The sequence below is a fragment of the Streptomyces sp. NBC_00647 genome, assembly GCF_045207245.1.
GTDB lineage: Bacteria > Actinomycetota > Actinomycetes > Streptomycetales > Streptomycetaceae > Streptomyces.
In genome coordinates this window covers 8,255,185-8,370,527 of sequence record NZ_CP109040.1, presented here as the reverse complement: position 1 = coordinate 8,370,527, position 115,343 = coordinate 8,255,185, and the positions used below count along the sequence as shown (strand labels likewise).

Sequence of the window (115,343 nt, the reverse complement as noted above, 5' to 3'; positions counted from 1 at the left end):
CCGTGGTCGCCTTCTCGGCCTTGGCCGCGGGGGCCTTGGCCGCAGGGGCCTTCGTTCGGGTGGACGAGTGGGTGGCGCCGGCGGAGGCGGCCTTCTTGCCGAGCGACAGCTTCAGACCGGGGTGGATCAGCGACGGGTCGCCGCCGATGGCCGAGCGGTTGTCCGAGTAGATCTTCTTCCAGCCGCCGGTGACGTTCTGCTCGTCGGCGATCTTCGAGAGGTAGTCGCCGGACTTCACCGCGTACGTCTTCGTCGTGGCGGCCTTCTTGGCCGCGGGAGCGGCGGTCGCGGCCTTCTCGACGTGGTGCGCGACGGCGGTGGCCGGGGTCGCGGCGTGGGCGCCCGTGGCTCCCATCAGAGGCAGCGCGAGCGCGGCGCCACCGGTGCCGGCCACGGCGATCGAGCGGGTGAGACGCAGGGACTTCGGACGGCGATGCTTACCCTTGGCGGGCATGACGAATTCCTCTCCGGCGCCTGCGAGGTGAGCTGTCGGGTGCGGGCTGGAGATGCCCGGCCGCGCTGCTGCGCGGCTGTACCCCTAGCCTGTTCCGGAGACCGGACCAGGCACGGAACCTGTGGGTCCCCCGCTCCTGCCGTGTACGGGTGAGTGTGCGGATTCCGGGCGGCGGCAGGATTGGGCGTCCGTCCGGATTGAGGCAGAACGTAAGCGAGATGAGAGCGCGTCGACAACTATGTGCGGTTTCTGTGCGCTCGCCTTTCTTGATCCATGCGGGAATTGCCGTCACCCTCTGTGGAATGACGATCTTTACGGCCCCTCAACCCGCCCGGGAATGCGGGCCGGTTGAGAAATGGGGACGGCAACGCATCGTCACGAATATGACGCTCCTCACGCGACTCGTCCCACGGTGCCTTATTTCAGGGACAGTTGGAATGAAGGCGCTATTTCGGACAGAACAGTCACATGCGACGTCGGCGGATATCCATCACATCCAGACCCTCACGGAGTCCGGTCCGCACACCGCGGGGTGGCGATGCCCCCTCTAGGGCGATTTGAGAGCTTTCGCAATATTCATGCACTTATGTCGAGCCTCAGCTCGCTCGTCCGGAGCCATGCGGCCGGCCCGCATGGCGCCGCACCTCGACGCGGTGGCGCCGTACGTGATCCCCGGACCCGGTGCGGACGCGTCGGCTCGTCGCGCTCGGTGACGCGCGCCGTGACCGACGCGAGGTCGCTGACATCTCGCGTGACCGCCGCACGGTCGGTGACGTCGGTCTCGTGACCGCCGCTCGCCCCGGGAAGAGGCCAGGTCCGGGCTTCCGCGCCGATCTCGATCATCGGCTCCCGCGGTGCCGGACAGACCCCATCGGGGCCGACATGATCACGGGTGCCGCGCCCTGATGTGCCGCCTGTGGACAACTCATTGCCTCAGGAACCCATGTCGTATCGTCGAGAGCGCGAGCCGAAGACAACTGCCGACGCGCGACGCCGAGTCCAGCCGGGCGACGCCGCCGGCCGAATGGGAGGAGCCCCCGTGACGCAGCAGGTCCCGTCGACCGAGCCCGAGCTCGGCGGAGTGCGCAACTTCCGCGACGTGGGCGGACTGCCCACCGCGGACGGCCGACGAGTGCGCTACGGGCACCTGTTCCGCAGCGGTCACCTCGCGCACGCCACGGAGGAGGACGCCGCGTTCCTCGCCTCCCTGGGGCTCCACACGATCTTCGACTTCCGCAACGCCGCGGATCAGAAGCTGGAAGGCCCGGACGTCGATCTGCCGGGCGTGCGGAACGTGAATCTGCCCCTGTCCGACCCGGCCGACGGCAGCGAGTTCTGGAAGATGGTCCGCGACGGCGACCTGGACCAGCTGCACGCGATCCTCGGCGACGGCAAGGCCGCGAACCGCATGATCGGCTCGTACCGCAGGATCATCAAGGAGCGCACGGCCGAGCACTCCCAGGTACTGCGCGAGATGGCCGAGGACAGCGTGCCCGCGCTGATGCACTGCGCGGCCGGCAAGGACCGCGCCGGACTGTCCATCGCCATCACCCTGCTCGCCCTCGGCGTCGAGCGCGACGCGATCGTGGCCGACTACCTGGAGTCGAACGCCGCGCACCGCCGCTACAAGGTGCACCGCAACAACTCCTCGGCCTCCGCGTACTCCCCCGAGGTCATGGAGCTGCTCAGCCCCCTGTTCGACGCGCGCGCGGAGTACCTGACGGCCGCCTTCGAGACCATCGAGGAGACCTGGGGCAGCGTCGACGTCTATCTGGAGCAGGGCCTGGGCATGACGCCGGAGCTGCGGGAGCGCCTGCGCGAGCGCCTGCTGGACTGAGCCGCGCGCCGATGCGGGGCGTCCACCGGCTCCTCGCGCCGACGCCGGGCGTCCGCCGCTTCCTCTCGCCGGCCCGGGCGTCGGCCTGTCCGGCGCGCCCGGCCGAGGAGCTACTGGTTCTGCGCGCCCAGCGTGAAGAGCAGGTAGATGAAGGCCGCGAAGAGGTGGCCGACGGCGACATAGATGATCAGCCGCACCCACAGGGCGCGCGGGAACTTCTCCTCCATGGAGCGCCGGCGGGGTTCTGTGGGTTCGGTCATGACGTCTCTCCCGAGGTGGGGTGGCCGGTCGCCGCGCCGAGGCACAGCGCGGCGACGGGGCTCTGCAAGAGGGTGTGTACGAAGAGGAGCTCGGCCCCGTCGCGCTCGGCGGCCGCGATGCGGTGCGGGGTGAGCGAGTCGAAGTGGGCGCTGTCCCCCGGTGCGAGCACGTGCGCGGTGTCCCCGAGGCGAAGCCTGAGCCGCCCCTGGAGAACATACAGCCACTCCTCGCCGGGGTGGACGCGCACGATGTCGCCCTGCGAGCCGTACGGGACGTGCACGCGCAGTGCCTGCATGCCGCGGCCGGCCGCGCCGGCCTGCCAGTAGGTCCAGCCGCCCGCCGGGGCCGGGTCCATGTCGGCGGCCCGCACGATCGCGTCACGGTCGGCGACCGTCTCGCCGAGCAGTTCGGAGACCGTCGTACCGTAGACGCGGGCCAGTGTCAGCAGCATCGGCAGCGAGGGCTGGCGCTGCCCGGTCTCCAGACGGGAGAGATGGGCGGGTGAGAGTCCCGCGGCACGGGCCGCGGCCTCCAGCGTGAGGGAGGCGCCGCGGCGCAGCGCGCGGAGCCGGGGCGCCACGGCGTGCAGCTCGTCGGACGGCTCGTCGGCCGTCCCTGGATCGGGGCTCATAGCTCCATTGAGCCCGATGATTGCCTCCGGGGCAATTTTCTTGTCCCAGAGGCAAAGAGACCCGTGTCACCGTCGGCCCGCCGGAGAGTCCCGCCGTGTCACCGTCGGCCCGCCGGAGAGGGCGGGCCCAGCGGGTCTCAGCGGTTCGCCACCGCCTGCTTCACCAGCGTCTTCCCGAAGTCCCACATCAGCCCGCCGCCGCTGTGCGCGTCCTCCATCACCGCGGTGAAGGCCTCCACGAACCGGTCGACGTCGTGCTCGTCGATGACCAGCGGCGGGATCAGCTTGATCACTTCCAGGTGGTCGCCCGAGACCTGGGTGAGGATGTGGTGCCGCTGGAGCAGCGGGACGACGACCATCTGCGCGAACAGGCCCTTGCGCGCTGCCTGCAGCATGGTCCAGCGGCTGCGCAGTTTGAGGGACTTGGGCCGGCCGAACTCGATGCCGATCATCAGGCCCCGGCCGCGCACATCGCTGAGCAGCTCGTACCGGTCGATCAGCGCGGCCAGCCGGGACCTCAGCTGTTCGCCGGTGGCCCGGGCGTTGGCGACGATCTGGTCGTTCTCCATGACGGAGAGCACCGCGAGGCCCGCCGCCATCGCCTGCGCGTTGGAACCGAAGCTCGCCGAGTGCACGAGGACCCGGTCCATCGAGGAGTAGACCTTCTTGAAGATCCAGTCCTTGCCGAGGGTCGCGCCGACCGGCACATAGCCTCCGGAGAGCGCCTTGGCCACGCACACCAGGTCCGGTTCGACGCCCTCCTCGTGCTGGTAGGCGTAGAAGTCCCCGGTCCGGCCGAGGCCGGTCTGCACCTCGTCGGCGATGAGCAGTGCCTTGTGCCGGTGCAGCAGTTCCTGGGCGGCGCGCAGATATCCGGGCGGGGCCTCGTGGACGCCCTTTCCCTGGATCGGCTCCACGATCAGCGCGGCGACGTCGCCTTTCTTCAGCTCCCTCGCCAGGGCGTCGAGATCACCGAGCGGGACGGCGGTGTCGGGCAGCAGGGGTGCGAAGCCGTCGCGGAAGCCGTCCTCGCCGTTCACGGACAGGGAGCCGGTGGTCAGCCCGTGGAAGGCGTGCGAGCAGTACAGGATCCGCGGCCTGCCGGTGGCGTACCGCGCGAATTTCAGCGCGGTCTCGACGGCCTCCGTACCGCTGTTCCCGAAGAACACGCGGTCCAGGTGCGGGCTGTGGGTGAGGAGTCGCTCCGCGAGCAGACCCGGCAACGGCTGGCAGTCGAAGCGGGTGAGGTCGGCGAGCGAGGCGTCGAGGACGTCGTGCAGCGCCCGCCGGACGACGGGGTGGTGGCGGCCGAGGCCCATCACCCCGAATCCGGCGAGCATGTCGAGGTAGTCGTTGCCGTCGGCGTCCCAGAAATGCGCGCCCTCGGCCCGCTCGTAGACCTTGTCGAATCCGATGGTGTGCAGCATGCGCGGGAGCTGGTGGTTCAGGTACTTCGAGTGCAGCTCGTAGCGCTCGGCTCCGCGCTCGGCGAGGAGCGCGCCGAGGTCGAACTCCCCCTTCTGGGCAGGGTCGGTCATTCCTTCTTCTCCTTGGACAATTCATGTTCGGCCGGCACGTCGGCGGCCTTCGACAGCTCGTGGGCGGCCTTGGACCGCGCTTCCCTGACCGCCAGGCCGGCGCTGATCCGCCCGGCGATCTCCACGGGCGTGAGCCCGATGTCGGCCAGCACCTCGGCGCGCTTGGCGTGCGCGAGGAACTGCTCCGGGATGCCGAACCGCCTGACGGGCACGTCGACCTCGGCGTCCCCGAGGGCCAGCGCGACGGCCGCGCCGACGCCCGACGCCCGGCTGTTGTCCTCGACGACGGCGACGAGCCGGTGCTCGGCGGCGAGCGGGGGCAGCGCCGGGTCGACGGGTTTGACCCAGCGGGGGTCGACGACGGTGCAGCCGATGCCGCGGGCCTCCAGCAGGTCGGCCGCCTGGAGGCAGACCGGGGCCATCACTCCCACGGCGACGAGCAGCACCTCGGGGCGCTCGCCGCGGTGCAGGACGTCGAGCCCGCCCACCCGGTCCACCGCGGGGATCGCGGGACCGACGGACTCCTTCGGGAAGCGGATCATCGTCGGCGCGTCGTCGACGGCGACCGCCTCCCGCAGCTGCGCCCTCAACTGGTCGGCGTCGCGCGGCGCGGCGATCCTGAGGCCGGGCACGACCTGGAGGATCGACATGTCCCACATGCCGTTGTGCGAGGCGCCGTCCACACCGGTGATCCCGGCCCGGTCGAGGACGAAGGTCACGCCGCAGCGGTGCAGGGCGACGTCCATGAGGAGCTGGTCGAAGGCCCGGTTGAGGAAGGTCGCGTAGACGGCGACGACGGGGTGGAGGCCGCCGGTCGCGAGTCCGGCCGCGGAGACCGTGGCGTGCTGCTCGGCGATGCCGACGTCCCACACCCGGTCGGGGAATCTCTCGGCGAACTTCCCGAGCCCCACCGGGTGCAGCATGGCCGCGGTGATGGCCACGACGTCCGCGCGCTCCTCGCCGATCCGGAGGATCTCCTCACCGAACACGGAAGTCCAGGAGGGGCCGTTGGACGGGGCGAGAGGCTCACAGGTGAGCGGGTCCATCACCCCGACCGTGTGGAAGTGGTCCTCCTCGTGCGCGAGCGCGGGCTCGTAGCCGCGGCCCTTCTCCGTCAGGCAGTGGATGAGGACGGGCCCGTGGAAGCGTTTCGCCCGGCGCAGGGCGGACTCCACGGCGCCGAGGTCGTGGCCGTCGATCGGTCCGACGTATTTGAGCCCGAGGTCCTCGAACATGCCCTGCGGCGCGAAGGCGTCCTTGAAGCCCTTCTTCGCGCCGTGCAGGGACTCGTAGATCGTGTTGCCGACGACGGGGGTGCGCAGCAGGACGTCCTTGCCCCAGGCGAGGATCTGCTCGTAGCTGTCGGTGGTCCGCAGGGTCGCGAGGTGGTTCGCGAGGCCGCCGATGGTCGGCGCGTACGAGCGTTCGTTGTCGTTGACGACGATGATCAGAGGCCGGTCCTTGGCGGCGGCGATGTTGTTCAGCGCCTCCCACGCCATGCCGCCGGTCAGCGCGCCGTCGCCGATGACCGCGACGACATGGCCCTTCTCGCCCTGGACCTGGCGGGCCTTGGCGAGCCCGTCCGCCCAGCCGAGCGCCGTGGAGGCGTGGCTGTTCTCGATGACGTCGTGCTCGGACTCCTCGCGCGAGGGATAGCCGGACAGGCCGCCCTTGCCACGCAGCTTGGAGAAGTCCTGCCGCCCCGTCAGCATTTTGTGTACGTAGCTCTGATGGCCGGTGTCCCACAGGATGCGGTCGACGGGCGACTCGAAGACCCGGTGGAGGGCGATGGACAGTTCCACCACTCCCAGATTGGGTCCGAGGTGACCGCCGGTCCTGGCGACCGCGTGCACCAGGAACTCCCTCACCTCTTCGGCCAGTTCACCGAGTTCCGCCTCGGACAGCGCCTTCAGGTCGCGTGGTCCCCGGATGTTCTCCAGAATCGTCACGTCGGGCCCCCTCTCGGTCCGTGCTGATCAGCTCACGGTGACGGCCGGTTCTCCGGACACGACGCCGTCCTTCTCCATCTGCTCGGCGATCTTCATCGCCTCGTCGATGAGGGTCTCTACGATCTTCGACTCGGGGACGGTCTTGATGACCTCGCCCTTGACGAAGATCTGCCCCTTGCCGTTGCCGGAGGCGACCCCCAGGTCCGCCTCCCGCGCCTCGCCGGGACCGTTGACGACGCAGCCCATGACGGCGACGCGCAACGGGACCTCCATCCCCTCCAGACCGGCCGTGACCTCGTCGGCCAGCTTGTACACGTCGACCTGGGCGCGCCCGCAGGACGGACAGGAGACGATCTCCAGCCGACGCTGCCGCAGCCCGAGCGATTCCAGGATCTGGATACCGACCTTGCACTCCTCGGCGGGCGGAGCGCTCAGGGAGACCCTGATGGTGTCCCCGATGCCCTCGGAGAGGAGCGCCCCGAACGCCACGGCCGACTTGATGGTCCCCTGGAACGCCGGCCCCGCCTCGGTCACGCCGAGGTGCAGCGGATAGTCGCACTGGGCGGCCAGTTGCCGGTAGGCGTTGACCATGATCACCGGGTCGTTGTGCTTGACGGAGATCTTGATGTCCTGGAACCCGTGCTCCTCGAAGAGCGACGCCTCCCACAGCGCCGACTCCACGAGCGCCTCGGGCGTCGCCTTCCCGTACTTCTCCAGCAGCCGCCGGTCCAGCGAGCCGGCGTTCACCCCGATACGGATCGGGATCCCGGCGTCCCTCGCGGCCCGCGCGATCTCCTTCACCTTGTCGTCGAACTGCTTGATGTTGCCGGGGTTCACCCGCACCGCCGCGCAGCCCGCCTCGATCGCCGCGAACACGTACTTCGGCTGGAAGTGGATGTCCGCGATCACCGGGATCTGCGACTTGCGGGCGATGGTCGCGAGGGCGTCCGCGTCGTCCTGCGTGGGGCAGGCGACGCGGACGATCTGACAGCCGGACGCGGTCAGTTCCGCGATCTGCTGCAGGGTGGCGCCGATGTCCGACGTACGGGTCGTGGTCATCGACTGCACCGACACGGGCGCCCCGCCCCCGACCGCCACCGGTCCGACCTGGATCCGCCGCGACACACGGCGCTCCGCGATCGGGCGGACCGGCACTTCGGGGAGGCCCAGGGAAACGGCGGTCACGACGTCACCCGCGGCTTTCCGTGAAGGTCTCGCGGGCGGCCCGGATCGACTCCTTGAGGGAGCCCATGGTGGCGAGGACCGCGGTCGGTTCGTAGCCGCAGTGCGCCATGCAGTTGGCGCACCGGTCGTCCTTGCCGCGGCCGTAGGAGTCCCAGTCGGTCTCCTCCAGGAGCTGCTTGTACGTCTGCACGTACCCGTCGCTCATCAGATAGCAGGGCTTCTGCCAGCCGAAGAGCGAGTAGCTCGGGATCGCCCACGCGGTGCACGGGAAGTCGACCTTGCCCTCCAGGAAGTCCAGGAAGAGCGGGCTCTGGTTGAGCCGCCAGCGGCGCCGGTTGCCGCCCGCGAAGGCCTTCTTGAACAGCTCCCGGGTCTGCTGGACGCCGAGGAAGTGCTCCTGGTCGGGGGCCTTCTCGTAGGCGTAGGCGGGCGAGAGCATCATCTCGTCGACCTTCAGGTCGTCATTGAGGTAGTTGAGCACCTCGATGATGGTCTGCGGGGTGTCGGTGTTGAAGAAGGTCGAGTTGGTGGTGACCCGGAAGCCGCGGCGCTTGGCCTCCTTGATGGCCGCGACCGCCTCGTCGAAGACGCCTTCCTTGGCGACGGACTCGTCGTGCCGCTCACGCAGCCCGTCGATGTGCACGGCCCAGGCGAAGTACGGCGAGGGCTTGAACTTGTCCATCTTCTTGCGCAGCAGCATCGCGTTGGTGCAGAGGAAGACGAACTTCTTCTTGGCCACCAACTGCCGCACGATCTCATCGATCTGAGGGTGCATCAGCGGTTCACCGCCGGCGATGGACACCATCGGCGCACCGGATTCGAGCACCGCCCCCACGGCCTGGGCCACGGGCATGCGCTGCTTGAGCACACCCGCGGGGTGCTGGATCTTGCCGCAGCCCTCGCACGCGAGGTTGCACGCGAAGAGCGGTTCCAACTCGACGAGCAGGGCGAACTTGTCCCGCTTCCTGAGCTTCTGTTCAAACAGGTACGCAGCGACCTTCATGGACTGCCGAAGCGGCATGGCCATACGGCTCACCTCCGAGGGAGCAACAAAGAACGGTGCCATTCAAAGAAAGCGGGAAGCACGGCACGAAGAACGCGGAAAGCTGATATTCCACCGCGCACCGTGCCAATACGGACGAGTTCATGTTCTGGAGCATCCACGACCACCCGTACGGCCGCAACGGGACGCGGCCCCGTGCGGACCGCGCCGAGCAGGGTGGCCGCGGACTCCATGTCGACGGCGATGGCGCCGGTCGCGAGCAGATCGGACCGCTCGTGACCGCGGACGACGTGATCGGAGCCGGTGAGCGGCCCCGTGTGGACGGTGCGGCCGGGCACGGCGCGCACGAGTTCCTTGACCAGGAGATCGGTGCCCACGCACGGCGTGGCGCCGCTCGGGTCCCGGGTCTCCTCGGCGACGACCAGGTCGCCGGGGTGCATGCCCGGGGCGAGCCCCGCGCAGAAGCCGGTGGCCAGCACGGCCGCCGCGGTCAGCGCCGGGTCGGCGAGCACCCGGGTGACCGACCGGTCGGCGGCCTTGGGCCCCATGCCCGTACGCAGCACGGTGACCGGCCCGCCGGCGCCGCTCCGGTCGCCGATGCGCAGGGCGAGGTGCTCGATGCCGAGCGCGCAGGCGATCAGCAGCGGGGCCGGTGCGGGCTGCCTGTCCATCAGCCCCCCTCGGCCGCGGAGAAGGGCTCTCCGTGGACGTAGCGGCCGAGCGCGGTGAGCGGGAAGACCTGCCGGTAGAGGTGATAGTTGATCGAGAAGTCCCACGGGAAGCCGGTCCCCGTGAAATACGGCTCGTCCCAGGAGCCGTCGGACAGCTGGGTCTCCGCGAGCCAGACGACCCCGCGCTCCACCGCCTTGGAGTCGCTCTCCCCCGCGGCCAGCAGGGCCAGCAGCGCCCAGCCGGTCTGGGAGGCGGTCGAGGCACCGCGCCCGCTCCACCCGACGTCGTCGTAGGAGCGCATGTCCTCGCCCCACCCGCCGTCGTCGTTCTGTACGGTCTCCAGCCAGGCCACGGCCCGGCGGATCGCCGGGTGCGAGCCGGGCAGCCCGGCCGCCACGAGAGCCGGGACCACCGACCCCGTTCCGTAGACGTAGTTGACTCCCCAGCGCCCGAACCAGGAACCGTTCGGCTCCTGGTTGGCGAGCAGCCACTCGATACCCCGGCGGGTGCGCGGGTCGTGCGCGAGCCCCTCCACCGCCAGCATCTCCACCACGTGCGCGGTGACATCCGCGGACGGCGGATCGATCACCTCCCCGAAGTCGCAGAACGGCAGCCGGTTGGGAAAGGCACTGGTGTTGTCGACGTCGAACGCGCCCCAGCCGCCGTCCTTGGACTGCATGCCGAGATTCCAGCGGACCCCGCGTCCGATGGCGTTCTCGACCCGGTCCGGGTCGTGGTGCCGGACGCGGCGCAGCGCGAGGACGACCTCCGCGGTGTCGTCGATGTCGGGGTAGTTGTCGTTGTGGAACTCGAACGCCCAACCGCCGGGCGGCAGTTGGGGCCGCTTGACCGACCAGTCGCCGGGCCGGACGATCTCCTCCCCGAGCATCCAGTCCGCGGCCTTGACGAGCTGCGGATGGTCGGCCGGCACCCCGGCGTCGGCCAGCGCGATGGTCGCCAGGCAGGTGTCCCACACCGGCGACTGGCACGCCTCGATCATCCGGGCACCGTCCTCGCGCCACACGGCGAACCGGTCCAGCGAGGCCAACCCCTCGCGCATCACCGGGTGTTCGAGGTCGTAGCCGAGCAGATGGAGGGCGATGACCGAGTAGACGGCGGGCGGCTGGATGCCTCCCCAGCAACCGTCGTTCTCCTGGCGCTCGATGATCCAGCGGGCCGCCGTGTTCATCGCCGCCCTGCGCAGAGCGCGCGGCGCGACCTTCCGGTACTGATGCAGGACCCGGTCCAGTCGCTGGAAGACGCCGTCCCAACTGGCCACGCGGGCAAGGCTCTTGGTCGGGTTGGGATGGCGCGGGTCGGTGTGCAGCTCGTCGAGCGGGAACGGCGCGGGCCGCACCGGACGCTTCGCCGAGACGATGGTGAGCGGCACGATCGTCTGCCGCGCCCAGCAGCCGAAGTCGTAGATGTTCAGCGGCATCCACTTGGGGAAGTAGATGAGCTCCGGCGGCAGTTCGGGCAGGTCGTCCCACTTCCACCAGCCGAAGAGGGCGAGCCAGATCCGGGTGAAGACACGGGCCGCGGCGAGGCCGCCGCGCTCGCGGATCCACGCGGACGCCTTCGCCATGTGCGGATCGTCCGGGTCGTCCCCGGCCAGCCGCAGGGCGACGTAGGCCTCGATGGTGGTGGAGATCTCGCCCGGACCGCCGTAGAACGAGGCCCAGGTGCCGTCCTCGCGCTGCTCGCCGCGGATGAACAGCGCGGCGCCGCGGGTGGTCGGCTCGTCGCGGATTCCCAGGAACTGACGGAGAAGCAGGTCCTCGGCGTCCATGGTGACGTTCGTCTCGAGGTCGCCCTTCCACCAGCCCTGGGCGTCCTGCCGCGCGAGCAGGAAGTCCGTGGCGCGCTCGATGGCGCGCGTGGCGGCGTCTCGGGTCTCGACTGTCCCGGCCGCCGCGGGCGTCGTCTCGTGCTGGGTTTCGCTGGCCGAGGCAGCGCGGGGAGGCAGTGCCCCGGTGCTTCCGTCGGTCGTCGCTGTCATGGCTTCCCCTTCGTGCAGTGGTGTGTCTCTGCTGTGGGTCCGCCGTCGGCCGGTGCGTTCGTTCGGATGGATATCCCCCCGCTCGAACAAGGTTCGAAGCTTGGGAACGGCACCGGCCGGCGACTACGCGAGGTTTATTCGACCGATAACGATCATCTCTTTCGTACGACTACGAAGTCGGCGAGCGCCACGAGCTGGGCCCGTACCTGCTCGGGCATCGGGACGGCGTCCAGTGCCTCGATGGCGATCGCGTGCTGGCGACGCGCCTCCTGGGCGGTCCACTCGCGGCCGCCCGCCTCCTCGATGAGCGCGGCGCGCACGGCGAACTCCTCCTCGGAGAAGTTCTCGAAGTCGCTGGCCTTGGCGTCCTCGGCGAGGAGGTCACCGAGCCGCTCGGAGGCGGGACCGCCCGCGGCGAGCGCGGCCACGACCGGCAGGGACTTCTTGCGCTGGCGCAGATCGCTCCAGGTCTGCTTCCCGGTGGAGTCCGGGTCGCCCCAGATCCCGAGGAGGTCGTCGACGGCCTGGAAGGCGAGGCCGAGGTGGTAGCCGTACCGTTCCAGCGTGTCCGCGGTGAGGTCGTCGGCGCCGCCGAGGACCGCGCCGATGGAACAGGCGCAGGCGAGCAGGGCGCCGGTCTTGTTGCCCTCCATCTCCAGGCACTCCTCGACGCTGACGCGGTCGCGGTGCTCGTAGGAGATGTCCTGGGCCTGGCCGTCGATGAGGGCCCGGGTGGCGGTGGTCAGACGCCGGGTGGCACGGCCGGCCTCGACGGTGCCGAGCTCCAGGAGGACCTCGTTGGCCAGCGCGAACAGGGCGTCGCCGACCAGGATTGCCTGGGCGGGGCCGTGCACCTTCCACACGGTGTCGCGGTGGCGGCGCTGCTCGTCGCCGTCCATCAGGTCGTCGTGCAGGAGCGAGAAGTTGTGCACCAGCTCGACCGCGACCGCGCCGGGGACGCCCACCTCGGGCTCGGCTCCGGCGGCCTGCGCGGAGAGCACGGCGAGTGCGGGGCGCACCGCCTTGCCGCCGTCGCCGTCCGCGGGGTTGCCCTCGGCGTCGATCCAGCCGAAGTGGTAGGCGGCGACGGTGTCCATGGGCGCCGCCAGACGGTCGACGGCCGCCTTCAGCACCGGTGTGGCCAGGGTTCGGCCGCGCTCCAGGAGCGCGGTCACGTCCACCGCGTCGGCAGCCGCTTCGGCCGGGGGCACAGTGGGCACAATCTCTCCTCTTGTTGCGGTACCGGGGGTGCGGGGGCCTGCGATGCTCCGCTCGAGCGTCATGCCGCCTCCTCGAAGAGTCCGAGGAGGTGATCGCGGGGCCGCCCCAGGGCGTCCAGTGCGGCGCCCGCCGCACCGACTCCACTGCGAACCGCACTCTCCATGGTCGCGGGCCACCCTGTGGCGGTCCACGCTCCGGCCAGGTACAGGCCGGGGGCCTTGGTACGGGCACCGGGCCGCAGCCGCCCGACGCCCGGGGCGGGAGCGAACGTCGCGGTGCGCTCCCTGGTCACGAAGAAGTCCTTCACCTCGGCGCCGCGCGCGGGGGGCAGCAGCCGCTCCAGTTCCGGCAGATACCGCTCCCGCAGCGCGGAGACGGGCTCGTCGATCTCGTCCTGCGCCGCCGACTGCGACAGGGCCAGGTACTGGCCCTCCCGGAGTCCGGACGCCTCGGTGCGGTCGAAGACCCACTGCACCGGGGAGCCGAGCGCGGCGAAGAACGGCGCGTTGAGGACCTTCCGGTCGTAGACGACGTGGATGTTGAGGATCGGCGCGGTGCCGATCTCCAGGAGCCGCTCGGGGGCGTCGAGGGCACCCTCCGGCAGAAGATCGTGGGCCTCGCGCTGAGGGACGGCCAGCACGACGGTGTCGGCCTCGATGCGCTCGCCGGGAACCTGAACGCTCCAACGTCCGTTTTCGTAGGGGGAGATGGAGGTGACGCGTGTACGGATCTCGGTACGCACGCCCACGGAGTCGAGCGCCTTGCGGGCGAGGGTGTCGTGCAGTTCGCCCAGCGGGACGCGCGCCCAGCCGATGTCGGCCGCGCCCGGGTCGGACAGCAGACCCGTCTTGAACACCATCGCGGCGAGCCCGAGCGAGGAGTCCTGGGCCACCGCGTTGAGGGTGGCGACCCCCACGAGGTCCCACAGTGCCTCGACGGCACGTTCCGACTGACCGTGCCCGGCGAGCCAGTCGCCGAAGTTCTGCGCGTCGAGTGCCGGATCGGTGAGATCCAGGCCCTTGAGCGCGAGCGCGGCACGGCCGACGTTGGCACGCTCGGCGAGCGACAGATGCTGATACGTCGCGAGGCTGCGCGCCAGATGCAGCGGCACGGGCAGAGCGCTGCGGCCGATTCTGCCGAGCCGTCGTCCGGGAGCCGCCTCCGCGTCGAGAACGGGCACGTCGAGACGATCCTGCAGGGGTGCGAGCGAGGTTCCGTCGACGCGGTCGAGGAACCAGCGGTAGGCGGTGCAGCAGCGCAGATAGACGTGCTGTCCGTTGTCCACGGTGAGCGCGCCGCGCTGGAAGGAGAACGCGAGGCCGCCGAGGCGCGGCCGGCCTTCGAGCAGTGTCACGCGCAGCCCGGCGTCGGCCAGCGCGAGCGCGGCGGTGATCCCGGCGAGCCCGCCGCCGATCACCACGGCAGCGGCCCGGCCGGAGTCGTCCGTGGACTCGACCTCGCTCATCGTGCACCCTCCCCTGCGGCCGCGCCGTGTTGATTGAACGATGCACGGCAGGCCGTTGCAGTCAGGGACGCCGCCCGGCTCCGGAGGGTTGCGTGCCGCTTTTCTCCGGTGGAGTCACCTTGGCCCATATTGTCCATCAGACGCGCCTCCGGACGGTACGGCGGGAGGCGTGCCGTGCGTCCAGACCGGAGAGGCCGCGCACGGCGACGTACGCCTTCTCGCGCCCCGGCAGCGACACCCGGCCGCGCAGCACGGCCTCCGGCTCGCGCTCGATGCGGTCGAGGAGACGCCGGTAGATGCCCGCCATGGCCGCGACGCACGCGCCGCTGCGCCGGTCCAGCATGGGCAGCAGCCGGTAACCCTCGGCGAAGAGGGCGCGGGCCCGGCGTACCTCGAAGTGCACGAGGCCCGCGAAGTCGGAGCCCGGCGGCGGGGTCGGCCCGTTGAACCCGGCCGAGCAGCCGAACTTGGCCAGATCGTCGGCGGGCAGATAGGTACGCCCGCCCTCGGCGTCCTCGCGGACGTCCCGCAGGATGTTGGTGAGCTGGAGCGCGAGCCCGAGCGTGTCGGCGTACTCCGGCGCGCGCTCGGCGCCACGCGCCCCCGGTTCGGTGCCGAAGACCCCGAGCGAGAGCCGCCCGATCGCCCCGGCCACGCACCGGCAGTAGATCTTCAGGTCGTCCCAGGTCTCGTACGTCTCGCCCCGTACGTCCATCAGCACGCCGTCGATGAGCTCGTCCAGGCCCGCGAGGGGTACCGGGAAGTAATCGGCGGTGTGGCTCAGGGCGACGGCGACCGGGTCGGTGTCGTCCTCGTCGACGGTGCCCGCGCGGACGCGGGCGAGCACCGCCCGGGTCTCCTCGAGGCGCACGGCCTTCACGTCCGGCGCCAGCGTGCCGTCGCCGATGTCGTCGACGCGCCGCGAGAACGCGTAGAGCGCCGACATCGCACGGCGCTTGGGCGTCGGTAGAAGCCTGATGCCGTACGCGAAATTGCGGGCCTGCTGACCGGTCACCGCCTCGCAGTAGCTGTACGCGGCGAGTACCGGTGCGGACACGTGCTGTTCCGACTCCACGGTCCGGATCACCCCTCTCCTCGCAGAGTCACTCCCACCTCGCGCAGCAACTGGAGCTTGCCGGGCTTGGGCGGGCCGGGAAGTACGTCGTATTCGGCGGCGGCAATCGCACGGATTGCCGCCCTTCCCCCCGCAACGAACCCCGCGAGCAGCAGTTTCAGCCTGCCGTGGACGCTACCCACGAGGGGGGTGCCTTCATTCAGGAGGTTCAAGGCGCGTTCTGCTTCGTATGCAACCAGTGCTCGCACCGATGCGCCTGCTGTGGGGACGGCCAGGTCCGCTTCGACGACATGAAAACGTTTCATGTCGTCGGCGGGCAGGTAGACGCGGTCGCGGCCGAGGTCCTCGGCGACGTCCTGGAGGTGTTCGACGATCTGCAGCGCGGTGCACACCGCGTCGGAGTGGCGGACCCGCTCGGGCGTGGACGTTCCGGTGACGGAGAGGACCAGGCGGCCGACGGGGTTCGCGGAGAGCTCGCAGTAGGCGAGCAGATCGTCGTAGGTCTCGTACCGCTGGACCAGCTGGTCCTGGCGGTTGGCCGCGATCAGGGCGAGGAAGGGCTCGGGGGTGAGGCCCGCGCGGCGGACGGTGGGCTGGAGCCGGCGCAGCAGGGGGTGACCCGGGGTCGAGTCGAACACGCGGTGAAGATCGGCTTCGAAGGCGTCGAGGAGGGCCGTACGGTCCTCCGACAGCGTGGCCGGTACACCGAGGAGGCGGGCGTCCGCCCCGCCGGGGGCGAGGTCGCCGTCACCGATGTCGTCGACGAGGCGGGCGAAGCCGTACACGGCCATCAAGTCGTCGCGCCAGGCCCTGGGCAGAAAGAACGGGGCCACGGGAAAGTTCTCGTCCGCGGCTTTGTCGAGGGTGCCGCGCGCCGGATCGTCGCCGGTGCGGGCCGTCCCGGCTTCGGTCACCGCTCGCCGCCCGGCGCGAGGACGGCACACGCATCGCGGAGCTGGAGAGTCACCGTAGCCATTGCCGTCACATCTCCCGTTCTACACTGCCGACCCAACACTGCCCATTTCGGACACGCCGCCCGGAGATCCGCACAGCGCGACGGTGCCGGGTGTCGCGTATTATCGCCCTACTTGCCGCGATTCAGCACCGGTACAGCTTACGTTGTACAACGCGGCACAGTCCGTCGGGGTGTCCTGCACATCACAACAACACACCGATTGGCGTCAAGATTCCTAAGGCCGACGGGAGTTGGCGTTTCCTTTGCAGACGCAGGGCCCCGCCGGAGAGTTCCGGCGGGGCCCTGGGCGAAACGGGCTACTTGCCCGAGAACTTCTCGTACTCCTTCAGGACCTCTTCGGTCGGTCCGTCCATGCGCAGCTCGCCGCGCTCCAGCCACAGCACGCGGTCGCAGGTGTCGCGGATCGACTTGTTGTTGTGACTGACCAGAAACACCGTGCCCGCGCTCTTGCGCAGCTCGCGGATGCGGGCCTCGGACCGCTTCTGGAAGGAGCGGTCGCCGGTCGCGAGGGCCTCGTCGATCATCAGGACGTCGTGGTCCTTGGCCGCGGCGATGGAGAACCGCAGCCGGGCCGCCATTCCGGAGGAGTAGGTCCGCATCGGCAGGGTGATGAAGTCGCCCTTGTCGTTGATCCCGGAGAACTCGACGATGCCCTCGTAGCGCTCCCTGATCTGCTCGCGGGACATGCCCATAGCGAGCCCGCCCAATATGACGTTCCGCTCGCCCGTCAGGTCGTTCATCAGGGCGGCGTTCACGCCGAGCAGCGAGGGCTGGCCGTCGGTGAAGACCTTGCCCTTCTCCGCGGGGAGCAGGCCGGCAATGGCCCGCAGGAGCGTGGACTTGCCGGAGCCGTTCGAGCCGATGAGGCCGATGGCCTCGCCCCGGTACGCGGTGAAGGAGACGCCCTTCACGGCGTGCACCTTGCGCACACCGCGCTCCTCGCCGCGCTTGAGGATGCGGCTGAGTGCCGAGGTGGCGCTGCCCTTGCCGGTCTTGGCGCCGTTCACGCGGTAGACGATGTGCAGTTCGTCCGCGATGACGGTCGGAATGTGCGACCTCTTCTCGAGCTCAGCCACGGCCGTACCTCTCTTCAGCCTTCCAGAAGTACACGAACCCGCCGACGGAGATGACCACGGCCCAGAAGACGGCGATGGCCCACACGTGCGGCGGCAGGTTGGAGGAGCCGTAGCCGTCGATGAGCGCGAAGCGCATCAGGTCCATGTAGACGGCGGCCGGGTTCGCCTGGAGCACGCGGGCGATCCATTCGGGGCGGCCGGCGAGCATGGTGCTGATGGAGAACATGACGCCGGACGCGTACATCCACGTGCGCAGGATGAACGGCATCAGCTGGGCGAGGTCGGGCGTCTTGGCGCCCATCCTCGCCACGATCAGGGCGAGGCCCGTGTTGAAGAGGAACTGCAGGCACAGCACGGGGATGATCAGCAGCCACGACAGGCCCGGATAGCTGCCGAAGGCGATCACCACGATGAACAGCACGATCATCGAGAACAGCAGCTGCTGAAGCTGCTGGAGCGCGAACGAGATCGGCAGCGAGGCACGCGGGAAGTGCAGCGCGCGCACCAGGCCGAGGTTGCCCGAGATCGCCCGGACGCCCGCCATGATCGAGCTCTGCGTGAACGTGAAGACGAAGACGCCGGTCACCAGGAAGGGGATGTACACCTCGCGTGACAAACCCTTGTTGGCCTGCAGGATCAGGCCGAAGATCAGGTAGTAGACGAGCGCGTTGAGCAGCGGCGTCGCCACCTGCCACAGCTGGCCCAGCTTGGCCTGGCTGTACTGGGCGGTGAGCTTCGCCTGCGAGAAGGCGAGGATGAAGTGCCGCCGGCCCCAGAGCTGACGAACGTACTCGACGAGCCCGGGCCGGGCGCCGCTGACCGCGAGCCCGTACTTGGCGGCCACCTCGGCCGCGGAAAGCCCGTCATCGGGCGACGGTCGGTCGCTCACCGCGACTCCGCCGTCATGCGTTGTCTCACTCACAAGTGGAAACTTTCGTCTTCAAGATGCACACAGCCTGGTCGGGCATAGGCATGAGCCGGGGACCGGTACGGCCCGAATGCTCTCAGAATCGAGCTTGTCAGATGACAGGAGGTCGGCCCAGTCGTGTCAGCCGCCACACGGTACGCCACTTCATGGGGGTGCGGGGTCCGCACGGACTGGTCCAGCCTTCCCTGAATCCGCCGAACCAGGCACGCAGGGCCGCTCGCGAGGGGCGGCGCAGAAGGGTCAGGAGCATCCAGACACCGAGGTAGACCGGGACGAGCGGCGCGGGCAGGTTGCGGCGTGCGAGCCAGACGCGGTTGCGGGCCACCATGCGGTGGTACACCGCGTGCCGCGAGGGGGCGGTCGTCGGGTGGTACAGCACCATGTCGGACCGGTAGTCGATCATCCAGCCGGCGTCGAGGGCCCGCCAGGCCAGGTCGGTCTCCTCATGGGCGTAGAAGAAGGCGTCCGGGAGCCCGCCGACCTCGGCGAGGACCTTCGTGCGGACCGCGTTGGCGCCGCCGAGGAACGTGGTGACGCGCGAGGAGCGCATCGGGTCGGCGGCGCGGAGCCTCGGGACATGACGGCGCTGGGTCTCGCCGGTCTCGGGGTCGGCGATGCGGAAGCTGATGATGCCGAGGTCCGGATCGTCGGCGAAGGCCCGGCGGCACAGCTCGGCCGTGTCGTTGCGGGCCAGCAGTCCGTCGTCGTCCAGGAAGAGGAGGACGTCCACGTCGGTGCCGCCGGGGCCGAAGGCCTCGATGCCGACGTTGCGTCCGCCGGGGATACCGAGGTTCTCGGGCACCTCGACCGTGCGGACGCCCGCGGGGACGTCCGGGACGGGTGAGCCGTTGCCGACGACGACCACCTCGACGCGGTCGCCGTCCTGCTTGGCGACGGAGTCGAGAAGGGCCCGGAGTTCCTCGGGACGGTTGCCCATGGTGATGATCACCGCGCCGACCTTCGTCGCCGTACTCACTTGAGCCTGCTCGAAGCGAGGATGGACACGAGGTGCAGCACGGTCTGCAGGACCGCGATGCCGGCGAGCACGGCGGTGCCGAGCCGGGTGAAGAACAGGTCTCCCCTGATCTGGTCCGCGATCGCAAGGACGAGGATCAGCAGGGAGGCCTCGATACCGAGGATCAGCCGGTGGAACTTGAGGGCCGCGGCGGCCCTGCGGGCCAGCGCCACGCCCGAGGAACGGGGCTCGGAGGCGGACTCCTTGACCGGTGGCAGGCCGCCCTGATGGCGGGCGACGCCGACGAGATCGGTCTCGGCCTTGATCAGGATCGCGCCGAGGGCGGCCAGTGTGCCGAGGAAGGCCCACAGCCAGTCGACGCTGCCCGTGCCCCACAGGTCGGCGGCGCGCAGACCGAGGCCCACGAGGACGGCCGCGTCGGTCAGGTAGGCGCCGACGCGGTCGAGGTAGACCCCGCCGAGCGAGTACTGCTTCTTCCAGCGCGCGACCTCGCCGTCGACACAGTCGAGCAGCAGATACAGCTGGACCATCACCACGCCGAGCACGGCGCCCGCGATCCCCGGCACCAACAGGGCCGGGGCCGCGAGCACGCCGCACAGGGTCATCAGGTACGTGAGCTGGTTGGGCGTGATCCTGGTGTTCACCAGGTAGCGGTCGCAGCGCAGCGAGATCTCTCGCATGTACAGGCGTCCCGCCCAGTGCTCACCGCTGCGCCGGTCCTTCACCCCAGGGGGGTGAACGACGGGGCGGAGTTCAGCTACCGATGGCCTTGGCATAGTCGGAGTAGATGTCCTTGATCTGGTTGGATTTCAGGTCGAGGTGCTCGAGGATCGTGTAGCGGCCGGGCCGGGTCTGCGGAGCGAACTCCACGACCTGCACGAACTCGTCCACGGTGAAGCCGATCTCCTCGGGCAGTACCGGCAGTCCGTGCCGGTGCAGCACCTCGGCCATGAACGCCGCTTCCTCGTGCGCCCCGCGCATGTACATCGCGAAGGCCGCGCCCAGGCCGCACTGCTCACCGTGGCTGGCCGCGCGCTGGGGGAAGAGGATGTCGAAGGCGTGGTTGATCTCGTGGCAGGAGCCGGAGGCCGGGCGTGAGTCGCCCGAGATCGACATCGCGACGCCGGTGAGGACGAGCGCCTCCGCGAGCACCTGGAGGAAGCCGTTGTCGCCGACACCGCCGGGGTGCCGGAGCACGGCCTCGCCCGCCTGGCGCGCCATGGCGGCGGCCAGCCCGTCGATCTTCTCTCCGTTGACCCGGTTGGCCAGCTCCCAGTCGGCGATCGCGTTGATGTTGGAGACCGCGTCTCCGATGCCCGCCCGGACGAACCGGACCGGCGCCTCACGGATCACGTCGAGGTCGATGAGCACGGCGATCGGGTTGGGCACGCCGTACGAGCCGCGGCCCGCGTCGTTGTCGAGGGTGGCGACCGGCGAGCACAGACCGTCGTGCGCGAGGTTCGTCGGCACGGCGACCAGGGGCAGCCCGATCCGTGCCGCGGCGAACTTCGCGCAGTCGATGATCTTGCCGCCGCCGAGGCCCACGACGGCGTCGTAGTGCCCGGACTTCATGTCGCCGGCCAGCCGGATCGCGTCATCCAGCGTGCCGCCACCGACCTCGTACCAGGTGGCTCCCGGCAGCGACGGGGCGATCCGCTCGCGCAGCCTCGCGCCCGAGCCGTTGCTGACCGCTATGGCCAGCTTGCCCGAGTGCGAGATGCGCTCGTCGCTGAGTACGCTCGCGAGGTCGTCCAGGGCACCCGGACGGATGTCGACGACGACCGGCGAGGGGATGAGCCTCGTCAGTACTGGCACGCGATCTCACGTCCCTTGGCCAGGTCGTCGTGGTTGTCGATCTCGACCCACTTGACCTCACCGATCGGCGCGACGTCGATCTTGAAGCCGCGGTTGACGAGCTCCTGGTAGCCGTGCTCGTAGAACTGCTGCGGGTCCGTCTCCCAGACCGTCTTCAGGGCGTCGGTCAGCTCGTCGGCGGCGGCGCCCTCGATGAGGGTCACGCCGATGTACTCACCGGTGGCCTCGGACGGGTCCATGAGCTTGGTGATCTTCTGGACGCCCTTCTCGGGGTCCACGACGACCTTCATCTCCTCGTCGGCGAGCTTCTTCACCGTGTCGAGGGCGAGGATGATCTTCTTGCCCTCACCGCGGGCGGCGAGCAGCGTCCGCTCGACGGAGACCGGGTGCACGGTGTCGCCGTTGGCGAGTATGACGCCGTCCTTGAGGGCGTCACGGCCGCACCACAGGGAGTAGGCGTTGTTCCACTCCTCGGCCTTGTCGTTGTCGATCAGCGTGATCTTGAGGCCGTACTTCTCCTCAAGGGCCGCCTTGCGGTCGTACACGGCTTCCTTGCGGTAGCCGACGATGATGCCGACCTCGGTCAGACCGATCTCGGCGAAGTTGCCGAGGGTCAGGTCCAGGACGGTGAGGGAGTCCTCTGCGCCCGCAGGGCCCACCGGCACGAGAGCCTTCGGGAGGCTGTCGGTGTAGGGGCGCAGACGCCGTCCGGCGCCGGCTGCCAGTACAAGGCCGATCATGCGGGTTCTCCTTCATCGTGTACGGCGGGCGCCCCGGTGGACACCCAGAAGCGGATGCTCTCGGCGAGCACCAGTAGGGCGACGGCCACGGCGAATGCCGTGAGCGCGACCTTGAACTGTGAGGCGGCGAGCAGCGCGGCCAGGACGGTGACCAGCAGCGTCCTGCCTTCGTGCCCGCCGATCGCCCGCACCAGCCAGTGCGGGGGGGCTCCGGCGTTGCCGCGGATGCGGTACACCGTGTCGTAGTGATGGTAGGCGACCGCGGCCACCAGGCCGAAAGCCGCAGGAAGTGCTCCGTTCACGCCCGCGTGGGCCGCCAGTACCAGAACGGTGAGGTACTCGGCCGCGCGGTAGAACGGCGGCACCAGCCAGTCGAGGGCGCCCTTCAGGGGCCTGACCAGGGCGACCGGCGACAGCAGGACGTAGACGGCGGCGCCCAGGACGGGCCACCAGCTGCCGTAGGGGGCGAGTGCGGCGGATGTCACGACGATCGCCCCGGCCACGAAGGCGACGAGCGCGGGGCCGATCCGCGGGAGGCGGCCGGCGAAACGCGTCAGGTACTCGGCCAGCGGGCCGGAGTCGGTGAGGTCCACGAGCGCCCGGGCGGCGCGGTCCGTGCGGCGCGCCTTGCGGGTCAGCGAGCGCAGCACCCGGCCCGCCGTGGTGTAGGTGGCCGCGAAGGCACAGCCGGCGAGCAGCGCGTAGAAGGTGATACGGGGGGTCGTCAGCGCCGTGAGAACGGCGATCATCGCCCATCGTTCGCCGATGGGCAGAACTATCATCCGGCGCACCCAGACCGTCCAGCCGACGCTGTCGAGCTTGCCCGAGAGGGCGGCGGTGGGGCTGGTGTTGGCCTCGGCGTCGTGGTTCGCCTCGTTGAAGGAGAAGTCCACGACGTGCCGGCAGGTCTGCAGGATCATCGCGCCGAGCGCGAGCGCCCATACGTCGTCGCCGCCGCGGGCCGCGCCGAGCGCGAGGCCCGCGTAGTAGGCGTACTCCTTGGCGCGGTCGAAGGTCGCGTCCAGCCAGGCGCCGAGCGTCGAGTACTGGAGGGAGTAGCGGGCGAGCTGTCCGTCCGTGCAGTCCAGGACGAAGGAGAACAGGAGCAGCAGCCCGGCCGCGACGAAGCCGAGGCGGGTGCCGGTGGCGGCGCAGCTCGCGGCGATCAGCGCGGTGATCAGCGAGGCGGTGGTGACCTGGTTCGGGGTCAGACCGCGGCGGGCGCACCAGCGGGCGATGTAGCGCGAGTACGGGCTGATGCAGTACGTGGTGAAGAAGCCGTCGCGGGCCTTGACGGCGCTGCGCAGCCGTACGGCCTCGTCGTCGACGGCCAGCACGGACTGCCGGACCTCGTTGCGCTCCTGCGGATCGGCGGGGACGGCGGCGACGAGGCTGCCGAGCTCGGGACGGTGGACGGCGAGGCCGTCCGCGTCGAGTGCCGCGCCGAGGCGGTCGACGAGGTTCTCCGTGGTGACGGCCACACCGCCCGCGGCGGCGGTCTCATGGGCCACGGCGCGGGCCAGCGCCCGCCGGGCCTCGGGCTGCACGGATACGGCGCCGGGCAGCGCGGAGGCCGCGAAACGTGGGTCGGTGAGGCCGAGGCGCAGGGCGTGTACATGGCCCACGAAGCGGGCGTCGACGACGGCGACCCGTTCGTTCGCCGGCGCGGCGGCGAGCAGCGCCTCTGTCTCGCCCGCGTCGGAGGCGAGCCGCACGTCGAAGCCGAGCGACCGCAGATCGCCTTCGAGCGACGATCCGGGGACCGGCTGGCCGGTGAGGATGGCGGTCGACAGCGAACTCACTCCCTGAATGCCGGCGCGGCCTGACGCCTGGCGTGTACGTGATGGGATGGCCCCCGGCCCGCGGCGGCGGGCCCGGCGGCATGTCGGCAGAGGGTATCCGATGAACGGAAGACGGCGTTCACCGCCCGTTCACGGCCCGATCAACCGGTTTTGCCTTACCGGCACGGCGATCATCATCGGGGATTCCGGGCCCGGGTCACAAACCCGGGTTCACAGACCGGCGCATTCTCGGCACGGTGCGCCGTACGCCCCGCGCCCCGGGAGCGGGGCACGGCGGACGCCGCGCGGGACCGGCATAGGGTGGTCCTCCATGACATGGCTGATCACAGGCGGAGCCGGATACATCGGGGCCCACGTGGCCCGGGCGATGGCGGAGGCCGGAGAGCGGGTCGTCGCCCTCGACGACCTCTCGTCGGGGGTACCGAACCGGCTTCCGGAGAGCATCCCCTTGGTTCAGGGGTCGTCGCTGGACGGGGATCTGCTCAAGCGGGTCCTGGCGGAGCACGCGGTGACGGGCGTCGTGCACCTCGCCGCGCGCAAGCAGGTCGGTCAGTCCGTGGCCGAACCGACGCTCTACTACCAGGAGAACGTGGGCGGTCTCGCGACGCTCCTGGAGGCGGTCGCCGGGGCGGGCGTCAAGCGCTTCGTGTTCTCCTCGTCGGCGGCCGTCTACGGCAACCCCGATGTGGACCTCATCACGGAGAGCACTCCCTGCGCCCCGCTGAGCCCCTACGGCGAGACCAAGCTCGCCGGCGAGTGGCTGGTGCGGGCGGCGGGCCGGGCGCACGGGATCGCCACCGTGTGCCTGCGCTACTTCAACGTCGCGGGCGCGGCCTCGCCGGAACTCGCCGACACGGGCGTCTTCAACATCATCCCGATGGTGTTCGACCGCCTCACGCGCGACGAGGCCCCAGGGATCTTCGGCGACGACTACCCGACGCCGGACGGCACCTGCGTACGCGACTACATCCATGTCGCCGACCTCGCCGAGGCGCATCTCACGGCGGCCCGGCGGCTGGCCGACGGCGCGAGCGGTGATCTGACGGTGAACATCGGCCGTGGCGAAGGGGTCTCCGTGCGGGAGCTCATGACGCTCGTGGCCGAGGTCACCGGGGACACCCGGCAGCCGCTCGTCGAGCCGCGCCGCCCGGGTGACGCCCCGCGCGCGGTCGCCTCGGCCGCCCTGGCGGCGGACGAGCTGGGCTGGCGCGCGCGGCGCGACGTGCGCGAGATGGTGGAGTCGGCATGGCGGGGCTGGCTGCTGCACCACCCGGAGACCACGTCCGCGTGATCGTGCCGGTGCTCTGACCTGCTGATCGTTTCCGCAGGTCAGAGCATATGACAACGGTGTTCAGTGCCGCGTTGCCCGGTACCCCCCGCCCGTAGTTCACTGTGACGACCGAGCGGAACACGGGAGGCGGCTTTCATGGGGGCTGGGCACGACCACGGGCACGCGCACGGCGCGCCCCCGACCGGTACGGCGACAGCCGCGTACCGGGGGAGGCTGCGCGTCGCGCTGGCGATCACGCTCACCGTCATGGTCGTCGAGATCTTCGGAGGCCTGCTCGCCGATTCGCTGGCGCTCGTCGCGGACGCGGCGCACATGGCGACGGACGCGCTGGGGCTGGGCATGGCCCTGCTCGCGATCCACTTCGCGGCGCGCCCGCCGAGCGAGAACCGCACCTTCGGCCTCGCGCGGGCCGAGATCCTCGCCGCGCTCGCCAACTGTCTGCTGCTGCTCGTGGTCGGCGGCTATGTGCTCGTCGAGGCGATCCAGCGCTTCGTGACGCCAGCGGACACCGAGGGCGGACTGACCATCGTGTTCGGTGTCATCGGTCTGGTCGCCAACACGGTGTCGCTGACGCTGCTGATGCGCGGGCAGAAGGACAGCCTGAACGTGCGCGGCGCCTTCCTGGAGGTGGCCGCGGACGCGCTGGGCTCGGTGGCCGTCATCGTCTCCGCGGTGGTGATCATGACCACGGGCTGGCAGGCCGCGGACCCGATCGCCTCGATCGCCATCGCCCTGATGATCGTCCCGCGCACCTGGAAGCTGCTCCACGAGACGCTCGACGTGCTCCTGGAGGCGGCTCCCAAGGGCGTCGACATGGCGGACGTACGCGCCCACATCCTGGCCCTCGACGGGGTCGAGGACGTCCACGACCTGCACGCCTGGACCATCACATCGGGCATGCCGGTCCTCTCCGCGCACGTGGTCGTCAGCTCCGACGTCCTGAACGCGATCGGGCACGAGAAGATCCTGCACGAGCTCCAGGGCTGCCTGGGCGTCCACTTCGACGTCGAGCACTGCACCTTCCAGCTGGAGCCGAGCGGACACGCGGAGCACGAGGCGAAGCTCTGCCACTGACGGAAATCCGGAGGCGGCACCGCGGCACCGCCTGTTAGCGTGTCCGACGATCCCAGGAGGTGGGTTGATGACGGCCGCTCTCGGCGCTGCCACGCGCAGCGTCCTCGTCGTCCCCGTTTCCCGGGCCCGGGGCTGACCCGCCGTTCCTGCGACGCGTCGGCCGGGCCCCTCAACAAGGGTTTCCACGTTGACCGACCACATCGAACACCGCACTGAACACACCACCGGTCAGAGCACCGGTAACAGCACCGGTCAGAGCACTGTCTGGCACACCCGCCGGGAGATCTCCGCCGACATCGCCGAGGTGTACGCCGTGACGGCCGCCGCCTTCGCAAGGGCGGAGGAGGCCGATCTGGTGGACGCGCTGCGCACCGACCCCGAGGCGTGGCTGCCCGGCCTGTCGTACGTCGCCGAGGCACCGGACGGCACGATCGCGGCGTACGCGTTGATCACCCGCTGTCACGTCGACGGCGTCCCCGCGGCCGCGCTGGCACCGGTCGCGGTCCGGCCGGACCGGCAGCGCCAAGGCGCCGGATCGGCTGTCGTACGCGCGGTGCTGGAGGCGGCACGCGCGCGGGGTGAGGGGCTCGTCCTCGTACTCGGGCATCCCGGGTACTACCCGAGGTTCGGTTTCGGGCCCGCCGCCGCCTACGGCATCCGGCCCGGATTCGACGTGCCGTCCGAACACCTGATGGCCCTCGTCCTCGACGATTCCGTGTCGGTGGCACCGGGCACGCTCAGGTATCCGGCCGCTTTCGGCGTCTGACCCACGTCGGCCGCGTGTCCCGCCCCGGGGCTCCCCGGGGCGGGACATGCGGGAGCCGCGAAGTGCCGGGAGTGCCGGTTTCGTACGGCAGACTGGGTCCTGAAGACCGATGCGAAGGATGGGTATGCCGATCACACCTGCCACCGCGACGCACAGTTCGTCGAACGGCACCGTTGAAGCGATCTTGCTGGAACTGGTCGACGAGGACGGCAACACGATCGGTACGGCCGAGAAGCTCGCGGCTCATCAGGCCCCGGGGCAGTTGCACCGAGCGTTCTCGGTGTTCCTCTTCGACGAGCGGGGCCGGCTGCTGCTGCAGCAGCGCGCCCTCGGCAAGTACCACTCCCCCGGTGTCTGGTCGAACACCTGCTGCGGCCACCCCTACCCGGGCGAGGCGCCCTTCGCCGCGGCGGCCCGGCGGACGTACGAGGAGCTCGGGGTGTCGCCGACCCTGCTCGCCGAGGCGGGCACGGTCCGTTACAACCACCCGGACCCGGACTCGGGCCTGGTGGAGCAGGAGTACAACCATCTGTTCGTCGGGATGGTGCAGTCGGGGCTGCGGCCCGACGCGGAAGAGGTCGGCTCGACGGCCTTCGTGACCGCCGCCGAGCTGGCGGAGCGGCACGAGAAGGACCCCTTCTCGGCGTGGTTCATGACGGTGCTGGACGCGGCCCGTCCGGCGATCCGGGAGCTGACGGGCCCGTCCGCGGGCTGGTAGGCCGGTCCCTACGCGCCCGGAGCGAGCGGCAGGGCGGCCCAGATCACCTTGCCGCCGCTCGCGGTGTGCTCGACGTCGCACACGCCGCCGTACTCCCTGGTGACCTCACGCACCAGCAGCAGGCCCCGGCCCCCGGTCTGCCCGTGGTCGGCCTCCAGCGCGGTCGGCCGGTAGGGGTGGTTGTCCTCGACGGACACCCGCACCCACTCGGCGCCGACCGCGACCTCCACCGCGAGCATCGGCGACAGAAGTGCCGCGTGCTTGACGGCGTTCGTGACCAGTTCGGACACGATCAACAGCAGTCCATGAACGAGATCGTCCGAGACCGGTACCCCCTGGCGGACCAGCAGATCACGGACGGCGTGCCGCGCCTGCGGCACCGAGGCGTCGACGGCGGTGGCGGTGAACCGCCACACCCCCTCGTACGGCAGCGGTCCCGGCGATCTGACGCCGGAGGTCGCGCCTCCGCCTTCAGGGCTGGGGTCGGACCCCGGCCCGGGGTTCTCCATCGTCCGGTCGCCACCCTTGCGCTCGATTGTCACCACACATTGAGTGTTGGTAATGCGCCGGTCCGTACCGGTTGACTGAACAGAAGTCAGCAATTATCGATGGTTTCTGATCGTTTGCGTATGACACGGTCAGTTCCACGACAGCTCCTGTCCGTCTTGTGCCGACTTCGGAAACTCTTCGGGTTGTACGGGTTTGCCCCTCAGCTGACCCGATTCGTTCCCCCGCCTTTCCGGAGCCCACGAGACGGCCCGGGAGACGGCCCGGGAGGGTGCCCGCGATCCGGAGCCCGCTGTAGGTGCAGATAGCATCCGGCGCATGGAGCCGCAGCTGTTGCACCACGTCGGCGACGGAGTCGCCACCGTCGTCATCCATCACCCCGCCAAGCGGAACGCCATGACGACGGGGATGTGGCGAGCGCTGCCGCCGTTGCTGGACGAGTTGACCGTTCGCGCCGATGTGCACGCCCTGGTGCTCACCGGTGAGGGCGGGACGTTCTGCGCCGGAGCCGACATCTCGACGCTCCGCGGCTCGCCGGACGAGGCCCAGGGCCTGGCCGTGCTCGCCGAGGAGTCCCTCGCCGCGTTCCCGAAGCCGACACTGGCCGCGATCCGCGGCTACTGCGTGGGCGGCGGATCCCAGCTCGCGGCCGCCTGCGATCTGCGGTTCGCCCAGGAGGGATCGCTCTTCGGGGTGACTCCGGCGAAGCTCGGGATCGTCTATCCGGCCTCCTCCACACGGCGGTTGGCGGCACTGGTGGGTCCGTCCGCCGCCAAGTACCTGCTCTTCTCGGGCGAGTTGATCGACGCTGAGCGCGCGTTGCGCACAGGCCTGGTGGACGAGGTACTGCCCGAGGGTGAACTCGACAAGCGGGTGGCGGAGTTCACCCGCATCCTCGCCTCGCGCTCCCTGCTCACGCAGGCGTCTGCGAAGGAGTTCGCGAACGGGCGCACCGACCGTGACGCGTACTGGGCGGAACAGGCGCGCGGCGGCGGCGACACCGCGGAGGGGGTCGCCGCCTTCCTGGAGCGCAGGCAGCCGCGCTTCACCTGGGCCCCGTGAGGACCTGACGGCCGTTCGGGGCACGGCTCTTCGGGCGCGTGTGAGGCGGGCGGTCCGCACGCCTACGTCAGAATGAAGCGGCTCTTGCTCCGGAACTCCGCGACCAGGTGCGCGGGCGCCTTCTCCGGGGACCCGGCGTCGTAGGGCGGCTGCGGGTCGTACTCGGTCAGCAGCTGTACGGCCTGGGCGTGTTCGTCCCCCGCGATCCGGCCGAGCAGGGTGAGCCCCATGTCGATGCCGGCGGAGACACCCGCCGCGGTCACGTACTTGCCGTCGAACACGACCCGCTCCCCCGTCGGCTCGGCTCCGAACCGCGCCAGGTGGCCGAGGGCCAGCCAGTGGGAGGTGGCCCGGCGGCCGTCCAGGAGCCCCGCGGCGGCGAGCAGGAGGGAACCGGTGCACACCGAGGTCGTCCAGACACTGGTGCCGTCGGCGTCCCGCAGCCAGTCCAGGAGGACCCCGTTGTCCATCTGCGCGCTCTGGCCCGGCCCTCCCGGTACCACCACGATGTCCGGGTTCGGTACCTCCGCGAGGCTCCTGTCGGCGGTCAGCGCGAGCCTGCCGGTGTCGGAACGGACCGGGCCGGTGCGCTCGGCGACGAAGACGGTGTCCGCGTCCGGCAGGCGGCCGAGGGTCTCGTACGGGCCGACGGCGTCCAGGGCGGTGAAGCGGTCGAAGAGGACGATGGCGATCTGCATCGGGTTCCTTTCGGCGAGGGGCGCGGTGGCGGCCCCTGGGTGAGCGGGAGTCGCGAGCGAGGCGAGGCCGGGACACGCGGGACGGTGAGGCGGCCGGCCCGCGGCGGGGCAGGCGAGTGGGGCGGGCCGCCGTCAGCCCTTGGGCGCGGGCCGGAAGCGGCGCCGGTATTCGGCCGGTGCCGAGCCGAGGATCTTCACGAAGGCGCGGCGCATACCCTCGGGCGTGCCGTAGCCGCAGGCGCGGGAGATCTCCTCGATGCCGTCGGTGGTGTCCTCCAGGAGACGGCGGGCCTGCTCGAGACGGACCCGCTCGACGTACCGGCCGGGCGTCGTGCCCGTCTCGCTCTGGAAGGCGCGGGCGAAATGGCGGGGCGAGAGGCGGGCACGGGCGGCGAGCGACTCGATGCTCAGGTCGTCGCCGGGGTGTTCGGAGATCCAGTGCTGGACCTCGCGCAGCGGTTCGCGTCGCGCGGTCTGGGCGGCGAGCTGGGCGCTGAACTGGGCCTGGTTGCCCGGACGCCGGAGGAAGACGACGAGGTGCCGGGCGATGGTCAGGGCGGCGTCGCGGCCCAGATCCTCCTCGACGAGGGCGAGGGCCAGGTCGATGCCGGAGGTGACGCCCGCCGAGGTGGACACGTTGCCGTCGCGTACGTAGATGGGGTCGGGGTCGACGGCGACCGCCGGGTGGTCGTGGGCGAGCTGGTCGCAGTACGCCCAGTGGGTCGTCGCGCGGCGGCCGTCGAGGAGGCCCGCCGCCGCGAGCAGTCCGGCGCCGGTGCACACCGAGACCAGGCGCTCGGCGCGCGGACCGTGCGCGCGCAGCCAGTCGAGCAGGCGGGGGTCCGGGCGCCGGGTACCGCGGCCGCCGGGGACCAGCAGGGTGTGCGCGGCGGGAGCGTCGGCGAGCGCCTCGTCCGGGACCAGGACGAGGCCGCTGGAGGTGCGCACCAGGGCGCCGTCAAGGGAGGCCGTGCGGATGCGGTACGAGCCGCCGCGGTAGGTCTCGGCGCCCGCGAACACCTCCAGGGGGCCGGTGACGTCGAGGCTCTGCACCCCGTCGAAGAGGACGATCAGCACCGTTCGCATGTCTCGATTCTCGACCGGCGCACCGATGGCCGCAATGACATGGATCCCACCCTTCCTGCCATCACGGGTCTCACTGTTCCCGACGTACCGACCAGTCGGTAATGTGCGGGGCATGACCCCTCCACTGCCGGAGCGCGCCGGGCGCCGCTGCCACAACGTCCTCAACCCGCTGCACTCGACGCACTACTTCTCACCCGATCTGGGGCGTGAGCTGGCCGCCGTCGGCATCGAGGACGACCGGGCCGCGTACTTCGCGGCCCGGGCCGCCGCGATGGGCGCGGTCGGCGCGGGCACCGTGACGGCGACGTTCTACAACTTCCGGCACGACCTGGTGGCCGCGCATGTGCCGGCGGTGTGGCAGGCCGCCTCTCCGGAAACCGTGCTCGCGGCACGCGCGCGTGCCGTGGACGCGACGCTCAGGCGGCTGCTCGGCGAGGACCTCATCGCCTCCAAGGACGTGGCCGAGGCCGCGGAACTCGCCCTGCGCGCGGCCGAGGCCTGCGGCTCGACCGCCCGTCCGCTCTACGCCGCGCACGCGGACCTCCCCGTGCCCGAGGCACCGCACCTGGCGCTCTGGCACGCGGCCACCCTGCTGCGCGAGCACCGCGGCGACGGTCACCTCGCGGTGCTGCTCGACGCGGAGCTCGGCCCGGTGGAGGCCCTCGTGAGCCACACCGCGACCGGCAAGGGCATGGCTCCCAAGTGGGCGCTGGGAACGCGTGGCTGGTCGCGGCAGGACTGGGAGGCGGCGTCCGGGCGGCTGCGGGAGCGCGGGCTGCTCGACGCGCAGGGCGAGCTGACGCAGGCGGGCGTGGACCTGCGCCAGGACATCGAGGCCCGGACGGACCGGCTCGACCGCGCTCCCTACGAGCACCTGGGCGCCGCCGGGGTGGAGCGGCTCACCGAGATCGCCAGGAACCTGCTGATGACGGCGTTCGCCGCCGGCGCGTTCCCGGACGGAATGATCGGCAAGGAATGACCGGCGAGGGTTGAGGTACCCGGACGTCTCCCGGCCCTCCGTGCCGGGAGACGAAAGGGGAGATACATGCTGCGTGCCATGGCGGACGTGCTGCGGCAGATCGGCGGGGCCATCGCCACGGTCGTCACACTGCCGTTCCGGGCCCTGGCCCGGCTCTTCGGCGGGGCCTCGCGCTCAGGGCGGGCCCGCGGGGCCTGAGGAACATGGCCCTCGGCGGCCGAGGGACACGGTCACCCGCAGGAACCGAGCGGCACGGAATGCCGCGGGTCCCGCGGGATTCCGTGTCCCTGGGGCCCGACCCGCGGCGCGCGCCCCCTTCGAGAACCGCCCTGATCCCCCGTTGTCCGTGTCACCTGCCACAATTGCCGCGCAACCTCAGTGGAGAAGGCGGTACGGGATCGTGACGACACCCCTCGTAGGGTCCATCGAAGGCAGGATCGCCGAGGAACTCGGCGTACGGGAACGGCAGGTCAAGGCCGCCGTCGACTTGCTCGACGGCGGGTCGACGGTTCCCTTCATCGCCCGCTACCGCAAGGAAGCGACCGAGATGCTCGACGATGCGCAGCTGCGCACCCTCGAGGAGCGGCTGCGCTATCTGCGGGAACTGGAGGACCGGCGCGCCGCGATCCTCGACTCGGTGCGCGAGCAGGGCAAGCTCAGCGCCGAGCTCGAGGCGCAGATCAGGGCCGCCGAGACGAAGGCGCGTCTCGAGGACATCTACCTGCCGTTCAAGCCCAAGAGGCGTACCAAGGCGCAGATCGCGCGCGAGGCGGGCCTGGAGCCGCTGGCCGACGGCCTGCTCGGCGACGCGACGGTCGACCCGCTCGCCGCCGCGGCGGCCTTCGTCGACGCCGACAAGGGCGTCGCCGACCCGCAGGCCGCCCTGGACGGCGCCCGGTCGATCCTCACCGAGCGGTTCTCCGAGGACGCCGACCTGATCGGCGAGCTGCGCGAGCGCATGTGGGTGCGCGGACGGCTCGCCGCCAAGGTGCGCGAGGGCAAGGAGGAGGCGGGCGCCAAGTTCGCCGACTACTTCGACTTCGCCGAGCCTTTCAAGGCGCTGCCCTCGCACCGCATCCTCGCCATGCTGCGCGGCGAGAAGGAGGACGTCCTCGATCTCGTCCTGGAGCCGGAGGAGCCCACCGAAGGGCCTTCGTCGTACGAGGGGATCGTCGCCCACCGTTTCGGGATCGCCGACCGCGGCCGTCCCGGCGACAAGTGGCTGACGGAGACCGCGCGTTGGGCCTGGCGCACCCGCATTCTCGTGCACCTCGGCATCGACATGCGCCTCAGGCTGCGCACCGCCGCCGAGGACGAGGCGGTGAACGTCTTCGCGGCCAACCTGCGGGACCTGCTCCTCGCCGCCCCGGCGGGCACGCGCTCGACACTGGGCCTGGACCCCGGTTTCCGTACGGGCGTGAAGGTCGCCGTCGTCGACGCGACCGGCAAGGTCGTCGCGACGGACGTCATCCACCCGCACGTCCCGGCCAACCGGTGGGACGAGGCGATCGCCAAGCTCGCCCGGCTCTCCAAGGAGCACGCGGTCGAGCTGATCGCGATCGGCAACGGCACGGCGTCCCGCGAGACCGACAAGCTCGCCGGTGAGCTCATCACCAAGCACCCGGAGCTCGGCCTCACCAAGGTGATGGTGTCGGAGGCGGGGGCGTCGGTGTACTCGGCGTCGGCCTTCGCCTCACAGGAGCTGCCCGACATGGACGTGTCGCTGCGCGGCGCCGTCTCCATCGCACGCCGGCTCCAGGACCCGCTGGCCGAGCTGGTCAAGATCGACCCGAAGTCGATCGGTGTCGGGCAGTACCAGCACGACCTGTCCGAGGTGAAGCTGTCCCGGTCGCTGGACGCGGTGGTCGAGGACTGCGTGAACGGCGTGGGCGTGGACGTGAACACCGCCTCCGCCCCGCTGCTGGCCCGGGTCTCCGGCATCACCTCCGGCCTCGCCGAGAACATCGTGTCGCACCGTGACGCCAACGGTCCCTTCACCTCCCGTACGGCTCTCAAGAGCGTGGCCCGGCTGGGGCCCAAGGCGTACGAGCAGTGCGCGGGCTTCCTGCGGATCCGGGGCGGGGACGACCCGCTGGACGCGTCGAGCGTGCACCCCGAGGCGTACCCCGTGGTGCGGCGGATGGTGAAGACGGCCGGCAATGAGGTCGCGTCGCTGGTCGGCAACACGGGTGTGCTGCGCTCGCTGAGGGCGGCCGACTTCGTCGACGAGAAGTTCGGTCTTCCGACCGTCACGGACATCCTGAAGGAGCTGGAGAAGCCGGGGCGCGACCCGCGACCCGCCTTCAAGACGGCCACCTTCAAGGACGGCGTCGAGAAGATCTCCGACCTGGCGGCCGGGATGGTTCTGGAGGGGGTCGTCACGAACGTGGCCGCGTTCGGCGCGTTCGTGGACATCGGCGTCCACCAGGACGGGCTCGTGCACGTCTCGGCGCTGTCGAAGACCTTCGTCAAGGACCCGCGGGACGTCGTGAAGTCCGGCGACATCGTCAAGGTGAAGGTCCTGGACATCGACATCCCGCGCAAGCGGATCTCGCTGACGCTCCGGCTGGACGACGAGGCGGCCGCCCCGGACGCCGAGGGCGGCGGTCGTCCCCAGCGGGGCGGGCGCCCGCCCCAGCAGCGTGGACAGCGGCAGGGCGGTCGCGGAGGCAGCGGCGGCGGGGGCGGCGGCTCCCGGCAGGCTCCGCCACCGGCGAACAGCGCCATGGCGGACGCGCTGCGACGCGCGGGCCTGACCGACCCCAAGCGGGGTCGGGGCTGAGACGGAAGGGCGGCTCCCCGCGGCGAAAGCCGACGGGGAGCCGCCCTCTTTCGGCTGGACCGAGGGGCCGGTGTCGTTGACGGCTTTCGGGTGGACCGAAGGGGCGGCTGCCGTTGACGGCTTTCGGGTGGACCGAAGGGGCGGCTGCCGTTGACGGCTTTCGGCTGGACCGAAGGGGCGGCTGCCGTTGACGGCGGCGGCCCCTTCCGGGTCCGTGTCAGCGCTCCGTCACCTTGCCGTCCGCCACCTCCAGGCGGCGGGTCGTGCGGACCGCGTCCAGCATGCGGCGGTCGTGGGTGACCAGCAGGAGGGTGCCCTCGTAGGTGTCCAGGGCCGATTCCAGCTGCTCGATGGCCGGGAGGTCGAGGTGGTTGGTCGGCTCGTCCAGGACCAGCAGATTGACACCCCGGCCCTGGAGCAGGGCGAGCGCCGAGCGGGTGCGCTCTCCCGGCGAGAGGGTGGCCGCCGGGCGCAGGACGTGGTCCGCCTTCAGACCGAACTTGGCCAGCAGCGTGCGGACTTCGGCGGGTTCCGTGTCCGGGACGGCCGCGCCGAACGCGTCCAGCAGTGACTCGGAGCCGTGGAAGAGCTTGCGGGCCTGGTCGACCTCGCCGACGACCACGCCGGAACCCAGCGTGGCGTGGCCGGAGGACAGCGGGACCCGGCCGAGCAGGGCGCCCAGCAGGGTCGACTTGCCGGCGCCGTTCGCGCCGGTGACGGCGACCCGGTCCGCCCAGTCGATCTGGAGCGTCGCGGGACCGAAGGTGAACTCCCCGCGCCGCACCTCCGCGTCCCGCAGGGTGGCGACCACCGCGCCCGATCGCGGGGCCGCCGCGATCTCCATGCGCAGTTCCCACTCCTTGCGCGGCTCCTCGACGACGTCCAGCCGCTCGATCATGCGCTGCGTCTGCCGGGCCTTCGAGGCCTGCTTCTCGCTGGCCTCGCTGCGGAACTTGCGGCCGATCTTGTCGTTGTCGTTGCCCGCCTTGCGCCGCGCGTTCTTGACGCCCTTGTCCATCCAGCCGCGCTGCATCTGCGCGCGGCCTTCGAGGGCGGAGCGCTTGTCGGCGTACTCCTCGAAGTCCTCGCGGGCGTGCCGGCGGGCCGTGTCGCGCTCTTCGAGATAGGCCTCGTAGCCACCGCCGTACAGCGTGATCTGCTGCTGCACCAGGTCGAGTTCGAGGACCTTGGTGACCGTGCGGGTGAGGAACTCGCGGTCGTGGCTGACGACGACGGTCCCGGCGCGCAGGCCGGAGACGAAGCGCTCGAGGCGCTCCAGACCGTCCAGGTCGAGGTCGTTCGTCGGCTCGTCGAGCAGGAAGACGTCGTAGCGGGACAGGAGGAGGGAGGCGAGTCCGGCCCGGGCGGCCTGGCCGCCGGACAGGGACGTCATCGGCTGGTCGAGACCGACGCCGAGCCCCAGGGAGTCGGCGACCTCCTCGGCTCGTTCGTCGAGGTCGGCGCCGCCGAGGTCGAGCCAGCGCTCCAGGCTGGTCGCGTAGGCGTCGTCGGAACCCGGCGCTCCGTCGACGAGCGCCTGCGTCGCCTCGTCCATCACCCGCTGGGCCTCGTCGACGCCGGTACGGCGCGCGAGGAAGTCCCGTACGGTCTCGCCCTCCCGCCGCTCCGGCTCCTGCGGCAGGTGTCCGACGGTGGCGGTCGGCGGGGAGAGCCGCAGCTCGCCCTGTTCCGGGGCGAGGAGGCCGGCGAGCAGCCGCAGCAGCGTGGACTTGCCCGCGCCGTTGGCGCCGACGAGCCCGATCACGTCGCCGGGCGCGACGACGAGGTCGAGTCCGGCGAAGAGCGCGCGGTCGCCGTGTCCGGCGGTGAGGTTCTTGGCGACGAGAGTGGCAGTCATCAGGGAGCCGATTTTAACGGCCCGCGGGTTCGCTCCGCGCCGCCGATCCCCGGGGTCCGGGCCGCCCTCGGCCACCCACGCCCACGGCCTCCCGTACGACCAGGCCCACGGCCCCCTGACCTCCGCCCACGGGCCTCCCGGAGCGCCCGGCTCCACGGCTCTCCGGCCACCGCCGCCGGAGGCCCCTGGTCAGTGGACCGGCGGTCAGGGGGTCATCCGTTCCACCAGCACGCTCCCGGAGGTCCGTGCCACGATGAACGACTCCCCCTTCACCGCACGGGCCTCCAGCGGAATCCGGTGCCGGCCCGTTTCCAGGATGCCGTCGAACACGTCGTGCGCGTGGGTGCGCGCGAGGCGGTCCAGGCGGTAGGCGGTCAACTGGACCCGGCAGGTGGAGGTGACCTCGACGCCGGCCTCACCCTCGGCGGCGACCAGGCGCGTGAGCCGGCGCAGCTCCCGCGGGCCGCGGTCCAGGGCGTGCTCGATCTGGGCGACGAGCAGCGGAACGATCGGGGCGAGGCCCTCGACGTGGGCGACGTCGACGCCCGCGTCGCGGAAGGACTCCCTCACGGCGGCCCGTTCCGCCTCGGGGACGGCCCGGCCGAACACCACCGCGCCGTAGGCGCGCAGTTCGTCCGCCGGAACCCCCGTGGCGTCGCGGGCGATGTCGGCGCCGATACCGATGACGCGCAGGGCGGCGGCCAGCTTCGCGAGGAGGGCGACCCGGGCGCCGATCAGCAGGACGCGGCGACGGGGGCCCGGATCGCCGTCGAGCAGGGAGTTCAGAGCGCTGCGGTACTCGGCGCCATGGAAGCGGAAGGGCCCTATGCCGTGGTAGCCGTTGCGTTCCAGGTCGGCCTGTTCACCGGTCTGCCAGGCGAAGTCGCGCCAGACGTAGTCGTCACCCTCTCGTTCGATGAGCGCGGTGACGGCACCGCATTCGATGCCCTCGCACTCGGGGCATCCGTAGATGACGTGCCTGCCCCCGTCGAGCGGAGCGTCGGCCTCCAGGAGAAGGCCGCGCACCTGCGCGGTGAAGATCGCGGGCGGCACGTCGGAGGCGAGCGGGGACACCGCGTCCAGGTCGGAGAGCTGGAACAGCAGCGGGCGTCCGTCGACGACGAAGTCGACGAAGTCCCGGTGCACTTGGTAGTCACCGTTGGTGAGGACTCCACCGGCGCGCATCGCCGGTGCCAGGCCGAAGGTGGCGTACTCGGCAGACATGCTGTGAGTATCCCCAGACGGAGAGTGATGTGAGCACGGCATGACATATTCCGCTAACGTCCCGGCATGGAGAAGCCCGGGAACGGCGATGTGATCGTGGTCGGCAGCGGAGTCGTCGGCCTGACCACGGCCGTGGTCCTGGCCGAGGCCGGCAGGCGGGTCCGGGTGTGGGCGCGGGAGCCCGCCGAGCGGACCACCTCGGCGGTTGCGGGGGCTCTGTGGTGGCCGTACCGCATCGAGCCGAAGGCGCTGGCCCGTGCGTGGGCGCTCGTGTCCCTCTCCGTGTACGAGGAGTTGGCGGCGCGGCCCGGGGAGACGGGCGTACGCCTGGTCGAGGGGGTCATGGGCGAGACGCGGCTGGACGAGCTGGGGGCGTGGGCGGCCCGCGTGCCCGGACTGCGTGCGGCGACGGCCGAGGAGTACCCGGGGACCGCTCTGCGGGCGCGGCTGCCGTTGATCGACATGCCCGTGCACCTGCGCCTGCTGCGCGAGCGACTGCTGCGGGCGGGCGGGACGGTCGAGGAACGGACGGTGACGGACCTCGCGGAGGCGCGGGCGCCGGTCGTCGTCAACTGCGCGGGCCTCGGCGCCCGCGCCCTCGTCCCGGATCCGGCCGTACGGCCGGTGCGCGGCCAGCTCGTGATCGTCGAGAACCCCGGGATCCGCGAGTGGCTCGTCTCGACGGACCCGGCGGCCGGGACGACCACGTACGTCTTCCCGCAGCCGGACCGGCTGGTCCTCGGCGGGACCACCGACGAGGACGACTGGTCGCAGGTCCCCGACCCCGACGTGGCGGCGGAGATCGTCCAGCGGTGCGCGGCGCTGCGCCCCGAGGTCGCCGGAGCGCTGGTGCTCGACCACCGGGTGGGGCTGCGCCCGGTGCGCCACGAGGTCCGGCTGGAGCGCGAAGTCCTGCCGGACGGGCGGGTGTTGGTGCACAACTACGGCCATGGAGGTGCCGGAGTCACCGTGGCGTGGGGATGCGCGCGGGAGGCGGCCGGACTCGTGGGTCCGACCGCCTCCGTCTGAGAGGTGCGTTCGCCTCCGTCATCCGGCCCGTGGGCCGTCGTCCAGGTGGCTCAGCGGCTCTCTCCCGGGACGCGGAGGGCGGCGCGCGGACCGCGTACGCCGTCGAGGACGGACGCGGACGGGGCCGGGGTGGAGCCCGCCGTCGCCCGCGCGAACGCGTCGGCGCCGCCCACGAAGGGGACGTGGGCCGAGGTACGGGCCAGATCGAGGGTCAGGGTCGGTGTGGTGGAGGGCGGGTCGATGAGGTCCTTGTCGGTGCCCGCGACGATCAGCGCGAGCCGGTGGCCCGCGGGGACGATGTGGTCGGTGGCCGCCAGGTCGAGCGTGATGGTGTACGCCCTGCCCGGGGTGAGCGGGACGCCCTGGTCCGAGGCGTAGTTGCCGAGGTCGGCCCAGCCGCGGCTGAGGACCGTGTAGTCGACGTCGGCCCTGTTCGCCTGTGTCACCTTGTAGCAGGAACTGTCGCCGGTCGTGCTCGGGCCCCAGCAGGTGCGGTCGGTGAGTGTGGTGATGCCCTCGCCGGAGACGGCGTAATTGCGGATGGTGTCCGGCCCCAGGTCGACGAGTACGGCCGAGAGATGCGCCGTCGAGGTCGTGGGCGTGGCGGTGACGGTCACTTCGGACGAGCCCGAGAGCCGCAGGCCGCGGGCGAGCGGCTTGGTGACGAAACCCGCCTTGTCGGGTGTCGACTCGTCGATGTGCGCGGCCCAGTCGGTCTCGCTCGACCGCGGGTTGTCGGTGAAGGTCTCGGTTCCGGACTTCCGGTGGAGGCCGAGGGTGCCGACGCCGGCCCGCGGGCCGGTGCCCGGTCGCAGGGTCGCCGCCGCGGTGGCGCGGGGCGGCCAGACGGCGGAGGTGGCCCACTGGTCGGGGTGGCGTTCGATGTCGGCCATCGGTTCGTCGTCGATGCCGTTGTCGTAGCCGAGGAGTTCGTGGTCGAACCAGCGGTGCAGGGTGTCGGCCCAGGTGGCGCGGCGGAAGTCGAAGGGGTCGACATGGCCGGTCTGGGAGAGCCAGATCTTGCGCTCGACACCGTTCCTGGCGAGCGCGTCCCACCACTGGCCGAAGTTCTTGGCGCGGACGTTGAGGTCCTGCATGCCGTGCACCAGGAAGACGCTGGCCTTCACCTTCGCGGCGTCCTTGACGTAGTCGCGCTCGGTCCACAGGGACGTCCAGTCGCCGGTGCGCGGCGCCTCGTCGACCAGCTTCCGCTGCACGGCGGCGCACTTGGCGCGGGCGTCGGGGCTGTCGACGTAGTCGGAGAGCCAGTCGGGGCCCGAGTCGTAGAGAGGGGCGCCCTGGGCGAAGTAGTAGTCGTACCAGGAGGAGATGGCGCTGATCGGCACGATGGTCTTCAGGCCCTTGACGCCGGTGGCGGCGACGCCGTTGGCGATCGTGCCGTCCCAGCTCTTGCCGATCATGCCGGTTCTGCCGTTGGTCCAGGTGGCCTTGGCCGTAGACGCTCCGGTGCGCGTGGTGTAAGCCTTGGCCCGGCCGTTGAGCCAGTCGACGACCGCCTTGGCGGACTGGATGTCGGAGCGGCCGCCCACGTCGACGCAGCCGTCGGAGCGGTTGGTGCCGGCGAGGTCGACGCCGACGAAGGCATAGCCGCGCGGCACGAAGTAGTTGTCGTAGAAGAGCGGCATCTGGACGACGTGACCGTCCGCGTCGTACGTCTTGCGCTGGCTCTCGTTGCCGCGCCCGCAGCAGGAGTAGTACGGGCTGGCATCCATGATCACGGGGATCTTGCGTCCCTGGCGGGCGAGTTCGCGCGGCCGGACGATGTCGACGGCGACCCGGTCGCGCCTTCCGTCGCTGTCGCCGTCGAGACCGGTGTCGACCCAGACGGACTCACGGATCGCATTCTCGTACGAATAGACCGGGGTGCTCTCCCTCGGGGCCGCGTGTGCGGCGGTGGGAGCGAGGAAAGCGGCCAACAGGGCGGCAACGGCCGCCGTCGCGAGCGATCTCCAGGTCGTTAAGCGCGTGCGGCGCACTGGTATCGGCATGCGCGGAACGTACCCCGGTCAACTCCCGTGCAAAAGAGGGTCGATGAAAGGTCTCTGGGGCTGGATGACTCATGTCGGCCGAATGGCGATCGTGTGACAGGGGTGGCCGTGGACATGACCGGGGCCACAGGGACTGAATAGGCTCCGGACAACTTCATGCCCCCACGACTTGGAGCTTGACGTGCACCGCAGACTCATCGCCCCGGGCGCCCTCGCCGCCTCCCTGCTGCTGGCGATCCCGGCATCGGCGGCAAGCTACACACCGGGAGCACCGGGCATCGGCGACCCCTACTACCCGGCCTACGGCAACGGCGGATACGACGTCTCGCACTACGACCTGCGGCTCACCTACCAGCCGCGGACGGACGAACTGGAGGGCACGGCCACCCTCCTGGCGACCACCACGCAGGACCTGTCCCGGTTCGATCTGGACTTCCTGCTCGACGTGAGCGAGGTCCGGGTCAACGGCGCGAAGGCGTCGTTCGCCACGTCGGGCCAGCACGAGCTGGAGATCACGCCGGCGAAGCCGCTGGCCAAGGGCACGCCGGTCACCGTCGTCGTGCGCTACAGCGGAGTGCCGTCCACGAAGAGCGCGTACGGCTTCTCGACCTGGCACCGCACCCCGGACGGGGCGGTCGCCGCGGACGAACCCGAGTCGGCGTGGTGGTGGTACCCGAGCAACGACCACCCGCTCGACAAGGCGACCTACGACGTGTCGGTGGCCGTCCCGGACGGTACCCAGGCGATCTCCAACGGCACGCTCCAGTCGACGAGTTCACGGCTCGGCTGGACCCGCTACAACTGGCGGTCCAACAAGCCGCAGGCCACCTATCTCACCACCCTCGCGGTCGGGAAGTTCGACATCACCACCAGCACGTCCGAGGGCGGAGTCCCGGTCGTCAACGCCTACAGCAAGGACCTCGGCGACAACGACGGGGCGGCGCGCGCCAGTGTCGAGCGGACGGGGGAACTCGTCGACTGGCTGAGCGGCTACTTCGGGCCGTATCCCTTCAGTTCGGCCGGCGGGTACGTGCCCAACACCACCACCGGGTACGCGCTGGAGACCCAGACACGCGTGTACTACAGCCCGCGGCAGTTCGCGAACGGCTCCAACACCTCGGTGGTCGTACACGAGTTGGCGCACCAGTGGTACGGCGACGACGTGTCGCTGAAGGACTGGAAGGACATCTGGATCAACGAGGGCTTCGCGCGGTACGCGCAGTGGCTGTGGTCGGAGCACGAGGGCGAGGGCACGACGCGGGAGCTCGCGGACTACGTGTACGCCTCGCATCCGGCGGACGACGCCTTCTGGACGGTGGCGCCCGGCGACCCGGGGCCGGACAACCAGTTCGACATCGCGGTGTACGACCGGGGCGCGCTGGCGGTGCAGGCGCTGCGCGACGAGATCGGCGACGACGCCTTCTTCGCCGTCCTGAAGGGGTGGCCGAAGGAGCACGCGTACGGGAACGCGTCGGTCGGCGACTTCCAGAAGTACGCCGAGCAGGTGTCCGGCAGGTCGCTCGCGGCGCTCTTCGACACCTGGCTGTTCCAGCCGTCGAAGCCGGCGGCTCCGGTGGCTCGGGGTGCCGGGCTCACGGTGACCCCGGGAGCGAAGGGTGCCGTCGCCCGGCCGAAGTCGTGGAAGAAGATCGCCGCCACTGACGCGGTCCACGCCGACTGAGGTACGGCCGCCCGCCGGGTAGTCCCTGCCCGCCCTTCCCTCCGGGACGGGCGGGCAGCGGCGGTGAACGCACCGCGGTCGGGCGGCGGCCGTGAGCGAATCGCAGGTGGGGCAGCGGCCGCGAGCGATCGGTCGACCGGTGGCAGCCGTGAGCGAGCGGCGGGCCGGGCGTCGGCCGGTGGCCGGTCGCACGGCTCAGTGGCGGACGGTCTTCTCCTCCAACTCGTCCACGCGGGCGAGGAGTTCGTCGCGGCCGATGGCGTCGGCCCGGGTCGCGGGAACGGTGCAGGCATAAGCGCCGGCGATCGCGCCGTACAGGGCGCAGCGCCGGACCGGTTCGCCGGTCAGCCGGCCGAAGAGGAAGCCCGCGGCGAAGGAGTCCCCGGCGCCGTTCGAGTCGACCACGGGCGTGCGCGGCGGGACAGGCGGGACGTGGGTCAGCTCGCCGTCCGCCAGCAGGTACGCGCCCTCCGCGCCGGCCATGGCGACGACCGCCTCGGCCCGGCCCCGCTCCACGATCCGCCGCATGGTGCGCTCGGGGTCGGAGAGGGCGGTGGTGGAGACGAACACGACGTCGGCGGCGTACGCGAACGGCTCGTGGTAGGGATTCTCGCCGTCCCAGTTGTGCAGGTCGGTCGAGAGGGTCACCCCGGACTCCCGCAGCGCCTGGAGGGCGAAGGCGCACGGGTGGGTGATGGAGACGTGCGCGTGACGGCTCGCCGCAGCCAGGTCCCGCACCGTCTTCTCGGGCAGCCGGTCCCCTTCGTGCGAGCGGCTGTCGTCGTACAGGGACAGCCGGCGCCCGTCGGGGCCGACGAGATTGACCGCGCGCTTGGTGCCCGCGCGCTGGGGCACCTCGGTGAGCGGAATGCCGCGTTCGCGGTGCAGGGCGCGCACGAGGTCGCCCTCGGGGTCGTCGCCGAGCAGGTCGAGGTGGTGGGTGCGCAGGCCGAGTTCGTGCAGGCCCAGCGCGACGAAGTCTCCGGTCTGCCCGGCCCTGGTCTCGATCCCGGGACGGATCATGTAGCTGTCGGCGTACGGAAGCGGCAGTTCGGGGACGTGGACGATCGTGTCCACCCCCGCGCCGCCGAGGACGAGGACGTCGATGTCGCGGCTCATGACTCTCCCTCTCGGATCCGAGCAGCGAGTCAAGCAGGCCCGGACCATCACGGCAAGAAGTTGCAGAAACTTTCGCAACTTCCTTCATTGGCGGTCCGGTCGGCTCCGGCCGGACCGCACGCCGCCGCGTCGCCCCGCCGGTCAGTCCCCGTGGTCGTACACCGTCACCGCCAGTCCCCGGCGCACCAGCCGCTCGGCGACGAGGGGTTCGACCCGCGACCATCTGCCGCCGGCCAGGCCGCACCCGATGCGCGGCATGTGCACGGACGCGCCGAGTTCGACGGCCTTGTCCGCGAGCAGTCCGAGCGAGGCGTCGATGGCCTCGTAGCGCACGGGCACACCCTTGCTGCCGGTCCGTATCCCCCGCTGGCCCACCAGGTTGGCCACCCACACATACCGCTCGACCTGGATGAACTGGGCCGCGCCCAGGCCGAAGTCGTTGCCCGCGCGGCCACGGTGCCAGGCCCGGTACGCCGCCTCCGGCTCCGGCCAGCGGCGTGAGAGGGCCAGCACGAAGCCCTTTCCCCAGCCACCGATGTCGTTGCACACGTGGGCGATCAGCTTGACGCCCTTGGCCGACGGGACGGTGGCGTCACCCCGGACATACCTGATCTCCGACATGACACCACCGTAGAGGCCACCACTGACAGAAGCCCCGCTCCGCCGTCCATTGCGGCGGGGCCCCGCGGTCACGGCGTGTACATCTCCTCGATGACGTCCGCGTGGCGCTCCATGATCGCGCGGCGGCGCAGCTTGAGCGAGGGAGTCAGCTCACCGCTCTCCGGGCTCCACTCGCGGTCGAGCACCCGGTACCGCTTGATCTGCTCCGGGCGGCTGAGACGGGAGTTGGCCCGGTCCACCGCCTCGGCGATCGCCTCCCGCAGGGCTGCCGGATCGAGGCGGGCCGCCTGCTCGAAGTCCGGCACGAGGAGCGCCACGAGGTACGGATGTCCGTCCCCGTGCACGAAGGCCTGGCCGACGAGGGGATGCTCCTTGAGCGTGTTCTCGACGAGGGCGGGCGAGATGTTCTTGCCCGCCGAGGTCACGACCATTTCCTTCTTGCGGTCGGTGATCCAGAGAAAGCCGTCTTCGTCGAGCCGTCCGATGTCACCGGTGGCGAACCAGCCGTCGGCGTCCCGGACGTCCTCCAGCGAACCGTCGGCCCGCAGATAGCCGTCGAAGACGGTCTCTCCCCGTACGAGGATCTCGCCGTCCCCGGCGATCCGGATCTCCAGTCCGTCCAGCGGCCTGCCGACCGAGCCGAGGCGGAAGGCGGCCGGGCTGTTGGCGGTGGCCACGCCGATCGTCTCCGTCAGCCCCCAGGCGTCCATGACCGCGAGGCCGAAGCCCGCCCAGAACCGCACGACGTCCTGCGGCATCGGTGCCGAAGCGCTCGCCGTCCACTCCAGACGGTCGAAGCCGGCGAGCGCGAGGATCGGGTCGAGCACCTGCTCCTTGGCCCTGGCGTACGCCTCCCGCAGTGCGGCGGACGGCTCCTCGCCCCGCTCGCGGCAGGTCACGTGCGCGCGGGCCGTCTCCATCGCCGCCTCCACGGCCGCCCGCCGCTCCTCGGGCAGTCCGGCCAGCGCGGCCCGCACGGCGGACGCGAGCTTCTCCCACACGCGCGGGACACCGAAGAACTGCGCGGGGTGCAGCTCCCTGACGACGGCGGCCACCTCCGAGGGGTCCGCGCACAGATGGACGTGCGAGGCGCGGAACACGGGGAGGTAGATCCCGAGCATGCGCTCGGCGATGTGCGCGAAGGGCAGGTAGCAGATGTGCTCGACATGGGTGGGGAGTTCGACGAGGCGGTCGAGGGCCAGGACGTTCTGGACGACCTTGCGGTGGCTGATGCTCACGCCCTTGGGCTCGCCGGTGGTGCCCGAGGTGTAGACGACGGTGAGCGGATCGGTGGGGCGGCTCTCGTGCCAGGCCTTCTCGAACGCCTCGGAGCGGGGCGCGTCCGCGGCCGTCCCGACCGCTGCGGCCTCGGCGACGGTCCCCGGTCCGGACCCGGCGGACGCCGTGGGACGCGGGCCCCGCAGCGAGTCGTACGTGCGGTGGGTGCCCGCCTCGGACGCCTCCGCGACCACCAATCGGTCCAGGGGAACGCTGGTGTCCCCCAACAGGGTTTCCCAGCGCGGCAGTTCGCGCAGTCCCCCGACGACCGCGAGGCGGGCACGGCTGTGCCGGGCGATGTGCGCGACCTGTTCCGCGGCGGACGTGGAGTAGACGGTGACCGGTACGGCGCCCAGGTGGGTCAGCGCCAGGTCGCTCAGCCAGTGCTCGGGACGGTTGCCCATCATCATGAGGACGTGGTCGCCCCGCCCGACGCCGAGACCGGCGTATCCGGCGGCGAGTCCGGCGACTTCACGGCGCACCTCGCCCCAGGTGAGGGTGGTCCAGCCGTCCTCCGTACGCCAGGACAGCGCCGGCAGGTCGCCGTGGTCCTCGGCGTTGCGCAGCAGCAGGGCGGGGAGGGTGAGTTCGGCGGGCTCTCCCGGGAGTCTCAGGATCGTGGTCATGACCGCCTCCTGGCGCCGTCGGATCCGAGTGCCGCGCGGGCCGCGACCCGCGCCGCTCCTGGACGGACGCTTTCACAACACCGGTGAGACAGCAATACTGTTGCACCGCGCCGCCACCGGTGACCCAGGGCGCGCGGCACGACGCGAGAAGCGAGGACCTGCCCATGACGACGGACACCGAGGAGCCGACGCTCACGGTCGACGAGCTGGCCGCACGGGCGGGCGTCACGGTCCGTACGGTCCGCTTCTACAGCGCCAGGGGCCTGCTGCCGCCCCCCGTGATCGGCCCCCGCCGCGTCGGCCACTACAGCCAGGAGCACCTGGCCCGGCTCGCTCTCATCGAGGAGTTGCAGCAGCGGGGCATGACGCTGGCCGCGATCGAACGTCATCTGACGCAGCTGCCGCCCGGTCTGAGCGCGCACGAGCTCGCCATCCACCGTGCCGTGGTGGCGTCCTGGGCGCCCGACGCGACGGAGGAGGTGACCCGGGAGGAGCTGGAGCGGCGCGCCGGACGGCCGCTCGGCGAAGGGGACCTGGAGCGGCTCGCCGCGATGGGCGTCATCGAGCGGACGGGGGACTCCGTCCGGCTGGACCCAGGGCTGCTGCGGCTCGGCGCGGAGCTCCTCGACGTACCGATCGCGCACGAGACGATCCTCGCCGCACGCACCGTCCTGCTGGAGCACTCGCGGGCGGCGGCCCACGAACTGTCCGCCCTGTTGCGCGACGCGGTGGGGGAAGGGGAGTCCGTCGCGGCGGTGAAGTCCCTGTCGGCGCACATGCAGCCGCTGGTGGTGCAGGCGCTGCTCACCGCGTTCCAGCGCTCGCTGAAGGAGGAGCTGCGGGAGTGGCTCCGGGAGTCCTGAGTCCGGGGCGGCCGTCCTCGGCGGCACGAACGCTCACAATTGACATCCTCCTCGGCCTAAAGGCCGGGGATTCCAATCTGCTCCCGCCGCGGCGACGCGGTGGGTAGCTCTTGGTGGGTTCCTGTTTCGCTGCGCTGTGCGGGCACGGGTGCCCGTCTTACCTGCGCTCCACAGGCCGGCACCGCCAGTCCGGCGGCCTTGGCGACGTTGACCGCCGCGTTGATGTCCCGGTCCAGGACCGCCCCGCACGCCCCACATGTCCACATGCGGACCTTGAGGGGCTTGGGGCCGTCCTTGACGCCGCAGTGTGAGCACACCTGGGAGGTCGGCTCGAACCGGCCGATCCGGTGGAAGGCGCGCCCGTACCGGGTGGCCTTGTACTCCAGCATGGTCACGAACGCCGACCATCCGGCGTCGTGGACGGACTTGGCCAGGCGCGTGCGGGCGAGTCCCTTCACCGCCAGACCGAGGCGAGCAAGTGAAACCAGCGTCATGCACATGCAAGGCGCAACCTCCGGCATCAACCGAGGCCGGAGGAGATGCCCGCCCCGTGTCGAGTCTCAGTTGATGCTTGTCGGTTCCCAATGGCTCGTCTCGCAGCGTTGGCCGGGTAATCGACGTGCTCCGCCGATTCCAGGGGCTTACGCAGCCGAGTTCACGCAAGACCGGTGAGGGGGGCACTGGGCTGCCAGGAGACGGGCAGGACAAGGTCGACGCCGTCACGGTGCGCCAGGGGCAGCAGTCGGCCCATGGTGGTGTCGAGGTCGTCGAGCAGGTAGGGCATGGGGCGCAGTGGCCGGTCCAGGCCCAAGAAGAAGTCGTCCCAGTGCACCAGGATGACCCGCCTGGCCCCGGTCGCGGCCACCACCTCGTCCCAGTAGGTCTGAAGGAACTCGGCGGGCTGCTTGCCCAGCATGCCGACGCCCAGGTATACGACGTCGGCGTGATGACCGCGCAGCGCACCGAGCCGGTAGTTGGCGCTGGCGTGCAACAGCACGCGGCCGTAGGGGTGGGTGACGAGCACGGAGTAGGCGGTGCCGGTCTTCCAGGCACCGGCGCGAGCCGGCGGGACCAAGGGCTGGTCAACGGTACCGGGGTAGTGGTCACCCGCGCTGTGCACGGAGTCCAGGAAGGTCAGTGTGAAGCTGCCGTAGGTCACGGTGTCGCCATCGCCCACCACCCGCAAGGACGACTCGGGGACCCCCAGGCCGCGCCCGATGTTGGCGGTGGACTCCGACCCGACCAGGTCGGCGCCGGTCTCCAGCGCCCAGACCGGTGCGTCGAGGGCGTGGTCGTAGTGGGAATGCGCGCACACCACAGCGGCGAGGTTGTCCACCCGCAGCCGCTCGATGGCGGCACGGACCAGCGCACGGTTCGGGGCGATCTTGCCCATGCCCACGCGCATCATCCCCGGGCGGGTGACGAACCCGTCGCTGAGCACCGAGGTCTGCCCGTCCGACAGCAGTACTGAACTGGTGCCCAAGAAGTGAGCGCTCAGCCCCTCACGGTGCGCTGCAGTGCGCTGCTGGTAAGGCAGGTAGGGCCGCAAACTCGGGCGGCCGATCGGCACCTTCATGCGAGCATCCTCGGACCCCTGGTACAGGAGTGCCAGCTCTGGACCTCGTGTGCCCTCTCACAAACGATCGCACGGCCAAGCCGAGGCAAGCGGTGTCAAGCATCAGGTGGAGCCACAACGTCAAGCATCAACCGAGACAGGACAGACCCCCGGATCCCGACGTGATTCAAACTTTCTCTACTGGTTCAAGGGCCCGTACAAAGCGCGGGCTGGCCCCTTGGGCCCGGCCTCTCTGCGCCTTCTGCGCCGGGGCCGTGCCCCTGGGGCCGCAAGCGAGTTACGGCCCTGAGTAGAAACTGGACGAGCAAGGCCACGGTCAGAACGAGCCTCCGGCGGGGATCGGCCGGCACCGGGATGGAGGGGGCGCCGTTCGCGACCGCGGGTTCGTAGTGGCGTGCGCGGGGAGCTCCCATCCCGTCCGCCATCGACCCAGGCAGAGCCGAGCAGACGCGGCCCATGGCGTCCAGGTCGTTCGTACAGTGGCGCGCTCCACCTGGACGCCATGAACCACGCCCGCTCCACGGTGTGTGGGTCGACGGCGGACGGGATGGGAGTTGGGGATAGTGGTGGTGGAGCCGGTCGAGATGCGACGACGCCGTCGTGGGTAGGGGTGCCGAACGTAAGGATGGAACCGATGAACGGCCAGCGCCAGCAGCGCCTTATGGCGGGTCAGACAGGATGCCAGGCATGGATGCAGGACTCGCAGCTGTACTAGGTGCTGCTGTAGGAGCTATAGGCACTGGAGGTGCAGGCATCGGAGCCGCACTCCTAGCCCGCTCGCAGGCGCGCTCTCAGCTGCAGGCCGAACACACGCGAATCATCAGAGAGCCCAGGAAAGCTGCCTACATCGCGCTCGCCGAGGCAATACTCATAGATTACAACAAAATGGTCAGGGCAATTAGCTGCCTCCAGGTCGTTGCTGAAAGCAGGTATCCCGCAGCCTATGAAGACAGGATGAGGGCGGCTCAAGAGGCTTACGATTCCACACATGCGGACGACCACTCCCATGGCCATCGCTACGCACAGGTTGCCGTTGAAGGACCACCGACAGTAGCGCAGACGGCGGCCGACTGCCGGGGGGCGTTCTTGAAGTTCAAAGCCCAAGTCCATGCCTGCCTCGTCCAGTTCCAACGCGACGGCGGTGGCACCCCGGAAGCAATAGCTTCGCTGGATGAGCTGAGTCAGGAGTCCCACAGGGCGTACTTGGCTTTTGTCCACGCTGCTGCTTCAGCGATCGCTGTCGATGGGGTGAACAGCGTTGCGGAGTAGGGGCACGCTGATGCCCGCAAGACCTCGATGACCGTGCCACATTCGTGCCATAACCAGCGGGGAACCACGGGGAATCAAGGTACGCGGGGGAGACATGTCCGGGCTCCCAGCAAGACAGGGAATGCGAAGGTCAGACATGTCATCGCCCAACCTCGCTCCTAAAGCGGTGCTCAGGAGGGACGTGGAGCCGAGACCGACACGCCCTACCCTCCGATCCCGAACGGCAGCCCCTGGTGATCATCACTGAGTGAACGACGTATGGCGTTGACCAACTTCACTTGCGCCAAGGCAGGTGCCTGTCGGGCCACTTCGAATTCCTCTGGACTGAGCGGGTTGCGCAGTGGGGTGCGTTCCCCTCGTTCCACTTGGTCCAAGAAGGAGTTGATGGCACGTCCGAAGTTGTCGATCTCCGTGGCGACTTCCCTAGGGGCGACCAGGCTCACACGCAGCAAAGCCGCGCTCCACTCACCCCAGTCATAGTCCCAGCCCCGGCCATCACCGTGCGCTCGCCTAAGTTCCATTGTGAACTTGGCGTAATGGCTGAAAAGTTCCTGATAGGCAGCGAGTTGCTGGTCTCGTATCCACTGCTGGTCCTGGGCGCGGCGCGTAACGGCACCGCCAACCAGCACCCCCACGGTGGCGAGAAGGGCACCAGCGACCGTCGTCACCAAACTCTCCAGCACCACGCCCCCCTGCGTCCCGATGTCCTAGCGTTCGGGGAGACGATGTTACTGATCACAGAACCTCAGCGCGGCACCTCGATCACATCGACCGAACTGCCGGACTCCGGCTGTACAGCACAGAAGTACAGCAACCACAGCAACCGGCACCGTCCACTGGCGTCTGCTCCTAGCCGTTGAACGACTGCTATGACCGGTGGTGACTGGTCTGCATAGAGCTACGGATCAGAAGGCCTCGTGCCCCATTCGTGCCCGATTGAGCGGGGAACAACGGTGGGCCCTGGAGAAGCGTGTAGGCACACTTCTCAGCAGCCCAGATACCGCTTGAGCCTTGTGGCTCGGCCATCATGTGACAATCGAGGTCGGGCTGGTGATGGGCGAATGAGGTGGTCTCGATGGGAGTGACGGTGAGGGCAGGGGATGCCCGGGTCGTCGCGGTCCGTGCCGCGTTGGAACCGTTCGCTTGGCAGTCGTGCACCGCCGAGTTGGTCTGCCGCCGCGCGGTGGCTGCCATGGACGCGGGGCAGGCATTGCCACGCCCCCGTGGTCCGCTCAACGGGACGAACCCGCAAGCGGAGTGCGTCGACGCGCTGGTGGAGATCCTGAACGGCTACCGGTGGCGGTCGCTCACCATTGACGGGCTGAGCCGTCTGCTGGTGGGCGCAGCGCAGGCGTGGCGACAGGAGCAGGCGTGGTTCGACATCCGGCTGGGCCTGCTGCTGGACGGCATCGGCTGACCGGCAGCAGGCCCGGCCGCGGTCACTGTCGGGCCATGTGCATGCGCATCTCGCTGGGAGCGTCGACGATCAGGTCGCCGGACATGTCGACGGTGACGCTGTGCAGGGTCCCGGTGAATCGGAAGGGCGCCTGGTAGTCGGGGGTGACGGCCGATCCCGGGTTCGCGCCGCAGCACATGCCGCCCGGGTTGAAGGCGACCGGGGTCGTGAACGGCATGTCGATCTCGCCGATGAGGCGTTCGTCGACGTAGAGCTGGGCGCGGCCCGGCGAGCCCTTGCCTGCGGCGATGTCCGGGCTGCCGGTGGGCTCGAACTCGAAGCGCAGCTTGTGACGGCCTTCGGGGACGGCTTCGTCGGAGGCCACGTGGTGCAGTGTGCGCTGGACGTAGTTGTGGGCGTAGTGGAGGTGGCCGTCCTTGAGGTAGAAGGACCAGCCGCCGGCGTTGGTGCCCTGGCACAGCAGCACGCCTTCGGCGCCGCCGGGTGGGATCTCCACGTCGGCGGTGATGCTGTGCGGGCGGTTGAGGACCCGAGGAGCGACGGCGGCCGGCAGAATCTGCGTGCCGGCATGGAAGGTGTAGCTGGTCCGGTCCTCGGTGATCTGCGGGCGCTCGAGCATCATGCGCTCGAGGACGCTGCCGTCGATCGGCAGCACGTTGTACTTGCCGGCTTCCACGTACCACAGGGCGATCATCTCGATGAGCTTGCTGCGGTGTTCCTCGGCGACGTTGCGGGTCTCGGCGACATCCTCGTCGACGTGGTACAGCTCCCAATGATGGGCGTCCAAGTCGTCCAGGTCCGCCATCGCGATCGGGGCGCCGAACGGTTTGTCGGCCTCGGCGAACGAAGGGCCCGGCCAGGGACAGACCGCACGCCAGCCGTCATGGTCGATCGCGCGGTGCCCGAACATCTCGTAGTACTGAGTGCGGTGGCGGGTCGGGGCCGTGGGATCGTCGAAGGTGTGCGCGAAGCTGACCCCGTGCAGCGGGGACTGGGTGACACCCCGGATGGTCGTGGGCGGTTCGATGCCCAGCACGTCGAGCACGGTGGGCACCATGTCGATGATGTGCGCGAACTGGGAGCGGATCTCGCCACGGGCCTGGATGCCGCGGGGCCAGTGGACCAGGAACGGGTCGCTGACACCGCCACGATAGGTCTCCCGCTTCCACCGCCTGAACGGCGTGTTGCCCGCCCAGGTCCAGCCCCACGGGTAGTGGTTGAACGTCTCCGGGCCGCCGATCTCGTCGATGCGCGCCAGGCTCTCCTCCAGCGGCTCCGGCGCGTTGTTGAAGAACTGCAGCTCGTTGGTCGTGCCGGTGACGCCGCCCTCGGCACTGGCGCCGTTGTCGGAGACCACCATGACCAGCGTGTTGTCGAACTCGCCGATTTCCTTGAGGAAGTCCATCAGGCGGCCGATGTGGTGGTCGGTGTGGGAGAGGAACCCGGCGTAGACCTCCATCATCCGCGCCGACAGGCGACGTGCGTCCGGTGACAGTGACTCCCAGGCGGGCACGTCCGGGTCGCGCGGAGACATCACCGCGTCCGACGGCACGATGCCGAGCTGCTTCTGCCGGTCGAACGTACGGTCGCGGTAGGTATCCCAGCCGTCGTCGAACTGGCCCCGGTAGCGGTCTGCCCACTCCTTGGGTACGTGGTGCGGGGCGTGCGTCGCACCGGTGCAGAAGTGCAGGTGGAACGGCTTGTCCGGGGCAACCTGCTTGGCATCCGCGATGAACGACATCGCCCGGTCGGCCAGGTCCTCAGTGAGGTGGTAGCCCTCTTCCGGCGTCGCCGGCTGCTCGACCTGGTGGTTGTCGTACACCAGGTCCGGGTACCACTGGCTGGTGTCCCCGCCGAGGAAGCCGTAGAACCGCTCGAAGCCCCGTCCCAGCGGCCATCGGTCGTACGGTCCCGCGGCCGACTCGTGCTCCGAGGGCATCAGGTGCCACTTGCCGACCATGTACGTGTTGTAGCCGTGCTGAAGCAGCACCTCGGAGAGGAACCCGTTCTCGAACGGGATCTGTCCGTTGTAGCCGGGATACCCGGTGGCCAGCTCGGTGATCGCCGCCATGCCGTTGGCGTGGTGGTTGCGGCCGGTCACGACGCACGAGCGCGACGGTGAGCACAGCGCGGTGGTGTGCATGTTGTTGTACAGCAGCCCGCCCGCCGCCAGGGCGTCCAGGTTCGGAGTCTTGATCGGGCTGCCGTAGCAGCCGAGCTGACCGAAGCCGGTGTCGTCCAGCACGATGAACAGCACGTTCGGTGAGCCGGGTACCGCTCGCACCGGCTGCGGCCATGCCGGGGTGGACTCGTCGGTCGTCCGCCCGATCACTCCGGGGAACGACCGCCCCGGCTTGTACTCGTTCCAGGATTTCTGCGACATACCCGGCCTCCATTTTGCCGAGCGCGCGACCTCTTCCTGGTGGGCACTCGGCGTCTCTGCGCGATGAGGCACACCATGAGTGCACCGGCCGGGACCGTCGGCCCGAGCGGTCCGTCCACGAAGCGTGCAGTTCGCACTGCAGCAGGCACCGGTTTCCTGATCGACAGCGCCCGTCCCACGCTAGGTCGCGAGGATCAGTGGCGCCATCCGGATAGAGCTACCCGAGCTGCAAAGCAGTCAGACCTCAGGATGCAAGAGCGGGACGCGCCATAGGGGCGCCCGAGTCGTCACCAAGGTCGACCTGGCTGTGTCACCCGGTGTGCGCAGTCTTTGGCCGTCTCAGTTTCCGTCTCATTCAGCGCCGTTCACGGCCGTTCAGGCGAGGCCCAAGGCGGTATCCGCTCAAGCGACCGGCCGTCCATGAACGCAGGTGAACGGCCCCGTCCGAGGCTCCCGGGACCACCAACACAGTTGGAAAGCGTGTTGGATCGTGCCGCGCTCCACAGTCCTTGCAGGCCGAACAGGGCGCAGCCGTCTCCGAGGACGGCGACCACGGGCCGCCCCGGCTCGGCGAGTGCCCGGCCGACGGCGGCCCCGATCCCCCAGCCGAGCCCACCGCCGACGGTGTGGGTGTAGCTGCCGGGACGGTCCAGGCGCACCAGCCGGCGCAGCAACAGGCCGACGGTGATGGCCTCTTCGACGACCGCGGCACCGGGTGGCGGCCCGTCCGCCACGGCGTGGGCGGCGGCCCAGGGCGCGAGCGGCGCCGGGGAGTAGGCGGCGCGGGCGGCGGCCTCCGTGCGGTCCCGTTCGGCCGTGTGCCGCTCGGCGGCGCGCAGCACTCCGGCCTTGGCCCTGTGCGCGGGCACGTGGTCGCGCAGCTGGTCGGCGAGGCGGTCGAGGGAGGGGGCGAGGGCGCCGACCAGCCCGAGGTCGGCGGTGAAGTTGCGGCCGATCTCGTCCGGGTCCGGGTCGAGCTGGACGACGGTGATGCCGGGCGGCAGCGCGGGGCCCGGGGTGTAGTGGTGCGGGGTGAACGCGTGCGCCCCGGCGATCAGGACGGTGTCGTACGGCGCGAGAGCCTCGCGAACGGCTTCGTGGCGCGGGGGCAGCATGCCCGCGTACAACGGGTGGGTGGTCGGGAAGTCGAGGCAGTCGGCCATCGGCTGGTGGTGGACGGGGGCGCCGCACGTCTCGGCGACGCGCACGAGCGCCCGTACCGCGTCGTCGCGGCCCACGCCGTCGCCGGCCACGATGACGGGACGGGCGGCCCGGCCGAGCAGCACCGCGGCGCGGTCGAGGCCGGCGGCCGGACCGGCGCGGGGCGTCGGTGTGCGGGGCGGGACCTCGACGTCGGTGTCCTCGGCGAGCAGACCCATCGGCACGGACAGGAACACCGGCCCGGCGGGCGGCCGTACCGCGAGAGCGAAGGCCCGGCGCACGGCGAGCGGCAGGTCATGGGCGTGCTGGACGTCGAGGGCCGCCTTGACGGCGGGGCGGGCCAGAGCGACGAGATCGCCGGACAGCATCGGGTCCTGCTGGAGGTGGCGGCGGTCCTGCTGGCCCGCCATCACCACCAACGGGGTGCGGGAGCGACGGGCGTTGAGCAGACCGATGAGTCCGTTGGCGAGCCCGGCGGCGATGTGCAGGCTCACGAAGGCGGGGCGCCGGGTGGCGCGGGCGTATCCGTCGGCCATGGAGACGACGGCGCCCTCGTGGATGCCGAGCACGTAGGCGGGTGCGTCGGCGGTCTCCGCGAGGGCGGCCAGGAAGGGGAGTTCGGTGGTGCCGGGGTTGCCGAAGACGCGGTCCACGCCCTCGCCGCGCAGGATGTCCAGCAGAGCGAGGGCGGGACGGCGCCCCATGGGGGCTCCTCGGCGGGGGGACGGGTACCGGTTCGCCGGTCAGCGTCCGGTGCCCGCCCCCGCGGAGCAAGTCCCCCATACCACTCAGCGACACGCGACCCCGGGGCTGCCGTTCGGACCGCGCCCGCACGGCACGGTCCACCCCGCAACACGCTTCGGACAGCAGCCCCTCGTGGCCCGGTCCGGGGTCAGGACGCGTCGGTGAACCGCTCGCCCTTCTCCGCCTTCTCGACGAGCAGCGCCGGCGGGAGGAAGCGGTCCCCGTAGCGCTCGGCGAGTTCCCGCGCGCGGGCCACGAACGCGGCGGGTCCGGTGCCGGTCCCGCCCTCGTAGCCGTTGACGTACTGCAGGACACCGCCGGTCCAGCCGGGGAAGCCGATCCCGAAGACGGAGCCGATGTTGGCGTCGGCGACGGAGGTCAGGACGCCCTCCTCCAGGAGCCGGACGGTGTCCAGCGCCTCGGAGAAGAGCATGCGCTCCTTCATGTCCTCGAACGGGATCTCGTGCCCCGCCTTCGTGAAGTGCTCACGCAGCCCCGGCCACAGCTTGCCGCGCCTGCCGTCCTCGCCGTACTCGTAGAAGCCCGCGCCGCCGCTGCGACCGGGGCGCCCGAACTCGTCGACCATGCGGTCGATGACGGCCTCGGCGGGGTGGGTCTCCCAGGTGCCGCCCGCCTCCTCGACGGCCTGCTTGGACTCCTTGCGGATCTTGCGCGGCAGGGTGAGCGTGAGCTCGTCCATGAGGGAGAGGACCTTGGCGGGGTAGCCGGCCTGGGCGGCGGCCTGCTCGACGGAGGCGGGCTCGATGCCCTCGCCGACCATGGCGACACCCTCGTTGATGAAGTGGCCGATGACGCGGGAGGTGAAGAAGCCGCGCGAGTCGTTGACGACGATCGGGGTCTTCTTGATCTGCCGTACGAGGTCGAAGGCGCGGGCGAGTGCCTCGTCGCCGGTGCGCTCGCCCTTGATGATCTCGACCAGCGGCATCTTGTCGACGGGCGAGAAGAAGTGCAGCCCGATGAAGTCGTCCTGCCGCTCGACGCCCTCGGCGAGCGCGGTGATCGGCAGGGTCGAGGTGTTGGAGCAGAGCAGGGCGTCGGGCTCGACGATGTTCTGGATCTCCTGGAACACCTTGTGCTTGAGCGCGGTGTCCTCGAAGACGGCCTCGATGACGGCGTCGCAGCCCGCGAGGTCGTTCGGGTCGGCGGTGGGCGTGATGCGGGCGAGCAGTTCGTCGGCCTTCTCCTGGGTCGTACGTCCCCGGGAGACCGCCTTGGCGCAGAGCTTCTCGGAGTACGCCTTGCCCTTGGCCGCGGCCTCCGCCGTCACGTCCTTGAGGACGACGTCGATGCCCGCGCGGGCGCAGGAGTAGGCGATGCCCGCGCCCATCATCCCGGCGCCGAGAACCGCGGCCTTGCGGACCGGGCGCGGCTCGATGCCCTGGGGCCGGTTGGCACCGGAGTTGACGGCCTGGAGGTCGAAGAAGAACGCCTGGATCATGTTCTTCGACGTCTGGCCCGCGGCCAGCTCGACGAAGTAGCGGGCCTCGATGACCTGGGCCGTCTCGAAGTCGACCTGGGAGCCCTCGACGGCGGCCGCGAGGATGTTGCGCGGGGCCGGGTAGGGCGCGCCGTTGGTCTGCTTGCGCAGGCTGGCCGGGAAGGCGGGCAGGTTGGCCGCGAACTTCGGGTTGGCCGGCGTGCCGCCCGGGATGCGGTAGCCCGGCTTGTCCCAGGGCTGCTGGGACTCGGGGTTGGCGTCGATGAAGGCGCGGGCCTTGGAGAGCAGTTCCTCGGGCGTGGCGGCCACTTCGTGGACGAGGCCGTTCTCCTGGGCGCGCGTCGCGTTGTACTGCGTGCCCTGGAGGAGGACCTTCAGCAGGGCGTCGGCGATGCCCAGCAGCCGTACGGTGCGGACGACTCCACCGCCTCCGGGGAGCAGGCCGAGGGTGACCTCGGGGCAGCCGATCTTGGTGCCGGAGGTGTCGAGGGCGACCCGGTGGTGACAGGCGAGGGCGAGCTCGAAGCCGCCGCCCAGGGCCGCGCCGTTGATCGCGGCGACGACCGGCTTGCCCAGGGTCTCGATGCGGCGCAGGTTGCGCTTGATGGCGAGGCCGCCGTCGAAGAGGTCCTGGGCGGTCTCGGGGGTGACCCGGATGAGGTCGCGCAGGTCGCCGCCCGCGAAGAAGGTCTTCTTGGCGGAGGTGAAGATGACGCCCCGGATCGAGTCCTTCTCGGCTTCCAGCCGGTCGGTGATCGCGGCGAGGGAGGCGCGGAACGCCTGGTTCATCGTATTCGCGGACTGGTTGGGGTCGTCGAGGACGAGGGTGACGACGCCGGTCTCGTCCTGTTCCCAGCGGATGGTGGTGGGCTCAGTGCTCATCAGGGGATGCTCCGTAGATCCTTGATCCGTTGGGAAGGTCAGATGCGCTCGACGATGGTGGCGATGCCCATGCCGCCGCCCACGCAGAGGGTGGCGAGGCCGTACCGCTTGTCCTGGCGCTCCAGCTCGTCGACGAGGGTGCCGAGGATCATCGCGCCGGTGGCGCCGAGGGGGTGGCCGAGCGCGATGGCGCCGCCGTTGACGTTGACCTTGTCCAGCGACAGGCCCATGTCCTTCACGAAGCGCAGGACGACGGCCGCGAAGGCCTCGTTGATCTCGACGAGGTCGATGTCGTCGATGGTCAGGCCGGCCTTGGCGAGCGCCTTGCGCGTGGCGGGCGCGGGCCCGGTGAGCATGATGGTGGGCTCGGAGCCGGAGACGGCCGCGGAGACGATCCGCGCGCGCGGAGTGAGGCCGTAGCGCTCACCGACCTCGCGGGAGCCGATGGCGACGAGCGAGGCGCCGTCGACGATGCCGGAGGAGTTGCCCGCGTGGTGGACGTGGTCGATCTGCTCGACCCAGTGGTACTTCTGCAGGGCCACGGCGTCGAAGCCGCCCAGTTCGCCGATGTCGGCGAACGACGGCTTCAGCCTGGCGAGCGAGTCGGCGGTGGTGCCGGGGCGCAGGAACTCGTCGTGGTCGAGGACCGTGAGACCGCTGCGGTCCTTGACCGGGACGACGGACTTCTCGAAGCGGCCGTCCTTCACGGCGGCGGCGGCACGCTCCTGGGAGAGGGCCGCGTACTCGTCGACGTCGCGGCGGGAGAAGCCCTCGATGGTGGCGATGAGGTCGGCGCCGATGCCCTGCGGCACGAAGTTGGTGGCCAGGTTGGTCATCGGGTCGGCGAACCAGGCGCCGCCGTCCGAGGCCATCGGCACGCGCGACATCGACTCGACGCCGCCCGCGAGGACCAGGTCCTCCCAGCCCGAACGGATCTTCATCGCGGCCAGGTTGACGGCTTCGAGGCCCGATGCGCAGAAGCGGTTCTCCTGGACGCCGGCCACCGTGTCGGGCAGGCCGGCGGCGATCGCGGAGATCCGGGCGATGTCGGAGCCCTGGTCGCCGACCGGGCCGACGACGCCGAGGACGATGTCGTCGATGGCGGCCGGGTCGAGGCCCGGGAAGCGCCGCTGCACCTCGTGGATGAGCCCGACGACCAGGTCGATGGGCTTGGTGCCGTGCAGGGCGCCGTTCTGCTTGCCGCGACCGCGCGGGGTGCGGATCGCGTCGTACACGTACGCTTCGGTGCTCACTGGTAAGCCTTTCGGGGAGGGTTAGCCGAGCAGGGAGCGGCCGATGATCTCCTTCATGATCTCGGTCGTCCCGCCGTAGATGGTCTGGATGCGTCCGTCGGTGAAGGCCCGGGCGACCCGGTACTCCGTCATATAGCCGTAGCCGCCGTGCAGTTGGAGGCAGCGGTCCGCGACCCGCTTCTGCAGCTCGGTGGCCCACCACTTGGCCATCGAGGCGTGCACGGCGTCGAGTTCGCCGTCGGAGTGGTCGACGATGCAGCGGTCGAGGAACGTGCGGGTGACGGCGCACTCGGTGGCCATCTCGGCTATCTCGAACCGGATGTGCTGGAGTTTCGCGAGCGGCCGCCCGAACGCCTCGCGCTCCTTCACGTACTGGGTGGTGATCTCCAGCAGGTGTTCGGCGCCGGCGATGGCGGCGACGGCGATGCCCATGCGCTCCTGTGCGAGGTTCGTCATCAGGTGGACGAAAGCGCCGTTCAGCTCGCCGAGGAGGTTCTCCTTGGGCACGCGCACGTCGTTGAAGAACAACTCGGCGGTGTCCTGCGACTTCTGGCCGATCTTGTCGAGGTTGCGGCCGCGCTCGAAGCCGTCCGCGCCACGCTCGACGACGAGCAGCGACAGCCCGCGCGCACCGCCTTCGGGGGTGGTCTTCGCGACCACGATCACCAGGTCGGCGAGGATGCCGTTGGAGATGAAGGTCTTGGAGCCGTTGAGCAGGTAGTGGTCGCCCTTGTCCTCGGCGTGCGTCGTGATGCCCTGGAGGTCGGATCCGGCGCCGGGTTCGGTCATGGCGATCGCCGTGATGATCGAGCCGTCGCAGAAGCCGGGCAGCCACCGCCGCTTCTGTTCCTCGGTGGCGAGGTCCGTCAGATACGGCCCGATGATGTCGTTGTGCAGTCCGAGGGCCAGGCCGGCCGCTCCCGCGCGCGTGAACTCCTCGGCGAGTACGGCGCTGTAGCGGAAGTCCGCGTTCCCGCCGCCCCCGTACTCCTCGGGGACGGCGAGTCCGAGCAGGCCCTGCTTCCCCGCCGCGCGCCAGGCGTCGCGGGAGACGATGCCGTCCTTCTCCCACTGCTCGTAGTGGGGCAGCACCTCCTTGGCGAGGAACGTGCGCACGGTCTCGCGGAACGCGTCGTGCTCGGCGGTGAAGATCTGCCGCTTCATGCGGGAAACGCCTTCCTGGAGTTCATACGGGGGGACACCGGCTAGAGCCATCCCTTGACGGTTTCGACGAGCCTGGCCGGTTCCGGGCCGACCGGCGTCACGTTCAGCATCGTCACCCCGGCCTCCCGGAAGGCGGCGACGCGCTCGCGGACGTAACTCTCGGGACCGCACAGCGACATGAGCTCGCAGAACTCGTCCGGCACGGCCGCCTCCGCCTCGGCCTTGCGGCCGGACAGGTACAGCTCCTGGATGAGGCGGGCTTCCTTCTCGTAGCCGTACGCCACCGCGAGGTCGTTGTAGAAGTTCTTGCCCGGGGCGCCCATGCCGCCGACGTAGAGGGCGATCCTGGGGCGCGCGAGGTCGCGTACGGCCGCCGCGTCCTCGCCGATCGCGAGCAGTCCGCCCGCTACGGTCTTCAGCGGTCCGAGAGCCGGGTCCCGGCGGGCCGCGCCCTCGGCCAGTGCCGCGCCCCACACCTGGTGGGCCTTCTCGGGGATGAAGAGCGTGGGGAGCCAGCCGTCCGCGACCTCGGCGGTCATCCGCACGTTGGCCGGCCCCAACGAGGCGACGTACAGCGGGACTTCGGGACGTACGGGCTTGGTGAGGATCTTCAGGGGCTTGCCGAGGCCGCCGGGGCGTGGCATGTCGGTGATGCCGTGGTGGTCGATGACCTCGCGGCGCAGGATGCGGCGGGTGAGCTCGATGGTCTCGCGGGTCCGGCCGAGTGGTCTGTCGTACGCCTTCCCGTGCCAGCCCTCGACGACCTGCGGGCCGGAGGCGCCGAGCCCGATGATGGCGCGGCCCCCGGAGATCGCGTCGAGCCCGGCGGCGGTCTGCGCGATGAGCGCCGGAGTGCGCGAGTAGACGTTCAGGATCGCGGCGCCGATCTTCAAGCGCTCGGTACGGGCCGCCATGTAGCCCATGATCGTGGGCGAGTCGAAGCCGTAGGCCTCGGCGACCCAGACGGCGTCCAGGCCGGCGGACTCCAGGGCCGCGACCTCGTCGGCGGCCTTTCGCGCGTCGCCCGCGTAGTCGAGCGGGAGGGAGAGCTCCATCAGTCGCCGTCCTTCGTCAGCCGGGGAACGTCCCAGTCACGGGCCACGTCCGCGGTGTCGGCACCCGGCAGGGCGGGGCCGCCGCGGACCGAGGTGGGGGTGGTCGAGAAGCGCGGCGCGGGGGCCGGCTGGGTGATGCCGCCGTGGTCCACGAAGGTGCCGCGGGCGGCGAGGTGCGGGTGGCCGGGCGCCTCGCGCAGCGACAGGACCGGCGCCACGCAGGCGTCGGAGCCCTCGAAGACGGCGGTCCACTCGTCTCGCGTACGGCTCCTGAAGCGGGCGGCGACCGTCTCGCGCAGTTCCTCCCAGCGGGCCGGGTCCTTGCGGGCGGGGCCGAGTTCCGGAATGCCGAGCAGGTCGACGAACTCGTCGTAGAACCGCTGCTCCAGCGGGCCCACCGCCATGTGCCGGCCGTCGGCCGTCTCGTAGGTCCCGTAGTAGGGGCAGCCGCCGTCGAGGAGGTTGGCGTGGCGCCGGTCCTGCCAGCCGCCCGCGGCCATCATTCCGTGGATCATCGTGGAGAGGTGCGCGGTGCCGTCGACGATGGCCGCGTCCACGACCTGCCCGGCTCCGGTCGCGCGCGCGTGGTGGAGCGCGGCGAGGACGCCGACGACGAGGTAGAGCGAGCCGCCCGCGTAGTCGCCGAGGAGGTTCGCGGGGACGGCAGGCCGCTCGTCCGGCTCGCCGATCATGCCGAGGGTGCCGGTGAGCGCGATGTAGGCGATGTCGTGCCCGGCGCGGTGGGCGAGCGGGCCCTCCTGGCCCCATCCGGTCATCCGGCCGTAGACGAGTCTCGGGTTGCGGGCGTGGCAGGCGGCCGGGCCCACGCCGAGGCGTTCGGCGACGCCGGGGCGGTAGCCCTCGATCAGGATGTCGGCCCGTTCGGCCAGGTCGAGGACGCGGGCAGCGCCGTCCTCTGCCTTGAGATCGATGATCACGGAGCGCTTGTTGCGGTTGGTGACGTCGTGGGCCGGATCGACCCCGAGCCCGGGGCCGCCGGGCCGGTCCACCCGGACGACATCCGCTCCGAGGTCGGCGAGCAGCATGGCGGCGAACGGGCCGGGGCCGATGCCCGCCAGCTCGACCACGCGCACCCCGGTGAGGGGGCCGTTCCCCGGCGTTCCTGCCTCTGCCATCAAGCCCCCAGGACTGTGACACTACTGATGTGACATCAGCGATGTTAAGAACGTGTTCCACTCCGGGCAAGCCCCTGACGAGCAAGCGCTTAGTTAAATTCCCGGTGCCGGACCATGATCAAACCGGTCCGTACCAGGCCAGGGGGCCGGAACCGGACCGCGTGGACGGATCGCCTTCCTGCCACGCCCGACCCGGGCGGAGCGGGTCGGGGCCGATCGGTACGCCCCGGCGGACCCGCGGGATCAGCGCTGGTCCAGCTCCGCGATCAGCTTCTTGGGGGCTATGACCCGGTAGCTCTCCTCGACCCAGTCGCACAGCAGCTCCGCCGCGGGAGCCCCTTGCTCCTCCAGGGGTACGCGCACCCAGCCGGCCTTGCCCAGGCCGTATCCGGCGGGCTCGGCGCCGGGTGCCGTGAGCGCGTGGGCGTGCGCCGCCTCGTCCTTGAGCTTCACCGTGACGCCCATCGGGTAGCTGCCGTCGTCGAGGCCGAGGAAGACGAAGACCTTCTTGTTGACCTTCGCGACGGTCTCGCCCCAGGGGAACTCCTCCGCGGCGCCGGGCAGGCCGAGCGCGAACTCGCGCACCTTCTGCCACTTTTTCAGCGCGTTTTTCGACACGGCCACGGCTACCTCCGGCCTGTTCCTGCCACCTCGTCGTCCGACTGCTCGTACCTCACGCTAGCCTCAGCCACCGACAACGGCGCTTCGCGCACGACGTGGCGAGCACCGCACGATCGAGCGCAGCCCACAGTGCGGAGGGTGTCATGAGCAGGCTGAACGGGACAGACCGCGCGTACGACATCGTGCTCTTCGGAGCCACGGGGTTCGTCGGCGAACTCACCGCGGAGTACCTCGCCGCGCACGCGCCCGAAGGGCTGCGGTGGGCGATCGCCGGGCGCAGCGCGGAGAAGCTGGAACGGCTGCGGGAGCGGCTCGGCGGCGCCCCCGGTGTGCTGCGGGCGGACGTGACGGACCCGGACTCGGTACGCGAGCTCGCCGGGCAGGCGCGCGTGGTGGCCACCACGGTGGGGCCGTACATCACCTACGGCGAGGATCTGGTGGCCGCGTGCGCGGACGCCGGGACCGACTACGTGGACCTCACCGGCGAGCCCGAGTTCGTGGACCTGATGTACGTCCGGCACGACGCCCGCGCGCGGGAGACGGGCGCGCGGCTCGTGCACGCCTGCGGCTTCGACTCGGTTCCGCACGACCTGGGCGCCTACTTCACGGTGCGGCAGCTCCCGGAGGGCGTACCGCTGAGGGTGGACGGGTTCGTGCGCTCCCGGGCGATGTTCTCGGGCGGCACCTTCGCCTCCGCCCTGAACCAGTTCGCCCGCGGCCGGCACCTGCTCGCCGCGGCGCGGGAGCGCAGGCACCACGAGCCGCGCCTGATGGGACGGCGCGTCGAGGCCCCGCTGGGCGCGCCGCGGTTCGCCAAGGAGGTCGGTGCGTGGGCCCTGCCGCTGCCCACGATCGACGCCCAGGTGGTGCAGCGCTCGGCGCGCGCCCTGGAGCGGTACGGGCCCGACTTCCGCTACCGCCACTACGCGGCCGTCGAGCGGCTGCCCGTCGCCCTCGGCGGAGTCGCCGGGGTGAGCGCGATCTTCGCGGCCGCCCAGCTGCCGCCCGCGCGCCGCTGGCTGTCCGACCGGATCAAGCCGGGCGAGGGCCCGAGCGCCGAACTGCGGGCGAAGAGCTGGTTCTCGGTACGCTTCGTGGGCGAGGGCGGCGGCCGGCGCGTGTACACCGAGGTCGCGGGCGGCGACCCCGGCTACGGCGAAACCGCCAAGATGCTCGCGGAGTCCGCGCTGTCCCTCGCCCTCGACGAGCTGCCGAAGACGTCGGGGCAGGTCACACCGGCGGTGGCGATGGGCGACGCGTTGACGGAACGGCTCAGCGCGGCGGGAATCACCTTCCGGGTGGCCGCGGTCCGGTAGGGCCGGGGCCACAGCCGGGGCCGGGCAAGGGGCTCCGGCGGCGTACGACAGGGGGCTCGGGCGGGGTACGGCAAGGGCTCCGGCGGGGTCCGGCAAGAAGCTCGAGCGGGGTACGGCGCGTTCGTGAGGGTCTCGCGGCCCTCACGACGCCCAGCCGATCACCGTGTAGACCATCCCGCCGATCCAGGCGAGACCGGCCGACACGGCGAGGACCAGTGCGGCCACAACGGCGCGCTCGACGGGCCGGGTGGCGTGGGCGGCGGGCTTCGGGGCACGGTGCGTCGTCATGCGGATCAGCTTGCCGATCATGGCGGCTTCATACATCCGCACGCGTACTCAGTACACGTACTCAGGCTGTCCCGGCCGACGCGTGGAAGTCCTCCGGCGGGCCGGCGGGTGCGGGACGTCGGGCGGGCCAACGGTCCGGCGACGTCAGGCCGTTGCCTCCTGGAGGGCCCGCCTGCACAGGGAGTCCGCGTGCCGGGTGGATTCCGGCAGACGGTACTTCGGGGCGAGGGCGAGCGTGTGCGCGCAGGCGTTGTCGAGGTCCACACGATGGCCGACGGACACGAACACGGGCTTGATCCCGTCCTGGGTGCGCAGCGCGCGCCCCACCTCGTCGGTGCCGGCGAGCAGCGGTGAGGCGCTGCCGCGCCGGACGCCCGGCTCCTCGTAGGAGAAGGTGAAGGGGTTCTTGGCGACCCCGATCGTGGGGAGCCCGGTGAGGACGCCGAGGTGACTGGCGAGGCCGAAGCGGCGCGGGTGGGCGAGGCCGTACCCGTCGCACACGACCAGGCCGGGCGGGCACGGCAGGGCGTCCAGCGCGGCCAGCACGGTCGGGATCTCGCGGAAGGCGAGCAGTCCGGGGACGTACGGGAAGGAGACCCGGCCGACGGCGGTGGCCTCGGCCACGACGTCGAGGGTCGCCGCGTCGAGGACGACGGCCGCCGCGACCACCACGTCCCGCTCGTCGTCGTAGGCGACGTCGACGCCGGTCACCCGGCCGGTGCCGGGCGGCGGGCCCGGCTCGTCGAGCACCACCCGCCCGCGCAACTCGTCCTGCACGGCGCGGGCTTGTTCCTCGGTGGCGGGCCAGCCCGCGGGAATCCTCACGGTGGTCATGATGGGAACGAGCCTAAAGGGCACGGGACCGGGGCGGTGGGCCAGGGGTAAAGTCCCGATCATGTTCGTACTGGAGCTGACCTACACCGCGCCGATCGAAGCCGTCGACGCCGTCCTGGAGGCCCATGTCGCCTGGCTCGAGGAGCAGTACACGGCCGGATTCTTCCTCGCCTCGGGGCCCAAGAGCCCCCGCGACGGCGGCGTGATCCTGGCCGTCGCGGACGACCGGGCGCGGATCGAGGAGATCGCCGCGGGCGACCCGTTCGTCACGGCGGGCGTGTGCGCGTATCGCGTCACCGAGTTCGTCGCGACGAAGACGGCGCCCGGCCTCGAGCGGTACCGCGAGCCGCTCGGCTGAACCTCCCGATCACCCACGGCCGAGCACCCGCGGGAGCAGTCCTTGTTCACGCTGTTCATGCCGTTCATGTCCGAAGGGCCTGCCACCCTGCGTCCGAGCGGCCTGACCGGTGGCCCGAACCGCCTTACGAGCCAAGGCGGTTGGTGCTGTCGGATGATTCCTATACTGACCGAATGATCACTGTTCCGCTCAGCGCGCTCGAAGTGGCCATGGTCCAGAACGGCTCCGAAGCCGCCGACACGTTACGCGACACCACCGCCTTCGCCCGGCGCCTCGAGGACCTCGGATATCTGCGTCTCTGGTACGCCGAGCACCACCATTCACCGGCCATCGGAGCGTTCCCGCCCGTCGTGCTGACGGCCCACGCGGCCGCGTCGACGTCGTCGATCCGGGTCGGCTCCGGAGGTGTTCTCGCGCCGAACCATGCCCCGATCATGCTGGCCGAGCAGTTCGGCACGCTGTCCGCGCTGCACGGGGGCCGGATCGACCTGGGCATCGGGCGGGGCCCGGGCACCTTCGACGAGTCCACGGCGCGGGCCCTGCGCCGCGGCGCAGGGCCGACCACGGACGACGAGTACCGCGACGATGTCTCGTCGACGCTGCGCCACTTGGTGGAAGAGGTCGCGCTCGACCCGCTCCCTGAGCCGTGGCTGCTGGCTTCGAGCACGGCCGGTGCCGCGCTCGCCGGGGAACTCGGGCTGCCGATCGCCGTCGCCCATCACATTCGTCCGGACAACACCCTGGCCGCGCTGGCCCGTTACCGCGCGTGCTTCTCCCCGTCCCGCTGGTGCGCGCGCCCGCGCGTGCTGATCTGCGTGGAGACGGTGTGCGCCGAGACGGAGAAGGAGGCGTCCTGGCTCGCCGGCCCGATGGACGTCGTCAAGGCCGGACTCCTCCAGGGACGAGGCGACACGCCCTTCCCCACACCCGCGGAAGCGGCGGCTCACCCGTTCACCGCGGAGGAAGTCCGGGCTCTGAAGAGCTTCCGCGCCCACCAGGCGCACGGTACGCCCGAGATGGTCGCGCGGCGCCTGACGGGCCTGGTGGACCTGACCGGCGCGGACGAACTCATGCTGGTGACACCCGTGTACGCGCTGGCCGACCGGCTGAGGTCGTACGAACTGGTCCGGCGGCACGTCATGGCGCCCACGACGCCGCCGGGGAACACGGCTCTCCGCGGCTGATCACTCCCTCCCGCTCGCGGTGCGGGTGCCCGTAGGCGTGCCCGAAAGGGCACGGCTCAGCGCTCCAGCCGGGCGACCCGTCCCTTCTCGCCGGAGGCCCAGCAGCCCAGGTCCGGGGTGCAGTCCACGGTGTCGTACGAGCCGGTGTCGAGGGTGCGCCAGGTGCGGCCGCCGTCGGTCGTCAGGTCGGTGCCGGTGGGGCCGACCGCGAGAGCGGCGGTGCGGCTGTGCGGAAGCCAGGTGACGCCTGAGCGGTAGGCGGGCGGGGGCCGGTCCGCGGAGGTCCAGGTGCGGCCCCCGTCCGGGGTGACCGCCGCGGCCTTCGGCGAGGCCTGGTCGGCGCGGTAGTCGCCGCCGACGGCCAGGCCGTGGACCCGGTCGCGGAAGGCGAGGGCGAAGACACCGCGCGCCGGATCACCGGCGGGGACCGGGGTGTCGGTGGCGGTCCAGGTCAGCCCGCGGTCCGAGGAGTGCAGCACGCGGGCGCGTGCGCCCCCTCCCGTGGCCAGCCACACGTCGCGCGGCCCCGAACCGACCAGACACTGCCCGCTCGCGGCGAAGCCGGCCTCTCCGTCCTGCGCGGCGGGCATCCCGGCGCTGGGCAGCACCTTCCAGGAACGGCCGCCGTCACTGGTCGACAGGATGCGGAACCTGCCGTCCACCGGGTCGCTCATCGCCAGGCCGTGGCGCCGGTCCAGGAAGGTCAGGCAGTCGTAGAACGCCTTGGCGTCGGTGTTGCGGAAGGACTCCGTCCAGGTGGCCCCGCCGTCCTCGGTCCTGAAGACGCGGGACGCCTCGCCCTCCCCGATGGCCAGGACCACGGCACGCCGCGCGTCGAACGCCTCGATGTCGCGGAACTCCAGGTCCGCCGCCCCGGGCGGCGACACGTTCCGCCAGTGCCCGCCGCCGTCCGTGGTGCGCAGCACGGTGCCCTTCGAGCCGGCCACCCACGCGGTGTCCCTGCTGACGGCGGACAGGCCACGGAAACGTACGTCCGTACCGCTGTCCTTGAGCGCCCAGTGCGGGGTTCCCGCCCCCTCGTGCGCGTGCGCCGGCACCGCGACCGCGGGCACCGCCACCGCGAGCGCCGCGACGAGCGCGGTGGCGCCCAGTCCCACGGTGACCGTCCGGCTCGTACGTCTCGTCTTCCCCAAGCCCCTCATGGCGGGCGAAGCTAGTCCACTCCCCCGGTGTCGTCCAGATGGCCTCCCGCGGGAACCTTCGGGGCCCGCCCGGGTGTCCTCTCGAGTGTCCGGCGAGCGCGGGACGGAAAGGGATCATCACGGTCGGGGAAAGTTGATCTCCCCAGTGCATGACCTCGGTGACAGAGGTCACTTGCCTTAGAGGTGCACGCGCCGGGTCATTTCTCCGTCTCTTCAATTGACCGGCCTCATCCGCCCGGAGTTCGTTCAGCCGTCACAAGGGAGCCAGGCGTTGTCCACCGTCATCGAGCAGCCCGTAGAGGCACGCCTCGTCGCCGCCGCGCCGCGGATGCCGAGCATTCCCGCAACGCTCCACTACGACCGGACCGACCCGTTCGCCGTCCGCATGACCTTCCCCGCCCCCGCCACGCTCGAGGGCGTGGAGGTCTGCTGGACCTTCGCCCGCGAGCTGCTGGTGTCCGGCCTCGAGGACTCGGTCGGGTACGGCGACGTGCGGGTGCGGCCGTACGGCTACGACCGCACCGTGCTGGAGTTCCACGCTCCCGAGGGCACCGCCGTGGTGCATGTCCGCTCGGGCGAGGTGCGGAACTTCCTGCGGCTCACCACCGACCTGGTGCCGGTCGGCCTGGAGCACCTCCAGGTGGATCTGGACCACGATCTGGCGGAGCTCATGCGGGGCACCTGCTGAGCGGCGCGGTCGCCCTCAGCGGGCGCGGCTCATCAGGGCGTTGAGCCCGGCGTAGTCGAGGCCGTCGGTCAGCGTCCCGTAGGTCCCCGTGTCCAGCAGCTCCCGCGCGGCACGCCGGACCAGGGCGTGCGCGGCCTGCGCGATGCTCGAACCCGCGCTGACCCGGGCCACCCCGAGGGCCGCCAGCTCGCCGACGGACGGTGCTCCGGGGCCCACCAGGATGTTCAACGGGCCTTCGACGCCCTCGACGAGCGCCTTCACGGTCACCGGATCGACGGCTCCGGGGACGAAGACGCCGTCGGCTCCGGCCGCGAGGAAGGCGGCAGCCCTCTCCAGGGTCTCCTCCACCCCGCCCGCGCCGCGCAGATACGTGTCGATGCGGGCGTTGACGAACAGCGGTACGCCCGCCGCGTCGGCGGCCGCGCGGGCCGCCGCGATGCGCTCCGCCTGCTCGCCGACCGGGCGCAGCGGCCCGGCTCCCTCCGTGTGGAGCGCGTCCTCGATGTTCACGCCGACGGCGCCCGCCGCGAGCACGGCCCGGACCGTGTCCCCGACGCCCCGAGCGTCCGGCGCGTATCCGCTCTCGATGTCCGCGCTGACCGGCACCCGGACCGCGGCGGCGATCCGTGCGACGGCCGTGAGCGCGCTCTCCCTGTCCAGCCGGTCCCCGTCCGCCGTGCCCAGATCCCAGGCCAGCCCCGCGCTGGTCGTCGCCACCGCGGCCGCGCCGGCCTCCTCGACGATCCGGGCGCCGGCCGTGTCCCAGGCGTTCGGCAGCACGAGGGGACGGCCGGGCACATGCAGGGCGCGGAAGGCGAGGGCGGTTTCGCGGAGCTGCTCGGTGTTCGTCATGGGGACGAGCCAAGCACGGGCGGCGCGGCGGGGGCTGGCGGGAATCCGACGTGGACGTGGCGGGCGCGCCACCGTGCGGGAACCCCGGTCCCCGGGGCGCGTGCGTCGGCCCGCGCCCGTTCGGTGAGGGTCGTGGAAGCCGTGGCCGGCACTCGGCGCGCACTGGACGGGGGCCCGCCCGTGCCCGTCGAGCCGGCCGTGGCCGCACCCCCGCGCGCAGCTGGACGGGGGCCCTCCCGGTTCCGTAGAGCCGGCCGTGCCCGTGGCCGGCGTCCCCCGGTCCGGGGAGCGCCGGGGTCGGTCCCCCGCCCGTTCAGCTCCCGGTGGTCGAGGCCGTGGACGATGCCGTGGTCGCCGCCACGATCACCGCCGTACGGACCTCCTGGATGACCTTCCTCAGGGCCGGAGCCGCCGCGCCGCCGCGGGCGGTGAGTTCTTCGATGCGGGCCTTGTGGAGCTTGCGGTCCTTGGGCGACGCGAGAGTGCGGAGCTCGGCCGCGGTGGCGAGGGCCACGAGGGCGGCGTCGCGGTCGGAGACCTCCGCGACGGGCATCGGACCTTCCAGCACCTCTCGGGCCTCCGCGCGCAGCGCCTCGACGGCGGGCACCCGGTCCAGCTCGTACTCCACCGAGGGGAAGAGCCCGAGGACCCGCTTCCGCTCCGCCCTCAGGTATCCCCCGGCGGCGAGCTGGGCGCGTACGGCGTCCAGGGTGACCCGGGCCCGCAGCGTGACCCAGGGCTTCCACTTGCGGGGCCGGGACTCCGCGACGAGTTCCAGGAGCCCGTCGAGGACGAGGTCCCCCGTCCGGGAGTCGGGGTCGACGGGGGTGACGATGCCGTCGTGGTCGAGGAGCAGCCCGCGCTGGGCCAGCTCGGTCAGGGCACCGGCGCGCACCAGGTGATGCAGGTGGGTGGAGCCCGTGATCTTCAGTTTCGTGGTGTCCCAGGCCAGGAGGTAGAGCCGGGCGGGCAGCGAGAGCGAGCCGTTCGGCACGGGATCTCCTCGGTTCGTCGGGGGCGCGTTAATCCTTTGACAGCCCAGGGGGCTGTCCCTACCGTGGATGGCGGTTCTGTTGCCGTCGAATGGAGAAGGACGTTGCTCGTCTGAGGTCTGAGACACCGCGTCACACAGCCGGTTCTGTCCGGCCCGCGTGTGCGCAGCGTGCGACCTCGGCGTTCGAGCCGTCCTTCGGTGCGGGCCTTCCTCTCGCTCTCCTCCGAACTGGATCGTCGTCGCCTCGCGGTGTCCCGTACGCGTACCCCCGACCGTATCCAGCAACCGCGAGGCCCTCATGTCAACGTTCCCCACCTCCGTCTCCTGCACCTCCCTGTCCTTCTCCTGGCCGGACGGCACCGAGGTCTTCGACGACCTCCAGATCGCCTTCGGACCCGGCACCACCGGGCTCGTCGGTGCCAACGGATCAGGAAAATCGACCCTTTTGAAGTTGATCGCCGGAGACCTCACCCCCGCCGACGGCACCGTCCGGGTCGCGGGCGAGGTCGGCCATCTGCCGCAGAACGTCACGCTCGACACCGCCCTGCGGGTCGACGAGGCGCTCGGCATCGCCGCCACCCGCGCCGCCCTGCACGCGATCGAGGCGGGCGACGCGGCGGAGGAGCACTTCGACGTCGTCGGGGACGACTGGGACGTCGAGGAGCGGGCCCGCGCGACTCTCGGCGAACTCGGCCTCGGACACATCGAGTTGGACCGCACGATCGGCGAGGTGTCCGGCGGCGAGTCGGTGCTCCTGCGGCTGGCCGCGCTCCTGCTGCGTCGGCCCGACGTCCTGCTCCTGGACGAACCCACCAACAACCTCGACCTGTACGCGCGACAGCGGCTGTACGCGGCGGTGGAGGCCTGGTCCGGGGTCATGATCGTGGTCAGTCACGACCGCGAACTGCTGGACCTGGTGGACCAGATCGCCGATCTGCGTTCCGGTGAGGTCACCTGGTACGGCGGGAACTTCTCCGCGTACGAGGAGGCGCTCGCCGGCGAGCAGGAGGCGGCGGAGCGCATGGTGCGCGTCGCCGAGTCCGATCTGAAGAAGCAGAAGCGCGAACTGGTCGACGCTCAGGTCAAGCTGGCCCGGCGCAAGCGTTACGGCCAGAAGATGTTCGAGCAGAAGCGCGAGCCGAAGATCGTCATGGGTGCGCGCAAGCGGGCGGCCCAGGAGTCCGCGGGCAAGCACCGCATCATGCACGAGGAGAGGCTGAGCGAGGCCAAGGAGCGTCTCGACGAGGCGGTGGAGGCCGTGAGGGACGACGACGAGATCCGGGTCGACCTGCCGTACACGGCCGTGCCGCCGGGGCGCACGGTCCTCACCCTGGACCGGCTGGAGCTGCGATACGGCGCACGGGTGGACGGGATCTTCGATCTGCGCGGGCCCGAGCGGATCGCGCTGATCGGGCGCAACGGAGCGGGCAAGACGACGCTCCTGCGCACGATCGCCGGGGAGCTGGACGCCGTCTCGGGTGAGGCGCGCGCCCATGTGCCGCTGCGTTTCCTGCCCCAGCGGCTCGACGTTCTCGACGACGAGCTGACCGTCGCCGAGAACGTGGCCCGGTACGCGCCGGCCGCCACCAACAACCGGATCCGGGCGCGGCTGGCCCGCTTCCTGTTCAAGGGGGCGAAGGCCGACCAGCGGGCGGCGACGCTCTCCGGCGGCGAACGCTTCCGTGCGGCGCTCGCGGCCCTGATGCTGGCCGACCCCGCGCCGCAGCTCCTGATGCTCGACGAGCCGACGAACAACCTCGACATGGCGAGCGTCCGTCAGCTCACCACGGCTCTGGAGTCGTACGAGGGGGCCCTGATCGTCGCGAGTCACGACATGCCGTTCCTGGAGTCGATCGGCATCACGCGACGGCTGCTGCTGGAAGATCACGCGACGGCTGCTGCTGGAAGGAGGAGAACTGAAAGAAATCGCCCCGGAAACTGTCGGGTATCCCTCCTAGTGCGGGAGGCGGGGGCGGCCTAGCGTCGGGGGTGGGTGGCGCCCGACGTCAGGCCGGGGGGCTTTTGCGCGCGCGAACCGCGCTGCATGATGTTGCGCCGACACCCCCTGCCGATTCGGAGACCCACCCGTGCCCAGCCGGAAAGCGCTCGTACGCAGGCCCAGCCCCCGCCTCGCCGAGGGCCTGGTGACGCATGTGGAACGGGCGGAGGTGGACGTCGACCTCGCGGTCGAGCAGTGGGAGGCGTACACCGAGGCGCTGCGCACGCACGGCTGGGAGACCGTGGAGGTGGACCCGGCGGAGGACTGTCCGGACTCGGTGTTCGTCGAGGACGCCGTGGTCGTCTTCCGCAACGTCGCCCTGATCGCCCGCCCGGGTGCCGAGTCCCGGCGGGCCGAGACCGCGGGGGTCGAGGAGGCCGTGGCGCGTCTCGGCTGTTCGGTGAACTGGATCTGGGATCCGGGCACCCTCGACGGGGGCGACATCCTGAAGGTGGGCGACACGATCTATGTGGGCCGCGGCGGCCGCACGAACGCGGCCGGGGTCCAGCAGCTGCGGGCGGTCTTCGAACCGCTCGGGGCGCGGGTCGTCGCGGTCCCCGTCAGCAGGGTGCTGCATCTGAAGTCGGCGGTCACCGCGCTGCCCGACGGGACGGTGATCGGGCACGAGCCGCTGGTGGACACCCCCTCGCTCTTCCCGCGCTTCCTGTCGGTACCGGAGGAGTCCGGGGCGCACGTGGTTCTCCTGGGCGGCGGCAGGCTGCTGATCGCGGCCAGCGCTCCCAAGACCGCGGACATGCTCGCGGATCTCGGGCACGAACCGGTTCCGGTCGACATCAGCGAGTTCGAGAAGCTCGAAGGCTGTGTGACATGTCTCTCGGTCCGACTCCGGGAGCTGTACGCCTGAACGAGTGATCGAGACATCCGTCCGGCCCCACGACCTCGACTTCCGGCGGCACCTCCGAGATGACCCCGGGACGTACGGGATCTCCCTTGGAACCCCGCTGATCAGCGGTCTTTACGGCCGCCTTAACCTACGGTGTCGTAACCTACGGAGACGTAGCCTACGATGCCGTAGGTTAGTTCCGCTCGCTGTCCCCGTCCCTCCCTGGAGCACCCGTGACGATCACTTCTCCTCATCTCGGCAGCCCGTCAGCCGCCTGGACCGACGCTCGCCTGCTGTACGCGTTGGAGGAAGTGGTCGAGACGGAGCTGAACCGCCACCTGAAGGTGGCCAAGGACTGGATGCCGCACGAGTACGTGCCCTTCAGCGACGCCCGTAACTTCCCGGGGATCTTCGAGGACGGCGAGGCCTGGGACAAGGAGCAGTCCAAGGTCACCGAGATCGGCCGGATCGCGCTGGTCGTCAACCTCCTCACCGAGGACAACCTCCCGAGCTACCACCACGAGATCGCCTCCCTCTTCGGCCGTGACGGCGCCTGGGGCACCTGGGTGCACCGCTGGACGGCGGAGGAGGGCCGGCACGGCATCGTGATGCGCGACTACCTGCTCGCCTCGCGCGCGGTGGACCCGGACAAGCTCGAAGCGTTCCGGATGCAGCACATGAGCGAGGGCTTCGAGTCGGACAACCGCCACTCGATGCTGCACTCGGTCGCGTACGTCGCGTTCCAGGAGCTGGCGACGCGCATCTCCCACCGCAACACCGGTCACCAGTCGGGCGACCCGGTCTGCGACCGGATGCTGGCGCGCATCGCGACCGACGAGAACCTGCACATGGTCTTCTACCGCAACCTCCTGAAGGCCGCGTTCGAGCTCGCCCCCGACCTGACCATGCAGGCCTGCCGTGACGTAGTCGTCAACTTCCGGATGCCCGGTCACGGCATGCCCGGCTTCGAGCGCATGGCCGCGCAGATGGCCATCGGCGAGGTCTACAACATGCGCATCCACCACGACGACGTGCTCCAGCCCGTGCTGCGCCACCTCAAGGTCCTGGAGATGGACGGCCTCGGCCCCGAGGGCCTCCAGGCCCAGGAGGAGCTCGGCTTCTTCATGAGCGGCCTGGACTCGGAGGCCTCGAAGTTCGACGAGAAGCTCGCCGCCCGCAAGGCCCGTATGGCGGCCCGCGCGAACGCGTAGCTCCTCCCGCGAGCGCGCGGCTCCGGCACGCCCGGCCCCGGGCACACGGCCCTGCCGCCACTACCACCGCCCCGCGCCGATGCGCGGCTCCGCACTCAGCCCCCGGCTCACACCACCCGCCTCACGCGGGGACGTGACCGGGGGCTCGCGCGTGTCCGGACGGACGCCGAGGCATGGCGCGGTCGTTCACTCCTGGGCAGTCAGCCGGTTCAGCGCGGCGTCCCTGACGTCGGGTACCGGGTGCCGGCGCAGGGCTCTCAGGCGATCCCTCCAGGGAGCGGCCCAGCCCGTACGGGTGCCGATCGCGGCCGTCACGGCCACGGCGAGCAGCCCCTCGGCATGGCCGCCGTGGGCCGCGAGGCGCCGTACGGCCTCCAGCAGCGCGTCGGGGTCACCCGCCCGCGACCTCAGCCGGGCCTCCAGGTCTTCGGCCGTCCGGACGGCGAGGGCCGGGCGGCCGGTGGTCAGGGCCGCCAGCCGCTCCAGCCGCCGCGGGTCCGCGTCCAGGTCCAGATGGGTCACGGCGAGCGCGGCGGCCTGCGGCACGAAGGCGTCGTAGCCGGCGAGCAGCTCCACGGCGGCCAGGGCGGCGGGGCGGACCGCGTCCGGGTCCATGGCGGCGCTCCGGCCGAGACAGGCGACGAGGTGGGCGAGCCGCTGCCGGGCGGGCCGGTCCCGCCGCTCCTCCGCGTCGGCGCGGGCCGAGACACCGGCTTCCGGCACGAGAGGCGTCTCCGATCGGGCCGCTCCCCCGGATCGAGCCGCTCCGGCCGCTGCCCCTGTCTCCGTGTCCGCCTCAGCCTCAGCCTCAGCGAGCGTCCTCAGGGCCCGCTCGAACCCGTCGACGCCACCCGGCGAGCCGGCCGCCACGGCGACCAGCCCCTGGGCCGCCGCGCGCCAGCTCGTGCGGTCCGTGAGGTCCGTGGTGGCCGTGGCGAGGACCGTGGGGGCCTCCGGGGACCACGGAGCCCAGCGGGCGAGGGCGGCGAACGCGAGGGTCGCTGTCTCGGGGTCGTCGGTGGCGGTCACCTCCCGGACCAGTCGGGCGTAGCGCTCGCGATGCGGCTCGGGCAGGTCGAGCGCGGTGACCCGAAGGACCGCGGCGCGCAGCACCGGCTCGGCGCCCGCGGCATCGCGCAGCACGCCCCAGACCGGCTCCTCGTCGAGCAGACCGCTCGTGAAGGCCACGACGGCGGCCCTTACGTCCACGTGGGCGCCCGGGGCGGCGTACGCCTCGGTCAGCAGCTCGGCCGCTCGCGCCGTCGGGAGCCGGACGGCGGCGAGCCGGGCGGCCTCCTTGCGGCTGGTCACCTTGGTGTCCGGCGCGAGGAGCACCGCGCGCAACGGCCCGGCCAGGCGCGACGGCGCGGCATACCGGGATGCCCTCGTGGCCGCGTGCACGGCGACCCTGGCCCGGTCGTCGCCCGCGCGGGCCAGCAGCTCGGGCAGCGCGTCGGCGGGCCGGTCGGTGCGGGCGAGCGCGGCCAGCGCCGCTTCGGCGAGCACCACGTCCGGGGCCTTCGTCCAGCGCCCTACGAGCTCCGGGCCGCGGCCCGGGACGAGCACGGCGAGCGCGAGGACGGCGGCCCGCCGGTGCAGGGGCGATCCGGCGTCCTCGACCACCTCGGTCAACTGCCGCACAGCGGCGCGCTGTTGGCGCGGCACCCAGCGGCGTACGTCGCGGTCCACCGGTACGGTCCAGGGGGTACCCCTGGCCAGGAAGCGCCCGTACGGCGGGGCTTCGGCGAGCAAGGGATCGAGCAGGTCGGTGCGGCGCCGGGTGACGACCCGGAGGACGGGCCGCAGTGTGCCGGCCGAGGGTTCCAGGGCGAGGATGCGGGACACCCGCTCGTCCCGGGTCGCGGGCGGCTCCAGCCAGAGATCGACGGCGGTACGCACCGTGGTGTCGTCGCCGTACCGGATCGCCTGCCACAGCAGTTCCTGGAGCTCCGGCATACCGGCGGCGCGGCGCCCCACCGCTCGGGCCACGGCGAAGGCGAGGCTGTAGTCGGCCTTCTCCGCGCCCGCCTCGATCCACGGCCGCAGTGCCTCGTACACCTGGTGTTCCTGGCCCCGGCGCAGCTCGGCGTCCAGGCGGCCGAGGTCCGCGCCGCCGGTGCTGCCGGATATCCGGACCAGGGTGCGCAGCGCCCAGTTCACCAACTCCCTCGATCCGCCCGCCGCGTGCTCGCGCAGGACGGACAGGGCGAGCACGCTGAGGTGCCGACGGGTGGCGGGCGAGGAGTCACGCGCCTCGACCGCGTCGGCGGTGATCCGGTCGAGGCAGGGTTCGGCGTCCTCGGTGAACAGTGCGGGCCGCACCCCGGACAGCGCTCCGAGCGCGGCCGAGCGCACCGGGTCCTGTTCGTTGCGCAGTCGCCCCATGTCCTCCAGTACGGAGGTGACGGCGGCGCTGTCCCCGGACCGCTCCGCGTTGCGGATGAGCAACGGCCAGGCCTGCGCGCGGTCTTCGGCGGCGGGCCGCCGGGTGGCCTCGCCGAGGCGGTCCCGCGCTTCGGCGACCGGCAGGAAGGAGTCCGCGAGCAACAGGGGGTACCGGGCGGCGCCGCGTTCGCGCGACTCGGCCGCCATGCGCCGGGCCTCCTCGGCGACGCAACTTCTGGGCAGTGCCTCGAGGACGAGTGCGTCGACAGTGCCGCGACCGGCACCGCGGCCCTCCTGGACGGCCCGGTAGAAGGCGTGGCGCCTGGCGGGCGGCAGGGCCCGCAGGAGCGGCGCGAGGTCGCCGGACTCGGCCAAGGACCTTCCGTACGGGATGAGTTCGGGCGCACCCGAGCGGGCGAGTCGGCGCAGGACGTCCGGTCCCGGTGCCCTGCCGTGGCGGGCGGCGGTCTCGGCCGGGGCGAGCAGCAGCCGGAGCAGACGGCTCGCGTCGGCGGTCGCGAACCGCGCCAGGTGGATCTTCAGTCGATGGGGAAGAGCGGCCGGTCCGAGGCGTTCCAGCAGGTCGAGTACGCGGATCGGGTCCGCTGCGACGGCGGCGGACACCCCCGCCGCGTACCGGCTCCACCAGGTGGCGCGCAGCACCTCGGGCAGCGCGGCCAACTCCGCTTCGGCGACGTCCAGAAGGAGGCCGGGGTGACGCTCGGCGAGCGTCTTCCAGCCGGTGACGGCATGGAAGAGCGCGGGCAGCAGTCGGCCGGCCGTCCGCGCGGTGCAGCCGGGCAGCAGTCGCGCCGCCTGCGCGTCGCCCCACTGGCTCCGCAGCCCGTCCACCAGCCGGTCGGCGAGCGCGGTGCGCCGACCCGTCACGATCGCCCGCAGCAGCTCTCGGCGGACCGCCTCCGGCGCGTCGTCGAGCGCCGACTCATAGGCGGAGTCGGGCACGTGGAGGCTCTCGGCGACCCGCAGGGCATGTCCGCGCACGAAGGCGTCCGGGTCGGCGATGCGGTCCGCGATCCACTCGGCGTCGCGTCCGACGGACGCCGCGACGATGCCGATGCCCCGCTCGTGGGGGCCGCGCGTGTCCAGTTCCTCGAGTACCGGCCGCGGATCGTCCATCTCCCGGACAAGCAGAGCGAGTTCGCGCATGCGCTGCGGGTAGGGCAGCGGATCGAGAGCGTTGAGCAGGCTGTCGACGATCTGCTGCGGGGTCCGGTTCATGCGGGGATTGTGCCTGTCGGCGGTGGTACGGCGAACCGGTTTCCCGGTTGCGGGCGGCGGATGCCCGCGCCTCACGCGGCCGACGGTGACGGGACCGGCGTCATTCCATGGCGCGTCGGAGGCCCAGGCGCTCCTTCTCGGAGAGGCCGCCCCACACTCCGAAGCGTTCGTCGTTGCTCAGCGCGTAGTCGAGGCACGCGGAACGCATCTCGCACATCCCGCAGATGCGCTTCGCCTCGCGCACCGAGCTGCCCGGCTCGGGAAAGAAGAAGTCCGCCCCCGTCTGCGCGCACAACGCCTGCTGCTGCCAGGCGATGTCGGACGGAGTGATCGTTTCCAAATGCATGGTCAGGATCGTGCCTCGCGGCGAAAAACGTTCGATCAACGCGGGATCAACGCCGTGTTCCGAGGCCTCCGGCCGCCCCGATGATGGACCGCGGAAGCGTCCGGGACACGGCGGCGCGCGGGGCGGGGCGCGAACCATACGAATCTCTCCGGACACCGAGAGTGATGGAGCCGCGGCCTCGTACGGGCTGCGCGTCCCGGCGGCGATTGTCAGTGGGCGGTGGAAGACTCGGCATCAAGGGCAACGAGACCACCCAAAGGAGGGCAATGATGCTCACCACCCGTTTCGTCAACGGCGCCCCGAACTGGCTGGATGTCGGCACTGCCGACATCGAAGGCGCCATCTCCTTCTACGGAGGCCTCTTCGGCTGGCAGTTCCAGTCGGCGGGACCCGACGCCGGTGGCTACGGCTTCTTCCAGGTCGACGGCAAGACCGTGGCCGGCGGCATGCAGATCACCGCCGAACAGGGTCCGCCGTCCTGGAACGTCTACTTCCAGACCGCGGACGCCGAGGCCACGGCCAAGACGGTCGAGCAGGCCAAGGGCGCCGTGCTGATGCCGCCCATGGACGTGATGGGCGAGGGCCACATGGCCATGCTCGCCGACAAGGCGGGCGTCATGTTCGGCATCTGGCAGCCGGGCCGGACGAAGGGCCTGGGCATGGCCGGGGACCCCGGCTCGCTGTGCTGGGTCGAGCTGTACACCCCGGATGTCGCGGCGGCCGCCGCGTTCTACGACGCGGTCTTCGGCTGGAACACCTCGGCGGCTCCGTTCCCCGGCGGCACCTACACCTGTATCAACCCCGCGGAGACCGAGCCGGAGGACATGTTCGGCGGAGTCGTGGCGCTCGCCGACGACCCGGTCGAGGCGAAGTCCGGTGCGTACTGGCTGCCGTACATCGAGGTCCCCGACACGGACGCCGTGGTCGCCAAGGCCCAGGAGCTCGGCGGCACGGTCCGCATGCCCGCGACGGACATGGAGGGCGTCGGGCGCATGGCCAAGCTCGCCGACCCGTACGGGGCCCGCTTCGCGGTGATCAAGAGCGCACCGCAGCAGAGCTGACGTACCCGGCCGGCGGGATCCGGGCACACGGGGTCCCGCCGATCGCCGGCGTCTCGCGTCAACTCACGGAGCCACCGGGCCCCTTGGCCCCGCACGGGAGTGGGTGAGGAACGGAGCGAGTGAGGCCCCGGAGCGGGTGAGGACCTGAAGCGGGTGAGGACCGGGAGCGGGTCCGGACGCCCTCGCGCCGTGCCCGGTCACGTACCTACGCGGACGCCCGCTTCACGACGGTCGTCGGCAGGACCACGCCGGAGGGTTCGGCCACCGGGCCTTCCTCCTCCGCCCCGCCCTCCAGCCCGCGGATCAGCAGCCGGGCCATCAACCGGCCCATTTCCTCTATGTCCTGACGAACCGTCGTCAGCGGCGGGTCGGTCTGCTCGGCGATCGGCAGCATGTCGTCGAAACCGATCACCGCGACGTCTTCGGGGACCCGCCGCCCCTGTTCGCGCAGCACGCGCAGCACACCGAGGGCCGACAGGTCGTTCGCCACGAACACCGCGTCCAGGTCGGGGCGGCGCTCCAGCAGTTCCCGCATCGCGCGTTCGCCGCCGGCGGGTGTGAAGTCCCCCTGCGCTATGAGCCCCGGATCGACGTCGGCCATGACATCCCGGAAGCCGTCCAGCCGGTCGACCGCGGAGGTCTGGTCGAGGGCACCGGTGATGTGGGCGATGCGGGTCCGCCCGAGACCGAGGAGATAGCGAACGGCCTGGCGGGCACCACCGCGGTTGTCGCAGTCGACGTACACCGCCTCACGGACGCCATCGCCCCAGCCGGGCCGCCCGCCGAACACGGTCGGCACACCCGCGCCGTGGATCAGGCCGGGCAGCGGGTCGTCGAGGTGCAGGGAGAAGACGAGCGCGCCGTCGACGTGACCGCCGGCGAGATAGCGGGCGACGCGCGCGTGGTCGTCGCGGCCCTCCGTGAGCAGCAGCACGAGTTGTGAGTCGTGTGCCGTCAGTTCCTTGCTGATGCCCCGGAGTTGGAGTGCGAAGAAGGGGTCGGCGAAGACTCTGGTCTCCGGCTCGGCGATCACGACGGCGACCGCGTCGTGGCGCCGGGTGACAAGGCTGCGGGCGGCCTGGTTCGGCACGTAGCCGAGTTCTTCGACGGCCCGGCGCACCCGCTCGACCAGCGGTTCGCGGACCCCGTCCCCACCGTTCACGACCCGCGACACGGTGGCCCGGGAGACCCCGGCCCGCGCGGCCACGGCCTCCAACGTCGGGCGCGACGCTGTCTCGGTCACCTCAGGGCACCTCCTCGGCGGATGCCGATCAGGATAGCCGCGCGGCCGCTCGCACCGTGCGATCGCTCACCGATCAACGAAATCGGCTCGAACCCGGCCCAGCATCTCGAACCGAGCCCAGGAAAGGGTGGGGGCGGCGCCGTTCCTCCGGGTCCGCCGGGCCGCGCGCACTTCAGCGACTCACCCCGCGCACGCACGGGTGAACCGCCTGCCGGGCATCGACGTCACCTCCGGCCGAAGGCCACCACCCAACGCCCGACGCCCGACGCCCGACACCCAACGCCCCACGGTTCTACGGTTCTACGGGCGATCAGGTGCTCGGCGGCTCGGCGTCCTCGTGCTTGGCGCGGCTCGGCTGTACCCGCTTGGGCTCGCCCGGCATCTTCGGGTACTCGGGCGGATAGGGGAGGTCGCCGAGGCCGTGGTCGTGCTCGTCACGGCTGGCGAGTTCCAGCAGGGCCTCGAGGGAGAAGGCGTGGTCGTCCATGTCGGCGTGCACATCGCCGAGTTCGGCGAAGCGTGCCGGCATGGTCACCAGGTCGAAGTCCCGGGGCCTGGCGTCCTCCACCTCGTCCCAGCGCAGCGGCGCGGAGACGGGGGCGTGCGGGCGGGGACGTACGGAGTAGGCGGAGGCGATGGTGCGGTCGCGCGCGGTCTGGTTGTAGTCCACGAAGATCTTCTCGCCCCTCTCCTCCTTCCACCACGCGGTGGTGACCTGATCGGGCATCCTGCGTTCCAGCTCGCGCCCGACGGCGATCGCGGCCCGGCGCACCTGCGTGAAGGTCCAGCGCGGCTGGATCGGTACGAAGACGTGCAGCCCGCGGCCCCCGGAGGTCTTGGGCCAGCCGCGCAGATCGCCGTACTCGTGGAGGACCTCGCGCAGTTCGTGGGCCGCGCGCACCGCGTCGGCGTAGTCCGTGCCGGGCTGCGGGTCGAGGTCGATACGGAGTTCGTCGGGGCGGTCGACGTCGTCTCGGCGGACCGGCCACGGGTGGAACGTGAGCGTGCCGAACTGCGCGGCCCACAGCACGGCGGCGGGTTCGGTGGGGCACATCTCGTCGGCGCTGCGGCCACTGGGGAAGGTGATGTGGGCGGTCGGGATCCAGTCGGGCATGTTCTTGGGCGCCCGCTTCTGGAAGAAGGACTCGCCGGTCACCCCGTCCGGGTAGCGCTCCAGGGTGGTGGGGCGGTTGCGCAGGGCGCGCAGGATGCCCTCGCCGACGGCGAGGTAGTACTGGGCGAGGTCCAGCTTCGTGAAGCCGCGCTCCGGGAAGAAGATCTTGTCCGGGCTGGACAGACGTACGCTCCTGCCGGCCGCTTCGAGTTCCACCGCATCGCCCATGCGAGCCACGGTAGGCGCAGCACGCATGCCGCGCACACCGGGCGGATGCCCGCGCCGCCGCGCAGAATCGGAGCATGGACCTGCCGGTGATGCCACCCGTGAAACCGATGCTCGCCAAGTCCGTGGCGAAGATCCCTCCGGACATGCACTACGAGGCGAAGTGGGACGGCTTCCGGGCGATCGTGTTCCGGGACGGCGACGAGGTGGAGATCGGCAGCCGCACCGGCAAGCCGCTGACCAGGTATTTTCCCGAGCTCGTCGAGGCGTTGCGGGAGCGTCTGCCGGAGCGCTGTGTGATGGACGGGGAGATCGTGATCGCCAGGGAGGGGCGGCTCGACTTCGACGCGCTCACGGAGCGGATCCACCCGGCGGACTCACGGGTGCGGATGCTGGCCGAGAGGACCCCCGCCACTTTCGTGGCCTTCGACCTGCTGGCGCTGGCCGACGCATCGCTGCTCGACGTTCCGCTGGGCGACCGGCGCACGCTGCTGGTGACGGCGCTGTCCGGGGTCACGGCGCCGGTGCACGTGGCGCCGGCGACCACGGACCGCGACGTGGCGCAGCGGTGGTTCGAGCAGTACGAGGGGGCGGGGCTCGACGGGGTGATCGCGAAGCCGCTCACGCTGCCGTACCTGCGCGACGAGCGGGCCATGTACAAGATCAAGCACGAGCGGACGGCGGATGTGGTGGTCGCCGGGTACCGCTTCCACAAGAGCGGCCCGGTCGTCGGGTCGCTGCTGCTCGGTCTTTACGACGACAAGGGCGCGCTCCAGCACGTGGGCGTGAGCGCGGCGTTCACGATGAAGCGGCGTGCCGAACTGGTGGAGGAACTGGAGCCCTTGCGGCTGGAGGATGCCGCGGAGCATCCGTGGGCGGCCTGGGCGCAGGAGTCGGCGCACGAGACGGCCCGGTTGCCGGGAGCGCCCAGCCGGTGGTCGGCGAAGAAGGACCTGTCCTGGGTGCCGATCAGGCCCGAGCGGGTGGCCGAGGTGGCGTACGACCACATGGAGAACGGCGTACGGTTCCGCCACACAGCCCGCTTCCGCCGATGGCGCCCCGACCGCACCGCCGAGAGCTGCACCTACGGACAGCTGGACGAACCGGTCGGCTACGACCTCGCGGAGATCCTCGGGCCGCAGGACTGACGCGCGGGACCCGGAACGAGACCCTCCCCCGTTCCGTTTGCCCCGGCCCGGGCCCTCCCGCTGAGCCGATCAGCTCAGTCGACGCGCGCAAGCAGAAACGATCGGGTATGGCCACCGATGAACTGATGAGCGCACAATCGATGGCACGGGACAGGTGGCACGGTGGGCATGCGAGAGATGGTGCGGATGCGGCGCGGCGCTTGGGCGGCGGCGCTGCTGGCCGTCACGGTGACGGGCTCCCTGATGACGGGCTGCACCGCGGGGGACGGATCGGTCGACGACGGCCGGGCTCAGTCCCCGAGCCGGAGCGACAGCCCGGACCCGCGCGAGAGCGGGGGGCCGGACGCCGGCTCGGTGCTCGCGGTGAAGATCGACAATGTGCCCGCCGCCCGCCCCCAGACGGGGCTCGACGCGGCGGACGTGGTGTACGCGGAACAGGTCGAGGGCGGCCTGAGCCGGCTGATGGCGGTCTTCGCGAGTACCTACCCGAAGGCCGTCGGGCCCGTGCGCAGTGCCCGCGAGTCGGATCTGGAACTGCTGAGACAGTTCCACGAGCCGACGCTCGCCTTCTCCGGGGCCCAGCGCAAACTGCTGCCGCTGATCGACGACGCTCCGCTCGATCCCCAGCTGCCGGGGAAGGTGTCCGGCGCCTGGTACCGGGGCGCGGGCAAGGCAGCGCCGCACAATCTGTATCTGCGCCCGCAGCAGCTGGTGGGCTCCGCGCCGGGCGACACCGCGCTGACCACGGGCTTCCGCTTCGGTGCGGCGCCCCCGGGAGGCACCCCCGAGACCTCCCGCACCGTGCGCTTCCCGTCGGCCCGCTTCACCTTCACCTGGTCCGCCGAGCGGAAGCGCTGGCTGGTGGCCATGGACGGCACGCCGACGGTGACGACCGAGGGCACCTCGGTGGCTCCGGCGACGGTGGTCGTCCAGTACGTGAAGGTGCACAAGTCCAAGTACCACGACGTCCTCGGCAACAACTCGCCGTACACGGAGTCGGTGGGCTCCGGCACGGCGCAGGTGCTGCGCGACGGCCGCTCCTTCGACGCGAACTGGACGCGCTCCGGAGCGGCCGACGGCACGCGGTTCACGACGCCGGACGGCGCGCCGATGAATTTCGCCCGGGGCCAGGTATGGGTGGTCTTCGCCAAGGCCTGAGAACCGCCCGCCAGCACCTAGCGCTGCGCGCCGAGGGGGTCCGCGGGGTTGCGGAGGCCCTCGGCGGCGTCCGCGACCCGCTGGATGAGGTCGAAGAAGAGGGTCTGCTCCTCGGCGGAGAGCGGAGCCAGGAAGACCTGGTTCATGCGCGCGGTGCGGACGGTCAGTCTGCGGTGGGTGCGCAGCCCGTCGTCCGTGAGACGGAGCAGGAAGCGCCGTCCGTCCTGCGGATCGCGCACCTTGTCCAGCAGAGCGCGGCGCCCGAGCCGGCTGATGACCTCGGCGATGGTGGACCGGTCGAGCCCGACCCGCTCCCCCACCGTGCGCTGGTCGAGGCCGGGCTCGGCGACGAGCGCGTTCAGGACCGCGAACTGGGGCGAGGTGATCTCCTCGGAGACCATCGTGTTCCACAGCAGGTAGTGCGCCTGCTGCAGTCGCCGGGCCAGGTGCCCGGGGTGGGTGGAGAGGTCCACCGCGGCCATGTGCGCTCCTCGGGTCCGGTACGCGCATGCGACCGCGCCGCACCAGGGTCGTATTCGTTGGTGCACTGAACGATACCTGCCCTCCCTACGGTTGTCCCGGTCTACGGGACCCTCTCCGATCCGGCCTCCAGCAAGGCTCTTGACGGAAAGGAGTCCGGGTGGCAGCGTGTCGAGAACCTCGGAGAATTAATCAGTGCCCTGATTAATTTGGGCACTGGACACGCGGGAGAGATGAGGCTTCACGGATGGACAAGGTGGTCGCCACGGCACTGGAGGCGGTGGCCGATGTACCGGACGGCGCGACGCTGGCGGTCGGCGGATTCGGCCTCGGCGGTGTCCCGAACGTGCTGATCGAGGCCCTTCACGCACGCGGCGTCCAGGGGCTCGGGGTGGTCTCCAACAACTGCGGGGCCATGGACTCGGGGCTCGCGATCCTGCTCGCCGCCGGGCGCATCTCCCGTGTCACCGGCTCGTACATCGGCGGGAACAAGGAGTTCGCCCGGCAGTACCTGGCCGGCGAGCTGGAGGTCGAGATGATCCCGCAGGGCACGCTGGCGGAGCGGCTGCGCGCGGGCGGCGCCGGCATCCCCGCCTTCTACACGCCCGCCGGAGTCGGCACCCAGGTCGCCGACGGCGGACTGCCGTGGCGGTACGACGGCCACGGCGGCGTCACGGTGGCCTCGCCGCCGAAGGAGGTGCGCGAGTTCGACGGCACCCCGTACGTGCTGGAGCACGGCATCCGCACCGACTTCGCCCTGGTACGGGCCGCGAAGGGCGACCGGCACGGCAATCTCGTGTTCAACAAGTCCTCCCGGAACTTCAACCCGCTCGCCGCCATGGCCGGCCGGGTGACGATCGCCGAGGTGGAGGAGCTCGTGGAGCCGGGCGGGATCGATCCGGACGCGGTGCATCTGCCGGGCATCTTCGTGCAGCGCGTCGTGGCCCTGACTCCCGGGCAGGCGAGAGCCAAGATGATCGAGAAGCGGACGGTCTCGGCGTCCGCGGCGGACGGAACGGTGAGCGCGTAATGGCCTGGAGCAGGGAAGAGATGGCCGCCCGCGCCGCGCGCGAGCTCGCGGACGGCCAGTACGTGAACCTCGGCATCGGTCTGCCGACGCTGATCCCCAACCACCTCCCCGCGGGCGTCGAGGTGATCCTGGAGTCGGAGAACGGCATTCTGGGAACCGGCCCCTACCCGGCCGAGGACCAGGTCGACCCCGACCTCATCAACGCGGGCAAGGAGACCGTCACGGTCCTGCCGGGCGCCTCGTTCTTCGACTCCTCGCTGTCCTTCGGGATGATCCGCGGCGGGCACATCGACGTCGCCGTGCTCGGCGCGATGCAGGTCTCGGCGGGCGGCGACCTCGCCAACTGGGCCGTCCCCGGCAAGATGATCACCGGCATCGGCGGCGCGATGGACCTCGTCCACGGCGCCCGTACGGTCATCGTCGTGATGACCCACACCGCCAAGGACGGCTCGCCCAAGATCCTTGGGGAGTGCGAGCTGCCGCTCACCGGGAAGGCGTGCGTGAACCGGATCATCACCGACCTGGGCGTCCTCGACGTCACCGCCGAGGGTCTGGTGCTGGTGGAGACCGCGCCGGGTGTCACGGCCGAGGAGATCAGGGCGAAGACCGCCGCCGAGGTCCGTGTCGTGGAGGAGATCCAGTCGTGAAGGACGTCTACATCGTCGATGCCGTCCGGACGCCGGTCGGCAAGTACAACGGCTCGCTGGCCGGCGTCCGCCCGGACGACCTGGCCGCCCACGCCCTCCGCGAACTCCTCGCCCGGACCCCGGCGCTGGACCCGGCACGGATCGAGGACGTGTACTTCGGCAACGCCAACGGCGCGGGCGAGGAGAACCGCAACGTGGGCAGGATGGCCGCCCTCCTCGCCGGACTGCCCACGTCCGTCCCGGGCGTGACCGTCAACCGGCTGTGCGCCTCCGGGCTCGAAGCCGTCATCCAGGCGGCCCGCGCCATCGCGCTCGGCGACGCCTCGATCGCCCTGGCCGGTGGCGTCGAGTCGATGACCCGTGCCCCGTACGTCCTGCCCAAGAGCGACCGGCCGTTCCCCGCCGGGCACGCCGAGCTGTACTCCACGACCCTCGGCTGGCGCATGGTCAATCCGCGGATGGACCCGCAGTGGACGATCCCGCTCGGCGAATCCGCCGAACTCATCGCGGACAAGCACAAGATCACGCGTGAACAGCAGGACGAGTTCGCCCTCGCCAGCCACCGGAAGGCGGCCCGGGCCCGGGAGGAGGGCCTGTTCGACGCCGAGATCGCCCCGCTGTCCCTCCCCCGGCGCAAGGGCGACCCGGTCGTGTTCGGCGCCGACGAGTGCGTACGCGCCGACGCGTCCCTCGACGCCATGGCCCGGCTGAAGCCGTCCTTCCGCACGGAGGGGGGCACCGTGACCGCGGGCAACGCCTCGCCCCTCAACGACGGCGCCGCAGCCCTGCTGCTGGTCGACGCGGAGGGGCTGGAGGCCACCGGCCGCGAACCCCTCGCCCGCGTCTCCGCCACCGGCGTGTCCGCGGTCGACCCGCAGTACTTCGGGCTCGCCCCCGTCGAAGCCGTGAACCGCGCGCTCGCCAAGTCGGGCAAGGGATTTGACGATCTGTCGACACTCGAACTGAACGAGGCCTTCGCCGCCCAGGTCCTCGGCTGTGTCGCCGAATGGCCCGACCTCGACCCCGGGATCCTCAACCCCCAGGGCGGCGCCATCGCCCTCGGCCACCCCCTCGGCGCCTCCGGTGCCCGGCTCGCCGGCACCGTCGCCCACCAGCTCGCCCGCAAGGGAAGCGGAGTCGGTGTTGCCACCCTCTGTATCGGCGTGGGCCAGGGCCTCGCCCTCGTCCTCGAACGCTAGGAAGTCGACCATGGCTCTCACTCAGTCGGACATCGACGTCGAGATCAAGGATCTCCAGGACGCGTACGACAAGGCGGTGGCGGGCGGCGCGCCCGTGCGGCACCACCCCGCTCGCGACTACGCCCCGTACCGCAGCTCCGGGCTGCGCCACCCGAAGCAGCCGCTGATCGCCGTGAGCGGCGGCGACCCGGAGACGGTCGAGCTGTCGGGCCCGGTCTTCGGGGTCACCGACATCACCGAGATCGACAACGACCTCACCCTGCAGCACCGCGGTGAGCCGATCGGCGAGCGGATGACCGTCTCGGGACGGCTGCTCGACCGCGACGGACGTCCGGTGCGCGGTCAGCTCGTCGAGATCTGGCAGGCCAACGCGGCCGGACGGTACGCCCATCTGCGCGAGCAGCACCCGGCGCCGCTCGACCCCAACTTCACCGGCGTGGGACGCACTCTGACGGACGATCAGGGCCGGTACTCGTTCACCACGATCAAGCCGGGACCGTACCCGTGGGGCAATCACACCAACGCGTGGCGGCCCGCCCACATCCACTTCTCGGTCTTCGGCACTGCCTTCACGCAGCGGCTGGTGACCCAGATGTACTTCCCGAGCGACCCGCTCTTCCCCTACGACCCGATCCTGCGGTCCGTGACGGACGAGGCGGCCCGCGACCGGCTGATCGCCACCTACAACCACGATCTCTCGCGGCCCGAGTTCTCCATGGGCTACGAGTGGGACATCGTCCTCGACGGTCCCTCCGCCACCTGGACCGAGGAAGGCCGTTGAGCATGCCCGAGCGTCTGCTCCCCACCCCCTCCCACACCATCGGCCCCTTCTACGGCCACGCGCTGCCGTTCCCGGGCGGCGACGACATCGCGCCCCAGGGCCACCCCGACACGATCACCCTGCACGGCCATGTCTACGACGGAGCGGGCACACCGATCCCCGACGCCCTGCTGGACTTCTGGCAGGCCGCGCCCGACGGCTCCCTGACGGGCACCCCCGGCTCCCTGCGCCGCGACCCGTCGACGGGCGGCTTCCTCGGCCGCAACGGCGTCGACTTCACGGGCTTCGGCCGCGTCGCCACCGACGCCGACGGGCACTACGCGCTGCGCACACTGCCGCCGGGCAACGCGGGACTGCCGTACATCAGCGTCTGCGTGTTCGCGCGCGGTCTGACACACCACCTGTTCACCCGCGCCTATCTGGCCGACGGCACGGACCCGCTGCTCGACGCGCTGCCGGCCGAGCGGCGCGCCACGCTGATCGCGGCCGAGGGCACGCTGCGGACGTACCGTTTCGACATCCGCCTTCAGGGCGAAGGCGAAACGGTCTTCCTGGAGTTCCAGTGACAGCTGCCGACCCCGTCTCGTCCGACACCGGCCTGCTCGCCCCCGGCCGGGCGGGTTCCCCGGCGTCGGCCGCGACCAGCGACACCGCGTATCTGCGGGCCCTGCTCGACGCGGAGGCCGCGCTGACCCGGGCCCAGGCATCGCTGGGACTGGCCCCGGCCGACGCCGCGACGGCGGTGTCCTCGGCGGCCCACGCCGGGGACTTCGACGTCGCGTCGATCGCGCTGCGCGCCCGGGGCGGCGGCAACCCGGTGATCCCCCTGGTCGCGGACCTGACGGCCGCCGTCCCGGCGGAGTTCGGCCCGTACGTCCACCGGGGCGCGACGAGCCAGGACATCCTGGACTCGGCGACCATGCTCGTCGCGGCTCGCACCCTGGACCTGGTCCTGAGCGACCTGGACCGCACCGAGCGGGCCCTGACCCGGCTGGCGGAGGAACACCGGGACACGGTGCTCCCGGGCCGCACGCTCACCCAGCACGCGGTGCCGACGACGTTCGGGCTCAAAGCGGCGGGGTGGCGGTCGCTGGTGCTCGACGCCAGGGACCGGGTGCGGGCCGTGCGGTCCTCGCTGCCCGCCCAACTCGGCGGCGCGGCCGGCACCCTGGCCGCCTTCACGGTCTTCGGCGCGGACGACACCCGGGCCCTGACCGCGGTGTACGCCCACGAACTGGGCCTGGCCGAAACCGTGTTGCCCTGGCACACCCTGCGCACTCCGATCGCGGACCTGGCCGGAGCGCTGGCGTTCACGGCGGGCGCGCTGGGCAAGACGGCCGCCGACGTGCTCACCCTCTCGCGCACGGAGATCGCCGAGCTGGCCGAGGCGTCGGGCGGCGGTTCGTCCGCGATGCCGCACAAGGCGAACCCGGTGCGGGCCACGCTCGTGGCCGCCGCGGCCCGGCGCGCACCGCTGCTCGCGGCCACGCTGTACGGCGCGATGACGGCCGAGGACGAACGGCCGGCCGGGGCCTGGCACGCCGAGTGGGAGCCCCTGCGCGATCTGCTCCGGCTGGTCGGCGGGGCGGCACGCGACGCGGCCGAACTGACCGAAGGACTGCGGGTGAACGCCGACGCCATGCGCGAACACCTGCACCTCACCCATGGGTTGATCGTCTCGGAGCGGCTGGCCGCCGAGCTGTCCCCGGTGCTCGGCCGTGCGGCCGCCAAGGAACTGCTGACGCGAGCCGCCGAACGGGCGGTCACCGAGCGTCGGTCCCTCGCGGACGTGCTCGGCGAGGAGCCCGCACTCAAGGACGTGCCGGACGTCGACCTCGCGGACCTCACCGACCCCACTCGCTACACGGGCTCCGCCGGAGTCCTCACCGACCGTGCTCTGGAGCGACGTTGACCGTGAAACTGCTCAACCACCGTGCCGAGGGATCGGCCACCGCTCCCCCGCTGCTCCTCGGCCCCTCGCTCGGGACGTCGTACGCCCTGTGGGACAAGGTCGCGCCCGAACTGTCCGTCACCCACCGGGTGGTGCGCTGGGACCTTCCCGGACACGGCGGCTCTCCGGCCGACCTGATCGGGCCGGGGGCGACCGTCGCCGACCTGGCCATGCTCGTGCTGGAACTGGCCGACTCCCTGGGCATCGAGCGCTTCTCGTACGCCGGTGTGTCGCTCGGCGGCGCGGTGGGGCTGCATCTGGCGGTCCACCACCCCGAGCGGCTCTCGTCCCTCGCCGTCATCTGTTCCTCGGCCCACTTCAACGGGTCGAAGCCGTGGGAGGAGCGGGCGGAACTGGTGCGCCGCGAAGGCCTCGCGCCCGTCGCCGCCACCGCCGACACCCGCTGGTTCACCGCCGGTTTCACCGTGCCGGAGCTGATCGAGGACCACCGCGGCGCCGACCCGGAGGCGTACGCCGCCTGCTGCGACGCCCTGGCCGCGTTCGACATCCGGGACCGGCTGTCGTCCCTCACGGTGCCGACCCTGCTGATCGCCGGGCGCGAGGACCCCGCGACGCCGCCCGCGCATCTGCGGGAGATCGCCGACGCGGTGCAGGGCGCGGCGCTCGTCGAGATCCCGGGCGCCTCCCACCTGGCACCCGCGCAGTGCCCGGAAGCCGTGCTGACGGCCCTGCGGGCGCACTTCTCGGCGGGGGGCGCCCGGCGGGGCATGGAGGTCCGCCGTCAGGTTCTCGGTGACGAGCACGTGGACCGCGCGCAGGCGCGCCAGAGCCCGTTCACGGCCCGCTTCCAGGACTTCATCTCGCGCTACGCCTGGGGCGAGATCTGGACCGATACGACACTGGCGCGCCGCGAACGCAGCATGATCACGCTGACCGCGCTGGTGGCGCACGGGCACTACGACGAGCTGGCGATGCATGTCCGCGCGGCGCGGCGCAACGGGCTGACACCCGAGGAGATCGGCGCGGTGCTGCTGCAGACGGCGGTCTACTGCGGTGTCCCGGCGGCCAATTCGGCGTTCGCCGTGGCTCAGCGGGTGCTGGCGGAGGAGGACGCGGAGGGCGGCCCGCACGCGGGGTGACCTCACGGGACGCCCGCACCCTCGCCCACGCCTCCGCGACCTGCGGCGACCACGGCGTCGCGGCCGAACGGCCCACGGGAGCCCGGCCCGGGGTGGGTGCTCGCCCCGCCCGATGAGCGGGCGGCGAACGCCGGCGCCGTGCGAGCCCCGGCACGGCCACCTCGTCGCGGACACGCGCCTTCGGCGGACCCGGACGAGCGCGCGCCGCATCCGATGCGACTGAACCGGCGGGTGCGGTCCGGGGCCGGGGGCAAACACTCGCCCCTCAGGGGGACTTTCATCCCTTGGGGCGCACAGGGGTCGCCCGCGCTGTTCAAGCACCGGAGGGGCCCGCTTCGGCGCCTCGCGGGCCCGGCCGAGGCGGGTGATCGGTGCCGGCCGGGCACCCGCAGCGGCTACAGGCCCGCCAGCGCCGCCTCCGCCTTCGCCACCAGCCCGTCGGCGCCGCTGGTACGCGCCAGCGTCAGTCCCTTGTTGAGTTCCGACACCGAGCGGGAGGCGACGCCGTACTCGATGCGGGCGGCCGCGTGTTCGTACTGGCAGGGGGAGGCTTCCAGGTAGGTGACCGCCTGGGCCGCCAGCCGGACCGCGCGCTGGCCGGTCTCGAGGGCCGCGGCGCAGCGGAGCGCCTCGCCGATCGCCGTGTCGGTGCCGAAGCGCTCGGCCTGGCGACGGGCGTCACCCGCCAGGGCGGCGGCACGCGACGGATCCTCCGTGGCGAGTGCCCTGGCGAGGTCCACGGCCCAGGGTGCGAGCACCGTGTTGTGGTGGCCCCGGGCGCCGGCGGCCTTCTCCGCCGCCTCCAGTTCGTTGATGCCCTCCTTCGTGCGGCCGACGGCGAGCAGCAGACGGCCGCGCACGGAGCGCGTGTCGGGAAGGACGATCGTGGCGGGGTACGGAGGGGCGAAGCCGTAGCGTTCGGCGATCTCCGCGGCCTGCTGAACGTGACCGCGGGCCAGCAGGGTGTCGATGAGCCCGCAGGTCGCCGACCAGTACAGGGGCAGGCCGCGCCCGACGCGCTCCGCGAGGCGCAGCGATTCGCGCTGGTAGTGCTCCGCGTCGGTGAGGCGGCCTCGTCGGCGGAGGGCGAGTCCCAGGTAGGCGTTGGCCAGGGACTGATGACCGCCGCTCCAGCCCGCCTTCACATAGGCGTGCAGGGCCTCGCTGAACAGGCTCTCGGCCCGGTCGAGCCGGTCGGCGTAGGCGTACGCGCTGCCCAGCATGAGGAGGAGTTCGACGCCCCACTCGGTGTCGGTCCAGGCGAGGCCGGGTGCGAGGCGGCCGTTGACGAGGGCGCGGTCGCAGAAGTCCACGACCTCCTCGACGTTCTCGCCGCGGGTCATCGCGTCGAAGCCGCGCAGTATGAGGAGGGCGCGCTCGGAGTTGTCCCGCCCCGTACAGGTCGCGACGAGTTCCGCGAGACCGCTGGAGTGTCCGGAGCGTTCCTCGCCCGCGTGGATGCCCTCCCACATGTAGTGCACGGCCTGGAGCCGCATCCGGGCGGGTCCCGGCTCGAGCCGTTCGACCTCCTCGTCGACCGTGCGGACCGCTTCGTCCAGCTGGTTGTTGTGGAGCAACGCCTGGGAGAGCCGGAAGACCGCGTCCACGCGCGTGGTGTCCTCGAGACCGGGCCGTTCGAGCGCGGCACGCAGATGGCCGATGGTCGTGGAGGGCGCGGTCAGGAGCGTGGCACAGCCCAGCTCGAAGAGCACGCGCGCGTGAACCTCGGGAAGCGGTGGCTCCTTCAGCGCGCGCTCCAGGCAGCGCCGGGCCGCGTCCGGGGCGCCGACGGCCAGGTGTTCGCGGGCGGCCTCGCGCATCTGCTCGACGAGCTCGGGATCGTCGTCCGGATGCACTTCGAGCAGGTGGCGGGAGGCCGCGGCGGCACCTCGTCCGGACTCGGTGACCGCCCAGGCCGCCTGCCCGTGCATCGCCGTGCGCAGGGCGTCCGGAATCGAGCGGTAGACCGCGGTCGCGATCAGCGGGTGCACGAACTCCAGGTCACCGTCCGGCCCGTGGCCGTTCGCGGATCCGACCGTGGTCAAAATGCGTGCGGCGCCCAGCAGTTCGGCGCAGCGGTTGGCCTCGTCGTCGGGCATTCCGGCGAGTTGGGCGGCGAGGTCGAGGGAGATCCCGGTGCCGAGGATGGCGGCCGCCCAGGCGAACCGGGTGGCGTCGATGCCGAGTCCTTCGAGGCGGGCGACGAGTCCACGGCCGCGGGCCGAGCGGTTCAGGTCACGCAGGTCGGCGGCCGAGCCCTCGCTCGGCTCCAGTTCACTGTCCTGGACCTTGGCGAGCAGTTCCACGGTCTCGTACGGGTTGCCGCCGGTGACCGCCCACACCTCGCGGCAGAAGGGCGCGTCCGCGTGCTCGCCGAGCGTGGCGCGGGTGAGTCCCTCGGCGGCGGCCGGGGTCAGCGCGCTCAGGGTGGAGATGGGACGGGCCTCGGCGGCCACCGCGTCGAGCAGCCGGGCACTCTCCCCGCTGACCCCGCCGGGCCTGCGGGCGACCACCACGAGGACGGACAGGTCGTCGAGGCGCTCGGCGAACGCGGCGAGCCAGCGCAGGGTCTCCTGGTCGGCCCAGTGCGCGTCGTCGATGAGCAGGACGAGCGGCCATTCCCGCTTGGCGAGCCGGCGCACCGCGGCGACCAGACCGTCGCAGACACCCTGCGGGTCGGGCTGCCGGTCACCCGGTTCGGCTATGCCGAGGGCGGGGCCGGCGATGTCGTACCAGTCGCCGAGATACTCGCGCGCCTCCTCCGGGAGGAGCGAGACCAGAGCGGGCTGGAGCAACTGCCGTACGACATTGAAGGGAACGGACGTGACGGTCTCGCCGCCGCGTGCCGACCACACCGTGCAGCCGTTGCTCTCCGCGATCCGGCGTGCCTCCGCGAGGAGAGCGGTCTTGCCGAGTCCCGCGTCACCGCTGACCATCAGCAGGCTGCCCGAGATCGCTGAGTCCGCGCGCAGCGCGGCGATCGCCTCTTCGAGGGTGGCGACCTCCTCATCGCGCTCCCACAGGGAAGCCGAGGCGACCGCTCCGGGTCGTGCCTCCGTCATCCCGCTACCTCCCCAGGTCGCCCAAACGACGTAACTCCCATGAGCCTAGCCCCCTGGGAGCCGTGGCGGAGGCGGGACCCGGCAGCAGTTGCCGAGACGGGTGACGGCGGTGTCCGGGAGTCGACGCCGCCGGGCGCCCACCGGCTTCCGTGAAAGTTATCGGCAGTCAGCAGCCTTGAGAATGACGGTAATTTTCCTCCATCGGTCTCACCGCGGCTCCGGGACCGCCCGGCCCCGCACGCCCCCGGGAGGAACCGGCATGAACGCCCCCGCGCACGACTCCGACCAGCACGCCCTCCGGTCAGGGCATTCCCGCGGAGCCCTGTTCGCGGGCTCGATGGGCAACTTCATCGAGTGGTACGAGTTCGGCGTCTACGGCTGCTTCGCGACGATCATCGCGGCCCGCTTCTTCACTCCGGAGGGTGGCGGCGAGGCCGAGGCACTGGTGAAGACATACGCGTCCTTCGGACTGGCGTTCTTCTTCCGTCCGGTGGGGGCCGCGCTGTTCGGGCGGCTCGGCGACCGCGTCGGACGACGGCCGGTACTGATCACGGTCATCGTCATGATGTCGGCCGCGACCACCCTGATCGGCGTCCTGCCCACGTACGCCACCGCGGGCGCCCTGGCCCCGTGGCTGCTCACCCTTCTCCGGGCGGTCCAAGGCCTGTCCGCGGGAGGGGAGTTCGGCGGTGCGGTCTCCCTGATGACGGAGTCCGCGCCACCCGGCCGACGCGGACTGTACGGGGCCTGGCAGTCGTTCACGGTGGCGCTCGGCCTGCTCGGCGGAGCCGGCGTGGCGGCGCTGCTGGCCACCGTGCTCGACGAGGCTCAACTCGGCGACTGGGGCTGGCGGTTGCCGTTCCTGCTGACGCTGCCTCTCGGCCTGGGCGCGCTGTGGCTCCGGCTGCGGCTGGACGAGACGCCGTCGTTCACCCACGAGCAGGCGCGCGAACGGCCGCCGACAGGCGAGGTGGTCCGGGCGATCGCTCTCGGCGCGGGCCGGATCATGGGCTGGTCCGCGGCGGGCTACACCTTCCTCGTCGTGCTCCCCTCGTACCTCCAGAGCACCCTGGGCACCACCTTCCGGGAGGCGCTGCTCGCCACGGTCCTCGCCAACCTCGGCTTCGCGGCCACGATCCTCCCGGCCGGTCTGCTCAGCGACCGGGTCGGGCGCCGTCCGGTGATGCTCGCCGGCGCCGTGCTGGTCGCCGCCCTGTCGGTCCCCCTGGTCGACCTCCTTCAGAACAGCGGCACCTCGAACGCCTTGAAGGGTCTCGCCGTCCTGTCGGCGGGCGCCGTCGTCGGGCTGACGGCGGGACCGGGGCCCGCGATGCTCGCGGAGATGTTCCCGACGAGCGTGCGCTGCACGGGGCTCGGACTCGCCTACGCGCTGTCCAATGCCGTGTTCTCGGGCTGCGCCGGGCTCATCATCACGGAAACCGCCGAACGGACCGGGAGCGTCCACATCCCCGGGTACTACGCGGCGGCGACCTGCGCGGTGAGCGCGCTCGCGCTCGCCACGCTCCGCTCGGAGAAAGGGAGGTGAGCGCGTGCGGGTGATCGGCCTGATGTCCGGTACGTCGTACGACGCGATCGACGCGGCGGCCGTGGATCTGGAGCTCGACGCGGACGTCCTCGTCCTGCGGCCGCTCGGCCACGTCAGCGAGGCGTACGACGCGGCACTGCGCGACGCGCTCGCGGCCGCTCTGCCACCGGCCCCGACCGACCTGGCCCATGTGTGCCGTCTGGACACCTTGATCGGCCGGGCCTTCGCGGCGACGGCTGTTCGCGCGGACCGTGAACTGTGCGACGGACGGGCCGAGTTGGTCGCCTCGCACGGCCAGACCGTCTACCACTGGGTCGAGCGGGGGCAGGTGCACGGCACGCTCCAGCTGGGGCAGCCCGCCTGGATCGCCGAGGCGACCGGACTGCCGGTGGTCGCCGACTTCCGGCCGCGGGACATCGCCGCGGGCGGACAGGGGGCGCCGCTGGTGAGCCGGGTCGACCTGCTGTGGCTGCGCGGCCGCCCGGGTACGCCGGTGGCGCTCAATCTCGGAGGCATCGCCAACCTCACCGCACCGGACGGGACCGCCTTCGACACCGGCCCCGGCTGCGCGCTGCTCGACGCGGCGGCGCGGGGGCTGAGCGGAGGGAGCCTCGACCACGACGTGGACGGCGCCCTCGCCGCGCGCGGCACCGTCCACGAGCCCCTGCTCCGACGCCTGCTCACGGAGCCGTACTACGCGCTGCCCGCGCCCAAGACGACCGGCAAGGAGCTGTTCCACCTCGGCTATCTGTGGGACGCGCTGGCCGGTTTCGGGAGGCTGACCGCCGAGGACGTCATCGCCACCCTCACCCGGCTCACCGCCACGACGGTCGCGGACGCGGTGCGGTCGGTGCGCGCCACGGAGGTGATCGCCTCCGGCGGCGGCACGCGCAACCCGGTCCTCATGGCGATGCTGGGCGCGGAGCTTCCCGGAGTGGCGCTGCGCACCTCCGACGAGCTCGGACTCTCGGCGGTGGCCAAGGAGGCGTACGCCTTCGCGGTCCTCGGCTTCCTGACCGTGCACGGCCTGGCGGGCACCGAACCGGCGAGCACCGGGGCCCGCCGGCCCAGCGTGCTCGGTTCGATCACGCCGGGCCGGGACGGGCTGGGGCTGCCACCGCGGGCGGAGCGGGCACCCGCGCGGCTCGTCGTGGAGTGAGCCGGGACCTCGCGGGAACCCCTTGACAGGCGCCCGGAACGGGCTTCGGGGGGCCCTCTCATCCGCCTTTCACCCTGGACTCATACGGTGGGTCCATGACGCAGGTGACTCCCCCCGGCTGGTATCCCGACCCCGGGCAGACGAATGACGCTCCCCCCACCGAGCGCTGGTGGGACGGTAAGGCATGGACGGACCAGGTCCGCCCCGTCGGGTCGGCGGCCGCATGGGGTCCCCCGGCATACGCGCCGGCCGCCGGACCGTATCCGGCCCTCGCCCCGGGTTCCCCGCGGCGCGGGCTGCGCACGGGCATAGCCGTCGCCGCGGCGATCGCCGTCCTCGCGGGCATCGGCGGCGGCGTGTACGCGCTCACCAAGGACGACGGCGGAGGCGGTGGCAGCGCGGCCTCCCAGGGGCCCGGCGGGCCGGACGGCCAGGGCGGAACCGGCGGCGGACAGGGTGGTCCGAGCGGCGGCCCGAGCGGCGGCCCGGGGGACTCCGGCGGCTCCGGCGGCTCCGGCGGCTCCGGCGGCTCCGGCGGACAGGCTCCGGCGCCCGGCGAGTCGGGTCAGCCGGAGACCGAGGACGGCTACGCCACGGACGTCTACAACGGCATCAGCATCCCGGTGCCGGACGAGTGGACCGGCCAGAGCCGCGCGGGCTCCGCCTCGGTCGCCACCAAGGACACCTACAAGTGCCCCGGCGACACCTCGCAGAACTGCCAGCGCGGCGGCGCCTACTCGGCCCCGGCGAAGGCGCTGAAGCTGAAGTCCACGACGGCGGAAGCCGCGGCCAAGGAGGACATCTCCGCGAACGCCGACGACTCGTACGGCAAGGGCTACGGCTCGATCACCTCGCACACCCAGCTCGCCTCGAAGGCGGTCACGGTGGCCGGCGAGAAGGGCTACATGGTTCGCTGGAAGGTCGTGACGAGCAAGGGTGACGACGGTTACGTCGAATCGCTCGTGTTCCCCTCCCCCGCCGACTCCACCTCGCTGGTCGTCGTGCGCTTCGGCGTCGACGTCAGTTCCAAGGCTCCCGAGCAGTCGGTGATCGACACGATCACCAAGGGCATCAAGGTGGCGTCCGGGACCGGTGGCGACGGGCAGAACGTCTAGCCGGGACCCCGCCCGGGCGGCCCGGTCCCGGCCCCGCGCGGAGCGGGCATCCCTGTCCCGCTCCGCGCGCCGAGCCGGGCATCCCCGTCCCGTCCACCCGCCGAGCCGGTGTTCCCGTCGGCTCGCGCACGGTCCGTGGACATGACTCGGCCGGATGGGGCGCCCCTCCGCTCAAGGGGAACCCCACCCGGCCGGTGGGTGCGCGCCGCCCCCGTCCCCACGGTGCGGCGCGTCGCAGGCCGACGTCCTGTCATCCCGAGGACGGCGGCCTGGGTCTCAGGTCAGGCCGAGCGTCGGCAGCACGACCGCCTCCACGAACTGTGTGAGATACGCCGCGTCCGCGTACTGGCCCTCCAGAAGGGGGCGCACCCGCAGGACCCCGAGCATCTGGGCCGGGATGAACTCCAGCGCCGGGTGGTCGGCGGCGACCTCGCCGCGCTCGACGCCCCGGCTGATCATCTGCCGCAGCTCGGCGACCTCGGGTTCGACCAGGGCGTCGCGCAGCGCCTGCTGGAGCTCCTTGTCCTGCATGACGGCGTTGCCGAGGCCCTGCAACAGCTGCGTGTTGTCCCGGGCCGACCATTCGCCCGCGGCCCTGGCCGCCTCGCGCAGGTCCCCTGCGAGCGAGCCGGTGTCGATGCCCGTGAACCGCGGACAGCGGTTGTTGCGCAGCGCGGCGGCCACGAACTGGGGCTTCGTCTTCCACTGACGGTAGAGCGTGGACTTGCTGCACCGCGTGCTGGCGGCGACGCCCTCCATGGTGAGCGCCTCGTAGCCGCATTCCCGGATCTGCTCGAGCACGGCGTCGTAGAACTCCTGCTCACGCTCGGGCGTGATCTTGGAGCGGCGCGAGGCGACGACCGACTCCGGTCCGTCCGCGGCCTGCGACGTCATGGCGCTTCTCCTCGCTGGAAACCGGTTGATGCCGGTGCGGTCTTGCACCCACTGTAATCGATACGCCAGTGTACCGGTACGTCGCCGTATCGGTACACTCGCGTATCGGTACACTGCCGTATCGGTACAGTGCCGTATCGATGAGCCTCGGACAGCACCCACTCCTCCCGCACACGGAGATCTGGCGGACGTCGAGTGGATCCTGTCCCGGGCTCACCGCGCACCACCCCACACCAGACCGTCAGCAAGGGGGCCGGGGGATGGATTCCCGAACCGAGCCTGCAGACTCCGCATCCGAGTCCGCATCAGAACCGGAGCCGCCCGACGCGGCCATACCGGCGGCCGCGTCGCGCGACGCGCTCGCCCCACTCCGCCCGCACGACACCGTCGCGCGCCCGCCACTGCTGCGGGAACTGCTGCTCGTCGTCGGGCTCTTCGCCGTCTACAAGGCGGGCCGCATGCTGGCCACCGGCCACACCGACGCGGCCTTCACGGACGCGCACCGCGTCTGGGACTGGGAACGATTCCTGCACCTGCCGGACGAGGGCGCCCTCCAGGGCGCGCTGCTGCACAGCGACCCCCTCGTGCACATCGCCAACACCTACTACGCGACGGTCCACTTCCCGGCCACCGCCGCCTTCCTGGTCTGGCTGTATCTGCGGCGCCCCGCGCACTACGTGTGGGCCCGCCGGGTCCTCGCCCTGGTCACCGCCGCCGCCCTGGTCGGGCACCTCGCCTTCCCGCTCGCACCGCCGCGGCTGCTCGCCGAGACGGGTCTCGTCGACACCGGCCAGGTGTACGGGCCCACGGTGTACGGAGCGCACCCGGCGACCGACGCGATGGCGAACCAGTTCGCGGCGATGCCGTCGCTGCACTTCGGCTGGGCGCTGATGGTCGCGATCGGCCTGATCGCGGCGACCCGGTCGCGCCTGCGCCCGCTGTGGCTGCTGCATCCGCTGCTCACCCTGCTGGTGATCGTCGGCACCGCGAACCACTACTGGCTCGACGCGATCGTCGCGACCGCGCTGCTCTGCATCGCCCTCGCCGTGGTCCACCCGCCGCACCGGACGGTGACGACCGCGGGACGGCACCAGGAGCACGACCGCACCGAGGTCCCCGTACGGGATCTGCCCGAACTCGTGGGAGCCGGGCGATGACCCCGACGCTCGCCGCCATCGTCCTGTCCCTCTTCTCCTCGGCGGCCTACGCCGCGGCGGCCGTCGCCCAGGAGCGGCTCGCCGCCCGGTCGGCCGGCTCGGGCACGCTGCGCCTGCTGGCCCGCGGCGCGTGGTGGTGGTCGGTGACGCTGAACGCCTCGGCCGCACTGCTGCACGTCGCGGCCCTCAAGTACGGAACGCTCACGCTGGTCCAGCCGCTGGGGGCGCTGACACTCGTGGCGGCGGTACCGCTGGGCGCGCGGGTCGCCGGACGGCGGGTCACCGCGGTCGAGTGGCGCGGTACGGCGCTCACCCTGCTCGGCCTCGCCGCACTGCTCGTCACGGCCTCCGGACCCGCGCCCGACGATGTGCTGAGCCTGCCGCAGGCGCTGGCCGTCGCCGGTACGACCGCCGTACTCATCGGCGGGCTGTCGCGCGGGGCGCGGCCGGGCCTTCGGCACGCGACGGCCTCCGGGTTCGCCTCGGGTGTGGCGTCGGCTCTCACCCAGACCGTGACGGTGGCCGCCACGGACCGCTCGGACTCCCTGATGAGCGCCCAAGTGGTCGTGGTGGCTCTGCTGGTGGCGGTCTTCGCGGCGGGCGGACTGCTGTTGTCGCAGACCGCGTATCAGGGCGGACTCGGCGCTCCGCTGGCCGTCGTGACGCTCGCCAACCCGCTGGCCGCGGCGGTGATCGGACTGTCGCTGCTCGGCGAACGCCTCCAGGGCGGCGCGGCGGGCGTCCTGCTCGCGCTCGCGGGAGCGTCGATCGCCGGGTGGGGCGTGGTGACGCTGTCCCGCTCGGCACCCGAGCCGGCCGCGGACCCGGTGGGCAGCCTGGTGGACGACGAGCATCCCGTCGCCGCGGTGCTGGCGCTGAAGCCCGGATCGGCGGCGTACGAGCCCTCGTTGCTGCCTCAGCAGCCCAACTCGGGCCATCTCACGTCACTGTAGGACCCTGGAGGAACAGCCCCGCGCCCGTCGGGAACGGGCGCGGGTCGCCACGGGAAGCCGGCTCACGTCCTCGCGGGGAACCGGCGCCGAGGGCCCCGGCAGGCGCGACACGTGGCAGGCGGCCGTGAAGACCGGCCGAAAGACACGAAGGGCGGCCGCGGAGAGATCCGCAGCCGCCCTTCCGCACATCCGGTCTCGCTAACCCAGTCCGCGGGAGTCCTGCTTGAGCGCCGTGTCGACGGTCAGCGCCGTCGCGACGACGAGGCTCAGCAGCGGCTCGGGGAGCTGGAAGTGGATCTGCAGGACGTAGTTGTCCGCGGTCGTGAACATCGTCTTGGCGAGGCCTTCCCAGGTCTTCGTGATCCGGGCCACCTCGTTGTCCGTGTGGTCGACGATCGCGAAGTTCCAGGCACGCCAGTTCTCCGCCTTGATCGCGCCGACCTTCTGGCCGTTGACGTTCATCGCGAAGTTGATCTTGCCGATCATGTTCTGCTGGACGATCTCGCCGACGGGCGAGCCGTCCGGACGCGACACGATCACCCGCGACTTGAGGAACTTCGCGGGGCGCGTGAGCAGCAGCTGCGGCTGGCCGTGCGCGTCACGGATCTCCAGCTTGTGCGTCATGAACTGGTCGAGGCTGGAGACGAAGCGCAGGATCTTCTTGATCACGCCCTGTCCGACCTGGACGACCGAGCCGATCAGATTGCCCTGCTGGTCCATGACCTTGTACTCGTTGGTCAGCTCGATCAGCTTGGCCTTCTGGTTCACCACCAGGACCGGCTCGGTGAACAGGCTGCCGCCGCCGACGTTGCTCGGGGCCACCCCGGCCTGCTGCTGCACCTGGCGCTGCACGCGCGGGTCCGCGCCCGGCGCGCCCTGCTGGGGGAACGCCTGCTGAGGCGCCTGGCCCTGCTGCGGCACCTGCTGAGCGGCCGGAGCCTGCTGGTCGGTCCACTGCGAGCCGTCCCAGTAGCGCTGCGTCTGAGGCGCGTTGGGGTCCGGGTACCAACCTGCAGGAGTGTTCGAATGCGTGGTCACCGGGGCACCCTACCGTGACATGGCCGGAAATCAACTGTCAGTTGGGTATCCATCAGACGGTGATGAGCGCCGGGTCACTGACGCCGGATCGGCCGTTCTCGACATGTCCGGCGAATCGCCTCAGGAAGCCCGCGTCCGCGTCCCACCCGACGGTCAGGTCGTACCAGCGCTTGCTCGCCCTCAGGTCCACCGTGTGCTTCACGGTCGCGCCCGCCCGCACCCGGAAGACATGCGGCTGCCCGCCGTAGCCGTCGATGAGTTTGAGCGTCGTCGTGGCGCCACCCTTGTTGACGAAGGTGAGCACCACGTCGCAGCCGACATGGCGGGCGGTGACCTCGGGCCCTGCCGTCCCGTTTGGTCCCTTGAAGGTGCGCAGGAAGCCGTTCGGACCGTGCACCGTGAGGTCGTACGAGCCGGCCGAGTAGGCGGAGTTCCAGGTGTCCGACACGGTTTTCCCCGCCTCGGTGGTGTACGTCCAGGGGCCGTCGGCACGGTTGCCGGAGGTGACGAGGAACGCGGCGCCGGCCTTGGCCCCGGAGCCGAAGGTCAGCGTGAACCTGCCGGCCGCGGTGTCCGCCGAACCATCCACCAGGGGCGCGTACTTGAGGGGGCGGGCCGGGCGGGAGCCGCGCTCCTGCCGGGGCAGGGCGGGGTTCGCCGGCGGGGCCGGCACATAGTCCGGGTGACGGTCGCCGTCCGGCGGCCGGTAACCATCGGTGTCGGGCAGCTCGACCGGCGCGGTGTCCTTGTGCGCGAAGTCGAAGGCGGCGGTGAGGTCGCCGGTGACGGCACGCCGCCACGGTGAGATGTTGGGCTCGCGCACCCCGAACCGGGCTTCCATGAACCGGATGACCGAGGTGTGGTCGAGCGTCTCGGAGCAGACGTAACCGCCCTTGCTCCAGGGCGAGACGACGAGCATCGGCACCCGCTGGCCGAGGCCGTACGGACCGGCGGCACGGCTCGCGTCGCCCTGGTAGAGGTCCGGGCCGACGTCGACGGTGGACTTGCCCTGCGCCGCGGACTGCGGCGGGAACGGCGGCACCAGGTGGTCGAAGAAGCCGTCGTTCTCGTCGTACGTGATGAACAGCGCCGTCCTGCTCCACACCTCGGGGTCGGAGGTGAGCGCGTCCAGAACCTGGGAGATGTACCAGGCACCGTAGTTGGCGGGCCAGTTGGGGTGCTCACTGAAGGCCTCGGGTGCGGCGATCCAGGAGATCTTCGGCAGGGTCCCGCCCTGCACGTCGGCCCGGAGCTGATCGAAGAAGCCCTCGCCCTTGCGGGCGTCGGTGCCGGTGCGGGCCTTGTCGTAGAGCGGGTCGCCGGGCTCGGCGTTGCGGTACTGGTTGAAGTACAGCAGCGAGTTGTCTCCGTAGTTGCCGCGGTAGGCGTCCGGTATCCAGCCCCAGGAGCCGTTCGCGTCGAGCCCGTCGCCGACGTCCTGATAGATCTTCCAGGAGACCCCGGCCGCCTCGAGCCGCTCGGGGTAGGTGGTCCAGTCGTACCCGGCCTCGTCGTTGCCGAGGACCGGGCCGCCGCCCTTTCCGTCGTTGCCCGTGTACCCCGTCCACATGTAGTAGCGGTTCGGGTCCGTGGAGCCGATGAACGAGCAGTGGTACGCGTCGCAGACGGTGAACGAGTCGGCCAGCGCGTAGTGGAACGGGATGTCCTCGCGCGTCAGATAGGCCATCGTCGTCGCCGACTTGGCGGGCACCCACTTGTCGTACTTGCCCTTGTTGAACGCGGTGTGCCCGTCGCTCCAGCCGTGCGGGAGGTCCTGGATGAACGCGAGACCGAGGTCGTCCGCCTCCGGGTGGAAGGGGAGGACGTCCTTGGTGCCGTCCGACTGGTACCAGACCGACTTGGTGCCCGTGGTGGTCGCCGGACGCGGGTCGCCGAAGCCTCGGACACCCCTCAGCGAACCGAAGTAGTGGTCGAAGGAACGGTTCTCCTGCATCAGGACGACGATGTGCTCGACGTCCTCGATCGTGCCCGAACGATGGTGCGCGGGCAGGGCCGCCGCACGCTGGATGCTGTTGGACAGCGCGGTGAACGCCGTGGTGCCACCGGCGAGTTGGAGGAATCGGCGCCGATTCACTTGGGGCATGGGTGGGTGACCTCTTGTCCTGACGGGCCCATTCGGCCGGAAGCTGATGGAACGTGCGCGAAAGGAGTGTTCCAACAGCACCAAACGTCAGGGAAGGGCCCCGTGGCGCTCGCGTGAAAGTCGGCGGTACGTGAGGCGAACGGTTTCGGACAGGGCGTCGGAGGACCGCGGCTCCCGACGCGGGAGCGCAGCGCCCGTCCCGCGCCCTGATCCGGATCTCGTAGAGCACATCCTTCGATCCGGACAGGTTCATTTTCGACGGGAAGGCGTCACACTCCGTCTCCTTTGATCAGTGGCTTATGGGAGGTCTTGAGGCGGTGCTACAACTACGACCTACGGGATGTCGCGGGGTGCCAGGGGGGTGGACCGATGCGCACAGGCACGTCCGGCCGCCTGCCGAAAGGTCCGAATTCAGCATTACGGGGCTCATTACGCATGAGCTTCGTTCGGGTTGTCCTGAGACTCCGAACTGTCGCCACCGTGTGTGCCGTCGCTCTGGCGCTGCTGCCGTCTCCGGCCTCGGCCGCCGGACGCGCGGCGGACCTCGCCCCGTCACCTGTGGATTTCGCTGTACTGGTCGACGAGTCGGGGAGTCTGTCGGACCCTGACGTCGCGGCGGAGCGTGCCGCGGCCTCGCTGCTGGCGCTCGGAGAAGTGTCCGACGATTCCCGGGCGGCCGTGCTGGGCTTCGGCAGTGTGACCGGCCCGGGCCAGACGCCCGTGGACTCGGTCTGTCCCCTGACACGGCTGGACACCCTGGGCCGCGAACAGCTGAGTTCCTGTACCGCGAAGCTGCACCGCCGCAGCGAGCGCGAGGGCAACGGCACGGACTTCCCGGCCGCACTGGCCCAGGCCCTGTCCGTCCTGGCCGAAGGCGCGGACGACACCCCGAAGGTCGTCTTCCTGCTCACGGACGGGCGGCTCGACGTCAGCGACAGCCCTGCCTACGGCAGCAACCCCGCCTCGCGCAACGTCAACGGCCGCAAGGCACTCGCCGGCAAAGTCGCTCAGGCCCGCGCGCAGAAGGTGCAGATCTGGCCCCTCGGATTCGGATCGGGCGTCGACAAGCGGCAGTTGGACCAGCTGGCCGCGGGCGGCTACCAGAGCCGGTGCGCGGACATTCCGTCCGCCCGTCCCGCGGCTCGTGTCACATCGGGCTCCTCGGACGTCGCCCAAGTGCTGCTCGCCGCCTTCGCGGGCGCTCGCTGCGCCCGTACGACACCTAGTCGGACGGTCGGGAACATCACGTCCAGCGCCGACCTCAAGGTGACGATCCCGTCCGTGGCCACGGACGGATCCCTCGAGGTCGTCAAACCGGACGCAGGCGCGGTCGCGGTCACCTACTACGATCCACTCGGACGCAAGGTACCGCCGCACGGCAGGGCACACGGCTCCACGTTCGAACGAGTCGGCCAGACCGGCCCGGTCGAAGCGCTGCGCATCCGCAACCCCTACCCGGGCACTTGGCGCGTGCACGTAGAGATCCTCGGCGACGCGGCCGCGCAGCGGATCACCGCCACCGCTATCTGGCAGGGGCTCCTGCGCTCGTACATCCTCGTCGACCCGCCCGCGCCACGGGCAGGGCAGCGAGTGACGGCCCGGGTCACGCTCCAGACCAGGCAAGGTGTCGTCCTCACCGAAGCGGACCAGTTGGCCGGCATCCGTGTGTCGGTGCGTCTGACAGGTCGAGGCTTCGCGCCCCGCACGGTCAGCCTCACGGACAGCGGCAAGGGATCCGACGCCAGAGCCCACGACGGGGAGTTCTCGGCACGGATCACCGTACCGAGAGCGGCCACCGGCACACTCTCCTTCGTCGGCCTGATGGCGGGCGAGGGCATCACGGGCGACCAACGCCCCTATGTGACCAAAGTGGCGGCCACCGGCCCCCGCCTCACGGCCGCGATCGTTCTCGACGACCACGAGGTCAATCCGGGCGGCACCGCGGCAGGGCGCATCGGGATCCGCAACGCCGACTCGGCCGCACACCGCCTTCGGCTGACGTGGACGGACGGCTCGGCCTACAGGCACCTGACGGTCCGTCCCCAATCGATGACCGTGAGGTCCGGCGCCACCGCCCGTGTCCCCCTGCGTCTGTCCTTCGGCAAGGACGCACGATCAGGTGCCGTGCCGGGGCGGCTGGAGCTGCGCGACGCAAAGACCGGCCAGGTGGTCGCCCAGAGCTTCGTGACCGTCAAGGTGGTACCGCCGACCGGATTCCTGGATCGATACGCAACGCCGGTGGGCGCGGGGTCCGCGCTGGTCCTGGCTCTGTTGACCGTGCTGGCTCTGCGGTGGCAGGACCGTCGCAGGGCCCGGGACACCTCGGACATCCAGCTGATTCTCTTCCGGGACGACACCGAGGTGAGCCGCCTGCGCGCGCCCACCCGCGCGGGCGCCGAATTCGGCTTCGCACTACGGCCCGTGGCAGGCGGCGCGCACCGGCTGCTGCTGGACAGCTCCGCAGGACGCAACCGGGTCCGCCGCTCCGCGGACGGCGGGCTCGCCGTCCGGCTCGCCGACGGCACACGGGTGGCGATCCCACGTGGTGGGCGAACGCCCGTCAGTGACGGGCTGCTCGTCGGCTTCGCGGACCGTCGCCCCGCGGGCCGCTCGCGTGGCACGGTCCGGACGGCCGGTGGCGTCCGCGTCCCCGACCGGCGCTCCGGCCCCGGCGGACTGTTGCGGCACCTTCAGGACGACGCGCCGGGCCCTCCCCAACCGACGCTCACCGCACGGCGGTCGTATGACGACGACTTCTGACGCCGTCCGCGTGTCCCGGCACACCGATCCACGGACCGTCAGGCCTGACGTGGCCGCCCTCTCCTCACGAGGTGAATCCCAGTGAAGATCTATCAGCCGATGCTCTTCGTCGGCCTCGGGGGCACCGGATGCCTGATCGGCGCAGAGCTGGAGAACCGGCTGAGGGAGGCACTGTGCGGGCCCGACGGGACCGCTCTCTATCCGGTGCTGCGGGGACGCCAGTTGCTGCCGTACCAGTTGCCGGACTGTCTGCAGTTCGTCTACGCGGACCTCAACGAGGCCGAACTGAACCGGCTGCCCCACACCAGGGCGGACGGGGCCCTGAAAGCGGCGTACAGCCGAACCTCCCGCGCCACGCACGGACTGCTTCCTCGGTTCGACTCCTATCCCGAGGTGGCCCGCAGCCTGCGTACCAACCTGCCCGACCCGATGTGCGGATGGCTGCCGCCCCGGTCGGGGGAGCCGCGGATCGCCCCGCTGATCCGGGGAGCCGGCCAGCTGCCGACGGTCGGACGGGCCGCGCTGTTCGAGACGTTCCGCAGCGGTCTCGGCGCGGCGCTGGGCCCGATACGCGAGGCGATCTCGCTCATCAGCAAGTCCGGTGGTGATCTGACGTCCCTCGGAGGCAGTCTCGCCGACACCTGCGACGTGTTCGTGGCGTTCTCGGTGGCGGGCGGCACCGGTTCGGGACTCTTCTACGACTATCTGCACCTGATCGGGCAGGCCTTCGACGAAGCCCACCACAGGGTGAAGATCTACCCCCTCGTGCTGATGCCGTCCGCCTTCGACGACGGCCGGGGCGGCGGCCGCGCCGCGCGCCTCAACGCGGGCCGGGCCCTCGTCGATCTGTTCCGGCTGGTGGACGAACAGAACGCGCCCGATGCCGACGACAGTCTCGACGACGTGGGCGCCCAGAGCCGACAGCGCCTGGAATACCCCGGGGGGCTCGCCGTCCATCTGCGGCCCTCCACCGCCCAGACCGCGTTCCTCTTCAGCCGCACGTCGGGCATCGAGCGCGAGGACCTGCATCGGAGCGTGGTGTCACTGGTGATGTCGTTGCTGGGCACCGAACTCGGCGACGACGACGGGCGCACCCACGACAGCGACCACCTGTACCAGTCCTTCGCGGACTCGTTCATCAACACCAACGTGGAGCGGGCCGCCACGGCGCCCACCGGCATCGGCCACCGCGGCGTGTCCACCAGCCTGGTGGCCTCCATGACTGTTCCGGTCGACGAGCTGGCGGAACTCGTGGCGGCACGGCTGCTCGCCGCCGCGCTGCGCTGTCAGGAGACGGCGCCCCGGCCCCCGGACGGAGTCCGACGCGAGATCATCCGCGAGTTCTTCGCCGCCGCCAACATCGAGCCGGTGTGGAACCGGGCCTCCCTACCGATCAACGAGCCGCGCCCCGCCACCGGCGCTCGCGCGATCCAGGACGCACTGGCCACGCGCCGGGCGGCGATGGAGGACGCTCTCGGGGACCTGGACCGACATCTGCGCCAGCAGGTGGCCGAGCTGGCCGCGGGCTTCGACCCGGTGCGTGGCGTACGCCAGCTGCTGGGCCGCTGCGACGTCACGGAAGTGCACCGCGTGGTGTTCGGCGACCCGGGTGCCCGGGACCGTCTCGAACGGGCCGGCTTCGTGGGCATGCTGGAGAACCGACGCCGGGAACCGGAGCGCCCACCCGGGCTCCTGGCCGCCGGTCCACCGCCCCCGCTCGGCGTCCGCGACCGGATGGCGGGTCTGGTGAAGGCCAAGTGGACGGACCCGGAGGTCGCGGCCCTCCTCCAGCAGCAGGACGACTGGTACCAGTGGGAGTCACGGCGGGCCTGGCACCGGCACTGGGCCGACCACGCGGGTCGCTGGGACCGCACCCTGGCCGGGGTCAAGTCCGAACTCGTCGCCCTCATCGGCGGCTTCCGCGAGCAGGCCGACGAGGAGCACGCCTCGTTCCGGCAGCGCACCCGGCACCTGTACCGGCCCCGCACCGGCGTCTCGTACCTGCTGCCGCCGCAGGGCGATCTGGCCTCCTTCTACGACGCCGTGGTGCACCGCCTGTTGCTGGCGGAAGGACTGCGCGAGACCGATGACGAACGGGATCTGCTCGGACGGCTGGTCGGCCCGGACCATTGGCGGGCCGCCTTCGCCGAGGTCCGCACCGATGCCCGACGTGCGGTGCAGGTGGTCAAGGACATGCTCCAGCACCGCATCAAGCGGCTCTTCGTGGAACCGGGCGATCACGAGGAACGACCGCTGCTGCCCCGGCTGGGCACGCTGTTGGCGGAGTCCGCGGCGGGCGGTGGCGGGCAGGTGAGCGACGAGGCCATGGAGCAGTGCCGCCACAAACTCGCCTCCCTGCTGCCGGTGGGGTTCTCTCCCGAGGGCAGCGGTCGGCTGAAGGTCCTCATCGTCTACCCGGCGACCTCCACGGATGCCTCGGTCCGCAAGTTCCTGGAGCGCGAGATGCGCCTGCCACGCGACAGCGAACGCGAGATCGAGTTCCGGCCGGTCTCCACGGAGTCCATCACCGTGGTGCTCTTTCGCAGCGCCATGAGCCTCACGGAGGTACCCGAGGTGCGCGAGACGCTCACCCTGTGGTCCGAGGCGCTGGCCGCGGAGCAGCCCGGCGACCACCTGCGGTGGCGTCAGCGGCTGGGATACGCCTATGACTTCCTGATGGGGACGGACCAGGACCGGCGGCACATTCTGCATCGCCTGTTGTGCGCCATGTGGAACAACCAGGTCCAGGTGTTCGGGGACGTCACCAACCCCCGCCAGATCCGCATCGGGCTGCAGGACCGGGACTCGGCGGCCATGGTCTGCCCGCTGGATCCGCCCGGCGGTGCCCTGTCCAGCTGGGGCAACCTGCTCCGGGCGTACGAGGCGTGGACGCTCGCCGAGGACGGCGGCGGCATCCGCAACGCCTTCTGCGAGCAGCTCATGGCGACCGTGCCGCTCGGTCTGGAGAGCTCGCCCGTGGCCCCGCACGGACTGTTCCGCACCCTGGTGGACAAAGTGGCCCCCCAGCAGCAGTCACTCCTGGCGCAGCTCTCCGGCAGCCCCGACGGACAGCGCCCGGCCGGATACGAGGACCTGGCCGCGTTCTGGAACGAGACCCTGCCCGGAGCCCTGGACATGCCCTTCCCCCGGGCGCACCGGATGGCGAACTGGACCTTGCGCAAGCTCGATCAGTCGCTGCGCGCCGTGCCGGCGCCGTACACACCGCCGGTCGCCGACCTGCGGTTCACCGCCGCCGCCGACCTGACCAAGGAACCACGGGGAGAACGGCCATGAACGGCCCGGCCGACGACCGGCTCGTCGTCTGCATCGACCTGCGCCACGAGCTGGCGGAGGTCATGGATCCGGTCTCGCTCGACGAACGCTTCCGCGAGGCGATGCGCGACGCGCACGTACGGTCGGCGGACGTCTCCCGCGTGCTGGTCATCGACACGGTCGGATCCCTCCTGGAGCACCATGCCGCGTACGAGCGGCTGTGCTCGAACGCCCTGGTGTCCACCTTGCTGTGCCTTGCGGTGGGTCCGCTGCCGGGTCCCGACGGCCGGGTCCTCGATCTGCCGTCGCAACTGCGGCCTCCGATGGCGGCGACCCTGTGGGTGGGCGATGTCCGCGGCATCGGCTGGCGGCCGGGGCAGGGACGGTCGCTGTCCCTGACGGACGCCGACATCGCGGCGGACGACATCACCGGTCTCGAGCCACTGATCGACCTTCTCAAGGTGGCCGAGGTGTTCGACGAGACCGTGTCCACCCTGGGCGAGCTGCCGTCGGCGGTGGCCAGCCCTGCTCTGCGCCTCCTGGTGCACGAGGTGCCGGAGGAAGACCTCATGCGCACCGAACTACAGGCCATGAACGAGTGCGTGTCGCTGCCGGACGATCTGCGGACGGGATCCGCCCCCGGTGGGGTCCTCGACGTTCTGGCCGGCTACACCAGCCCCGATGAGCTGGCGTTGGAGGACTGTCTTCCGGAGAACAGCCTGCTGCGGCAGGCGCACTGGCGGTGCATGGAGCGGCTGGGTGAGGCGAACGACCGGTTGAACCGGCTGGCGGGCTGGCGGGGACTGCTGGCACCGGCCGCTCCCCTGGCCGCGCTGGGTGAGTCGGTGCGCGAGGTCGGCCACGCCCTGGCCGACTACCGCGATGCCATCGAGCAGACCTTCGAGTGGGCGGACGGTCGGGCGGGGCTCGACGCGGACGGCCGGGATCACCTCACCCACATGGGCATCCAGCTTCCGCACGTGCCCGGCACCCGTCCGGAGGAGATCGGCGCGGAGTTGCGCGAACGGGTCAGCGTCCGGTTGCAGCGGCGCCGTCCGCTGCCGGAGATCGTCTCCTGGCTGCGGGACTTCGCGGAGCGGTCGGTCCCCGCGGGCAGCGCGGCCCAGCTCGACCGGCTGCGTCTCATCTGTCCCGACACCCTGCTCGATACCCTGGTCGACCCCCCTCCGCCCTCCCTCGACGGCCGACTCGTGCGAGCCGGGGCGTGGTCGGCCGTCGCCGCGCTCACGGCCGCGGCGAGCCCCCTGGGGATCTGGGGAGCCCTCCTGACGCTGGTGCTGCTGGCGGCAGGGGCCATCCGAACGGCCGGTTCGCCCGCAGAGGTTCCTCGCGTCACAGCCGGCGCGCTGCTCGGTATCTGGCTCACGGGCAGTGCCGCAGGGCTGGCGCTGCACGCGCTCGGCATCCCGGTCTGGGCCGGTGTGCCCCTCCTGGCTCTCGCTCTTCTCGCGGCGGCTCTGGCCGTGGGGGCGCTGTGGGCAACGGCCCTGAGCCGGTGGCGGGTCGACAGTGGGCTGGCCGAGGCCGCCGAGGCCGGTGAGCGGCTGGGCGAGGTTCTCGACCGGGGTGTACTGCGCCACTGGCTGCTCGCCGACGCCCGGGCCGGCGCGTCGGACCAGGCCAAGGCGCTCGCGCATCTGGTCCAGGCCGTGTGCACCACCCTGATGGAATTCGCGGGGCAGTTGGGCCGCCGAGCGCGTCCGACCTGGGACGGGCCTCCCCGGAACAGCCGTACCGGTCCGGCGGGCGGTCGTGGCGGCCGTACGCAGGCGGTGGAGTACGTCGGCCAGGCGGGCCTGGCCCTGCAGACCACGCTCGCGGGAGACATGGCCGACCTGGTCGCGGAGGTACTGGCCCCGTACTGGGAAGTGGTGCTCAGGGATCCCTCCAGCGCCGCCGGGCTCCCCGTGGTGGCGCGTACGGACGAACTCATGCGCGTCTTCCAGCTGCATCTGGCGCAGGTCGGCACGACGCCGACGCCGCCGTTCGCCTCGGCGTCGTCCGGACGCCCGGACCCGGCCACCCTCGTCGGAGTGGACCTCCGCCGGATCGTCGACGTCCTGCGGCCCGACGGCCGGGACGATGCCCTTCAGCTCTGCTCGCCCGATCAGTTGCGCATGCTCGACCGGGCCCCGGCGTCCGCCAGGGGATTCGGTTTCGTGCCCCATGCCATGCAAGGCGCGTTCTGGAAGGCGCTGGCCGACGCATCCGGTTCCGGACGGACGCCCGGCGACAGGCCGCGGCCCGAGGGCACCCCTCCGGGGGACGGCTGGGCCGCGGACCGCTCGCCCGACCAGGCGGCGCTCCCCGAGATCGTCTGGACGACGTCGGGCCGGTTCGCGGGGCTGCTGCGGCTCGTGCCGCTGTCGACCGGCGCCGTACGGACCGTGTGGCCGGAGGAGGCCGACATGACCGGTGCGCCCAGGCAGGCACCGTCGCCTCCGTCGGCGTCGCACGCGCCGGGCGAGACCGGCTAGCACGAAAGGCGCCGAGCGGTTTGGATCCGAGGAACTTCCGGAGTGTGGCGGGATGAACGAGACCCTGTCCTTTGTCGACTCCTCCGGCATGCCCGAAAGAGTCAGGGTGCTCCACTACGAGGTGGACGAACCCCACCAGCCCGCATCCGGCTTTCGCACACGCGCCATCCGTCTGGAGGACGGCCGGCCGTTCCTGCAGAAGCGACTGCTGCCCGCGCAAGCGGTCCGTGCCGAGGGCGTGGACGCGCTGGAGGCCGAGATCCGGGCGGGCCTCACCTTGATCCGGGCCTTCCAGGAGGTCAACTACCCGGCGGAGTTCACGAGACTGGCCGGGTACACCATCGACGTCGACGAGCCCTTCCTGCTGCTGGATCCCCCGCGCGCCGCGCAGAGCACAGCGGACATCGCCCGGGGACTGGTCCTCTCGATGGAACAGAAGAAGTTCGAGAGCAGCCTGTTTCGCTCACTCCGGCTTCTGGAGTGGGCTGGGCTCGTCCATCGTTCGATCAACCCGGCGACGGTGCGCTGGGACGGCAACCGGGTGCAGCTCACGGACCTGAGCACCGCCGACCGTGTGGGCCGTCCGAGGCAGCGCATCGGCGCGTTGCCCTGGGCGTCGCCCGAGCAGCGGGCCGGGACCGGTACCACGGACCCCCGCGACGACATCTGGAGTGCCGGTCAGCTGGTCTACTTCGTGGCCCATTCCCGCGAGCCCACCGGCAGCCGGGTTCCCCCGCTGGCCGGGCCTGCGCGGGACGACCTGCTCAAGGACGTCTTCGCCGAACGCGCCCAGGACCGCCCGGACGCCAGGACGATGCTGCGCCGAGTGGCGGCCGCGGACCCCTGGGACGACCTGGGCAGACCCTCGGACCCGCTGTCGGACGGCCGCCGCCGCTACGCGGAGCTGCTCGCCGGCAAGGGTCCGTCGGCGTGGCCCGCGGCTCCCCGGGCCGAGGAACCCGCCCCGCCGGCGTCGGCCGCCGTGCCGCAGACGGACGTCAGGCCGGGACAACCGGAGCCGTTCGGAACGGGGTGGGGGCGGAAACGGCCCAAGCCCGGCTCCGGACGCTGGGGCACGGGTGGGCGCAGAGCGGGAGAAGGCGGATAGTGGATCAGGTAGCTGTGAACGAACGCACCGCGGACTCCACGCGTTGCCCCAGTTGTCTTCAGGATCTGAGGTTCGACGAGAGTCAGCTGTTCCTGCCGGATCCTCGCACCAATGAGCTCACGGCGTGGGATCCGGCCTCCGAGCCCAACCACATGCGCCGACAGGACCAGTTGAACCGTGCCTTCCTGAAGTGCCCGAACAGCAGCGCGCAGCCGCACTTCCTGCCCGTTCCGTACCTGCTTCACGGCAAACCGCTGACCGTGGCCTTCGTCGGGCAGTCGGGAACCGGCAAGACCCACCTGCTGGCGGCCATGATGGCCGAGATCGGCCGGGGCGGTCTCGACTCCCTGGGCATCCGCTGTCGTTCCGTGAACAGTTCACAGCACCACGCCTTCCTCGCCCGGGCGGTCAACGAGTTGGAGGCCGGCCGGGTACTGCCGGCCACCACGCCCACGGAGTTCGTGGAGTTCACCGACGCCCTGCTGGTCACCGTCGACGGACGGACCCGGCCGGTGGCCTTCTTCGACATCGCCGGGGAATCGCTGCACCTGCCCGGGAACATGACCGAGTTCCTGCTGGGGGTGGACGCGCTCATCTTCGTCGTCGACGCGCTCAGGGCCCTACGGCTGCGGCAGCTCACCCTGGCGCGGGAGGTCGTCGGCATCCGGCCGCAGAACGTGGGCATCGCCGACCCGACGTTCACCACCGTGCTGGACCGGCTGCCGCGCAGGGACGGCCTGTGCGACGTACCGACCGCGATCGTCCTCAACAAGTGCGACGTGCTGCGCTTCGAGCCACCCATCGACCACTGGCTGCGAGAGGACGGGCGTCCCACGAGCGCTCC

Annotated in this window: 94 protein-coding genes, 2 pseudogenes and 1 riboswitch (2 of these 97 only partly in view); of the genes and pseudogenes, 41 read left to right on the top strand and 55 right to left on the bottom strand. The window is 71.3% G+C overall.

Features of this window, described 5'->3' with window-relative positions:
• Positions 1-454, bottom strand: partial view of a peptidoglycan DD-metalloendopeptidase family protein gene (locus OG788_RS36705; RefSeq protein ID WP_406375319.1) — the 5' portion only. The gene continues 440 nt to the left of window position 1, outside the view; 454 of the gene's 894 nt are visible here — the first part of the coding sequence; it begins with the start codon at positions 452-454; its stop codon lies off the left edge, out of view.
• A gap of 4 nt (positions 455-458) precedes the next feature.
• Positions 459-616, bottom strand: a riboswitch (cyclic di-AMP (ydaO/yuaA leader).
• Positions 617-1,493: 877 nt separating this feature from the next.
• On the opposite strand from OG788_RS36705, the gene OG788_RS36700 reads away from it, so the two are divergent.
• Positions 1,494-2,291: a tyrosine-protein phosphatase gene (locus OG788_RS36700; RefSeq protein WP_351540978.1), complete on the top strand. Its 798-nt coding sequence runs from the start codon at positions 1,494-1,496 to the stop codon at positions 2,289-2,291.
• A gap of 110 nt (positions 2,292-2,401) precedes the next feature.
• Here the strand turns inward: OG788_RS36700 and OG788_RS36695 are convergent, their stop codons facing one another.
• The 20 genes from OG788_RS36695 to OG788_RS36600 all read right to left on the bottom strand — a co-directional run bounded on the left by OG788_RS36695 (position 2,402) and on the right by OG788_RS36600 (position 23,594).
• Positions 2,402-2,518: a DUF6126 family protein gene (locus OG788_RS36695; RefSeq protein WP_356166334.1), complete on the bottom strand. Its 117-nt coding sequence runs from the start codon at positions 2,516-2,518 to the stop codon at positions 2,402-2,404.
• 29 nt (positions 2,519-2,547) lie between these two features.
• On the bottom strand, positions 2,548-3,183 hold the full coding sequence (locus OG788_RS36690) for a helix-turn-helix domain-containing protein (RefSeq protein WP_406375318.1): 636 nt from the start codon (positions 3,181-3,183) through the stop codon (positions 2,548-2,550).
• Positions 3,184-3,320: 137 nt separating this feature from the next.
• Complete coding sequence (locus OG788_RS36685) at positions 3,321-4,721, bottom strand: aspartate aminotransferase family protein (protein WP_406375317.1); 1,401 nt, start codon at positions 4,719-4,721, stop codon at positions 3,321-3,323.
• Positions 4,718-6,670 (bottom strand): 1-deoxy-D-xylulose-5-phosphate synthase, encoded by a 1,953-nt coding sequence (dxs, locus tag OG788_RS36680; protein ID WP_406375316.1) that lies wholly within the window; start codon positions 6,668-6,670, stop codon positions 4,718-4,720. Before dxs ends, OG788_RS36685 begins: the two co-directional genes overlap by 4 nt.
• A gap of 27 nt (positions 6,671-6,697) precedes the next feature.
• Positions 6,698-7,855, bottom strand: a complete 1,158-nt coding sequence (gene ispG / locus OG788_RS36675; RefSeq protein ID WP_351540990.1) for a flavodoxin-dependent (E)-4-hydroxy-3-methylbut-2-enyl-diphosphate synthase — start codon at positions 7,853-7,855, stop codon at positions 6,698-6,700.
• Positions 7,856-7,859: 4 nt separating this feature from the next.
• Positions 7,860-8,882 carry an adenosyl-hopene transferase HpnH gene (gene hpnH, locus OG788_RS36670; RefSeq protein WP_261706226.1) on the bottom strand — a complete coding sequence of 341 codons (1,023 nt, stop codon included), beginning with the start codon at positions 8,880-8,882 and terminating at the stop codon, positions 7,860-7,862.
• A gap of 5 nt (positions 8,883-8,887) precedes the next feature.
• Positions 8,888-9,529, bottom strand: a complete 642-nt coding sequence (locus OG788_RS36665) for a 1-hydroxy-2-methyl-2-butenyl 4-diphosphate reductase (RefSeq protein WP_351540993.1) — start codon at positions 9,527-9,529, stop codon at positions 8,888-8,890.
• A complete protein-coding gene (gene shc / locus OG788_RS36660) occupies positions 9,529-11,529 on the bottom strand; it encodes a squalene--hopene cyclase (RefSeq protein WP_406375314.1) in 2,001 nt (666 codons plus the stop codon). Before shc ends, OG788_RS36665 begins: the two co-directional genes overlap by 1 nt.
• A gap of 152 nt (positions 11,530-11,681) precedes the next feature.
• Complete coding sequence (locus OG788_RS36655) at positions 11,682-12,812, bottom strand: polyprenyl synthetase family protein (RefSeq protein WP_406375313.1); 1,131 nt, start codon at positions 12,810-12,812, stop codon at positions 11,682-11,684.
• Positions 12,809-14,215: a hydroxysqualene dehydroxylase HpnE gene (hpnE, locus tag OG788_RS36650; protein WP_406375312.1), complete on the bottom strand. Its 1,407-nt coding sequence runs from the start codon at positions 14,213-14,215 to the stop codon at positions 12,809-12,811. Before hpnE ends, OG788_RS36655 begins: the two co-directional genes overlap by 4 nt.
• Positions 14,212-14,343 (bottom strand): DUF6380 family protein, encoded by a 132-nt coding sequence (locus OG788_RS36645; RefSeq protein WP_406376945.1) that lies wholly within the window; start codon positions 14,341-14,343, stop codon positions 14,212-14,214. The genes hpnE and OG788_RS36645 overlap by 4 nt, the downstream gene beginning before the upstream one ends.
• Positions 14,344-14,351: 8 nt before the next feature.
• Positions 14,352-15,302, bottom strand: a complete 951-nt coding sequence (hpnD, locus tag OG788_RS36640; RefSeq protein ID WP_351541006.1) for a presqualene diphosphate synthase HpnD — start codon at positions 15,300-15,302, stop codon at positions 14,352-14,354.
• Positions 15,299-16,204, bottom strand: a complete 906-nt coding sequence (gene hpnC, locus OG788_RS36635) for a squalene synthase HpnC (RefSeq protein WP_406375311.1) — start codon at positions 16,202-16,204, stop codon at positions 15,299-15,301. Before hpnC ends, hpnD begins: the two co-directional genes overlap by 4 nt.
• 358 nt (positions 16,205-16,562) lie before the next feature.
• Positions 16,563-17,342, bottom strand: a complete 780-nt coding sequence (locus OG788_RS36630; RefSeq protein WP_356753608.1) for an ABC transporter ATP-binding protein — start codon at positions 17,340-17,342, stop codon at positions 16,563-16,565.
• Positions 17,335-18,264 (bottom strand): ABC transporter permease, encoded by a 930-nt coding sequence (locus tag OG788_RS36625; protein WP_351543649.1) that lies wholly within the window; start codon positions 18,262-18,264, stop codon positions 17,335-17,337. Before OG788_RS36625 ends, OG788_RS36630 begins: the two co-directional genes overlap by 8 nt.
• Positions 18,265-18,361: 97 nt before the next feature.
• A complete protein-coding gene (locus tag OG788_RS36620; RefSeq protein WP_406376944.1) occupies positions 18,362-19,207 on the bottom strand; it encodes a glycosyltransferase family 2 protein in 846 nt (281 codons plus the stop codon).
• A 35-nt stretch (positions 19,208-19,242) separates the two neighbouring features.
• Positions 19,243-20,022, bottom strand: a complete 780-nt coding sequence (locus OG788_RS36615; protein ID WP_351543652.1) for a CDP-alcohol phosphatidyltransferase family protein — start codon at positions 20,020-20,022, stop codon at positions 19,243-19,245.
• The gene (locus OG788_RS36610; RefSeq protein ID WP_351543655.1) at positions 20,000-21,061 is read right to left on the bottom strand and encodes an iron-containing alcohol dehydrogenase family protein; all 1,062 of its coding nucleotides are present in this window, start codon (positions 21,059-21,061) and stop codon (positions 20,000-20,002) included. Before OG788_RS36610 ends, OG788_RS36615 begins: the two co-directional genes overlap by 23 nt.
• Positions 21,049-21,801, bottom strand: a complete 753-nt coding sequence (locus OG788_RS36605) for a phosphocholine cytidylyltransferase family protein (protein WP_351543658.1) — start codon at positions 21,799-21,801, stop codon at positions 21,049-21,051. The genes OG788_RS36610 and OG788_RS36605 overlap by 13 nt, the downstream gene beginning before the upstream one ends.
• Complete coding sequence (locus OG788_RS36600) at positions 21,798-23,594, bottom strand: DUF5941 domain-containing protein (protein WP_406376943.1); 1,797 nt, start codon at positions 23,592-23,594, stop codon at positions 21,798-21,800. The genes OG788_RS36605 and OG788_RS36600 overlap by 4 nt, the downstream gene beginning before the upstream one ends.
• Positions 23,595-23,913: 319 nt before the next feature.
• Here OG788_RS36600 and galE point away from each other — a divergent pair, with 319 nt between their 5' ends.
• The 4 genes from galE (at position 23,914) to idi (ending at position 27,452) form a co-directional block, all read left to right on the top strand.
• On the top strand, positions 23,914-24,894 hold the full coding sequence (gene galE / locus OG788_RS36595; protein WP_406375310.1) for a UDP-glucose 4-epimerase GalE: 981 nt from the start codon (positions 23,914-23,916) through the stop codon (positions 24,892-24,894).
• Positions 24,895-25,029: 135 nt separating this feature from the next.
• A complete protein-coding gene (locus OG788_RS36590; protein WP_406375309.1) occupies positions 25,030-25,968 on the top strand; it encodes a cation diffusion facilitator family transporter in 939 nt (312 codons plus the stop codon).
• Between the two features lie 187 nt (positions 25,969-26,155).
• Complete coding sequence (locus tag OG788_RS36585) at positions 26,156-26,734, top strand: GNAT family N-acetyltransferase (protein ID WP_406375308.1); 579 nt, start codon at positions 26,156-26,158, stop codon at positions 26,732-26,734.
• A gap of 124 nt (positions 26,735-26,858) precedes the next feature.
• Positions 26,859-27,452, top strand: a complete 594-nt coding sequence (gene idi, locus OG788_RS36580) for an isopentenyl-diphosphate Delta-isomerase (protein WP_406375307.1) — start codon at positions 26,859-26,861, stop codon at positions 27,450-27,452.
• Between the two features lie 8 nt (positions 27,453-27,460).
• Here idi and OG788_RS36575 read toward each other — a convergent pair whose 3' ends face one another.
• Entirely contained in the window at positions 27,461-27,961 is a 501-nt protein-coding gene (locus OG788_RS36575) for an ATP-binding protein (protein ID WP_406376942.1), read from the bottom strand.
• A 316-nt stretch (positions 27,962-28,277) separates the two neighbouring features.
• Here OG788_RS36575 and OG788_RS36570 point away from each other — a divergent pair, with 316 nt between their 5' ends.
• Positions 28,278-29,021, top strand: a complete 744-nt coding sequence (locus OG788_RS36570; RefSeq protein ID WP_356753622.1) for an enoyl-CoA hydratase/isomerase family protein — start codon at positions 28,278-28,280, stop codon at positions 29,019-29,021.
• Positions 29,022-29,083: 62 nt separating this feature from the next.
• Here the strand turns inward: OG788_RS36570 and OG788_RS36565 are convergent, their stop codons facing one another.
• Together OG788_RS36565 and OG788_RS36560 are read right to left on the bottom strand one after the other, a co-directional pair.
• The gene (locus OG788_RS36565) at positions 29,084-29,719 is read right to left on the bottom strand and encodes a DJ-1/PfpI family protein (protein ID WP_406375306.1); all 636 of its coding nucleotides are present in this window, start codon (positions 29,717-29,719) and stop codon (positions 29,084-29,086) included.
• Positions 29,720-29,851: 132 nt separating this feature from the next.
• Complete coding sequence (locus OG788_RS36560; protein ID WP_406375305.1) at positions 29,852-30,805, bottom strand: GlxA family transcriptional regulator; 954 nt, start codon at positions 30,803-30,805, stop codon at positions 29,852-29,854.
• 112 nt (positions 30,806-30,917) lie between these two features.
• Here OG788_RS36560 and OG788_RS36555 point away from each other — a divergent pair, with 112 nt between their 5' ends.
• From OG788_RS36555 to OG788_RS36545, 3 genes are all read left to right on the top strand, one after another.
• Positions 30,918-31,784, top strand: coding sequence for an SCO6745 family protein (locus tag OG788_RS36555; RefSeq protein ID WP_406375304.1), 867 nt, complete (start codon positions 30,918-30,920; stop codon positions 31,782-31,784).
• A gap of 66 nt (positions 31,785-31,850) precedes the next feature.
• Positions 31,851-31,982, top strand: coding sequence for an LPFR motif small protein (locus OG788_RS36550; protein WP_406375303.1), 132 nt, complete (start codon positions 31,851-31,853; stop codon positions 31,980-31,982).
• A gap of 202 nt (positions 31,983-32,184) precedes the next feature.
• Positions 32,185-34,566 (top strand): Tex family protein, encoded by a 2,382-nt coding sequence (locus OG788_RS36545; RefSeq protein WP_406375302.1) that lies wholly within the window; start codon positions 32,185-32,187, stop codon positions 34,564-34,566.
• Positions 34,567-34,783: 217 nt separating this feature from the next.
• On the opposite strand, the gene OG788_RS36540 is transcribed toward OG788_RS36545, so the two are convergent.
• On the bottom strand, positions 34,784-36,424 hold the full coding sequence (locus OG788_RS36540; protein ID WP_351543683.1) for an ABC-F family ATP-binding cassette domain-containing protein: 1,641 nt from the start codon (positions 36,422-36,424) through the stop codon (positions 34,784-34,786).
• Positions 36,425-36,628: 204 nt separating this feature from the next.
• Complete coding sequence (locus OG788_RS36535; protein WP_406375301.1) at positions 36,629-37,648, bottom strand: oxidoreductase; 1,020 nt, start codon at positions 37,646-37,648, stop codon at positions 36,629-36,631.
• A gap of 66 nt (positions 37,649-37,714) precedes the next feature.
• Between OG788_RS36535 and OG788_RS36530 the strand changes: the two genes are divergently transcribed.
• On the top strand, positions 37,715-38,677 hold the full coding sequence (locus OG788_RS36530) for an FAD-dependent oxidoreductase (RefSeq protein WP_406375300.1): 963 nt from the start codon (positions 37,715-37,717) through the stop codon (positions 38,675-38,677).
• A gap of 50 nt (positions 38,678-38,727) precedes the next feature.
• On the opposite strand, the gene OG788_RS36525 is transcribed toward OG788_RS36530, so the two are convergent.
• A complete protein-coding gene (locus OG788_RS36525; RefSeq protein ID WP_406375299.1) occupies positions 38,728-40,686 on the bottom strand; it encodes a Xaa-Pro dipeptidyl-peptidase in 1,959 nt (652 codons plus the stop codon).
• A gap of 181 nt (positions 40,687-40,867) precedes the next feature.
• Here OG788_RS36525 and OG788_RS36520 point away from each other — a divergent pair, with 181 nt between their 5' ends.
• Complete coding sequence (locus OG788_RS36520) at positions 40,868-42,367, top strand: M1 family metallopeptidase (RefSeq protein WP_406375298.1); 1,500 nt, start codon at positions 40,868-40,870, stop codon at positions 42,365-42,367.
• Between the two features lie 195 nt (positions 42,368-42,562).
• Here the strand turns inward: OG788_RS36520 and OG788_RS36515 are convergent, their stop codons facing one another.
• From OG788_RS36515 to OG788_RS36505, 3 genes are all read right to left on the bottom strand, one after another.
• Positions 42,563-43,486, bottom strand: a complete 924-nt coding sequence (locus OG788_RS36515; RefSeq protein ID WP_406375297.1) for an adenosine kinase — start codon at positions 43,484-43,486, stop codon at positions 42,563-42,565.
• A gap of 141 nt (positions 43,487-43,627) precedes the next feature.
• Entirely contained in the window at positions 43,628-44,107 is a 480-nt protein-coding gene (locus OG788_RS36510; RefSeq protein ID WP_406375296.1) for a macro domain-containing protein, read from the bottom strand.
• Positions 44,108-44,175: 68 nt separating this feature from the next.
• Complete coding sequence (locus OG788_RS36505) at positions 44,176-46,011, bottom strand: AMP-dependent synthetase/ligase (protein WP_406375294.1); 1,836 nt, start codon at positions 46,009-46,011, stop codon at positions 44,176-44,178.
• Positions 46,012-46,069: 58 nt separating this feature from the next.
• On the opposite strand from OG788_RS36505, the pseudogene OG788_RS36500 reads away from it, so the two are divergent.
• Positions 46,070-46,874 (top strand): annotated as a pseudogene (locus OG788_RS36500) (MerR family transcriptional regulator).
• A 56-nt stretch (positions 46,875-46,930) separates the two neighbouring features.
• On the opposite strand, the pseudogene OG788_RS36495 reads toward OG788_RS36500, so the two are convergent.
• Together OG788_RS36495 and OG788_RS36490 are read right to left on the bottom strand one after the other, a co-directional pair.
• Positions 46,931-47,338, bottom strand: a pseudogene (locus OG788_RS36495) (zinc ribbon domain-containing protein); the annotation flags it as partial.
• A gap of 191 nt (positions 47,339-47,529) precedes the next feature.
• The gene (locus OG788_RS36490) at positions 47,530-48,450 is read right to left on the bottom strand and encodes an MBL fold metallo-hydrolase (RefSeq protein WP_406375293.1); all 921 of its coding nucleotides are present in this window, start codon (positions 48,448-48,450) and stop codon (positions 47,530-47,532) included.
• A 687-nt stretch (positions 48,451-49,137) separates the two neighbouring features.
• Here OG788_RS36490 and OG788_RS36485 point away from each other — a divergent pair.
• A complete protein-coding gene (locus OG788_RS36485) occupies positions 49,138-49,719 on the top strand; it encodes a hypothetical protein (protein ID WP_406375292.1) in 582 nt (193 codons plus the stop codon).
• Between the two features lie 203 nt (positions 49,720-49,922).
• Here the strand turns inward: OG788_RS36485 and OG788_RS36480 are convergent, their stop codons facing one another.
• Positions 49,923-50,405: a hypothetical protein gene (locus OG788_RS36480; protein WP_406375291.1), complete on the bottom strand. Its 483-nt coding sequence runs from the start codon at positions 50,403-50,405 to the stop codon at positions 49,923-49,925.
• A gap of 389 nt (positions 50,406-50,794) precedes the next feature.
• Between OG788_RS36480 and OG788_RS36475 the strand changes: the two genes are divergently transcribed.
• Complete coding sequence (locus OG788_RS36475) at positions 50,795-51,136, top strand: hypothetical protein (RefSeq protein WP_406375290.1); 342 nt, start codon at positions 50,795-50,797, stop codon at positions 51,134-51,136.
• A gap of 22 nt (positions 51,137-51,158) precedes the next feature.
• On the opposite strand, the gene OG788_RS36470 is transcribed toward OG788_RS36475, so the two are convergent.
• The 8 genes from OG788_RS36470 to OG788_RS36435 form a co-directional block, all read right to left on the bottom strand.
• Complete coding sequence (locus tag OG788_RS36470; protein ID WP_406375289.1) at positions 51,159-53,519, bottom strand: arylsulfatase; 2,361 nt, start codon at positions 53,517-53,519, stop codon at positions 51,159-51,161.
• Positions 53,520-53,884: 365 nt separating this feature from the next.
• The gene (locus tag OG788_RS36465; RefSeq protein WP_406375288.1) at positions 53,885-55,384 is read right to left on the bottom strand and encodes a thiamine pyrophosphate-binding protein; all 1,500 of its coding nucleotides are present in this window, start codon (positions 55,382-55,384) and stop codon (positions 53,885-53,887) included.
• 188 nt (positions 55,385-55,572) lie between these two features.
• Positions 55,573-57,765 (bottom strand): 3-hydroxyacyl-CoA dehydrogenase NAD-binding domain-containing protein, encoded by a 2,193-nt coding sequence (locus OG788_RS36460; RefSeq protein WP_406375287.1) that lies wholly within the window; start codon positions 57,763-57,765, stop codon positions 55,573-55,575.
• Positions 57,766-57,803: 38 nt separating this feature from the next.
• Positions 57,804-59,018, bottom strand: coding sequence for an acetyl-CoA C-acetyltransferase (locus tag OG788_RS36455; RefSeq protein ID WP_351543772.1), 1,215 nt, complete (start codon positions 59,016-59,018; stop codon positions 57,804-57,806).
• Positions 59,019-59,039: 21 nt separating this feature from the next.
• Positions 59,040-60,182: an acyl-CoA dehydrogenase family protein gene (locus OG788_RS36450; RefSeq protein WP_406375286.1), complete on the bottom strand. Its 1,143-nt coding sequence runs from the start codon at positions 60,180-60,182 to the stop codon at positions 59,040-59,042.
• Positions 60,183-60,223: 41 nt separating this feature from the next.
• Entirely contained in the window at positions 60,224-61,237 is a 1,014-nt protein-coding gene (locus OG788_RS36445) for an LLM class F420-dependent oxidoreductase (protein WP_406375285.1), read from the bottom strand.
• Positions 61,237-62,373: a CaiB/BaiF CoA transferase family protein gene (locus OG788_RS36440; RefSeq protein WP_406375284.1), complete on the bottom strand. Its 1,137-nt coding sequence runs from the start codon at positions 62,371-62,373 to the stop codon at positions 61,237-61,239. Before OG788_RS36440 ends, OG788_RS36445 begins: the two co-directional genes overlap by 1 nt.
• A gap of 243 nt (positions 62,374-62,616) precedes the next feature.
• The gene (locus OG788_RS36435; protein WP_351543784.1) at positions 62,617-62,997 is read right to left on the bottom strand and encodes an MmcQ/YjbR family DNA-binding protein; all 381 of its coding nucleotides are present in this window, start codon (positions 62,995-62,997) and stop codon (positions 62,617-62,619) included.
• A gap of 140 nt (positions 62,998-63,137) precedes the next feature.
• Between OG788_RS36435 and OG788_RS36430 the strand changes: the two genes are divergently transcribed.
• Entirely contained in the window at positions 63,138-64,310 is a 1,173-nt protein-coding gene (locus OG788_RS36430) for a saccharopine dehydrogenase family protein (RefSeq protein WP_406375283.1), read from the top strand.
• Between the two features lie 141 nt (positions 64,311-64,451).
• Here OG788_RS36430 and mmpA read toward each other — a convergent pair whose 3' ends face one another.
• Both mmpA and OG788_RS36420 read right to left on the bottom strand, forming a co-directional pair.
• The gene (gene mmpA / locus OG788_RS36425) at positions 64,452-64,598 is read right to left on the bottom strand and encodes a morphogenic membrane protein MmpA (protein ID WP_406376940.1); all 147 of its coding nucleotides are present in this window, start codon (positions 64,596-64,598) and stop codon (positions 64,452-64,454) included.
• Between the two features lie 144 nt (positions 64,599-64,742).
• Entirely contained in the window at positions 64,743-65,432 is a 690-nt protein-coding gene (locus OG788_RS36420) for an endonuclease V (RefSeq protein WP_406375282.1), read from the bottom strand.
• A gap of 61 nt (positions 65,433-65,493) precedes the next feature.
• Between OG788_RS36420 and OG788_RS36415 the strand changes: the two genes are divergently transcribed.
• Both OG788_RS36415 and OG788_RS36410 read left to right on the top strand, forming a co-directional pair.
• Positions 65,494-65,790 (top strand): YciI family protein, encoded by a 297-nt coding sequence (locus tag OG788_RS36415; protein WP_351543794.1) that lies wholly within the window; start codon positions 65,494-65,496, stop codon positions 65,788-65,790.
• Between the two features lie 173 nt (positions 65,791-65,963).
• A complete protein-coding gene (locus OG788_RS36410) occupies positions 65,964-66,974 on the top strand; it encodes an LLM class flavin-dependent oxidoreductase (protein WP_406375281.1) in 1,011 nt (336 codons plus the stop codon).
• Positions 66,975-67,030: 56 nt separating this feature from the next.
• Here the strand turns inward: OG788_RS36410 and OG788_RS36405 are convergent, their stop codons facing one another.
• Complete coding sequence (locus OG788_RS36405) at positions 67,031-68,137, bottom strand: WD40/YVTN/BNR-like repeat-containing protein (RefSeq protein ID WP_406375280.1); 1,107 nt, start codon at positions 68,135-68,137, stop codon at positions 67,031-67,033.
• A gap of 271 nt (positions 68,138-68,408) precedes the next feature.
• On the opposite strand from OG788_RS36405, the gene OG788_RS36400 reads away from it, so the two are divergent.
• Positions 68,409-68,825: an SsgA family sporulation/cell division regulator gene (locus tag OG788_RS36400; RefSeq protein ID WP_356460631.1), complete on the top strand. Its 417-nt coding sequence runs from the start codon at positions 68,409-68,411 to the stop codon at positions 68,823-68,825.
• Positions 68,826-68,840: 15 nt separating this feature from the next.
• Here the strand turns inward: OG788_RS36400 and OG788_RS36395 are convergent, their stop codons facing one another.
• Together OG788_RS36395 and OG788_RS36390 are read right to left on the bottom strand one after the other, a co-directional pair.
• On the bottom strand, positions 68,841-69,677 hold the full coding sequence (locus OG788_RS36395) for an isocitrate lyase/phosphoenolpyruvate mutase family protein (RefSeq protein ID WP_406375279.1): 837 nt from the start codon (positions 69,675-69,677) through the stop codon (positions 68,841-68,843).
• Between the two features lie 313 nt (positions 69,678-69,990).
• Positions 69,991-70,671: a GPP34 family phosphoprotein gene (locus OG788_RS36390; protein WP_406375278.1), complete on the bottom strand. Its 681-nt coding sequence runs from the start codon at positions 70,669-70,671 to the stop codon at positions 69,991-69,993.
• Between the two features lie 298 nt (positions 70,672-70,969).
• Between OG788_RS36390 and OG788_RS36385 the strand changes: the two genes are divergently transcribed.
• From OG788_RS36385 to OG788_RS36375, 3 genes are all read left to right on the top strand, one after another.
• Entirely contained in the window at positions 70,970-72,652 is a 1,683-nt protein-coding gene (locus tag OG788_RS36385; protein ID WP_406375277.1) for an ABC-F family ATP-binding cassette domain-containing protein, read from the top strand.
• A 106-nt stretch (positions 72,653-72,758) separates the two neighbouring features.
• Positions 72,759-73,535, top strand: a complete 777-nt coding sequence (gene ddaH / locus OG788_RS36380) for a dimethylargininase (protein WP_406375276.1) — start codon at positions 72,759-72,761, stop codon at positions 73,533-73,535.
• Positions 73,536-73,747: 212 nt separating this feature from the next.
• Positions 73,748-74,725 carry an acyl-ACP desaturase gene (locus OG788_RS36375; RefSeq protein WP_406375275.1) on the top strand — a complete coding sequence of 326 codons (978 nt, stop codon included), beginning with the start codon at positions 73,748-73,750 and terminating at the stop codon, positions 74,723-74,725.
• A 186-nt stretch (positions 74,726-74,911) separates the two neighbouring features.
• Here OG788_RS36375 and OG788_RS36370 read toward each other — a convergent pair whose 3' ends face one another.
• Together OG788_RS36370 and OG788_RS36365 are read right to left on the bottom strand one after the other, a co-directional pair.
• Positions 74,912-78,349: a hypothetical protein gene (locus OG788_RS36370; RefSeq protein ID WP_406375274.1), complete on the bottom strand. Its 3,438-nt coding sequence runs from the start codon at positions 78,347-78,349 to the stop codon at positions 74,912-74,914.
• A 100-nt stretch (positions 78,350-78,449) separates the two neighbouring features.
• Complete coding sequence (locus OG788_RS36365) at positions 78,450-78,695, bottom strand: WhiB family transcriptional regulator (protein WP_266764035.1); 246 nt, start codon at positions 78,693-78,695, stop codon at positions 78,450-78,452.
• A 269-nt stretch (positions 78,696-78,964) separates the two neighbouring features.
• Between OG788_RS36365 and OG788_RS36360 the strand changes: the two genes are divergently transcribed.
• The gene (locus OG788_RS36360; RefSeq protein WP_406376939.1) at positions 78,965-79,756 is read left to right on the top strand and encodes a VOC family protein; all 792 of its coding nucleotides are present in this window, start codon (positions 78,965-78,967) and stop codon (positions 79,754-79,756) included.
• 205 nt (positions 79,757-79,961) lie between these two features.
• Here the strand turns inward: OG788_RS36360 and OG788_RS36355 are convergent, their stop codons facing one another.
• Positions 79,962-80,999 (bottom strand): LacI family DNA-binding transcriptional regulator, encoded by a 1,038-nt coding sequence (locus OG788_RS36355; protein ID WP_351555755.1) that lies wholly within the window; start codon positions 80,997-80,999, stop codon positions 79,962-79,964.
• 310 nt (positions 81,000-81,309) lie between these two features.
• On the bottom strand, positions 81,310-82,341 hold the full coding sequence (gene ligD / locus OG788_RS36350) for a non-homologous end-joining DNA ligase (RefSeq protein ID WP_406375273.1): 1,032 nt from the start codon (positions 82,339-82,341) through the stop codon (positions 81,310-81,312).
• 74 nt (positions 82,342-82,415) lie between these two features.
• On the opposite strand from ligD, the gene OG788_RS36345 reads away from it, so the two are divergent.
• Positions 82,416-83,486 carry an ATP-dependent DNA ligase gene (locus OG788_RS36345; RefSeq protein WP_406375272.1) on the top strand — a complete coding sequence of 357 codons (1,071 nt, stop codon included), beginning with the start codon at positions 82,416-82,418 and terminating at the stop codon, positions 83,484-83,486.
• A gap of 168 nt (positions 83,487-83,654) precedes the next feature.
• A complete protein-coding gene (locus tag OG788_RS36340) occupies positions 83,655-84,644 on the top strand; it encodes a DUF3048 domain-containing protein (RefSeq protein ID WP_406375271.1) in 990 nt (329 codons plus the stop codon).
• A 17-nt stretch (positions 84,645-84,661) separates the two neighbouring features.
• Here the strand turns inward: OG788_RS36340 and OG788_RS36335 are convergent, their stop codons facing one another.
• Entirely contained in the window at positions 84,662-85,126 is a 465-nt protein-coding gene (locus OG788_RS36335) for a MarR family transcriptional regulator (RefSeq protein WP_351555764.1), read from the bottom strand.
• A 245-nt stretch (positions 85,127-85,371) separates the two neighbouring features.
• Here OG788_RS36335 and OG788_RS36330 point away from each other — a divergent pair, with 245 nt between their 5' ends.
• From OG788_RS36330 to pcaD, 7 genes are read left to right on the top strand one after another with little or no spacing between them, the layout of a single operon-like run.
• Positions 85,372-86,154 (top strand): CoA transferase subunit A, encoded by a 783-nt coding sequence (locus tag OG788_RS36330; RefSeq protein WP_406375270.1) that lies wholly within the window; start codon positions 85,372-85,374, stop codon positions 86,152-86,154.
• Positions 86,154-86,801: a CoA transferase subunit B gene (locus OG788_RS36325; protein ID WP_406375269.1), complete on the top strand. Its 648-nt coding sequence runs from the start codon at positions 86,154-86,156 to the stop codon at positions 86,799-86,801. The genes OG788_RS36330 and OG788_RS36325 overlap by 1 nt, the downstream gene beginning before the upstream one ends.
• The gene (locus tag OG788_RS36320; RefSeq protein ID WP_406375268.1) at positions 86,798-88,000 is read left to right on the top strand and encodes a thiolase family protein; all 1,203 of its coding nucleotides are present in this window, start codon (positions 86,798-86,800) and stop codon (positions 87,998-88,000) included. Before OG788_RS36325 ends, OG788_RS36320 begins: the two co-directional genes overlap by 4 nt.
• Positions 88,001-88,010: 10 nt before the next feature.
• On the top strand, positions 88,011-88,781 hold the full coding sequence (gene pcaH / locus OG788_RS36315) for a protocatechuate 3,4-dioxygenase subunit beta (protein WP_406375267.1): 771 nt from the start codon (positions 88,011-88,013) through the stop codon (positions 88,779-88,781).
• A 2-nt stretch (positions 88,782-88,783) separates the two neighbouring features.
• A complete protein-coding gene (pcaG, locus tag OG788_RS36310) occupies positions 88,784-89,347 on the top strand; it encodes a protocatechuate 3,4-dioxygenase subunit alpha (RefSeq protein WP_406375266.1) in 564 nt (187 codons plus the stop codon).
• Positions 89,344-90,693, top strand: a complete 1,350-nt coding sequence (gene pcaB, locus OG788_RS36305) for a 3-carboxy-cis,cis-muconate cycloisomerase (protein ID WP_406375265.1) — start codon at positions 89,344-89,346, stop codon at positions 90,691-90,693. The genes pcaG and pcaB overlap by 4 nt, the downstream gene beginning before the upstream one ends.
• The gene (gene pcaD / locus OG788_RS36300) at positions 90,690-91,832 is read left to right on the top strand and encodes a 3-oxoadipate enol-lactonase (protein ID WP_406375264.1); all 1,143 of its coding nucleotides are present in this window, start codon (positions 90,690-90,692) and stop codon (positions 91,830-91,832) included. The genes pcaB and pcaD overlap by 4 nt, the downstream gene beginning before the upstream one ends.
• A 395-nt stretch (positions 91,833-92,227) precedes the next feature.
• Here the strand turns inward: pcaD and OG788_RS36295 are convergent, their stop codons facing one another.
• The gene (locus OG788_RS36295; protein ID WP_406375263.1) at positions 92,228-94,894 is read right to left on the bottom strand and encodes an ATP-binding protein; all 2,667 of its coding nucleotides are present in this window, start codon (positions 94,892-94,894) and stop codon (positions 92,228-92,230) included.
• Positions 94,895-95,153: 259 nt separating this feature from the next.
• Between OG788_RS36295 and OG788_RS36290 the strand changes: the two genes are divergently transcribed.
• The 3 genes from OG788_RS36290 to OG788_RS36280 all read left to right on the top strand — a co-directional run bounded on the left by OG788_RS36290 (position 95,154) and on the right by OG788_RS36280 (position 98,714).
• Positions 95,154-96,440, top strand: coding sequence for an MFS transporter (locus tag OG788_RS36290; RefSeq protein WP_406375262.1), 1,287 nt, complete (start codon positions 95,154-95,156; stop codon positions 96,438-96,440).
• A gap of 4 nt (positions 96,441-96,444) precedes the next feature.
• The gene (locus OG788_RS36285) at positions 96,445-97,599 is read left to right on the top strand and encodes an anhydro-N-acetylmuramic acid kinase (protein WP_406375261.1); all 1,155 of its coding nucleotides are present in this window, start codon (positions 96,445-96,447) and stop codon (positions 97,597-97,599) included.
• 95 nt (positions 97,600-97,694) lie between these two features.
• Positions 97,695-98,714: a DUF2510 domain-containing protein gene (locus tag OG788_RS36280; protein ID WP_406375260.1), complete on the top strand. Its 1,020-nt coding sequence runs from the start codon at positions 97,695-97,697 to the stop codon at positions 98,712-98,714.
• A 276-nt stretch (positions 98,715-98,990) separates the two neighbouring features.
• Here OG788_RS36280 and OG788_RS36275 read toward each other — a convergent pair whose 3' ends face one another.
• Positions 98,991-99,608 carry a TetR/AcrR family transcriptional regulator gene (locus OG788_RS36275; RefSeq protein ID WP_406375259.1) on the bottom strand — a complete coding sequence of 206 codons (618 nt, stop codon included), beginning with the start codon at positions 99,606-99,608 and terminating at the stop codon, positions 98,991-98,993.
• Positions 99,609-99,868: 260 nt separating this feature from the next.
• Here OG788_RS36275 and OG788_RS36270 point away from each other — a divergent pair, with 260 nt between their 5' ends.
• A complete protein-coding gene (locus OG788_RS36270) occupies positions 99,869-100,765 on the top strand; it encodes a phosphatase PAP2 family protein (protein ID WP_406375258.1) in 897 nt (298 codons plus the stop codon).
• Positions 100,762-101,718, top strand: coding sequence for a hypothetical protein (locus OG788_RS36265; RefSeq protein WP_406375257.1), 957 nt, complete (start codon positions 100,762-100,764; stop codon positions 101,716-101,718). Before OG788_RS36270 ends, OG788_RS36265 begins: the two co-directional genes overlap by 4 nt.
• Before the next feature lie 198 nt (positions 101,719-101,916).
• Here the strand turns inward: OG788_RS36265 and OG788_RS36260 are convergent, their stop codons facing one another.
• Positions 101,917-102,756, bottom strand: coding sequence for a phospholipid scramblase-related protein (locus OG788_RS36260; RefSeq protein ID WP_406375256.1), 840 nt, complete (start codon positions 102,754-102,756; stop codon positions 101,917-101,919).
• A 52-nt stretch (positions 102,757-102,808) separates the two neighbouring features.
• Positions 102,809-104,860 (bottom strand): phosphocholine-specific phospholipase C, encoded by a 2,052-nt coding sequence (locus tag OG788_RS36255; RefSeq protein ID WP_406375255.1) that lies wholly within the window; start codon positions 104,858-104,860, stop codon positions 102,809-102,811.
• A gap of 480 nt (positions 104,861-105,340) precedes the next feature.
• On the opposite strand from OG788_RS36255, the gene OG788_RS36250 reads away from it, so the two are divergent.
• The 5 genes from OG788_RS36250 to OG788_RS36230 all read left to right on the top strand — a co-directional run.
• A complete protein-coding gene (locus OG788_RS36250; protein ID WP_406375254.1) occupies positions 105,341-107,620 on the top strand; it encodes a vWA domain-containing protein in 2,280 nt (759 codons plus the stop codon).
• Positions 107,621-107,701: 81 nt separating this feature from the next.
• Positions 107,702-110,914: a tubulin-like doman-containing protein gene (locus OG788_RS36245; RefSeq protein WP_406375253.1), complete on the top strand. Its 3,213-nt coding sequence runs from the start codon at positions 107,702-107,704 to the stop codon at positions 110,912-110,914.
• Entirely contained in the window at positions 110,911-113,391 is a 2,481-nt protein-coding gene (locus tag OG788_RS36240; RefSeq protein ID WP_406375252.1) for a hypothetical protein, read from the top strand. The genes OG788_RS36245 and OG788_RS36240 overlap by 4 nt, the downstream gene beginning before the upstream one ends.
• Positions 113,392-113,443: 52 nt before the next feature.
• A complete protein-coding gene (locus tag OG788_RS36235) occupies positions 113,444-114,499 on the top strand; it encodes a hypothetical protein (protein ID WP_356753881.1) in 1,056 nt (351 codons plus the stop codon).
• 14 nt (positions 114,500-114,513) lie between these two features.
• On the top strand, positions 114,514-115,343 hold the 5' portion of the coding sequence (locus tag OG788_RS36230) for a hypothetical protein (protein WP_406375251.1). It continues 304 nt past the right edge of the window; 830 of the gene's 1,134 nt are visible here — the first part of the coding sequence; it begins with the start codon at positions 114,514-114,516; the stop codon falls past the right edge of the window.

What these genes read in the sequence shown, in the direction of transcription:
- OG788_RS36695 (WP_356166334.1), bottom strand. Translation starts at nt 2,518, where the DNA reads ATGGAGGAGAAGTTCCCGCGCGCCCTGTGGGTGCGGCTGATCATCTAT.
- OG788_RS36690 (WP_406375318.1), bottom strand. Translation starts at nt 3,183, where the DNA reads ATGAGCCCCGATCCAGGGACGGCCGACGAGCCGTCCGACGAGCTGCAC.
- OG788_RS36685 (WP_406375317.1), bottom strand. Translation starts at nt 4,721, where the DNA reads ATGACCGACCCTGCCCAGAAGGGGGAGTTCGACCTCGGCGCGCTCCTC.
- hpnH (WP_261706226.1), bottom strand. Translation starts at nt 8,882, where the DNA reads ATGGCCATGCCGCTTCGGCAGTCCATGAAGGTCGCTGCGTACCTGTTT.
- OG788_RS36665 (WP_351540993.1), bottom strand. Translation starts at nt 9,529, where the DNA reads ATGGACAGGCAGCCCGCACCGGCCCCGCTGCTGATCGCCTGCGCGCTC.
- shc (WP_406375314.1), bottom strand. Translation starts at nt 11,529, where the DNA reads ATGACAGCGACGACCGACGGAAGCACCGGGGCACTGCCTCCCCGCGCT.
- OG788_RS36655 (WP_406375313.1), bottom strand. Translation starts at nt 12,812, where the DNA reads ATGACGCTCGAGCGGAGCATCGCAGGCCCCCGCACCCCCGGTACCGCA.
- hpnE (WP_406375312.1), bottom strand. Translation starts at nt 14,215, where the DNA reads ATGAGCGAGGTCGAGTCCACGGACGACTCCGGCCGGGCCGCTGCCGTG.
- OG788_RS36645 (WP_406376945.1), bottom strand. Translation starts at nt 14,343, where the DNA reads ATGGGCCAAGGTGACTCCACCGGAGAAAAGCGGCACGCAACCCTCCGG.
- OG788_RS36620 (WP_406376944.1), bottom strand. Translation starts at nt 19,207, where the DNA reads ATGGGCAACCGTCCCGAGGAACTCCGGGCCCTTCTCGACTCCGTCGCC.
- OG788_RS36615 (WP_351543652.1), bottom strand. Translation starts at nt 20,022, where the DNA reads ATGCCAAGGCCATCGGTAGCTGAACTCCGCCCCGTCGTTCACCCCCCT.
- OG788_RS36605 (WP_351543658.1), bottom strand. Translation starts at nt 21,801, where the DNA reads ATGATCGGCCTTGTACTGGCAGCCGGCGCCGGACGGCGTCTGCGCCCC.
- galE (WP_406375310.1), top strand. Translation starts at nt 23,914, where the DNA reads ATGACATGGCTGATCACAGGCGGAGCCGGATACATCGGGGCCCACGTG.
- OG788_RS36590 (WP_406375309.1), top strand. Translation starts at nt 25,030, where the DNA reads ATGGGGGCTGGGCACGACCACGGGCACGCGCACGGCGCGCCCCCGACC.
- idi (WP_406375307.1), top strand. Translation starts at nt 26,859, where the DNA reads ATGCCGATCACACCTGCCACCGCGACGCACAGTTCGTCGAACGGCACC.
- OG788_RS36575 (WP_406376942.1), bottom strand. Translation starts at nt 27,961, where the DNA reads ATGGAGAACCCCGGGCCGGGGTCCGACCCCAGCCCTGAAGGCGGAGGC.
- OG788_RS36570 (WP_356753622.1), top strand. Translation starts at nt 28,278, where the DNA reads ATGGAGCCGCAGCTGTTGCACCACGTCGGCGACGGAGTCGCCACCGTC.
- OG788_RS36565 (WP_406375306.1), bottom strand. Translation starts at nt 29,719, where the DNA reads ATGCAGATCGCCATCGTCCTCTTCGACCGCTTCACCGCCCTGGACGCC.
- OG788_RS36560 (WP_406375305.1), bottom strand. Translation starts at nt 30,805, where the DNA reads ATGCGAACGGTGCTGATCGTCCTCTTCGACGGGGTGCAGAGCCTCGAC.
- OG788_RS36555 (WP_406375304.1), top strand. Translation starts at nt 30,918, where the DNA reads ATGACCCCTCCACTGCCGGAGCGCGCCGGGCGCCGCTGCCACAACGTC.
- OG788_RS36550 (WP_406375303.1), top strand. Translation starts at nt 31,851, where the DNA reads ATGCTGCGTGCCATGGCGGACGTGCTGCGGCAGATCGGCGGGGCCATC.
- OG788_RS36540 (WP_351543683.1), bottom strand. Translation starts at nt 36,424, where the DNA reads ATGACTGCCACTCTCGTCGCCAAGAACCTCACCGCCGGACACGGCGAC.
- OG788_RS36535 (WP_406375301.1), bottom strand. Translation starts at nt 37,648, where the DNA reads ATGTCTGCCGAGTACGCCACCTTCGGCCTGGCACCGGCGATGCGCGCC.
- OG788_RS36530 (WP_406375300.1), top strand. Translation starts at nt 37,715, where the DNA reads ATGGAGAAGCCCGGGAACGGCGATGTGATCGTGGTCGGCAGCGGAGTC.
- OG788_RS36525 (WP_406375299.1), bottom strand. Translation starts at nt 40,686, where the DNA reads ATGCCGATACCAGTGCGCCGCACGCGCTTAACGACCTGGAGATCGCTC.
- OG788_RS36515 (WP_406375297.1), bottom strand. Translation starts at nt 43,486, where the DNA reads ATGAGCCGCGACATCGACGTCCTCGTCCTCGGCGGCGCGGGGGTGGAC.
- OG788_RS36510 (WP_406375296.1), bottom strand. Translation starts at nt 44,107, where the DNA reads ATGTCGGAGATCAGGTATGTCCGGGGTGACGCCACCGTCCCGTCGGCC.
- OG788_RS36505 (WP_406375294.1), bottom strand. Translation starts at nt 46,011, where the DNA reads ATGACCACGATCCTGAGACTCCCGGGAGAGCCCGCCGAACTCACCCTC.
- OG788_RS36490 (WP_406375293.1), bottom strand. Translation starts at nt 48,450, where the DNA reads ATGAAGGTGCCGATCGGCCGCCCGAGTTTGCGGCCCTACCTGCCTTAC.
- OG788_RS36485 (WP_406375292.1), top strand. Translation starts at nt 49,138, where the DNA reads ATGGATGCAGGACTCGCAGCTGTACTAGGTGCTGCTGTAGGAGCTATA.
- OG788_RS36475 (WP_406375290.1), top strand. Translation starts at nt 50,795, where the DNA reads ATGGGAGTGACGGTGAGGGCAGGGGATGCCCGGGTCGTCGCGGTCCGT.
- OG788_RS36470 (WP_406375289.1), bottom strand. Translation starts at nt 53,519, where the DNA reads ATGTCGCAGAAATCCTGGAACGAGTACAAGCCGGGGCGGTCGTTCCCC.
- OG788_RS36465 (WP_406375288.1), bottom strand. Translation starts at nt 55,384, where the DNA reads ATGGGGCGCCGTCCCGCCCTCGCTCTGCTGGACATCCTGCGCGGCGAG.
- OG788_RS36460 (WP_406375287.1), bottom strand. Translation starts at nt 57,765, where the DNA reads ATGAGCACTGAGCCCACCACCATCCGCTGGGAACAGGACGAGACCGGC.
- OG788_RS36450 (WP_406375286.1), bottom strand. Translation starts at nt 60,182, where the DNA reads ATGAAGCGGCAGATCTTCACCGCCGAGCACGACGCGTTCCGCGAGACC.
- OG788_RS36445 (WP_406375285.1), bottom strand. Translation starts at nt 61,237, where the DNA reads ATGGAGCTCTCCCTCCCGCTCGACTACGCGGGCGACGCGCGAAAGGCC.
- OG788_RS36440 (WP_406375284.1), bottom strand. Translation starts at nt 62,373, where the DNA reads ATGGCAGAGGCAGGAACGCCGGGGAACGGCCCCCTCACCGGGGTGCGC.
- OG788_RS36430 (WP_406375283.1), top strand. Translation starts at nt 63,138, where the DNA reads ATGAGCAGGCTGAACGGGACAGACCGCGCGTACGACATCGTGCTCTTC.
- mmpA (WP_406376940.1), bottom strand. Translation starts at nt 64,598, where the DNA reads ATGACGACGCACCGTGCCCCGAAGCCCGCCGCCCACGCCACCCGGCCC.
- OG788_RS36420 (WP_406375282.1), bottom strand. Translation starts at nt 65,432, where the DNA reads ATGACCACCGTGAGGATTCCCGCGGGCTGGCCCGCCACCGAGGAACAA.
- OG788_RS36415 (WP_351543794.1), top strand. Translation starts at nt 65,494, where the DNA reads ATGTTCGTACTGGAGCTGACCTACACCGCGCCGATCGAAGCCGTCGAC.
- OG788_RS36410 (WP_406375281.1), top strand. Translation starts at nt 65,964, where the DNA reads ATGATCACTGTTCCGCTCAGCGCGCTCGAAGTGGCCATGGTCCAGAAC.
- OG788_RS36405 (WP_406375280.1), bottom strand. Translation starts at nt 68,137, where the DNA reads ATGAGGGGCTTGGGGAAGACGAGACGTACGAGCCGGACGGTCACCGTG.
- OG788_RS36395 (WP_406375279.1), bottom strand. Translation starts at nt 69,677, where the DNA reads ATGACGAACACCGAGCAGCTCCGCGAAACCGCCCTCGCCTTCCGCGCC.
- OG788_RS36385 (WP_406375277.1), top strand. Translation starts at nt 70,970, where the DNA reads ATGTCAACGTTCCCCACCTCCGTCTCCTGCACCTCCCTGTCCTTCTCC.
- OG788_RS36370 (WP_406375274.1), bottom strand. Translation starts at nt 78,349, where the DNA reads ATGAACCGGACCCCGCAGCAGATCGTCGACAGCCTGCTCAACGCTCTC.
- OG788_RS36365 (WP_266764035.1), bottom strand. Translation starts at nt 78,695, where the DNA reads ATGCATTTGGAAACGATCACTCCGTCCGACATCGCCTGGCAGCAGCAG.
- OG788_RS36360 (WP_406376939.1), top strand. Translation starts at nt 78,965, where the DNA reads ATGCTCACCACCCGTTTCGTCAACGGCGCCCCGAACTGGCTGGATGTC.
- ligD (WP_406375273.1), bottom strand. Translation starts at nt 82,341, where the DNA reads ATGGGCGATGCGGTGGAACTCGAAGCGGCCGGCAGGAGCGTACGTCTG.
- OG788_RS36345 (WP_406375272.1), top strand. Translation starts at nt 82,416, where the DNA reads ATGGACCTGCCGGTGATGCCACCCGTGAAACCGATGCTCGCCAAGTCC.
- OG788_RS36340 (WP_406375271.1), top strand. Translation starts at nt 83,655, where the DNA reads ATGCGAGAGATGGTGCGGATGCGGCGCGGCGCTTGGGCGGCGGCGCTG.
- OG788_RS36335 (WP_351555764.1), bottom strand. Translation starts at nt 85,126, where the DNA reads ATGGCCGCGGTGGACCTCTCCACCCACCCCGGGCACCTGGCCCGGCGA.
- OG788_RS36330 (WP_406375270.1), top strand. Translation starts at nt 85,372, where the DNA reads ATGGACAAGGTGGTCGCCACGGCACTGGAGGCGGTGGCCGATGTACCG.
- OG788_RS36325 (WP_406375269.1), top strand. Translation starts at nt 86,154, where the DNA reads ATGGCCTGGAGCAGGGAAGAGATGGCCGCCCGCGCCGCGCGCGAGCTC.
- pcaH (WP_406375267.1), top strand. Translation starts at nt 88,011, where the DNA reads ATGGCTCTCACTCAGTCGGACATCGACGTCGAGATCAAGGATCTCCAG.
- pcaG (WP_406375266.1), top strand. Translation starts at nt 88,784, where the DNA reads ATGCCCGAGCGTCTGCTCCCCACCCCCTCCCACACCATCGGCCCCTTC.
- OG788_RS36295 (WP_406375263.1), bottom strand. Translation starts at nt 94,894, where the DNA reads ATGACGGAGGCACGACCCGGAGCGGTCGCCTCGGCTTCCCTGTGGGAG.
- OG788_RS36290 (WP_406375262.1), top strand. Translation starts at nt 95,154, where the DNA reads ATGAACGCCCCCGCGCACGACTCCGACCAGCACGCCCTCCGGTCAGGG.
- OG788_RS36280 (WP_406375260.1), top strand. Translation starts at nt 97,695, where the DNA reads ATGACGCAGGTGACTCCCCCCGGCTGGTATCCCGACCCCGGGCAGACG.
- OG788_RS36275 (WP_406375259.1), bottom strand. Translation starts at nt 99,608, where the DNA reads ATGACGTCGCAGGCCGCGGACGGACCGGAGTCGGTCGTCGCCTCGCGC.
- OG788_RS36270 (WP_406375258.1), top strand. Translation starts at nt 99,869, where the DNA reads ATGGATTCCCGAACCGAGCCTGCAGACTCCGCATCCGAGTCCGCATCA.
- OG788_RS36265 (WP_406375257.1), top strand. Translation starts at nt 100,762, where the DNA reads ATGACCCCGACGCTCGCCGCCATCGTCCTGTCCCTCTTCTCCTCGGCG.
- OG788_RS36255 (WP_406375255.1), bottom strand. Translation starts at nt 104,860, where the DNA reads ATGCCCCAAGTGAATCGGCGCCGATTCCTCCAACTCGCCGGTGGCACC.
- OG788_RS36240 (WP_406375252.1), top strand. Translation starts at nt 110,911, where the DNA reads ATGAACGGCCCGGCCGACGACCGGCTCGTCGTCTGCATCGACCTGCGC.
- OG788_RS36235 (WP_356753881.1), top strand. Translation starts at nt 113,444, where the DNA reads ATGAACGAGACCCTGTCCTTTGTCGACTCCTCCGGCATGCCCGAAAGA.